This window comes from Streptomyces sp. bgisy130, assembly GCF_057708345.1.
This window is the reverse complement of record NZ_JBYISA010000032.1, coordinates 1-84,439: the sequence shown is the minus strand read 5'-3', so window position 1 is coordinate 84,439 and position 84,439 is coordinate 1. Positions and strand designations below refer to the sequence as shown.

General features: G+C 71.8%; 80 protein-coding genes and 2 pseudogenes. 41 read left to right on the top strand and 41 right to left on the bottom strand.

Annotation, left to right across the window (positions count from 1 at the left end):
- Positions 1-245 precede the first annotated feature (245 nt).
- On the bottom strand, positions 246-1,472 hold the full coding sequence (locus AC3EUV_RS30110; protein ID WP_435604291.1) for an 8-amino-7-oxononanoate synthase: 1,227 nt from the start codon (positions 1,470-1,472) through the stop codon (positions 246-248).
- Between the two features lie 156 nt (positions 1,473-1,628).
- Here AC3EUV_RS30110 and bioB point away from each other — a divergent pair, with 156 nt between their 5' ends.
- The 4 genes from bioB (at position 1,629) to AC3EUV_RS30090 (ending at position 5,783) form a co-directional block, all read left to right on the top strand.
- Positions 1,629-2,777 (top strand): biotin synthase BioB, encoded by a 1,149-nt coding sequence (gene bioB / locus AC3EUV_RS30105; protein ID WP_432144595.1) that lies wholly within the window; start codon positions 1,629-1,631, stop codon positions 2,775-2,777.
- Positions 2,770-4,074 carry an adenosylmethionine--8-amino-7-oxononanoate transaminase gene (locus AC3EUV_RS30100; RefSeq protein ID WP_432144594.1) on the top strand — a complete coding sequence of 435 codons (1,305 nt, stop codon included), beginning with the start codon at positions 2,770-2,772 and terminating at the stop codon, positions 4,072-4,074. Before bioB ends, AC3EUV_RS30100 begins: the two co-directional genes overlap by 8 nt.
- 131 nt (positions 4,075-4,205) lie before the next feature.
- Positions 4,206-4,907, top strand: a complete 702-nt coding sequence (bioD, locus tag AC3EUV_RS30095) for a dethiobiotin synthase (protein WP_435604290.1) — start codon at positions 4,206-4,208, stop codon at positions 4,905-4,907.
- Between the two features lie 204 nt (positions 4,908-5,111).
- Positions 5,112-5,783: a class I SAM-dependent methyltransferase gene (locus AC3EUV_RS30090; RefSeq protein ID WP_432144592.1), complete on the top strand. Its 672-nt coding sequence runs from the start codon at positions 5,112-5,114 to the stop codon at positions 5,781-5,783.
- A gap of 21 nt (positions 5,784-5,804) precedes the next feature.
- Here the strand turns inward: AC3EUV_RS30090 and AC3EUV_RS30085 are convergent, their stop codons facing one another.
- The 4 genes from AC3EUV_RS30085 to AC3EUV_RS30070 form a co-directional block, all read right to left on the bottom strand.
- Complete coding sequence (locus tag AC3EUV_RS30085) at positions 5,805-6,176, bottom strand: fic family toxin-antitoxin system, toxin component (RefSeq protein ID WP_387240900.1); 372 nt, start codon at positions 6,174-6,176, stop codon at positions 5,805-5,807.
- Positions 6,173-6,445, bottom strand: coding sequence for a toxin-antitoxin system HicB family antitoxin (locus AC3EUV_RS30080; RefSeq protein ID WP_435604289.1), 273 nt, complete (start codon positions 6,443-6,445; stop codon positions 6,173-6,175). Before AC3EUV_RS30080 ends, AC3EUV_RS30085 begins: the two co-directional genes overlap by 4 nt.
- 122 nt (positions 6,446-6,567) lie before the next feature.
- Positions 6,568-7,197 (bottom strand): CAP domain-containing protein, encoded by a 630-nt coding sequence (locus AC3EUV_RS30075; protein ID WP_435604288.1) that lies wholly within the window; start codon positions 7,195-7,197, stop codon positions 6,568-6,570.
- A 484-nt stretch (positions 7,198-7,681) separates the two neighbouring features.
- Complete coding sequence (locus tag AC3EUV_RS30070) at positions 7,682-8,965, bottom strand: cytosine permease (RefSeq protein WP_432144590.1); 1,284 nt, start codon at positions 8,963-8,965, stop codon at positions 7,682-7,684.
- Between the two features lie 344 nt (positions 8,966-9,309).
- Here AC3EUV_RS30070 and AC3EUV_RS30065 point away from each other — a divergent pair, with 344 nt between their 5' ends.
- Positions 9,310-10,131, top strand: a complete 822-nt coding sequence (locus AC3EUV_RS30065) for an amino acid permease (RefSeq protein ID WP_435604287.1) — start codon at positions 9,310-9,312, stop codon at positions 10,129-10,131.
- 31 nt (positions 10,132-10,162) lie between these two features.
- On the opposite strand, the gene AC3EUV_RS30060 is transcribed toward AC3EUV_RS30065, so the two are convergent.
- A complete protein-coding gene (locus tag AC3EUV_RS30060) occupies positions 10,163-10,585 on the bottom strand; it encodes a MarR family winged helix-turn-helix transcriptional regulator (RefSeq protein ID WP_432144588.1) in 423 nt (140 codons plus the stop codon).
- A 227-nt stretch (positions 10,586-10,812) separates the two neighbouring features.
- Here AC3EUV_RS30060 and AC3EUV_RS30055 point away from each other — a divergent pair, with 227 nt between their 5' ends.
- The 8 genes and pseudogenes from AC3EUV_RS30055 to AC3EUV_RS30020 form a co-directional block, all read left to right on the top strand.
- Positions 10,813-11,742, top strand: a complete 930-nt coding sequence (locus AC3EUV_RS30055; RefSeq protein ID WP_432144587.1) for an SDR family NAD(P)-dependent oxidoreductase — start codon at positions 10,813-10,815, stop codon at positions 11,740-11,742.
- A gap of 4 nt (positions 11,743-11,746) precedes the next feature.
- Positions 11,747-12,640, top strand: a complete 894-nt coding sequence (locus AC3EUV_RS30050) for an amidohydrolase family protein (protein WP_432144586.1) — start codon at positions 11,747-11,749, stop codon at positions 12,638-12,640.
- A 13-nt stretch (positions 12,641-12,653) separates the two neighbouring features.
- A complete protein-coding gene (locus AC3EUV_RS30045) occupies positions 12,654-14,156 on the top strand; it encodes an acyl-CoA synthetase (protein ID WP_435604286.1) in 1,503 nt (500 codons plus the stop codon).
- Positions 14,157-14,194: 38 nt separating this feature from the next.
- Positions 14,195-14,650 carry a MaoC family dehydratase gene (locus tag AC3EUV_RS30040; RefSeq protein ID WP_432144584.1) on the top strand — a complete coding sequence of 152 codons (456 nt, stop codon included), beginning with the start codon at positions 14,195-14,197 and terminating at the stop codon, positions 14,648-14,650.
- A gap of 93 nt (positions 14,651-14,743) precedes the next feature.
- Entirely contained in the window at positions 14,744-15,169 is a 426-nt protein-coding gene (locus tag AC3EUV_RS30035; protein WP_432144583.1) for a GNAT family N-acetyltransferase, read from the top strand.
- 215 nt (positions 15,170-15,384) lie between these two features.
- Complete coding sequence (locus AC3EUV_RS30030; RefSeq protein WP_432144582.1) at positions 15,385-16,728, top strand: hemolysin family protein; 1,344 nt, start codon at positions 15,385-15,387, stop codon at positions 16,726-16,728.
- Positions 16,725-17,744, top strand: a complete 1,020-nt coding sequence (locus tag AC3EUV_RS30025; protein WP_432144581.1) for a hemolysin family protein — start codon at positions 16,725-16,727, stop codon at positions 17,742-17,744. Before AC3EUV_RS30030 ends, AC3EUV_RS30025 begins: the two co-directional genes overlap by 4 nt.
- An 87-nt stretch (positions 17,745-17,831) precedes the next feature.
- A pseudogene (locus AC3EUV_RS30020) lies at positions 17,832-18,554 on the top strand (FAD-dependent monooxygenase); the annotation flags it as partial.
- A gap of 233 nt (positions 18,555-18,787) precedes the next feature.
- On the opposite strand, the gene AC3EUV_RS30015 reads toward AC3EUV_RS30020, so the two are convergent.
- The gene (locus AC3EUV_RS30015; RefSeq protein WP_432144579.1) at positions 18,788-19,411 is read right to left on the bottom strand and encodes a TetR/AcrR family transcriptional regulator; all 624 of its coding nucleotides are present in this window, start codon (positions 19,409-19,411) and stop codon (positions 18,788-18,790) included.
- 149 nt (positions 19,412-19,560) lie between these two features.
- Between AC3EUV_RS30015 and AC3EUV_RS30010 the strand changes: the two genes are divergently transcribed.
- From AC3EUV_RS30010 to AC3EUV_RS29985, 6 genes are all read left to right on the top strand, one after another.
- On the top strand, positions 19,561-20,361 hold the full coding sequence (locus tag AC3EUV_RS30010; protein ID WP_432144578.1) for an SGNH/GDSL hydrolase family protein: 801 nt from the start codon (positions 19,561-19,563) through the stop codon (positions 20,359-20,361).
- 105 nt (positions 20,362-20,466) lie between these two features.
- Entirely contained in the window at positions 20,467-21,906 is a 1,440-nt protein-coding gene (gene purB / locus AC3EUV_RS30005; RefSeq protein ID WP_435604285.1) for an adenylosuccinate lyase, read from the top strand.
- An 11-nt stretch (positions 21,907-21,917) separates the two neighbouring features.
- Positions 21,918-22,475 (top strand): G/U mismatch-specific DNA glycosylase, encoded by a 558-nt coding sequence (mug, locus tag AC3EUV_RS30000; RefSeq protein ID WP_432144576.1) that lies wholly within the window; start codon positions 21,918-21,920, stop codon positions 22,473-22,475.
- A gap of 162 nt (positions 22,476-22,637) precedes the next feature.
- Complete coding sequence (locus tag AC3EUV_RS29995) at positions 22,638-23,516, top strand: alkaline phosphatase family protein (protein WP_432144630.1); 879 nt, start codon at positions 22,638-22,640, stop codon at positions 23,514-23,516.
- A gap of 3 nt (positions 23,517-23,519) precedes the next feature.
- Complete coding sequence (locus tag AC3EUV_RS29990) at positions 23,520-24,851, top strand: MFS transporter (RefSeq protein ID WP_435604284.1); 1,332 nt, start codon at positions 23,520-23,522, stop codon at positions 24,849-24,851.
- Positions 24,852-24,862: 11 nt separating this feature from the next.
- On the top strand, positions 24,863-25,879 hold the full coding sequence (locus AC3EUV_RS29985) for a TolB family protein (RefSeq protein ID WP_435604293.1): 1,017 nt from the start codon (positions 24,863-24,865) through the stop codon (positions 25,877-25,879).
- Here the strand turns inward: AC3EUV_RS29985 and AC3EUV_RS29980 are convergent.
- Positions 25,876-26,337, bottom strand: a complete 462-nt coding sequence (locus tag AC3EUV_RS29980) for a hypothetical protein (RefSeq protein ID WP_432144574.1) — start codon at positions 26,335-26,337, stop codon at positions 25,876-25,878. The two genes, AC3EUV_RS29985 and AC3EUV_RS29980, sit on opposite strands and share 4 nt — an antisense overlap.
- A gap of 183 nt (positions 26,338-26,520) precedes the next feature.
- Between AC3EUV_RS29980 and AC3EUV_RS29975 the strand changes: the two genes are divergently transcribed.
- Positions 26,521-27,693: an ROK family protein gene (locus tag AC3EUV_RS29975; RefSeq protein WP_432144573.1), complete on the top strand. Its 1,173-nt coding sequence runs from the start codon at positions 26,521-26,523 to the stop codon at positions 27,691-27,693.
- Between the two features lie 106 nt (positions 27,694-27,799).
- Here AC3EUV_RS29975 and AC3EUV_RS29970 read toward each other — a convergent pair whose 3' ends face one another.
- A complete protein-coding gene (locus AC3EUV_RS29970; RefSeq protein WP_432144572.1) occupies positions 27,800-28,546 on the bottom strand; it encodes a GntR family transcriptional regulator in 747 nt (248 codons plus the stop codon).
- A 330-nt stretch (positions 28,547-28,876) separates the two neighbouring features.
- Positions 28,877-29,770, bottom strand: a complete 894-nt coding sequence (locus AC3EUV_RS29965; RefSeq protein ID WP_435604292.1) for an RNA polymerase sigma-70 factor — start codon at positions 29,768-29,770, stop codon at positions 28,877-28,879.
- 187 nt (positions 29,771-29,957) lie between these two features.
- Here AC3EUV_RS29965 and AC3EUV_RS29960 point away from each other — a divergent pair, with 187 nt between their 5' ends.
- The 4 genes from AC3EUV_RS29960 (at position 29,958) to AC3EUV_RS29945 (ending at position 35,878) form a co-directional block, all read left to right on the top strand.
- Complete coding sequence (locus AC3EUV_RS29960) at positions 29,958-30,788, top strand: alpha/beta fold hydrolase (RefSeq protein WP_432144571.1); 831 nt, start codon at positions 29,958-29,960, stop codon at positions 30,786-30,788.
- A gap of 266 nt (positions 30,789-31,054) precedes the next feature.
- The gene (locus AC3EUV_RS29955) at positions 31,055-32,629 is read left to right on the top strand and encodes an alkaline phosphatase D family protein (RefSeq protein ID WP_435604283.1); all 1,575 of its coding nucleotides are present in this window, start codon (positions 31,055-31,057) and stop codon (positions 32,627-32,629) included.
- An 84-nt stretch (positions 32,630-32,713) separates the two neighbouring features.
- Positions 32,714-34,024, top strand: coding sequence for a GNAT family N-acetyltransferase (locus tag AC3EUV_RS29950; RefSeq protein ID WP_435604282.1), 1,311 nt, complete (start codon positions 32,714-32,716; stop codon positions 34,022-34,024).
- Positions 34,025-34,183: 159 nt separating this feature from the next.
- Entirely contained in the window at positions 34,184-35,878 is a 1,695-nt protein-coding gene (locus tag AC3EUV_RS29945; protein ID WP_432144568.1) for a DUF885 domain-containing protein, read from the top strand.
- Between the two features lie 120 nt (positions 35,879-35,998).
- Here AC3EUV_RS29945 and AC3EUV_RS29940 read toward each other — a convergent pair.
- From AC3EUV_RS29940 to AC3EUV_RS29925, 4 genes and pseudogenes are all read right to left on the bottom strand, one after another.
- Positions 35,999-36,515 (bottom strand): annotated as a pseudogene (locus AC3EUV_RS29940) (SDR family oxidoreductase).
- A 153-nt stretch (positions 36,516-36,668) separates the two neighbouring features.
- The gene (locus AC3EUV_RS29935) at positions 36,669-39,923 is read right to left on the bottom strand and encodes an AAA family ATPase (RefSeq protein ID WP_432144567.1); all 3,255 of its coding nucleotides are present in this window, start codon (positions 39,921-39,923) and stop codon (positions 36,669-36,671) included.
- Positions 39,920-41,086, bottom strand: a complete 1,167-nt coding sequence (locus AC3EUV_RS29930) for an exonuclease SbcCD subunit D (RefSeq protein ID WP_387240815.1) — start codon at positions 41,084-41,086, stop codon at positions 39,920-39,922. Before AC3EUV_RS29930 ends, AC3EUV_RS29935 begins: the two co-directional genes overlap by 4 nt.
- Positions 41,087-41,393: 307 nt before the next feature.
- On the bottom strand, positions 41,394-42,020 hold the full coding sequence (locus tag AC3EUV_RS29925; protein ID WP_387240812.1) for a YigZ family protein: 627 nt from the start codon (positions 42,018-42,020) through the stop codon (positions 41,394-41,396).
- A 261-nt stretch (positions 42,021-42,281) separates the two neighbouring features.
- Between AC3EUV_RS29925 and AC3EUV_RS29920 the strand changes: the two genes are divergently transcribed.
- Both AC3EUV_RS29920 and AC3EUV_RS29915 read left to right on the top strand, forming a co-directional pair.
- Positions 42,282-43,064 (top strand): type VII secretion system-associated protein, encoded by a 783-nt coding sequence (locus tag AC3EUV_RS29920; protein WP_432144566.1) that lies wholly within the window; start codon positions 42,282-42,284, stop codon positions 43,062-43,064.
- A gap of 173 nt (positions 43,065-43,237) precedes the next feature.
- Entirely contained in the window at positions 43,238-43,645 is a 408-nt protein-coding gene (locus AC3EUV_RS29915) for a CoA-binding protein (RefSeq protein ID WP_432144565.1), read from the top strand.
- A gap of 77 nt (positions 43,646-43,722) precedes the next feature.
- On the opposite strand, the gene AC3EUV_RS29910 is transcribed toward AC3EUV_RS29915, so the two are convergent.
- Both AC3EUV_RS29910 and AC3EUV_RS29905 read right to left on the bottom strand, forming a co-directional pair.
- Complete coding sequence (locus AC3EUV_RS29910; protein ID WP_432144564.1) at positions 43,723-43,854, bottom strand: hypothetical protein; 132 nt, start codon at positions 43,852-43,854, stop codon at positions 43,723-43,725.
- A 39-nt stretch (positions 43,855-43,893) separates the two neighbouring features.
- The gene (locus tag AC3EUV_RS29905) at positions 43,894-44,373 is read right to left on the bottom strand and encodes a glycine-rich domain-containing protein (protein ID WP_432144563.1); all 480 of its coding nucleotides are present in this window, start codon (positions 44,371-44,373) and stop codon (positions 43,894-43,896) included.
- 624 nt (positions 44,374-44,997) lie between these two features.
- On the opposite strand from AC3EUV_RS29905, the gene AC3EUV_RS29900 reads away from it, so the two are divergent.
- On the top strand, positions 44,998-45,567 hold the full coding sequence (locus AC3EUV_RS29900) for a DUF5919 domain-containing protein (RefSeq protein WP_432144562.1): 570 nt from the start codon (positions 44,998-45,000) through the stop codon (positions 45,565-45,567).
- 36 nt (positions 45,568-45,603) lie between these two features.
- Here AC3EUV_RS29900 and AC3EUV_RS29895 read toward each other — a convergent pair whose 3' ends face one another.
- Together AC3EUV_RS29895 and AC3EUV_RS29890 are read right to left on the bottom strand one after the other, a co-directional pair.
- Positions 45,604-46,161, bottom strand: coding sequence for a YbaK/EbsC family protein (locus tag AC3EUV_RS29895; RefSeq protein WP_435604281.1), 558 nt, complete (start codon positions 46,159-46,161; stop codon positions 45,604-45,606).
- 43 nt (positions 46,162-46,204) lie between these two features.
- Positions 46,205-46,777 (bottom strand): helix-turn-helix domain-containing protein, encoded by a 573-nt coding sequence (locus AC3EUV_RS29890; protein WP_435604280.1) that lies wholly within the window; start codon positions 46,775-46,777, stop codon positions 46,205-46,207.
- 112 nt (positions 46,778-46,889) lie between these two features.
- On the opposite strand from AC3EUV_RS29890, the gene AC3EUV_RS29885 reads away from it, so the two are divergent.
- The gene (locus tag AC3EUV_RS29885; RefSeq protein ID WP_435604279.1) at positions 46,890-47,759 is read left to right on the top strand and encodes an EamA family transporter; all 870 of its coding nucleotides are present in this window, start codon (positions 46,890-46,892) and stop codon (positions 47,757-47,759) included.
- Positions 47,760-47,801: 42 nt separating this feature from the next.
- Here AC3EUV_RS29885 and AC3EUV_RS29880 read toward each other — a convergent pair whose 3' ends face one another.
- Positions 47,802-48,566 carry an acyltransferase gene (locus tag AC3EUV_RS29880; RefSeq protein WP_432144558.1) on the bottom strand — a complete coding sequence of 255 codons (765 nt, stop codon included), beginning with the start codon at positions 48,564-48,566 and terminating at the stop codon, positions 47,802-47,804.
- Positions 48,567-48,707: 141 nt separating this feature from the next.
- Between AC3EUV_RS29880 and AC3EUV_RS29875 the strand changes: the two genes are divergently transcribed.
- Positions 48,708-49,250 carry a gamma carbonic anhydrase family protein gene (locus AC3EUV_RS29875; RefSeq protein ID WP_432144557.1) on the top strand — a complete coding sequence of 181 codons (543 nt, stop codon included), beginning with the start codon at positions 48,708-48,710 and terminating at the stop codon, positions 49,248-49,250.
- A gap of 67 nt (positions 49,251-49,317) precedes the next feature.
- Here the strand turns inward: AC3EUV_RS29875 and AC3EUV_RS29870 are convergent, their stop codons facing one another.
- From AC3EUV_RS29870 to AC3EUV_RS29830, 9 genes are all read right to left on the bottom strand, one after another.
- Positions 49,318-50,079: an enoyl-CoA hydratase/isomerase family protein gene (locus AC3EUV_RS29870; RefSeq protein ID WP_432144556.1), complete on the bottom strand. Its 762-nt coding sequence runs from the start codon at positions 50,077-50,079 to the stop codon at positions 49,318-49,320.
- A gap of 51 nt (positions 50,080-50,130) precedes the next feature.
- Positions 50,131-51,264, bottom strand: a complete 1,134-nt coding sequence (locus AC3EUV_RS29865; RefSeq protein ID WP_432144555.1) for a cytochrome P450 — start codon at positions 51,262-51,264, stop codon at positions 50,131-50,133.
- 223 nt (positions 51,265-51,487) lie between these two features.
- Complete coding sequence (locus AC3EUV_RS29860) at positions 51,488-52,840, bottom strand: cytochrome P450 (protein WP_432144554.1); 1,353 nt, start codon at positions 52,838-52,840, stop codon at positions 51,488-51,490.
- 10 nt (positions 52,841-52,850) lie between these two features.
- Complete coding sequence (locus tag AC3EUV_RS29855) at positions 52,851-53,441, bottom strand: GTP-binding protein (protein WP_387240774.1); 591 nt, start codon at positions 53,439-53,441, stop codon at positions 52,851-52,853.
- Entirely contained in the window at positions 53,416-53,796 is a 381-nt protein-coding gene (locus tag AC3EUV_RS29850) for a DUF742 domain-containing protein (protein ID WP_327223260.1), read from the bottom strand. Before AC3EUV_RS29850 ends, AC3EUV_RS29855 begins: the two co-directional genes overlap by 26 nt.
- Positions 53,793-54,206, bottom strand: a complete 414-nt coding sequence (locus AC3EUV_RS29845) for a roadblock/LC7 domain-containing protein (RefSeq protein WP_432144553.1) — start codon at positions 54,204-54,206, stop codon at positions 53,793-53,795. Before AC3EUV_RS29845 ends, AC3EUV_RS29850 begins: the two co-directional genes overlap by 4 nt.
- A complete protein-coding gene (locus tag AC3EUV_RS29840) occupies positions 54,203-55,435 on the bottom strand; it encodes an ATP-binding protein (RefSeq protein ID WP_432144552.1) in 1,233 nt (410 codons plus the stop codon). Before AC3EUV_RS29840 ends, AC3EUV_RS29845 begins: the two co-directional genes overlap by 4 nt.
- A 437-nt stretch (positions 55,436-55,872) precedes the next feature.
- On the bottom strand, positions 55,873-56,229 hold the full coding sequence (locus AC3EUV_RS29835) for a DUF4333 domain-containing protein (protein WP_432144551.1): 357 nt from the start codon (positions 56,227-56,229) through the stop codon (positions 55,873-55,875).
- Between the two features lie 129 nt (positions 56,230-56,358).
- A complete protein-coding gene (locus tag AC3EUV_RS29830; protein ID WP_435604278.1) occupies positions 56,359-57,351 on the bottom strand; it encodes an alpha/beta hydrolase in 993 nt (330 codons plus the stop codon).
- A gap of 296 nt (positions 57,352-57,647) precedes the next feature.
- On the opposite strand from AC3EUV_RS29830, the gene AC3EUV_RS29825 reads away from it, so the two are divergent.
- Positions 57,648-59,702 (top strand): ATP-binding protein, encoded by a 2,055-nt coding sequence (locus tag AC3EUV_RS29825; RefSeq protein ID WP_435604277.1) that lies wholly within the window; start codon positions 57,648-57,650, stop codon positions 59,700-59,702.
- 101 nt (positions 59,703-59,803) lie between these two features.
- On the top strand, positions 59,804-60,013 hold the full coding sequence (locus tag AC3EUV_RS29820; RefSeq protein WP_432144548.1) for a hypothetical protein: 210 nt from the start codon (positions 59,804-59,806) through the stop codon (positions 60,011-60,013).
- A gap of 124 nt (positions 60,014-60,137) precedes the next feature.
- Here AC3EUV_RS29820 and AC3EUV_RS29815 read toward each other — a convergent pair whose 3' ends face one another.
- A complete protein-coding gene (locus AC3EUV_RS29815) occupies positions 60,138-60,788 on the bottom strand; it encodes a DedA family protein (protein WP_432144547.1) in 651 nt (216 codons plus the stop codon).
- A 223-nt stretch (positions 60,789-61,011) separates the two neighbouring features.
- Positions 61,012-61,467, bottom strand: a complete 456-nt coding sequence (locus tag AC3EUV_RS29810) for a DUF4442 domain-containing protein (RefSeq protein ID WP_432144546.1) — start codon at positions 61,465-61,467, stop codon at positions 61,012-61,014.
- Between the two features lie 246 nt (positions 61,468-61,713).
- On the opposite strand from AC3EUV_RS29810, the gene AC3EUV_RS29805 reads away from it, so the two are divergent.
- On the top strand, positions 61,714-62,997 hold the full coding sequence (locus AC3EUV_RS29805) for an MFS transporter (protein WP_435604276.1): 1,284 nt from the start codon (positions 61,714-61,716) through the stop codon (positions 62,995-62,997).
- Between the two features lie 50 nt (positions 62,998-63,047).
- Here AC3EUV_RS29805 and AC3EUV_RS29800 read toward each other — a convergent pair whose 3' ends face one another.
- The 4 genes from AC3EUV_RS29800 to AC3EUV_RS29785 form a co-directional block, all read right to left on the bottom strand.
- Positions 63,048-63,902 carry a spermidine synthase gene (locus AC3EUV_RS29800; protein ID WP_432144545.1) on the bottom strand — a complete coding sequence of 285 codons (855 nt, stop codon included), beginning with the start codon at positions 63,900-63,902 and terminating at the stop codon, positions 63,048-63,050.
- 61 nt (positions 63,903-63,963) lie between these two features.
- The gene (locus tag AC3EUV_RS29795; protein WP_432144544.1) at positions 63,964-64,806 is read right to left on the bottom strand and encodes a patatin-like phospholipase family protein; all 843 of its coding nucleotides are present in this window, start codon (positions 64,804-64,806) and stop codon (positions 63,964-63,966) included.
- 167 nt (positions 64,807-64,973) lie between these two features.
- Positions 64,974-66,146, bottom strand: coding sequence for an elongation factor Tu (gene tuf, locus AC3EUV_RS29790; RefSeq protein ID WP_432144543.1), 1,173 nt, complete (start codon positions 66,144-66,146; stop codon positions 64,974-64,976).
- A gap of 109 nt (positions 66,147-66,255) precedes the next feature.
- Positions 66,256-66,444 (bottom strand): hypothetical protein, encoded by a 189-nt coding sequence (locus tag AC3EUV_RS29785; RefSeq protein WP_432144542.1) that lies wholly within the window; start codon positions 66,442-66,444, stop codon positions 66,256-66,258.
- Positions 66,445-66,834: 390 nt separating this feature from the next.
- Here AC3EUV_RS29785 and AC3EUV_RS29780 point away from each other — a divergent pair, with 390 nt between their 5' ends.
- The gene (locus AC3EUV_RS29780) at positions 66,835-67,536 is read left to right on the top strand and encodes a TVP38/TMEM64 family protein (RefSeq protein WP_432144541.1); all 702 of its coding nucleotides are present in this window, start codon (positions 66,835-66,837) and stop codon (positions 67,534-67,536) included.
- A 195-nt stretch (positions 67,537-67,731) separates the two neighbouring features.
- Positions 67,732-68,604 (top strand): undecaprenyl-diphosphate phosphatase, encoded by an 873-nt coding sequence (locus AC3EUV_RS29775; protein WP_432144540.1) that lies wholly within the window; start codon positions 67,732-67,734, stop codon positions 68,602-68,604.
- 630 nt (positions 68,605-69,234) lie between these two features.
- Here AC3EUV_RS29775 and AC3EUV_RS29770 read toward each other — a convergent pair.
- Positions 69,235-70,095 carry a hypothetical protein gene (locus AC3EUV_RS29770; RefSeq protein WP_435604275.1) on the bottom strand — a complete coding sequence of 287 codons (861 nt, stop codon included), beginning with the start codon at positions 70,093-70,095 and terminating at the stop codon, positions 69,235-69,237.
- A 237-nt stretch (positions 70,096-70,332) separates the two neighbouring features.
- On the opposite strand from AC3EUV_RS29770, the gene AC3EUV_RS29765 reads away from it, so the two are divergent.
- The gene (locus AC3EUV_RS29765; protein ID WP_432144538.1) at positions 70,333-71,202 is read left to right on the top strand and encodes an SCO4651 family lipoprotein; all 870 of its coding nucleotides are present in this window, start codon (positions 70,333-70,335) and stop codon (positions 71,200-71,202) included.
- Here the strand turns inward: AC3EUV_RS29765 and AC3EUV_RS29760 are convergent.
- Positions 71,199-72,077 (bottom strand): SCO6745 family protein, encoded by an 879-nt coding sequence (locus tag AC3EUV_RS29760; RefSeq protein ID WP_432144537.1) that lies wholly within the window; start codon positions 72,075-72,077, stop codon positions 71,199-71,201. The genes AC3EUV_RS29765 and AC3EUV_RS29760 overlap by 4 nt on opposite strands.
- Positions 72,078-72,183: 106 nt before the next feature.
- On the opposite strand from AC3EUV_RS29760, the gene AC3EUV_RS29755 reads away from it, so the two are divergent.
- Positions 72,184-73,107 (top strand): S41 family peptidase, encoded by a 924-nt coding sequence (locus tag AC3EUV_RS29755; protein ID WP_435604274.1) that lies wholly within the window; start codon positions 72,184-72,186, stop codon positions 73,105-73,107.
- 90 nt (positions 73,108-73,197) lie between these two features.
- On the opposite strand, the gene AC3EUV_RS29750 is transcribed toward AC3EUV_RS29755, so the two are convergent.
- From AC3EUV_RS29750 to AC3EUV_RS29735, 4 genes are all read right to left on the bottom strand, one after another.
- A complete protein-coding gene (locus tag AC3EUV_RS29750; RefSeq protein WP_387240716.1) occupies positions 73,198-73,428 on the bottom strand; it encodes a hypothetical protein in 231 nt (76 codons plus the stop codon).
- A gap of 2 nt (positions 73,429-73,430) precedes the next feature.
- Positions 73,431-73,682 (bottom strand): DUF6400 family protein, encoded by a 252-nt coding sequence (locus AC3EUV_RS29745; RefSeq protein WP_432144535.1) that lies wholly within the window; start codon positions 73,680-73,682, stop codon positions 73,431-73,433.
- Positions 73,683-74,121: 439 nt separating this feature from the next.
- Entirely contained in the window at positions 74,122-75,375 is a 1,254-nt protein-coding gene (locus AC3EUV_RS29740; RefSeq protein WP_432144534.1) for a PP2C family protein-serine/threonine phosphatase, read from the bottom strand.
- A 45-nt stretch (positions 75,376-75,420) separates the two neighbouring features.
- Positions 75,421-76,125, bottom strand: coding sequence for a TetR/AcrR family transcriptional regulator (locus AC3EUV_RS29735; RefSeq protein ID WP_432144533.1), 705 nt, complete (start codon positions 76,123-76,125; stop codon positions 75,421-75,423).
- 296 nt (positions 76,126-76,421) lie between these two features.
- On the opposite strand from AC3EUV_RS29735, the gene AC3EUV_RS29730 reads away from it, so the two are divergent.
- Both AC3EUV_RS29730 and AC3EUV_RS29725 read left to right on the top strand, forming a co-directional pair.
- A complete protein-coding gene (locus AC3EUV_RS29730; protein WP_432144532.1) occupies positions 76,422-77,948 on the top strand; it encodes an APC family permease in 1,527 nt (508 codons plus the stop codon).
- Between the two features lie 83 nt (positions 77,949-78,031).
- On the top strand, positions 78,032-79,714 hold the full coding sequence (locus AC3EUV_RS29725; protein ID WP_435604273.1) for an amidohydrolase: 1,683 nt from the start codon (positions 78,032-78,034) through the stop codon (positions 79,712-79,714).
- Between the two features lie 112 nt (positions 79,715-79,826).
- Here the strand turns inward: AC3EUV_RS29725 and AC3EUV_RS29720 are convergent, their stop codons facing one another.
- Positions 79,827-81,155, bottom strand: coding sequence for an ROK family transcriptional regulator (locus AC3EUV_RS29720; RefSeq protein ID WP_432147134.1), 1,329 nt, complete (start codon positions 81,153-81,155; stop codon positions 79,827-79,829).
- Between the two features lie 153 nt (positions 81,156-81,308).
- Between AC3EUV_RS29720 and AC3EUV_RS29715 the strand changes: the two genes are divergently transcribed.
- Genes AC3EUV_RS29715 through AC3EUV_RS29705 form a run of 3 tightly spaced genes read left to right on the top strand, consistent with a single transcriptional unit; the run spans position 81,309 to position 84,431 of the window.
- On the top strand, positions 81,309-82,625 hold the full coding sequence (locus AC3EUV_RS29715) for an ABC transporter substrate-binding protein (protein ID WP_435604272.1): 1,317 nt from the start codon (positions 81,309-81,311) through the stop codon (positions 82,623-82,625).
- On the top strand, positions 82,622-83,545 hold the full coding sequence (locus AC3EUV_RS29710; protein ID WP_432147132.1) for a carbohydrate ABC transporter permease: 924 nt from the start codon (positions 82,622-82,624) through the stop codon (positions 83,543-83,545). Before AC3EUV_RS29715 ends, AC3EUV_RS29710 begins: the two co-directional genes overlap by 4 nt.
- Positions 83,538-84,431 (top strand): carbohydrate ABC transporter permease, encoded by an 894-nt coding sequence (locus tag AC3EUV_RS29705; protein ID WP_432147131.1) that lies wholly within the window; start codon positions 83,538-83,540, stop codon positions 84,429-84,431. The genes AC3EUV_RS29710 and AC3EUV_RS29705 overlap by 8 nt, the downstream gene beginning before the upstream one ends.
- The last annotated feature ends 8 nt before the right edge of the window (positions 84,432-84,439 follow it).

Below are 84,439 nucleotides of genomic sequence, written 5' to 3'. Positions count from 1 at the left end.
GGATGCCGCTCCGGACACCGGTGCGGCCTCGGGCTTCTGCTGGGCGCCAGACTGCCACTCCGGCCGGCGATGAGATACCCGATCCACCCACATATACGGAGCCCTATCGCTCATTGCGGTGAACTCTGCCACGCGAGAACGGATTTGGGAGGACCGATTCGGGAGGACCCGCACCGGCGAGTTCCGGGTGCCCCCGGAGCGGGGCCGGACGCGGCCGCCGGCCCCGGGCCGGAACGTCGTACGCGTCAGGCCGTCGGCGCCGTGGCCACGATCGTGCCGACCGCCGTGTCGAGCTGGGCGTCCGTCAGATCCGCACGGGCCGTGAGCCGCAGCCGGGAGATTCCGTCGGGCACGGACGGCGGCCGGAAGCAGCCGACCCCGAGTCCGGCCGCGCGGCAGTCGGCGGCCCAGCGGACCGCCGCCTCCGGCGAGGGGGCACGGACCGAGACCACCGCGGCGTCCGGCCGGACCGCGGCCAGCCCCGCCGCGGTGAGCCGGTCGTGCAGCTCCCGCGCCACCTGGCCGGCCCGGGCGGCGCGCTGCGGTTCGCGGCGCAGCAGCTGGAGCGCGGCCAGCGCGCCGCCGGCCGCGGCCGGGGCGAGTCCGGTGTCGAAGATGAACGACCGGGCGGTGTTGACCAGGTGCTCGATGACCCGGGCCGGGCCGAGCACCGCGCCGCCCTGGGAGCCGAGGGACTTGGAGAGCGTCACGGTGGTCACCACATCGCCGTCACCGGCGAGCCCGGCGGCACACAGCGCGCCGCGGCCCCCTTCGCCCAGGACGCCCAGGCCGTGCGCGTCATCGACGAGCAGTGCGGCGCCCGCGGCCCGGCAGACCTCGGCGAGCGCGGGGAGCGGCGCGGCGTCGCCGTCGACCGAGAACACCGCGTCGGTCACGGCGAGCGCCCGGCCGTCGTGGCCGGTCAGCGCCGCTCGCACGGCCTCGGGGTCGGCGTGCGGGGCCACTTCGGTACGGGCCCGGGAGAGCCGGCAGCCGTCGATGAGGGAGGCGTGGTTGCCCGCGTCGGAGACGACCAGGGTGCCGGGGGCGGTGAGCGCGGTGACGGCGGCGAGGTTCGCGGCATAACCGGACGACAGCACCAAAGCGGCCTCGAAGCCGCAGAACGCGGCGAGTTCCGCCTCCAGCCGGGCGTGCAGCTCGGTGCTGCCGGTGACCAGCCGGGAGCCGGTGGCGCCGGCGCCCCAGCGGTGCGCGGCGGCGGCCGCACCGCGGGTGACCTCGGGGTGCCGGGCGAGTCCGAGATAGTCGTTGCTGGCCAGATCGAGCAGCGGGGAGTCGGCGGGGCGGGGGCGCAGCGTGCGCACCAGACCGGCACGATGGCGTGCGGCGCGGGCCGTGTCGATCCAGTCGAACGCCGCGTCGTACGCCGGCCGGGAGGCCGCGGCGGTGGGCTCGCCGGGGGTCGCCGGCGCGGTGTCGTGGAGCAGCGACGGGGCGGAGTCCTGCGGCATCGGCGTCCTTCGTCTGTCGGCCTCGATTGTCGGCTGTCGATAGACGTTAGCGGTCGTTTAGCACGCTCACGGTGTGGTGATACACACACCTCGATCGGAGCTCGTTGTGGAGATCCTCCTTGGCCGGAGGCGGTGGCGTACGCCAGGATCAACGCCATGGACCTGCTGAACACACTGGTGGACAAGGGACTGCGGCGCGAGTTGCCGACCCGCGAAGAGGCGCTGGCCGTGCTGGCGACCTCCGATGACGAACTGCTCGATGTCGTGGCCGCGGCCGGAAAGGTGCGCCGCCAGTGGTTCGGGCGGCGGGTCAAACTCAACTATCTCGTCAACCTCAAGTCGGGCCTGTGCCCCGAGGACTGCTCGTACTGCTCCCAGCGGCTGGGCTCGAAGGCCGAGATCCTCAAGTACACCTGGCTCAAGCCGGATGACGCGTCCAAGGCGGCGGCCGCCGGGGTGGCCGGCGGCGCCAAGCGCGTCTGTCTGGTGGCCAGTGGCCGGGGCCCCACGGACAAGGACGTGGACCGCGTCTCGGAGACCATCTCCACCATCAAGGAGCAGAACGAGGGCGTGGAGGTCTGCGCCTGTCTCGGGCTGCTCTCCGACGGCCAGGCCGGCCGGCTGCGCGCGGCGGGCGCCGATGCGTACAACCACAACCTCAACACCTCGGAAGCCACCTACGGCGACATCTGCACCACGCACGACTTCTCGGACCGGGTGTCCACCGTCCAGCAGGCCCAGGCGGCCGGGATGTCCGCCTGCTCCGGGCTGATCGCCGGTATGGGGGAGAGCGACGCCGACCTCGTCGATGTGGTCTTCGCGCTGCGCGAACTGGACCCGGACTCCGTCCCGGTCAACTTCCTGATCCCCTTCGAGGGCACCCCGCTCGCCAAGGAGTGGAACCTCACCCCGCAGCGCGCGCTGCGCATCCTGGCGATGGTGCGGTTCGTCTGCCCGGACATCGAGGTACGGCTGGCCGGCGGCCGCGAGGTCCATCTGCGCAGTCTCCAGCCGCTCGCCCTGCACCTGGTCAACTCCATCTTCCTCGGCGACTATCTGACCAGTGAGGGCCAGGCCGGCAAGGACGACCTCGCGATGATCGCGGACGCCGGGTTCGAGGTCGAGGGCACGGACACCACGACGCTGCCCGAGCACCGCAGGCAGGGCTGTGGCGAGGGAGCCTGCGCGTCCGAGGATGCCGGGGAGCCCGCGGACGCCGTCCCGGCGCCGTCCGACGACACCCGCCGTGATCTGGTCTCGGTGCGCCGCCGCGGTGCCGGTACCGACCTGCCGCCCAATGCCTGAGCCGCTCACCCCCGGCGAACTGCTCGCGCTCGACCGGCAGCATGTGTGGCATCCGTACGGGCCGATGCCCGGCAAGGCCGCACCGCTGCTGGTGGAGTCCGCGTCCGGTGTCCGGCTCCGGCTGGCCGAACCGGTCGAGGGCCAGGACGAGTTGGTGGACGGCATGTCGTCCTGGTGGTCGGCGGTGCACGGCTACAACCACCCGGTCCTCAACGAGGCCGCACAGGGCCAGCTGGGGCGGATGAGCCATGTGATGTTCGGCGGGCTGACCCATGAGCCGGCCGTCCGGCTGGCGAAGCGGCTGGTCGACATCACTCCGGAGCCGCTGGAGCATGTCTTCCTCGCCGACTCCGGTTCGGTGTCGGTCGAGGTCGCCGTCAAGATGTGCCTTCAGTATTGGCGCTCGCTCGGGAAGCCGCGCAAACAGCGGCTGCTGACCTGGCGGGGCGGCTATCACGGCGACACCTGGCAGCCGATGTCGGTGTGCGACCCGGACGGCGGGATGCATGAGCTGTGGCAGGGGGTGCTGCCGCGGCAGATCTTCGCGGACGCCCCGCCGCCCGGCTTCGACGCGGCGCCGGACGAGACGTACGCCGCGCAGCTGCGTGAGCTGATCGGCCGGCACGCGGAGGAGCTGGCGGCGGTGATCGTGGAGCCCGTGGTGCAGGGGGCGGGCGGGATGTCGTTCCACTCCCCCGGCTATCTGCGGGTGCTGCGGGAGGCCTGCGACGCCCATGACGTGCTGCTCGTCTTCGACGAGATCGCCACCGGCTTCGGCCGTACGGGCGCGCTCTTCGCCGCCGGACACGCGGGCGTCGCACCCGATGTGATGTGCCTGGGCAAGGCGCTGACCGGCGGATATCTCACGCTGGCGGCGACGCTGTGCACGGCGGCGGTGGCGGACGGGATCTCCCGCGGCGCACTGCCGGTGCTGGCGCACGGCCCCACCTTCATGGGCAATCCGCTGGCCGCGGCCGTCGCCGATGCCTCGATCGAACTGCTGCTGTCCCAGGACTGGGCGCAGGAGGTCAAGCGGATCGAGGCCGGGCTGTCGCACGGGCTGGCCCCGGCCCGGAGCGTCGCCGGGGTGCGTGATGTCCGGGTACTCGGCGCGATCGGTGTCGTCCAGCTCGACCACGAGGTGGACATGGCGGCCGCGACCCGGGCGGCGGTCCGGGAGGGCGTCTGGCTGCGCCCGTTCCGGGATCTGATCTACACCATGCCGCCGTACATCACCGGCGACGGCGATGTGGCGCGGATCTGCGCCGCGGTGTGCGCGGCGGCGCGCGAGGGCTGACCGCACGGGCGGCGGTGGCCGGGTGTCCGCGCCCCCGCCGCCCCGCTACCGGTGCAAGTACGCACCGGGCACACAGCAACATTCCCAGTCATTGCGCGCGGGATCTGCCGCGCAGAGTCGGAGGCTCAACCATGTCGGTGCTGTTCGTGACGGGCACGGGCACGGAGATCGGCAAGACCGTGACCACGGCCGCGATCGCCGCGGCGGCGCTCGCCCGGGGCCGTTCGGTGGCCGTGCTCAAGCCGGCCCAGACCGGCGTCACCGCCCACGAGCCGGGTGATGTGGCGGAGGTCGAGCGGCTGGCCGGCCCGGTCACCGGCGTCGAACTCGCCCGCTACCCGGAGCCGTTGGCGCCCGCGACGGCCGCCCTGCGGGCCGGTCTGCCGACGGTCGGCCCGCAGGACATCGCCGAGGCCGCCGCCAAACTGGCCGCCTCGCACGACCTGGTGCTGGTCGAGGGCGCGGGCGGGCTGCTGGTCCGCTTCGACGCGGACGGCCATACGCTCGCCGACGCCGCGCGGCTGGCCGGGGCCCCCGTCCTGGTGGTCGCCCAGGCGGGCCTGGGCACCCTCAACACCACGGCGCTGACCGCGCTGGCCCTGCGCTCGTACGGACTCGACTCCCCGGGCGTCGTCATCGGCAGCTGGCCGGCCGAGCCCGACCTCGCCTCCCGCTGCAATCTGGCGGACCTCCCGGACGCCGCGGGCGCCCCGCTCCTCGGCCTGGTCCCGGCGGGCTCCGCCGGGCTCGCGCCGCACGCCTTCCGCAGCGCGGCCCCGGACTGGCTGGCGCCGGCACTCGGCGGATCGGGGGCGTTCCCTATCCCGTCGTGACGCCGGTGCGGCCGCGGCACCCCGCCGCACGGGCGGCGCGTGGCGAGCGAGGACGGGAGACGTACGGCCCCTGCCCCGTGTTCGGGGCCGCTCCCGCCTCGTACGGATGTCCGGCCCGCTGACGGGGTGGCTCCCGGGGACTCCTTGCCCGCCCGGTGGGGAAACTGACTCCAGGAGCGGGCAGCGTCGGCGAAGGGGTCCGTCATGTGGCAGCGCAGAAGAGTTCCGCAGGGCACGGTGCACCACCCGGTGTTCGCCCGTTTCTATGCGAACTGCTGTGGTCCGGCCGCGGATGCCCGGGCGGGGGTGGCCGCGCTCCGGAAGGAGCTGCTGACAGGCGCCACCGGCCGAGTCATCGAGGTCGGCGCGGGCACCGGGCTGAACTTCGCGCACTATCCGGGGACCGTCTCGGAGGTGGTGGCCATCGAGCCGGAGCCCACCCTGCGGGAGGTGGCCCGGTCGGCGGCGGCGCGTGCGGAGGTGCCGGTGGATCTGGTGCCGGGGGTGGCGGAGGCGCTGCCGGTCAAGAGCGAGGCGTTCGACACCGCGGTCGCGTCGCTGGTGCTGTGTTCGGTGCGCGAGGTGCAGCGGGCCCTGCTGGAGCTGCGGAGGGTGTTGCGGCCGGGCGGTGAGCTGCGGTTCTTCGAGCATGGGCGGGCCGCGGGGCGGGGGCTGGCGGCGGTGCAGTGGTCGCTGGACCGGACGGTCTGGCCGCTGCTGATGGGCGGCTGTCACACCGGCCGGGACCCGCTGGGCGAGATCCGCACGGCCGGGTTCGAGGTGCTGCGGGTGCGCCGGCTGAGGGTGCCGGAGCGCGGGCCGACGCTGCCGACCTCACCGGCGGTGCTGGGCACGGCGCGGCGGCCGGCCGGCTGAGCGGCCCGCACGGGGCGGCGCTCAGACCGTCCAGGTGCGCAGTTCGTCCGCGATGACCCGGACGTCGGCCGTACCGTCCTTGACGAGGCGGGCGAGGTCGCGGACCTGCTCGGGGGAAGTGGCGATCTTCAGACCGCTGGCGACGAGGTAGCCATAGGCGACCGCGGTCGCGAACATCGCATTCGCCTCCTCCAACGCCGGTACCTGGAGCAGGAGTTGAAGCAGCGCCGCGGCACGGTCCTGGGGGTCGGTGTAGACGGGCACACCGAATATCTCGGCTTCATGGCGGCTGACCGCGGCCACCAGGGCGCCCCAGTCGGTGACCTGGGGGTCTCCGGGGGTGTGCTGTTCGGCGATGAGAAGGAGCCAGGCGAGGTCGATGCGCAGTGTCACGTGGTGCCCGGCAGTCCTTCGCGGTCGGTGGTGCCCGGGGTGGCAGGGGGGCTGCCGTCTTGCCGGCCGAATTCCTCGGCGAAGACGCGCTCGTACTGCTTCATGAAGTCGGAGGCGGCCTCGACGAAGGTCTGGCCGACCTCGCCGGCGTCCTTGAGGACGAGCTCCTCGATATAGCGGTTCATGCTCACTCCCCGCTGCGTGGCGCGCTCTCGCGCCGCTTCAGCAGTGGCTTCGTCCACCCTGACGTTCAGCTGCGTCTTCGCCACCCCTTCAAGCTAGCGCGCTTGCGCTAGCAGCGGCAAGCGGCGGGGCGGCGGAGATCGCGGGGTCCGCCTGCCCGAGTGCCCGGTGCGCGGCATCCGGGCAGGCGGCGCCCACGGGTCCGGCCTTACTTGTAGCCGAAGTCCTGGGTCCAGTAGGCCCGGTGCTTGCCGCCCAGGGCGACACCTATGCCGGTGCCCTTGGAGTGGCAGGCGAGGATGTTGGCCCGGTGGCCGGGGCTGTGCATCCAGGCGTCGAACGCGCCCTGGGGAGTCGTCGGCCAGGCATCGATGTTCTCCGCCGAGGCATCGTCATACCCCTGCGCCTCCATCCGCTCCTTCGGGTCCTTGCCGTCGGTGGAGGTGTGCGAGTAGTGGCTGTGGGCGGCCATGTCCTGGCTGTGCAGCCGGGCGGCCTTGTCCAGACGGGGGTCGCGGTGCAGGGGTGCACAGCCGTGCTCGGCCCGCGCCTTGTTGACCAGTCGGTGAATCTCCGCCTCGTAGCGGTCGATCTTGCTGTTCCCCGGCTTGGTCGCCTTCGGCGCCGGCGTGGTGGGCCGGTCGCTCGGCGTGGCGTCGGGGGTGGCGCCGCCCGAAGCCTGGGGGAAGGCTTCGCTGGCCGTCGCGTTGTCCTGGGAGTTGAACACGGCGAACGATCCACCGAGGACACCGGCCGCGGCAATGATGCCGACCGGAATCATCCGGGCCCGGCGCCGGTGCGCGCCGCGCGCCTCGCGCTTCACCGAAGAGAATTTCACGTTCAACTAAATCGTCTCCATAGGGGAATGCCGGAACGGAAAGCGGAGGGCACAGGGCGGCGCCGTCCACTCCCCACAGGCCCGTTCGGTCACCCGAACCGCCTTTCCGAGAGCAGGGGTCACCGTAACAAAGCAATCCCTCACTCCTCCCGCCCAGCATTCCCCTCTTTACATAAAGGAGTTGACGGGCCAATACACTTCAGATGCTGCGAATCGGGAGAAGTTCGCAGGTCCGTCCCGCCTCGAAAAGCTTCGCCACAAAGGAACTTGCACCGGGGATACGGCGGCAGTTGGTAAATTGCCCGCCAGTTCCGTACGATGCCGCAGCGCCTTTCGACTCCCGTGCAGGGAAAGGGAATTTCGGGCCAGGCACAGAATTTCTGGGCCTGAGAGGGAAGGGCCCTTCCGCCCCACACTGGGATGCGGGCGGCCCCTTTCGCGGGTGTGTCCTGACGGGTGTCCTAGCGGGCGTTCTGACGGTCTCCTACCGGGTGTCCGCGAAGCCTCGTACGTCCTCGGGGTACAGCGGCCGGAGCGGATCGAGGATGCGGGCGGCCTGCTCGCGCACGCTGAACACCGCTCCCCCGTCGCACCGCCGCCGGGACCGCGCCGGCAGGAGAGCGGCCTCGACGACATGGATCACGGCCCAGGGCACCAGCACGGCGAGCAGCACCAGGGTCAGATCGGCGAAGCGCGGCACGAAGTCACCGGCGAGGCCGAGGGCGAGAACCGGCCCGCAGGCCAGAACGAGAGCGCCGACCGCGCCGGCGGCCCAACGGGCCCGGAGTGGCTGCCCCAGGGTGAGGGTCGTACGCACCGCGCGGTAGAGGTTGAGCGCGCTGTGGTGGAGGACGATCACAAGGAAGAGTGCCGGCAGCACCGGCGCGAACGCCCCGGCCGCGGCGTCGCATCCGGCGACCGAATCCGGGCCCGGGCAGGCGGGGGCGACGACCGCACCGGCGAGGAACGGCAGCAGGGAGCCCAGGCAGGAGCCCCCGTAGGTCGCCCGGAAGGCGGCGGTGCGGGCGGGCCGGGACAGCGAGCGCGCGGGGCCCGCGGCGTACGGGGCGAGGGCCGGCTGCCACAGAGCGCTGAGAGAGACGAGCGCGCACCAGCCGGCGAAGGTGAAGCCGCCCCGGGTGAGGAAATCCGAGGGCAGGCCGCGGGCCACGACGACCGCGAGGCCGGCCAGACTGCCGAGGCCGAGGACGACCGCCGCGGCCTTGTGGAGGAGGCGGCGCAGGCGTCGGCCGGTCAGGCAGAGCAGCGCGGAGCCGACGGCGGCGAGCAGGATGCCGGTGGCGACCGGCGGGACGTCCGTGCCGACCGGCAGAATGCCCGCGCCGACCGGCAGGTTGGGCGCGAGGGCGTGCAGCGACCACCCGGCGAGCACGAGGTGCACGGCGAAGAACGCGATGTACACGGCGGCCGCGACGGCCACGCCCGGCCTTGCGCCCGGCGAGCCGAACCCGGCCCTGCTCCGGAGCCCACGCGGCCCACCGGGCCGCGGGCCCGACGCCCACCGCGACGCCGTGCACATGCCGCCGAGCAACTGCCCGACGAGCACCGCCAGGACGCCCGACCACAGCGGCTGGTGGCAGACCTGCACCGCCATCGCCCCCGTGACCAGGGCCAACGGGGCGATATGGGTGCCGAACCCGAGGGCGAACAGCGCACGGACACCCCCGTGCCGTGCGCGGTCCGGCACCTCGTCGGCGGTGTGTGTTTCGACCGCGCCGGGCTGCGCGGCTCCGTGCCGATCGGTCACGGCGGCCTCCTCGTGGCTGGCCCGCGCGGGGTCGCGGGCTGGTGGGTGACGGGACGGCCAACCGGCGGACGGGCAGCGTGGAGCTGCCGGATGACCGGTGGGGCGGGCGGCCGACGAGGGGGGCTGAACGGAGTCTCGGGTACCGGGGCCACCAGGTCAATGACCAAGATCCGTCCTCCCCGGGATCTCCATGGCGCGGGGCGGGGTGCGGCCCGCCTGGCCGGTGCGTCCGTCGCGGGGCGTGCCGCTGCCGATGCGGCCGGAGCCGATGCCGCACGATGTGACCGTCGCGGGCCCGGCCCGACGGAGGGCAGCGACGGACCGGACCGACCGCGACCGCACCCGTGCTCGCTCCGCAGCGCGATGTGCCGGTGGCGATCGGGGTGTCGGGGGCCATCGCCACCTGCTGCTATCTGCTGCCGGTGCTGGCCATTCTCTCGGCCGCGCCGCCCGGCCGGGTCACCGGTGTCGGCGGCTTCATGGATGCCGCCCGGCTGGTCTTCGGGATCTACGGCGACGGGCGCGAGCCGGTGCTGACCTTCGTCGCGGTGCTGTTCGTGGTGGCGCTGCTGACGCAGGGCAGCGCGTGGATGATCGTCGCCGACCGGATGCAGGCGATGGCGGCCGCCGACGGCAGGTTCTTCAGCCGGGGCCTGGGCGCCTTCCACCCGCGGCTGGGTACGCCGGTCCGGATGAATCTGCTCTCCGGGGTCACCGCCACCGTGTTCATGGCCGCCGCGATGAACCTGGCGAAGGGGGACGCCTCGGCGGTCTTCGGCGTGGTGCTGTCCGTCGCGATCGCCACCCTGCTGCTGTCCTATCTCGCGGTGATCCCCTCGCTGCTGGCGCTGCGGCTGCGCCACCGCGAGGTGCCCCGGCCCTACCAGGTCCCGTTCGGCACCCGCGGTTTCACCGTGGCGACGCTGCTTGTCTACGCCTGGATCGTGCTCGGCTCATGGGTGGCGCTGTTTCCCGGCACACTGGAGCAGCTCTTCGGCCTGCCGTACGGCTTCCGGGCGGTCTGGGGCGTTTCCCGGCTCACCTTCGAGGCGTTCACCCTCGGCACCGTCGTCCTGCTGCTGGCGATCGCCGTCGCCGGGTATCTGACGCAGCGCATGCGCACCCGGCGCCGGGACTACGAGCGCGAGGCCGGCCCGGCACGGTAGCGCCGGTGCCGCGCGGTCCGGGCCGGCGGGACTACTGCTCCGGCTCGGCGACCCGGAGCAGCAGTGCGTGCAGCAGCTCCCGTTCACCGGCGTCGAGCGGGACGAGCAGCTCGTCGGTGACCTGGCGGCTGGACTCGTCGGTATCTCGCAGGGCGCCGCGGCCCTGGTCGGTCAGGACGACGATGCGGCTGCGGCGGTCGCCCGGAGCGGGCCGGCGTTCGACGTAACCGAGGTTCTGGAGATCGTCGACCAGGCTCACGATCGCGCTCGGGTCATAGCCCAGCCGTTCGCTCAACTCCCGTTGCAGGGCGCCTTCCACGGTCGTCAGATACCGGAGCAGGGCGTAGTGGCGCAGCCGCAGGCCGTACTCCTGGAGCACCGTGTTGAACATGCTCCCCGACCGCAGGCCGAGGCGGTACAGGAGGTAGCCGGTGTCGGCGTGGAGGGCGCGCATCCAGGGGACGTCGGCGTCGGTCTCGGCGATCTCTGGCTCCGGTGTGAGGTCCCGTGGGAACGGGAGCGTGGGCGGGGTGGGGCGGTCTCAGCATGGAGCATACCGAGGTCAACGGCAACTATTGACGACAACAATGATCGGTCTTAGCTTCCTTCGGGAGAGCCGGACCGCGCCGAGCCGCAGCCCAGGGCTCCCGCACCTCCCTCCCAGAGAAGGAGCACATCGCCGTGTCAGACCCCACTCCCCCTTCCTCCACCGACCTCAGCGGCAAGGTGGCCGTGGTCACCGGCTCCGGCCGGGGTCTCGGCCTCGCCTACGCCGCCGCGTTGGCCAGGGCCGGTGCCGCCGTCGTCGTCAATGACGTGGACGCCGGGATCGCCGGGCAGGCCGTCCGGTCCCTCACCGATGCGGGTGGCCGGGCGGTGGCCGAGGTGGCGGCCGTCGGCACCACCGAGGCCGCGGACCGCCTGGTGGCCCGCGCCGTCCAGGAGTTCGGGCGGCTCGACATCATGGTCACCAACGCCGGGATCCTGCGGGACCGCGTGCTGTGGAAGATGACGGACGACGACTTCGACAGCGTCGTCACCACGCATCTGCGGGGCACCTTCACCTGTGCCCGCGCCGCCGCGGTCCGGATGCGCGAACAGGGCGAGGGCGGCCGCCTGATCCTGATCGGCTCGCCGGCCGGCCAGCGCGGCAACTTCGGCCAGACCAACTACGCCGCGGCCAAGGCCGGTATCGGCGCCATGGTGCGCACCTGGTCCATGGAGCTGGGCCGGGCGGGCATCACCGTCAATGCCGTCGTCCCGGTGGCGGCGACCGCCATGACCGAGACGATTCCGGCCTTCGCCCCGTACATCGAGGCCCTGCACCGCGGTGAGCCGCTGCCGGAATTCCTGCGCAAGGGCGAGGGGTTCGGCACCCCCGAGGACTGTGCCGCGCTCCTGCCGTTCCTCGCCTCCGACGCGGCGCGGGACGTCACCGGGCAGTGCATCGGCATCGGGGGCGACAAGCTCGCGCTGTGGTCGCATCCGCAGGAGGTCTCGGTCGCCTACGCCGACGGCGGCTGGACACCGGAGGGCATCGCGGCCACCTGGCAGCACTCGGTGGGCAGCGCTCCGCAGACGGTCGGCATCCCCGCTCCCAAGGCCCGGTGACCCGATGAACACCGACGAGCTCGTCGCGATCGACGTCCACACCCATGCCGAGGTGTCCGCCAAGGGCGCCCATGCCCTGGACGACGACCTGTACGCCGCCTCCAGCGCCTATTTCAAGGTCGAGGGCAAACGCAAGCCCACCCTGGAGGAGATGGCCGCGTACTACCGGGAACGGCGGATGGCCGCCGTCGTCTTCACCGTCGACGCCGAATCCGCCACCGGCACGCCTCCGGTGCCCAACGAGGAGGTCGCGGAGGCCGCGGCCGCCCACCCCGACGTCCTCATCCCCTTCGCCTCGCTCGACCCCTTCCGGGGCAGGGCCGCCGTCCAGCAGGCCCGGAGGCTGGTGGCGGACTACGGCGTCCGGGGTTTCAAGTTCCACCCCAGCATCCAGGGCTTCTTCCCCAACGACCGCGACCTCGCCTACGCGCTGTACGAGGTGATCGAGGAGACCGGGTCCATCGCGCTCTTCCACACCGGACAGACCGGTATCGGCGCCGGTGTACCCGGCGGGGGCGGCATCCGGCTGAAGTACTCCAATCCGCTGTATGTCGACGACGTCGCCGCCGACTTCCCGCAGATGAAGATCATCCTGGCGCATCCGTCGTTCCCCTGGCAGGACGAGGCTCTCGCCGTCGCGACCCACAAACCGGGCGTGCATATCGACCTGTCCGGATGGTCGCCCAAGTATTTCCCGAAACAGCTCGTCCACTACGCCAATACGCTGCTCCAGGACAAGGTGCTCTTCGGCTCCGACTTCCCCGTCCTCACGCCCGACCGCTGGCTTGCCGACTTCGCCGGGCTGCCGCTCAAGGACGAGGTCAGGCCGAAGATCCTGCGGGACAACGCCGCCCGGCTTCTCGGGCTCGCCGGTCCGGACCCCGAATCCCGCTCCTGACAAGGAGATTGTGATGCGCAATGAGGGACTGGGGTCATGGCCCGCCCGCCGGGCCCGTAAGACCCCTGGTCGCACCGCCCTCCTCCATGAGGGTGCGCCGACTTCCTATGCCGCACTCCACGAGCGCACCACCCGTCTGGGCCACGCACTGCGCGAGGCGGGGGTCCGGCGCGGCGACCGGGTCGCCTACCTCGGCCCCAACCACCCGGCCTTCCTGGAGACGTTCTTCGCGGCCGGTCTGCTCGGCGCGGTGTTCGTCCCGCTCAACACCCGCCTCGCCGCACCCGAGATCGCCTACCAGCTGACGGACTCCGGGACGAGCGTGCTGGTGCACTCCCCGGCGCAGGCAGCCGTCGTCGACGAGCTGCGGGGCGCCGTGAACCTGCGGAGAACCGTCACCGTGGGCCCGGAGTACGAGGAGCTCCTGGCGGCTGCGTCGCCCGACCCCGTCGACGAAGCCGTCGGCCACGACGAGGTGGGCCTCATCATGTACACCTCGGGCACGACGGGCCGCCCCAAGGGCGCGATGCTCACCCACGCCAACCTCACCTGGAACGCGGTCAATGTCCTGGTGGACAGCGATCTGACGGCCGACGAGGTGGCGCTGGTGTCGGCGCCGCTGTTCCACACCGCCGCGCTGAACATGCTCACCCTGCCCGTACTGCTGAAGGGCGGCGCCTGTGTCCTGACCGAGTCCTTCGACCCCGATGCGACCCTCGACCTGATCGAGGAGCACGGTGTGACGTTCATGTTCGGGGTGCCGGCCATGTACAGCCGGCTGGCCGGCCGGCCCCACTGGCAGCAGGCGGACCTCTCCTCGCTGCGCACCCTCACCTGCGGCGGCGCACCGGTCCCCGGCTCGCTCATCGAGACCTACCAGCGCCGCGGCCTGTCGTTCCTCCAGGGGTACGGGATGACGGAGACGGCCCCCGGGGCGCTCTTCCTCGACGCGGAGCACGCCGTCGGCAAGGCCGGCTCCGCCGGCGTCCCACACTTCTTCAGCGAGGTGCGCGTCGCCCGGCCCGATCTGACGCCGGTGGACGTGGGAGAGACCGGCGAGGTGCTCGTCCGCGGGCCCCATGTCATGCCCGGGTACTGGGGTCTTGCCGAGGAGAGTGCGGCAGCGTTCACGGACGGCTGGTTCCGGACCGGGGACGCCGCGCGGATCGACTCGGACGGCTATGTCACCATCGTCGACCGGCTCAAGGACATGATCATCTCGGGCGGGGAGAACATCTACCCCGCCGAGGTCGAGAACGCTCTCCTCGCCCACCCCGATATCGCCGAGTGCGCGGTCATCGGTGTACCCGACGACGCGTGGGGCGAGGTCGGCCGCGCGGTCGTCGTCCCCCGCGAAGGGGCCGTGCCCGACCCGGCCGCGATCCTCGCCTCGCTGACCGGCCGGCTCGCCAAGTACAAGATCCCGAAGACCCTGGTCGTGGCCGGTGAACTCCCGCGCACCGCCTCGGGAAAGCTCCTCAAGCAGCAGGTCCGCGCCGAGTACGGCGCGCTCTGACCACCGCCCCCTTCCGCCCCTCCCCAAGGAGATTCAAGGTGACTGTTTCCGTCCACGGCATCGACGAGCTCAAGAAACTGTCCGGCAGCGCGCTCGGCACCAGTGACTGGATCGACATCACCCAGGACCGCGTCAACGGATTCGCCGACGCCACCGGCGACCACCAGTGGATCCATGTGGACGTCGAACGCGCGCGGCGGGGGCCCTTCGGCGGCCCCATCGCGCACGGCTATCTGACCCTGGCGCTGTTCATCCCGCTGTTCACCGACCTGCTGGACGTCGAGGGCGTCACCACCAAGGTCAACTACGGCCTCAACAAGGTCCGTTTCCCCGCACCCGTGCCGGTCGGCAGCCGCCTCCGGCTGACCGCCGTCCTCGCCGCCGTCGACGACATCAGCGGCGGAGTGCAGATGACGGTGGACGGCACCATAGAAATCGAGGGCGGCAGCAAACCCGCCGCCGTACTCCAGAGCGTCACGCGCTTCTACGTCTGAGCCCGGCGGCTTCGGGACCTGGCCTCTTCCCGGTACGGAAGCCGGTACGGAAAGGGGTCGCCGGGCAGGTCGGCGCTCTGCTTGGCTCACCCCATGAGCGATCTCCACATCCGCAGCGCCACCCTGGCGGACCTCGACACCGTGCTGACGTTCTGGCGCACGGCCGCGGAAGGAACCAGCATCAGCGACGACCCCGACGGAGTGGCCCGGCTCGTCACCCGGGACCCGGAGGCCCTGCTCCTCGCCGAGCGCGACGGTGTCCTCACCGGCACCGTGATAGCGGGCTTCGACGGCTGGCGCTGCCATCTCTACCGGCTGGCCGTCCACCCCGGGCACCGCAGGCAGGGCATCGGCGCCGCACTGCTGACGGCCGCCGAGGAGCGGTTCCGGGCGCTGGGCGGCCGGCGCGGGGATGCGATGGTGCTGGACCGCAATGAGCCGGCGCAGCATGCGTGGCGCGCGGCGGGTTACACACCCGAGCCCCAGTGGAGCCGCTGGGTGAAACACCTCGACAGCTGAGTCCGGCCATCCCACGAGCGCGCAGAGCCCGCCCCGGCCCCGGGGCGGGCTCTCTGTTCACCAGCGACTTTGCTGATCCTTTACTATGGTGTTCCCCCTCTTCAGTGAAAGGTGTGTGAGCGTCCAGACATGGGCGAGCCTCCCAGTTGCCGGGCACCCTCCCGGCAGAGCGCGAACCTCCCGATCCTGTTCGATCATGGGACGGAGGTGACTCGATGACCGACCTGCTCTTTCTGGGCGTGGCGCTCCTCCTGACCCTGGCCTGTGGTGTCTTCGTCGCGGCCGAGTTCTCGCTGACGACCGTCGAGCGCAGCGACCTCGAGCGCGCCGCCGAGCGCGGCGAGCGGGGCGCGGACAGCGCCCTGAAGGCGGTCCGCGGTCTCACCTTCCAGCTCTCCGGCGCCCAGCTCGGCATCACCGTCACCGGCCTGGTCATCGGCATGCTGTCCAAACCGGCCATCGCCACGCTGCTGGCGGGCCCGCTGGATGCGATGGGCCTGCCGCGCTCGGTGACGGATTCGCTGGCCGTGGTCCTCGGCACGGCGATCTCCACGGTCGTCCTGATGGTCGTCGGCGAGCTGGTCCCGAAGAACTGGGCCATCTCCCACCCGCTGGCCGTCTCGAAGAGGGTCGCCACCGCCCAGCGCGGTTTCAGCGCCGCCTTCCGGCCGCTGATCCGGCATCTCAACAACACCGCCAACCGCACGGTCCGCCGGATGGGCCTGGAGCCCACCGAGGAGCTGGTCTCGGCCCGCGGCCCGCAGGAGCTGGTGGCGCTGGCCCGGCACTCCGCCAAGGAGGGCGCACTGGAGCCCGACACTGCCGAGCTCTTCGTCCGCACCCTCAATCTCGCCGATCTGACCGCGGAGAACGTCATGACACCGCGGGTCCAGGCGATCGCGCTGGAGGTGCAGTCCACCGCCGAGGACGTGGCCAACGCGACCCGGGCGACCGGGCTGTCCCGCTTCCCCGTCTACCGCGGCAGCCTGGACAGCGTCGTCGGGGTGGCGCACATCAAGGACGTGCTGGCCATCCCGGCCGAGCGCCGCCCCCGCCACCCGGTCTCCGAGCTGGTCCGTGAGCCGCTGCTGGTCCCCACGACGCTGACCGTGGACCGGCTGCTCGACCGGCTCTCCGGGAAGCGCACGATGGCCGTGGTCATCGACGAATACGGCGGTACGGCCGGAGTCGTGACGCTGGAGGACATCGTCGAGGAAGTGGTCGGCGAGGTCCGCGACGAACACGACCCGCTGGAGACCCCCGACCTGGCGCCCGCCGGGACCGATGCGGCGGGCCGCAGGGCCTACCAGGCGGACGGTGCCGCGCGCACCGACCAGCTGGAGCGGATCGGCCTGCGGCTCCCGGAGGGCCCGTACGAGACCCTCGCCGGTCTGATCGCCACCGAGCTGGGCCGGATACCGCAAGCCGGCGACGCCCTGGAGGTGGCGGGCTGGTCGATGGATGTCCTGGATGCCACCGGCCACCGCGCGGCGCGGGTGCTGCTGCACGCCCCGCTGCCGGGCGACGCCGATGAGCAGGAGAAGGAGGCCCGCCGATGACCGCGGTCCAGCTGTTCGTGGGCCTGCTGACGCTGGTCGTCAACGCCTTCTTCGTGGGCGCCGAGTTCGCCCTGATCTCGGTGCGCCGCAGCCAGATCGAGCCGTACGCGGAGCGCGGCGACCGCCGGGCGACCAGCGTGCTGTGGGGTCTTCAGCATGTCTCGGCCCTGCTGGCGGCGGCCCAGTTGGGCATCACCCTGTGCACGCTGGTGCTGGGCGCGGTCGCCGAGCCCGCCATCGCTCATCTCCTGGAACCGGTGTTCCACGCGGTGGGCATCTCGACCGCGCTGATCCACCCGATCTCGTTCGTGATCGCGCTGTCGCTGGCGACGTATCTGCACATGCTCTTCGGCGAGATGGTGCCGAAGAACGTCGCCCTCGCCGAGCCGGTGCGCAGCGCCCTGATGCTCGGGCCGCCCCTGGTCGCCCTGACCCGGGCGCTGCGCCCGGCGATCTTCGCGATCAACGCGCTCGCCAACGCGCTGCTCAAGCTCCTGCGCGTGGAGACCAGGGACGAGGTGGCCGCGACGTTCTCGGACGACCAGCTCGCGAAGATGGTCGAGGATTCCCGCCAGGCCGGGCTGCTCGACGAGCGGGCGCAGGAGCGGCTGCGCGACGCACTGGAGCTGGGCCGCCGGCCGGTCCGGGATGTGGTGCTGCCGGCCGAGAAGGTGGTCTCCGCGGAGATGGGGATCACCGCGGAGGGGCTGGAGCAGTTGGCCGCCGAGTCCGGCTTCTCCCGCTTCCCCGTGGTCGACGACACCCGGCGCATCCTCGGCTATCTGCACGTCAAGGACGCCCTCGACGCCAGCCCGCGCAATCTGCCCTTCCCGGTCTCGGCGCTGCGCCCGATCGCCCGGGTGACGGCCTCGACGCCGCTGGACGACGTGCTGACGGCGATGCGCGGATCCAGTACGCATCTGGCCGCGGTGATCGGCGACGAAGGGCGGCTGGCCGGGCTGGTGACGATGGAGGACGTGCTCCGGGAGCTGGTGCTGCAACGCCCCACGGCCTGATGAGGGGGCGGCGAACCACCCCTCCTGACCGATCGGTTAGATTGCTGACCGATCGGTCAGGACGCGCTGTCCTCGCTGTACTTCGCCATGGTCCCGCAGTGGGACTTCCTCGATCTGCTCGCGGGCGCGGCCGCCGAGGAGCCGAACTTCACCCTGCGGATCAACACCAGGGTCACCGGACTGCGGAGGAACGGCGACCGGGTCACGGGGGTGCGGTTCCTCGACGAGAACGGCGCCCCCGGCGAACTCGGCGCCTCGCTGACGGTCGCCTGCGACGGCCGGGACTCGGTGGTGCGGCAGGCGGCCGGGCTCCGGCAGCGGGAGTTCGAGGTGCCGATGGACGTGTGGCAGGTACGGGTGGACGCTCCCCCGAGCTCTCAACTTCGTTCGAGCAGGGGGGACCCCCATGCCGACAGCCTCAAGGGCGGCCGGGTCTTCGCACACTTCGGCGGCGGCCAGGTCGCGGTCACCATGGACCGCGGCACGTACTTCCAGACCTCGTACCTGATCGGGAAGGGCCGGGACGCGGAGCTGCGCGCCCACGGCATCCAGTGGCTGCGGGACCAGCTCGGGGCGCTGTTCGACTGGGACGACGAGGTGACCGGTGCGATCGCCTCGTGGGACGACGTCAAGCTGCTGGAGGTCACCTTCGGCCGGCTGCGGCGCTGGTACCGGGACGGGCTGCTGTGCATCGGGGACGCGGCGCACACCATGTCGCCGGTCGGTGGCGTGGGGGTCAATCTCGCGCTCCAGGACGCGGTCGCCGCGGCCCGGATCCTGGCGGAGCCGCTGCGCCGCGGCACGGCCGGGACGGCCGATCTGGCGCGGGTGCAGAAGCGCCGTCAGCTGCCGATGACCGTGGTGCAGCGGTCCCAGCGGGCCGAGCACACGATGATCAGCTCCGCGCTGGCCGGCACGCTCGACGGCGACCGGCTGCCGGTGCCGGTGCGGCTGCTGCGCCGGGTGCCGCCGCTGCGGACGGTGACCCGGCTATCTGGGCGGGATCGGCATCCGCCCCGAGCGCGCCCCCGCCTTCGCCCGGGTCAGCTCCGGCGCTCGATCGCATTGAGGGTGAACTCCTCCAGCTCCACGGCCGCAGCGTCCAGATCGAGCTCGGGGTGGGCCAGCCAGTGCGCGATCACTCCGTCGATCGCACCGCCGATCGCCAGGGCGACGGTCCGCGTATCGAACTCCCGCAGCAAGCCCGCCTTTTGACCTTCCGTCAGCAGGTCGGCCAGGGCCTGCCACCGGCCGTGGGTGTCATGGGAGCCCGGGGTCTTGAGCCGGGTGCCTCCGTCGTCGTCGAGCAGCATCTCGGTGATCACGCGGACCTGGCGGCGGTTGGCCTGCTGGTAGCCGATCATCGCCCGTACATAGGCGACGATCGCCTCCCGGGGGCCGGCCGCCCGCGCCAGCCGCTCGGTGACATAGGCGCTGAACTGCTCCATCACCTGTTCCAGCGCCGCCCGGGTCAGATTGTCCTTGGACGAGAAGTGGTAGAGCACCGCGGCCTTGGACAGTCCGGCCTTCTCGGCGATCGCCGAGAGCGAGGTCGCGGGGTGGCCCCGGGTGGAGATCAGGTCGATGGTGGCGTCGATGAGCTGCTGACGGCGGGCCCGTTCGGTGAACGTCGGCTCGTCGGGACCGTCGCCCCGGCGGGGAGTCATCGCGCGGCCACCTGTCTCTTTCCTCGCCGTCCGGACGCACCAGACCGTACACCGGGTCCGGCCGCACCGGACCGTACAGCGGGGGGATCCGCCGCACGCCGGGGACCGGGCATACCGCGCGGTACGGCGGGCGGTAGGATCACCCCGCCATGGAGATGAATGCCCGTTACACCAGTTTCGTCGCGGTCGGCGACAGCTTCACCGAGGGAATGTCGGACGCCCTGCCGGACGGCTCGTACCGCGGCTGGGCCGATCTGCTCGCCGCCCGGCTGGCGGCCGCGACCCGGGGGCCGGCCGGGGAGCCCGCCGCCGCACCGGGTTTCCGCTACGCCAATCTCGCGGTGCGCGGCAAGCTCATCGGGCAGATCGCCGACGAGCAGTGCGGGCCGGCGGCCGCGATGGGCGCGGATCTGGTGACGCTGGTCGGCGGGCTCAATGACGTGCTGCGGCCCCGGTGCGACGTGGAGCAGGTGTGTGCCCGGTTCGAGGAAGCCGCCGGGCGGCTGGCCGAGGGCGGTGGGCAGCTGGTGCTGATGCGCAGCCCGGGGCGGCAGGGTCCCGTGTTGGAGCGCTTCCGGCCGCGCATGGAGCAGTTGTTCACGCACATCGACGAGGTGGCCGCGCGGCACGGTGCGGTGGTGGTGGATCTGTATGCGTCCAAGGCGCTGTCCGACCCGCGGCTGTGGGCCGACGACCGGCTGCATCTGAACGCCGAGGGGCACCGCCGGGTGGCGGAGGCGGTCTGGCAGGCGCTCCGGCCGGCCGCCGAGTCGGACTGGGACGTGCCGCTGCCGACCGCCGCCCCGCCGGGCTGGGGTGCGCGGCGCGCCGCGGATCTGCGGTTCGCGCGCGAACATCTGGGGCCATGGACAGTCCGGCGGCTCACCGGCCGGTCCTCCGGTGACGGCCGTCCGGCCAAGCGCCCCGAGCTGCTGCCGTACGAGGACTGAGCGCCGGGCGGTGCACCGGGCTCCGGGCCCCACATCCGGCTTGGAGGAACATACAGCCGGGACCGGGGCGCTGGCCTGCGCAAACCGCCAGTAGACTCTGACCACGTGACTGCCTCTGCGAAGCCTCGCATCCCCAACGTTCTGGCCGGCCGCTACGCCTCCGCGGAGCTGGCCGTGCTGTGGTCCCCCGAGTACAAGGTCAAGCTGGAGCGGAAGCTCTGGCTCGCCGTGCTGCGCGCGCAGAAGGACCTGGGGGTGGAGGTCCCCGAGCAGGCGCTGGCCGACTACGAGCGGGTTCTGGACGACGTCGATCTGGCCTCCATCGCCGAGCGCGAGAAGGTCACCCGGCACGACGTCAAGGCCCGCATCGAGGAGTTCAACGCCCTCGCCGGCCATGAGCAGGTCCACAAGGGCATGACCTCCCGCGACCTGACCGAGAACGTCGAGCAGTTGCAGGTGCGGCTGTCGCTGGAGCTGATGCGGGACCGCACGGTCGCCGTGCTGGCGCGCCTGGGCTCGCTGGCGGCTCAGCACGCCGAGCTGGTCATGGCGGGCCGCTCGCACAACGTCGCCGCCCAGACCACGACCCTCGGCAAGCGCTTCGCGACCGCCGCGGACGAGCTGCTGGTGGCCTTCGCCCGGCTGGAGGAACTGCTCTCCCGCTACCCGCTGCGCGGCATCAAGGGCCCGGTCGGCACCGCCCAGGACATGCTCGACCTGCTGGGCGGCGACGCCACCAAGCTCGCCGACCTGGAGCAGCGGATCGCCGGGCACCTCGGTTTCAGCCGGGCCTTCACCTCGGTCGGCCAGGTCTACCCGCGGTCGCTGGACTACGACGTGGTGACCTCGCTGGTGCAGCTGGCCGCCGCCCCCTCCTCGCTGGCCAAGACCATCCGGCTGATGGCCGGCCACGAGCTGGTGACCGAGGGCTTCAAGCCCGGCCAGGTCGGCTCCTCGGCGATGCCGCACAAGATGAACACCCGCTCCTGCGAGCGCGTCAACGGCCTGATGGTGATCCTGCGCGGCTATGCCTCGATGGCCGGTGAGCTCTCCGGTGACCAGTGGAACGAGGGCGATGTGTCCTGCTCCGTGGTGCGCCGGGTCGCGCTGCCGGACTCGTTCTTCGCGCTGGACGGCCTGCTGGAGACGTTCCTGACCGTGCTCGACGAGTTCGGTGCCTTCCCCGCCGTCATTGGCCGCGAGCTGGACCGCTATCTGCCCTTCCTCGCCACGACGAAGGTGCTGATGGGTGCCGTGCGCGCCGGGGTGGGCCGCGAGGAGGCGCATGAGGCGATCAAGGAGAACGCGGTCGCCTCGGCGCTGGCCATGCGGGAGCAGGGCGCGGAGCGCAACGAGCTGCTGGACAAGCTCGCCGCCGATGCCCGGATCCCGCTGGACAAGGCACAGTTGGACGCCCTGATGGCGGACAAGCTCTCGTTCACCGGCGCGGCGGCCGACCAGGTGACCGCCGTCGTCACCCGGATCGGGGAGATCGCCAAGCAGCACCCGGAGGCCGCGGCGTACACCCCCGGCTCGATCCTCTGACGCGAGGGACCGTGGGCTTCACCCCCGAGGAGCTGGCAGCCGCTCGCGACCGCGTCGTCCCGGACGTGGTCGCGAGCGGCCTCGGGGTGCTCTTCTGCGGGATCAACCCCGGGCTGATGACGGCGGCCACCGGCCACCACTTCGCCCGGCCCGGCAACAGGTTCTGGCCGGTCCTGCACGCGGCCGGCTTCACGCCGCGTCAATTCCGCCCCGCCGAGCAGGAAGAGCTGCTCGCCCATGGCCTGGGGATCACCAATGTGGTAGCGCGGGCGACGGCCAAGGCCGACGAACTGACCGCGCAGGAGTACCGCGAGGGCGGCCGGCTACTGGCCGAGAAGGTGGCGCGGCTGCGCCCCCGTTGGCTCGCCGTCGCCGGTGTCACGGCGTACCGCGTCGCCTTCGACGACAAGAAGGCCGCGATCGGGCCGCAGCAGCGCATGCTGGGCGACACCCGTATCTGGGCCCTGCCCAACCCCAGTGGGCTGAACGCCCATTGGACGGTGGCGGCCATGGCGGAGGAGTACGGACGGCTGCGCGCCGCGGCGTTCGCGGAGGGTGACGGCGGATAAAGCCGTGCGCCGTTCGGCCGGCCGTCACCTTGAAGGCATGTACATGCCTACCTGACGGTTCTACTCTGACGCCGCCCGCGCAGCCCCCACTCCCGTACGGAGATCCCTGTGCCTGCCACGTCCGCGTCGCCCTCCGCCGCCGAGGCCCCCTCCTCCCACCGCATCCGCCGCTCCCGCCGCCGCAAAGTCACCGCGCTCGCCGGGGCGTTCGCCCTGGCCACCGCCGGTCTCGGCGTCTGGGCGGGCAACGGCTTCGGCGCCGAGGCCGCCGCAGCCGCCGTGCCCACCCCCGACCATGTGGTCGTGGTCGTCTTCGAGAACCACGCCTACGACCAGGTGATGGGCAGCTCCAGCGCCCCGTACCTCAACTCCCTTGCCTCTGGCGGCGCCAGTCTGACCGCGTCCTACGCGGAGACCCACCCCAGCCAGCCCAACTACTACGCCCTCTTCTCCGGCGACACCCAGGGCGTCACCGACGACAGCTGCGTCGACCCGGGGTTCAGTGACGCCCCCAACCTCGCCTCCGAGCTGACGGCGGCCGGCAAGTCCTGGGCGAGCTACAACGAATCGCTGCCGTCCGAGGGCTCGACCACCTGCAAGAGCGGCAAGTACGCGCAGAAGCACAACCCGTGGTTCGGTTTCAGCAACGTCTCCACCGACTCGGCACACACCTTCAGTGCCTTCCCCAGCGACTTCTCCAAGCTGCCCACCGTCTCGTTCGTGGTGCCGAACCTGTGCAGCGATATGCACGACTGCTCGGTGTCCACCGGTGACACCTGGCTGAAGAACAACCTCAAGAGCTACGCCGACTGGGCCAAGACCCACAACAGTCTGCTGCTGGTCACCTTCGACGAGGACAACCGGCTCAGCGGCAACCGCATCCCGACCGTGCTGTACGGCCAGCCGGTGCAGGCCGGCGCCACCTCGGCCACGACCTACAACCACTACGACGTGCTGCGCACCCTTGAGGACATGTACGGCACCTCCCACGCGGGCAATGCCGCCGACGCCAAGGACATCAGCGGTATCTGGGCCGGCTGACCCGTGTATCTCGCAGACGGCCGCCCGGCTCCCGCCACCTCCGCATCGCCGAGCGGCCGGCGCACCGGCCGCGGCCGCCGCGTGCGCGCCGCCGTCCCCTCCACGGTGCTGGTCCTGGGCACCGTCAGCCTCATCACCGACATCTCCTCGGAGATGGTCACGGCCGTGCTGCCGCTGTACCTCGTCGCCGAACTCGGGCTGTCCCCACTGGGGTTCGGGGTGCTGGACGGGGTCTACAACGGGGTGAGCGCGCTGGTCCGGCTGGTGGGCGGCCGGCTGTCGGACCGCGGCGGGGGCTCCGGGCACAAGACGGTGGCCGCGGTGGGGTACGGGCTCTCCGCCCTCTGCAAGCCGCTGTTGCTGCTGGTGCACTCGTTGCCGCTGATCGGGGCGGTGCTGGCGGTGGACCGCACCGGCAAGGGGCTGCGGACCGCACCGCGGGACGCGATGATCTCCCTGGCCGCCGAACCGGCCGCCCGTGGCAGGGCGTTCGGGGTGCACCGGGCGATGGACACGGCGGGCGCCCTGTGCGGCCCGCTGGTGGCGTTCGTGCTGCTGCGGGCGGCGGCCGAAGGCTATGACGCGGTGTTCACGGTCAGCTTCTGTGTCGCCGTACTGGGCGTGGTCGTGCTGCTGTTGTTCGTCCCGGGCCGCGCCCGGCCCGCCGCAGACACCGCCGGACGGTCATCGGCCGGGCCACGGACACCGGCCGCCCCACGGACGCCGGTGCGTGCACTGCTGGGCCGGCCGGAGATCCGCCGGCTGACCGGGTGCGCCGTGCTGCTCGGGCTGACCACCGTCAGCGACTCCTTCCTGTATCTGACCCTCCAGCGGCGGCTGGACCTCCCGGCGGGGTGGTTCCCGCTGCTCCCGCTGGGCACCGCCGCGGCCTTTCTCTCGCTGGCGGTGCCGATGGGGGCGATCGCCGACCGGATCGGCCGGCGGCGGCTGTTCCTGGCCGGACATCTGGTGCTGCTGTGCGCCTACGGGCTGCTGCTGGCTCCCTTCGGCGGCGGCACGGCGCTGGTCTGTGCCGTACTCCTCCTGCACGGGGCGTTCTACGCGGCCACCGACGGAGTGCTGGCCGCCGCGACCGCCGACGCGGTGCCCGAGGACGCCCGGGGCAGCGGCCTGGCCGTGGTGCAGACCGGCCAGACGGCCGCGCGCTTCGTCTGCTCCCTCGCCTTCGGCGCCGCCTGGACCGCCTGGGGCGACCACACCGCCGTCCTCGCCGCGGCCGTCGGACTGGCCCTGGCCGCGGCCCTCAGCGCCCGGCTGCTGCGCCCGGCCGGACCGTCGGCGGGCCCGAACTCCCCCTCGGAGCACACACCGTGAACCGCATCCCGCTGAGCCGCACCGCGCGCCTGCTCATCCTGCTCGCCACCGTCGTCGTCCTCGGCACGGTCGCGGTCGGCACGACCCTGCACGCCGCCGGGCGCGCCGACCGGAAGGAGCGCACCCAGTCCGGGGGCCCGAAAGTGACTCCCGGGACCGTACGGCTGGACGGTCCGCGCCAGGGTCTCTTCCGCAACATGGCCTGGGGGCCGCACCGCGACGAGATCACCGCCGCGCCGGAAGGGCGGCTCACCGGGCCGCGCACCGCGTCCGGGGTGCACTGTCTGCGGTTCCACGCGGCCGCCGGCACCGGTATCTGCCTCCAGGCCGTCCACGGCGAACTCCGGGACAACTACCGGGCCGTCGTCCTGGACAACCGGCTGCGCGAGGTGCGCCATTACGACGTGGCCGGCACCCCCACCCGCGCCCGGGTCTCCCCCAGCGGCCGCACCGTCGCCTGGACCGTCTTCGTCAGCGGTGACTCCTACGCGGGCACCGCCTTCTCCACCCGCACGTCCATCGTCGACACCGGCGGCCGGCGCCTGGACGCCAACCTGGAGACCTATGCGCTGACCGTCGACGGACACCGGGTCCGCGCCGCCGACATCAACGTCTGGGGCGTCACGTTCGCCGATGACACCCACTTCTACGCCACCGCCGCCACCGGCGGAAAGACCTATCTCGTCCGCGGCGACCGCGGCAGCAGAACCCTGCGGGCCCTGCACCCCAACGTCGAATGCCCCTCCCTGTCCCCCGACGGCACCCGGATCGCCTACAAGAAGCGCGTCGCGGGCGCCGACCCGGACGCTCCCTGGCGGCTGTACGTCCTCGATCTGCGCACCCTGCGCGAGACCGCGACCGGTGAACACCGCAACATCGACGACCAGGCCGTCTGGCGCGACGGCCACACCCTGGTCTACTCGCTGCCGGGCGACTACGGCTCGGATCTCTGGACCGTCCCCGCCGACGGCACCGGCACCCCGCACCGCCTCCTCTCCGCGGCCCTCGCCCCCGCCTTCTCCCGCTAGGGGACGTCAGGGGGCGGGCCCTGAACCGCCGCCCCCTCCCCCACGGCCACCAGCAATTGGAACGGCAGCTCGCGCGCGCCCTGCCCCACGCCCACGCCGATCCAGCGGCCCTGCACCCGCCAGCCGTGCATCCGCGGGACATAGCCGCACAGCGTGTCCAGCGGCGGCCGGACCGGCAGGCCCCGCGCGCTCCGTTCCAAGTGGGCCCCGAGATCGAGGGTTTCGGGGGCGCCCCACCGTAACGACAGCGCCTGCACCAGCGCCGTCAGCTCGGCGGTGAAGTCCTCCTCGGCCTCCGCCACCTCGGCGGCGTCCGCGTCCCAGAACTCCTCGCTGACCCGCAGCCCGGCTATGTGGTAGCCGGGCCCGCTCTCGACCATGGCGGACCGGTCCGGCACCGCCGGGAACTCCCGCAGCCGCAGTCGGTCGATGACCGTCAGATGCTTGTCAATGGTCATGTCGTCAGTAAACCGCGCGGGTCTGACAATTGACCCTCCCGCCGCCGGGCGCGGGCCGGCCTCGCGCGCACCGCGACCGCCGAGCGGGCGTCACGGCGTCCGGCGGCTCCCTCCCACGGGGCTCGCCGCGCACCCCCTGACCGGCTACGATCCGCCCCACACGCAAAGTGAGGGAGACGGACGTTGGGGCGGCTCACCGGCGGGGACCCGTCCCTGCTGCGACGGATCAACTCCGCGGTGGTGCTGGATGCGCTGCGCGCCGCGGACTCCCCCACACTCACCGACCTCGTCCAGGTGACGGGGCTGTCCCGGCCGACGGTCGAGGGTGTGGTCGAGGGGCTCATCGAGACCGGTCTGGTGGCCGAGGCGGCCGCCGGGGAGGGTGCGACGCGTCGCCAGGGGCGGCCCGCCCGCCGGTTCCGGTTCCGTACGGAGGCCGGCCATCTGCTGGGCATCGAGATCGGCCCGCACCGCGTCGCCGCCCTGCTGTCCGATCTGGGCGGACGGGTGCTGGACAGCGCGCAGCGCCCCGTGGAGGAGCGCGCACCGGCCGACGAGCGGCTGGAGCGGGTCCGTGCCGTGGTGGCCGATCTGCTGCGCCGTACGGGCGTGCCCCGCGGTGCGCTGCGGGCCGTCGGGGTGGCCGGCCCCGGCATCGTGGAGGCCGACGGCACCGTCCGGCTGAGCACCGCGCTGCCGGGCTGGACGGGCTTCCCGCTGGGCGAGCGGCTGCGGCGGTCGTTCCGCTGCCCGGTGCTGGTCGAGAACGACGCGAACGCCGCCGCGGTGGCCGAGCACTGGCAGGGCGCGGCGACCGGCTCCGATGACATCGTTTTCGTGCTGGCGGGACTCAGCCCGGGAGCCGGCTCGCTGATCGGCGGACGGCTGCACCGCGGCTTCGGCGGGGCCGCCGGGGAGATCGGCGCGCTGCATCTGCTCGGCCGCGAGGCCACGCCGGAAAAGCTGCTGTCGACGACCGGAGAACCGCTGCATCCCCTGGACGAGGCGCAGGTGGCGGCGGTCTTCGCGGCGGCACGGGACGGTGACGCACAGGCGCGGGAGGCGGTGGACCGCTTCATCCGACGGCTGGTGCACGATGTCGCGGCCCTGGTGCTGGCGCTGGACCCGGAGCTGGTGGTGATAGGCGGCTGGGCGGCGGGCCTGGCGGGCGTACTGGAGCCGCTGCGCCGGGAGTTGGCGCGCTACTGCCTGCGCCCGCCACAGGTCGCCCTGTCGCAGCTCGGCGAGGCAGCGGTGGCCACCGGGGCGCTGCGGCTCGCACTCGACCACGTGGAGGGCGAACTCTTCGCGGTGGAGAGCACGGTGACCGGCCGCCGCCGAACCGCCGCGCGCTGACGGACGGCCACTACGGAGCGGCGCGCGGCTACGGCCCGCCACAACGGAGCGGGCCCCCTCCGGAGCCTGATCCGGAAGGGGCCCGTACTTCAGCCACTGGGCGGATTCACCCCGCGAGCAAGGCGACCGCGTCGCTCTCGCCGAAGGTGAGGCGGCAGGTATCCGCCCGGTAGGTGGAGACCGCGACGGCTGTCGTACGGCCGCCCGAGACATAGCGGGTGGTGACGACCAGGACGGGCGCGCCGGGCAGCCGGTCCAGCTGCTTGGCGTCCTCCGCACGGGCCGAGCCCAGCTCGACGGTACGGTCCTGGCCTTCCAGCTCCAGCGACTGGAGCTCCTGGAGGACCGCATGGGCGCGGGCCGGCCCGGTCAGCAGATCGACCTCCGGGCGGCCGGGGACCAGGGCCACCGGGAAATACAGCAACTCGGTGGCGAGCGGCCGGTCCTCGGTGACCCGGCTGCGGCGGACGATGTGTACCTGGTCGCCGGCGGCCGTCTCCAGCAGGCGGGCGACCGAGGCGGGCACCGTATCGCTCACCGCGGAGCCGACCGGCTGCCAGTCGTCACCGGCGGCGCCGGGCCAGGTGTGGCGGGCAGGGGCGACGGCGACACCTACGCGGGGCGGGGCGACCGTGGTCCCCACACCGCGGCGGCGCTGGAGTCTGCCTTCCAGCTCCAGCTGTTCGAGCGCCTGCCGCAGCGTGGCCCGCGCGACGCCGAACCGGGCCGCCAGATCACGCTCGTTGGGCAGAATCTCGCCGACCGCGAACTCCGAGTCCAGCGCCTCGCTGAGCACGGTCTTGAGGTGCCAGTACTTCGGCTCCGGCACCGTTTCGAGCTGCGTGGTCCCCACCCTGTCCTCCGCACTGGCCGCTACCGGGGCTGCTCCCCCATGGGACTCGGGCCGCGCGCGGCCGGCAGATGTGGGCCCGCTGCGCGCCCGATTATGAGCGCTTCTTTATTAAAGGTTGTTGCAGTATCCCGACGATATGGCCGCCCCCACCCTTGGTCAAGACCAATCCGGAATCACTTTCGGCCCGCTCCAACGCCCGAACGGGCCGTCCCGCCCACGCCCTCACGGGGGGCCGCTGGGCACCGTCCCGGGCAGGCTCAACTCCTGGCCCGGGCAAGGGCGCACGGGCCGGGGCCGGGCCCCGCTCTCGGCCGAAGTCTCCGCCGCCGCTCAACGCGCCGCGAGCGACTCCAGCTTCTCGGGGTTGCGGACGATGTAGACGGTCTTGATCTCGCCGGCCGCGATCCCGAGCTGGATGACGGTGTCCGGCACACCGTCGACGAGCACCAACAGGGCGATCCCGCCGTTGAGTTCGAGGACGGAGAACTCCATTCCGGCCGGCCGGGACCTGGTGACGCCGAACAGGAAGCGGGCGACCTTGTCCGCGGACTCGATGATCCGCAGCGGGGCCTTGGCCTTCCCTCCGCTGTCCCCGACCAGCCGGGCGTCGGACGCCAGCAGGCTCAGCAGCCCGTCCAGATCGTCGCCGGCCGCCGCGGACAGGAACCGCTCGGTCAGATCCCACTGCCGGTCCGGATCGACCTCGTAGCGCGGTTTGCCCTCCTCCACATGCCGCCGGGCCCGGCCCGCCAGTTGCCGGACCGCGGCCTCACTGCGGTCGAGGGTGGTGGCGATCTCCGCGTACGGATAGCCGAAGGCCTCGCGCAGCACGAACACCGCGCGCTCCAATGGGGAGAGCGACTCCAGGACGACGAGCACGGCGAGGGTGACCGATTCGGTGAACACCGCCCGCTCGGCCGTATCCGGGGCGGTGCCGCCGAGGTCCGTCCGCAGCGGCTCCGGCAGCCAGGGCCCCACATAGGACTCGCGCCGGGACTGGACCTGGCGCAGCCGGTCAATGGCCAGCCGGGTGACGATCCGTACGAGAAAGGCGCGCGGTTCCCGTACCGCCGCATGGTCCGCGCCCGACCAGCGCAGCCAGGCGTCCTGCACCACGTCCTCGGCGTCGGCCACCCGGCCGAGCATCCGGTAGGCCACCCCGAAGAGTACGGAGCGGTGTTCCTCGAAGACGTCGGTGACCGCGGTCGCGGAATCCTTCAGCACCTCTCCATCCCACCCGGCCGCCCCGGCGTTGTCCAGCGGAAACGGCAGCGGGCGGGCGCGCGGGCGCGTGGTGTGCGGCACACCCCCCTCGCCCCGGCTGCCCCATACCGCTCAGTAGTCCCAGCTGGCATCGTGTCAGCGCACGCCCCGCACGACCGAAAGTCCCGCACCCCAGAGGAGTTCGCCCATGGCCGCCCCGGTCTCCTTCGCCCGTATCACCCCCGAGGACCGGCCGCCGTTCACGGTCGCCTACGACCGCAAGGGCGCGGGCGAGCCCATCGTCCTGCTGCACGGCATCGGCCACCACCTCCAGGCCTGGCGCCCGGTGTGCGACATCCTCGCCGCCTCCCATGAGGTCATCGCGCTCGATCTGCCGGGGTTCGGCGCCTCCCCCGCGCTGCCCGGCGGCTCCTCGTACGACCTGTCGTCGGTCATCCCGCTGCTCACCGCGGCGTTCACCGAACTCGGCGTCGAGCGCCCGCATGTGGTGGGCAACTCGCTGGGCGGGCTGCTCGCGCTGGAGCTGGGCCGCACGAACGCCGTGCGGTCGGTCACCGCGCTCTCGCCCGCGGGCTTCTGGACCCCGGCCGAGCGGCGGTACGCCTTCGGTGTGCTGCGCGGGATGTACGCCGGCGCCCAGGCGCTGCCCCGGCCGGTGGTGGAGTCGCTGGCCCGGAGCGCCCTCGGCCGCGCCTCGCTCACCGGCACCATCTACGCCCACCCCGGCCGCCGCTCGGCCGAGGCAGTCGTGGCGGAGACCCGGGCGCTGCGCGAGGCGCCCGGCTTCGCGCCGACGCTGGCGGCCGGCCGGGAGGTGCGGTTCACCTCCGATGTGCCCGGCGTCCCGGTGACGATCGCCTGGGGCAGCCGCGACCGGCTGCTCCTCCCCCGCCAGGGCGTGCGCGCCAAGCAGACCATCCCGGGCGCCCGGCTCGTCCGGCTGCCGGGCTGCGGGCATGTGCCGATGAACGACGATCCGGCGCTGGTGGCGCGGGTCGTCCTCGACACGGTGGGCTGAGCGGGCGGTGCCCTCCGCCCCGGGGGTCACCCGTTCCGGCGGCGCATATCGGGACCGTATGCACCGCGGCAGCGTCCTGGCGATCGGGCGGTGCTCTTGCGACCATGGCCCGGGTCCGCCGGTCGTAAGGGCCCGGAGCCGGCCGGGCGTACGGTGCATCGTGATCCCCGAACGGGCCGGTGTTCACCGTCCGTTCGGCTGCGGGGCACCGGACAGCGATACGAAACGGGTGGGCAGTGAGGTCGGTCGAGGCATGGAGGTTGGAGATGGCGCAGGGATCCGGCGGCGGCTTCGGACGGCGGTCGCTGCTGCGGGGCGCCGCGGCGGGTTCGGCGGCGCTGGCACTGCCCGCGCTCTCCTGTGCCGCGCCGGCGCAGGCCCGCAGCGGGCGGCCGAGCGCCGACTGGGGTGTCCAGGTCGGGGATGTCACCACCTCCTCGGGCCTGGTGTGGGTGCGGTCCGACCGGCCGGCCCGGATGGTGGTGCAGACCGCGGCGACCGAGTCGTTCCGCCATGCCCGGTCCTGGCACGGTCCGGTGCTCGGGCCGGACACCGACTTCACCGGCGTGACCTCGCTGCACGGCCTGCCGTCCGGTGAACAGGTCCACTACCGGGTGCTGCTCGCCGACCCCGACGACCCGCGGCGCACCGGTGAGCCGGTCTCCGGCACCTTCCGCACCGCGCCCACGGGGCGTCGCACGGACCTCCGCTTCCACTGGTCGGGCGATCTGGCCGGGCAGGGCTGGGGCATCAATCCGGAGCGCGGCGGCTACCGCATCTACGAGGACATGCGGCGCCGGAACCCGGACTTCTTCCTGTGCAGCGGCGACAACATCTACGCCGACAATCCGATCCCCGAGCGGGTGACGCTGCCGGACGGCCGGATCTGGCGGAATGTGACGACCGAGGAGAAGTCCAAGGTCGCCGAGTCGCTCGCGGAGTTCCGGGGCGCGTTCCGCTACAACCTGCTCGACGAGAACCTGCGCCGCTTCAACGCACAGGTGCCGACGATCACGCAGTGGGACGACCACGAGGTGCACAACAACTGGTACCCGGGGCAGCTGCTCGACGACGACCGGTACACGGAGAAGTCCACGGATGTGCTCTCCGCGCGGTCGCTGCGCGCCTTCAGCGAGTATTTCCCGATCCGTACGCTGCGGCCCGACGGGGGAGGCCGGGTGTATCGCGTGGTGTCCCACGGCCCGTTGCTCGATGTGTTCGTGCTGGACATGCGCCGTTACCGGAACGCCAATTCGCCGGGCCGGCAGACCGACGACGCGCAGGGCATCCTCGGCGCGGAACAGCTGCGCTGGCTCAAGCGGGAGCTGTCCCGGTCCCGCGCGGTGTGGAAGGTGATCGCCTCCGATATGCCGCTGGGGCTGGTCGTCCCGGACGGCAAGACGAACTTCGAGGCGGTGGCCCAGGGCGATCCGGGCGCTCCCCTGGGGCGTGAGCTACAGCTGGCCGAGCTGCTGCGGCACATCAAGCACGACCGGGTGACCGGCACCGTCTGGCTCACGACGGACGTCCACTACACCGCGGCGCAGCACTACGCGCCGGAGCGGGCCGCGTTCAAGGATTTCGAGCCGGTCTGGGAGTTCGTGTCGGGGCCGCTCAACGCGGGCGGGTTCCAGGCGCTGAAGATGGACGGAACCTTCGGGCCCGAGCAGCCGTTCATCAAAGCGCCGGACCGTGCCAACACCTCCCCCGCGGAGAGTCCGCAGTACTTCGGCGAGGTCGATATCGACGGAGGCAGCGGGGAGCTGACGGTGCGGCTGCGTCAGGAGGGTGGCCAGGTGTTGTTCAGCAAGGTGCTGCAACCAGGACGGGTAGGGCAGTAGGGGCCAATGCGTCGATTGCGTCTTTTACCCGTCGGACACAAGGTGTTGGTGATCAGGCAACACCTGTCCGTCAGGCTGGTGTGCATGACTGAAGCATCCTTTGCCCCTTCCGCCCACCACCCGCACCGGCGCCGGGACGCCCGCCGGCCGGCCGCCCTCCTCGCGGCCGCGACGGCCGGCTTCCGCTTCTGGTGGTCACGACGCCACGAAAACGCCCCGCCGCCGACCGATACCGGCGCCGCGGCGCCGTCCTCCACCGGCCGGTCCCCGGGGGCCGGCGGCCAGGAGACGGTGCTGTGGCGGATGCGGACCACGGTCCGGGACGAGCCGGGCAGCCTGGCCGCGCTGTGCACGGCGCTGGGTGCCCGCCGGGTGGACATCCTCAGCCTCCAGACCCACCCGCTCTCCAACGGCACGGTCGACGAGTTCCTGCTGCGCGCGCCCGGCGCGCTGACCGCCGCCGAGCTCACCCGTACGGTCGCCGGCGCGGGCGGCACGCACAGCTGGCTGGAGCGGGCCGACGCACACGACCTCGTCGACGCGCCGACCCGGATGCTGGGCCTGGCGACCCGCACGGCCCTGGACTCCGCCGAACTCCCCCTGGCGCTACGGCAGTTGCTGGGACGCTGCACCATCCATTCGGTGCCCGCGCGCTCCCTGAACGGGCACCCGCTCGCCGAACAGGTCCCCACGGAGGGCGTGCTGGAGGAGCACCGGATGAAGTTCCGCGACCCCTCCGGGGGCTCGCTCACCATCGAAAGGCCGCAATTGCGGTTCACCCCCACCGAGTTCGCCCGGGTCCGGGCACTGGTCGAGCTGGATGCCCGGCTCGGCCAGCGGGTGCCGCCGCGGCGTGATGTGCTGACGCTCCCGGAGGGCAACGAGATCACCGTCCGCCGCGCGGACACCTCCGACCTGGCCGCGGCCCGGGAGATGCACGACCGCTGCTCGTCAAAGACCCTGGGGCTGCGCTACCACGGACCGGTCGGCGACGCGGACCGCTATCTCGGCCATCTGCTCAGCCCGCGGTTCGGCCGCACCCTGGCCGTGGAGACCGCCTCCGGCCGGCTGGTGGCGCTCGGCCATCTGCTGTGGGACGGCGACGAGACCGAGGTCGCGCTGCTGGTCGAGGACGCCTGGCAGCAGCGCGGTATCGGCGCCGAGCTGCTGCGCCGGCTGGTGGCGATGGCGGACGAGACCGGCTGCGAGAGCGTGTACGCGATCACCCAGGCCTCGAACACCGGCATGGTGGCCGCGATGCGCGGACTCGGGCTGCCGCTCGACTACCAGATCGAGGAAGGCACCCTGGTGATCACCGCCCGTCCGGCGGGGCTGCCCGCCGCACGGGAGCCGCGGGAGAGCGTACGCATCCATGACGGCAGCGGGCGCCGCTGAGTCCCCGGGAGCTCCACCGGACACCGGACATGGGCCCTAGCCGGCCGGGCGTGCTGCCACCCGGCCGGCCACGGCACCCGGCGAGGGCGCCGAAAAGCGACAGCAACGTATAGCTTTTTGGTGGTGACGCAGCGGGGCGATCCATACGAGGATGGCCGTATGTCCCACACCACTACTTCCGGGGGCGGCCCGCTGCCCCGCGAGGTCGCCGACGCCTATGTCGACGCCCTTGTCGAACTGGACCCGATCACCGGCACCTTCCTCGGCGTCGCCGAGAGCTCCGACAAGCTCCCCGACTTCTCTCCGACGGGCCAGGAAGCAGTGGCCCAGCTCGCCCGGACGACGCTGGAGAAGCTCACCGAGGCCGAGGCCCGGCCGGGCGCGGACAGCGCCGCCGAGCAGGTCTGTGCCCGGCTGCTGCGCGAGCGGCTGACCGCCGAGCTGGCGGTCCACGAGGCGGGCGAGGGCCTGCGCACGGTCAGCAACCTCAGCTCACCGCTGCACCACGTCCGTGAGGTCCTCACGGTCACCCCCGCCGAGACCGACGAGGACTGGGCGGCGATCGGCCGGCGGCTGCGGGCCGTACCCGCCGCGCTGGAGGGCTACCGCTCCGCGCTGGACGCCGGCCGCAAGCAGAACCTGCCCGCGGGACCGGTCCAGGTCCGCACCGTCATCGGCCAGTTGGACGAGTGGATCGGCACGGACCGCAGCTGGTTCGCCGAGTTCACCGACGCGGGCCCGGACGCGCTGCGCGGCGAGCTGACCGAGGCCGCCGAGGTGGCGACCGGCGCGCTGGTGGAGCTGCGTGACTGGTTCCGCGACACCTACGCCCCCGCCATCGAGGGCGCTCCGGACGTGGTGGGCCGGGAGCGCTACACCCGTCTCGCGCGCTACTTCAACGGCGCCGACGTCGACGCGGACGAGGCGTATGCGTACGGCTGGTCCGAGTTCCACCGGCTGCTGGCCGAGATGGAGACCGAGGCCGAGCGGGTGCTGCCCGGCGCGAAAACGCCATGGGAGGCGCTGGCCTGGTGCGATGAGCACGGTGAGGCGGTCGAGGGCGTCGAGGAGACCCGCCAGTGGCTCCAGTCGCTGATGGACGAGGCCATCGACGCGCTCGACGGCACCCACTTCGAGCTGGCGGAGCGGGTGCGCCGGGTCGAGTCCCGGATCGCCCCGCCCGGCGGCGCCGCCGCCCCGTATTACACCCAGCCGTCGCTGGACTTCTCCCGGCCCGGCCGGACCTGGCTGCCGACGATGGGCGAGACCCGCTTCCCGGCGTACGACCTGGTCTCCACCTGGTACCACGAGGGCGTCCCCGGCCATCATCTCCAGCTGGCGCAGTGGGCCCATGTCGCCGACTCGCTCTCGCGGTACCAGACGACGGTGGGCATCGTCAGCGCCAACGCCGAGGGCTGGGCGCTGTACGCCGAGCGGCTCATGGACGAACTGGGCTTCCTGACCAGCGCCGAACGCCGCCTGGGCTACCTGGACGCGCAGATGATGCGGGCCGTCCGGGTCATCATCGACATCGGGATGCATCTGGAGCTGGAGATCCCCGCGGACTCGCCCTTCCACCCGGGTGAGCGCTGGACGCCGCAGCTGGCGCACGAGTTCTTCGCCCGGCACAGCAGCCGTCCGGCCGACTTCGTCGAGAGCGAGATCATCCGCTATCAGGGCATGGCCGGACAGGCCATCGGCTACAAGCTCGGCGAGCGGGTGTGGCTGCAAGGCCGGGAGGCGGCCCGTGCCCGGCACGGCGCGGACTTCGATCTCAAGGCGTGGCACATGGCGGCGCTGTCGCAGGGTTCGCTGGGCCTGGACGATCTGCTGAGCGAGCTGTCGGCGCTCTGAGCAGGCCTTCCTGGGCGGCGGCGGGCCCTGCCTGTGGTGGCCGGGCCGCCGCCCCGTTCGTGGGGCAGCCTGCATCCCAGCGGGACGGAACCGGTGGGACGGCTCCGCTGTTCCCCGGCTTCAGCGCCGGAAGCCACCCTCGGAGTTGATGACCTGCCCGGTGATCCAGCCCGCCTCGTCGGTCGTCAGCCAAGCGATCAGGCGGGCCGCGTCGTCGGGCGTGCCCCACTGTCCGCCGGGGAAGCATCCGGCGACCCGCTCACGGAGCTCGCCGACCGCGTAACCGGTGTCCACCGGGCCCGGGTTGACAGTGTTCACGGTGACTCCGAGAGCGGCGAACGTGGTGGCCAGGCTGCGGGTCGCCGAGGCCAGCGCCCCCTTGGCCAGGCCGTAGGCGATCTCTTCCGGCATCCCGTCACCGAGGTCCTGGGGCGTCGTGCGGCACATAATGGTGCAGATAGACGCCCGCCCCGTAGGCGGCCAGCCGCCGGGCGACGGCGTAACCGATGCCCCGGCGCCGGCTCGCTCCGGTGACCAGGGCGGTACGGCCGAGAAGCGGCAACGGGTCGCGGCCCGGCGCCTCGGCCCCCGTGGCGGGCCGGAGGCCCTCGGCGGCCCTGCTCTTGTCGTAAGTCATGACACCCACCCTCGCCACCGCCGGCCGGGGCGTCACCCGCTTCTCCGGGCCGGTGCCCGCCCCCCCGCCGCCCGGTCAGCCGGTGACCGGCGGCCCATGACGGGCGGCCCGTGACCGGCGGCCATGACCGGCGCCCCGTGACGGCCCCCGCACTCAGCCCCGTACGCGGTGCCGGACCGTCGAGCCCGACCGGTCCTTGACGACCTCCAGTTGGGCGGGGATCCGCGCCTTGAGGTCGGCGACATGGCTGACGATGCCGACGCTGCGGTCCCGTTCGCGCAGCGAGTCCAGCACGTCCAGCACCTCGTCCAGGGTCTGTTCGTCCAGGCTGCCGAAGCCCTCGTCGATGAAGAGGGTGTCCAGTCGCGTGCCGCCCGCCTCGTCGGTGACGACATCGGCCAGGCCGAGCGCCAGCGCGAGCGAGGCGAAGAAGGTCTCGCCGCCGGAGAGACTGGAGGTGTCCCGCTCATGACCGGTCCAGGCGTCGATGACATGCAGCCCCAGGCCGGAACGCCGGGCGCCGCCGGCCCGTTCGTCGGAGTGGACGAGGGTGTAGCGGCCGGCGGACATCCGGTGCAGCCGGGCACTGGCGGCCGCCGCGACCTGTTCGAGCCGGGCGGCGAGCACATACGACTCCAGGCGCATCCGCCGCCCGTTCTCGCTGGACGTGCCCGCGGCGAGCGCGGCGAGGCGGGCGATGCGGTCGTGGGCGGCGCGCAGCGGGGCCAGCGCGCGGGCGTCGTCCTCGGCGCGGGCGGACAGCCGGTCGAGCTCGGCGCAGCGTTCCCGGGCCGCGGCATGAGTGGCGGAAGCGGTGCGCAGCCGGGCTGCCGCGGCCTGGTGCACGGACTGTGCGGCGGCCGGGTCGGCGGGCGGCAGCGCCGCCGCGGCCGCGGCTTCCGGATCGGCCAACTCGGCGTCCACGGCGGCGGATTCGGCCTGCCACTCATCGAGCCGTCGCTGGAGGGCCCGCCAGGCGTCGTCCTGGAGCAGCGCCGCCGCGGCGGCCTGCGGCGAGTCGAACCCGGCACGGTAGGCGGCGTCGGACAGTCCGGCGTCGGCCTCCTTGAGCCGCTGGGCGCAGGAGTTGGCCGTACGGGACGCCTCCGCCGCCGCGGCAAGCAGGGCCACCTGCCGCTCCAGCCGGGCGGCCCGGTCGGCGACGCTCGGGCTGTCGCCGCGCGCCCGGGTCAGCTCCTCTTCCAGGGCGGCCCGTTCGCGGTCCAGCGCCTCCCGGTGGGAAGTACGGGCAGCGGCCCGGCGCTCGGTCTGCTGCTGCTCGGCGCGACGCCGTTCGTATTCACGCTCGGCGCGCGCGAGCGCCTCGCGGGCGGCATGGAGGTCGGCCCCCTGCGCGTGGGCGTGGGCGAAGTCGGCGCGCAACTCCTCGACCTGCGCCGCGAGTTCGCCGGCCGGAGCATCTCCGGCCGTGGCGGCCGCGGCGGCCAGCGCCTCCTTGGCCGACTGACAGCGGGACTCCGCCTGCCCCCGCGCGTCCTCGGTCCGCCGGTGCGCGGCCAGCGCGGCTTCCTCGGCCGCCCGGTCGACATGGCCCGCACCGGCCCGCGCCGGTGCCGGGTGCTCGGTCGCGCCGCACACCGCGCAGGACTCGCCGTCTCGGAGGCCGTCCGCGAGCTCGGCGGCGATCCCGCGCAGCCTCCGGTCCTTGAGGTCGAGCCAGTGCTCGTGGGCCGCCGCGGACCGCTCCCTGGCGGCGAGCAGCTCCGCTTCCGCCGACCGCACCTCACCGCTGAGCCGGTCGCGGCGGCGGGCCGCTTCCCAGCGTTCGGCGGCCGGTTCGATACGGGCGCCGAGCTGTTCGGCCCGGGTGGCGGCGTCCTGCGCCGTCTCGATGCGCTGCTGGTGGGCGCGCCGGCCGTCGTCCCATGCGGCGAGCCATTCGGCGGCGTCCAGCAGCGTCTGCTCGTCGGCGCGCGCCTCGCGGTCGAGGACGGCGTGTTCCCGGCCGAGGTCGGCGGCCCGCCGCTCGGCCCGCCGGGCCGCGCCGAGCGATCCCAGATCCTCCCGCAACTCCCTTTCCAATAGGGCGAGTTGCTCGCTCTCCGCATCGGCAAGATCCGGCGGCAGCGGGCTTCGGTGCTGTCGCTCGGCGCGCTGCGCGGCGTCCAGCTCACGCCAGGCGGCGTCGCGCAGCGCCAGCGCGGGCGCGACCTCCGCGGCCGCACGGGCCTGCTCCAGCCGCTCGCGGGTACGGGCGCGCTCCTCGGCATGGGCCGCCAGCCGGGCGGCCCGGCGCCGGGCGTCCGCGTACCGCTGCTGGAGCCGGTCGCGTTCACGGGCCTCCTCCCAGCGCGCGACCGCCGTCCGCTCGGCGGCCTCGGCGGTGTGCAGCCCGGAGGCCGCGACCGCCAGCCGTTCGCGTGCGCTCACCCGGGCGACCGCCGCCCTGACCAGCACCGCGTCCGCGAAGCCCGGCTCGCCGGGGCCCGGTGCGGCGGGGTCTTCCGCGGCGCCACTACGGGCCGATGCGGCCGGTCCGCCAGGCTCCACGGCCCCGGCCTGCCCCGGTACGGTCGCCCGCTTCGTGGCCGTCGCCGCCGTCGCCCGCCCGCGCCCGCCGGCCGCCGTGGTACGTCCGCGCGACGGTCCGCCCTGCGGCGGCGCCGTCCCTGCCCGGTCCGGCGCCGGGACCGACGGATCGGTGAGGTCGGCGCTCTCCCCCGCCGCCTGTGCCATCCGGTGCGCCAGCGCCAGCAGCCGTTCGTCGCCGGTGGTGACGGTGTCCGCGGCGGCCCTGCGGCGCGCGGTCAACTGCTCCTCGAGCGCGGCGAACCGCCGGGTGTCGAAGAGCCGCCCCAGCAGCCGGGCGCGCGCCTCGGCATCGGCCCGCAGAAAGCGCGCGAAGTCACCCTGCGGCAGCAGCACCACCTGGCAGAACTGCTCCTTGCTCATACCGAGCAGCTGCCCGATCTCCTCGCCGATCTCCTGGTGCGAACGGCTCAGCGCCTTCCAGTGACCACCGGCCTCCGGCCCGTCGCCGGCCCCCGGCCCGTCGCCATCCCCCGGCTCCCCGCCCCCGGCCGGCACGAACTCCCGCAGCCTGCTCTGTGCCTTCTCCTTCGTCGTGCCGGTGCCCCGCTTCTTGGGGCGTGGCTGCTCGGGCAGCCGGGTGATCTCCAACCGCCGTTCGCCCACGGTCAGTTCGAGGACGACCTCGGTGAGCGTCAGCGGGTCCGCCAGATCGCTGCGCAGCGCCTGGCCGCTCTGCCGCGCCCCGGGGACCGACCCGTACAGCGCGAAGCACACCGCGTCCAGAACCGAGGTCTTGCCCGCCCCCGTCGGGCCGTGCAGCAGAAAGAGACCGTCCCGTGTCAGCCGGTCGAAGTCGATGGTCTGGGTGCCGCCGAACGGCCCGAAGGCGGTGAGCGAGAGCCGGTGCAGCCTCAACGCGCCACCTCGGCCGCCATATCGCCGACACGTACCTCGTCGATCGCCGAGCGCAATTCGGCCCGCTCCTGCTCATCGGCCGCGCGGCCGGACCGTACATGTTCCACGAAGTCCTCGGCGATCTCCTGGTCACTGCGTCCGCGCAGCCGCTGCGCGTACGACGCCAGCGAGCGGGTGGGCCCGTCGTCGGGGTCGAAGACCAGGCTGACGAGGTGCGGGAAGCGCTTGACCAGCCGGGCCATGGGCTCATGCGGGCGAGCGGTGTCGGTGAGGGTCGCCTCGACCCAGGAGTCCTCGTGCCGGGCCGGCCCGGGGTCTTCCAGCAGCTGCTCCAGCCGTCCGCGGATACGGGCCAGCGGCCGCGGCACCGGGCAGTCCACCCGTTCCGCGTGCACGGCGCCGTCCGCGTCGAGATCGACGATCCATGACGACTTGCGGTGCTCGGCCTCGGAGAAGGAGTAGGCGAGCGGAGATCCGGAGTAGCGGACCCGCTCGGTGAGGGTCTGACAGCCGTGCAGATGCCCGAGGGCGACATAGTCCACCCCGTCGAAGACGGCCACGGGGACCGAGGCGACCCCGCCGACGGTGATATCGCGCTCGCTGTCACTGACCGCGCCGCCGGTGACGAAGGCATGCGCCAGCACCACGGAGCGCGTCCCCGCGGGCCGCCCGGCGAGATCGGCCCGTACCCGCTCCATGGCCGCGCCGAGCACCTCCGCATGGTCGGCGCGCCGCGCCCCGAGGGTGTCGCGGACCATGGCGGGTTCGAGATACGGCAGCCCGTAGAGCGCCACCGGACCATGGGCATCGGCGAGCAGCACGGGGGTACCACAGTCGGCCGGGTCGGTCCGCAGGTGGATGCCGGCCCGCTCCATCAGCCCGGAACCGACGCCCAGCCGGCGGGCCGAGTCATGGTTGCCGGAGATCATCACCGTCGGGACCCCGAGCCCGGCGAGCCGGTGCAGCGCGTCGTCGAACAGCTCGACGGCGGCGAGCGGCGGCACCGCACGGTCGTAGACATCGCCCGCGACCAGCACCGCGTCGATCTCCCGGGCACGCACCGTCTCGACGAGATGATCGAGGAACGCGCGCTGTGCGGAGAGCAGATTCACCCGGTGAAACGACCGCCCGAGATGCCAGTCGGAGGTGTGCAGAAATCTCACCCAGCCACTCCGACCTGCATATTTCCCCTCCGAGAGCCCACGCGCCAGCACCCGACCACCACAGTCCGGCAACCGGCTCCCACCACGGCGGCCACTGTCCGCACCCCGTTCCTTGCGGGCCTCATTCTTGCATCCGTGGCCGGTGCAGGTGTCCGCATCCACATGGCCGTTCAGCCGAACAGAAACGGCATCAGCTCGCCGGTGCGGTACCGGAACGCCTGCCGTAGAGCGACAGGGAGCTGCCACCGGCCCGGGCAGCGACGCACCCGGCCTCCGCCGACGTCAACTACGCGCCGAACCCGCCCACTCAGAGCTCCCCATAAGCCTCACCCCCCAGCTCCAGCCGCGCCGTACCGGCCGTGGTGTCCGCCAGCCAGGCGCGGAAGGCGTCCAGATCGGCCTCCGGCAGCCCGATCTCGATGCGTACCTCCGCCCCGTACGTCACCTCACGCACCGCCCGCCCAGTGGTGCGCAGGTCGTTCTCCACCCGGCCGGCCCGCTGGTGGTCGACGGTGACCGTCACCAGGCGGAAGCGCTGCCGGGTGACCGTGCCCAGTGTGTCGAGCGCCTCGCCGACGACGCCCCCATAGGCGCGGATGAGGCCGCCGGCGCCGAGCTTGACGCCGCCGAAGTAGCGGGTGACGACGGCGACGACGTAACGGACCTCGCGGCGCACCAGCATCTGAAGCATCGGCACGCCCGCGGTACCGCCCGGCTCGCCGTCGTCGCTCGCCTTCTGGATACCGCCGTCGGCGCCCAGGACGTAGGCGAAGCAGTGGTGGCGGGCGGTGGGGTGCTCCTTGCGGATGCGCGCGATGAAGTCCTGGGCCTCGGTCTCGGTCGCGACGGGCGCGAGCGCGCAGAGGAAGCGGGACTTGTTGATCTCGATCTCGTGGACACCCTCGCGCGCGAGCGTGCGGTACTGCTCCTGCATCGGACCAGCCTATGCGGCCCCTCTGACAGGCGGGCAACGGCCGGTCCCGGTGGCCCGCGCCGCGCGGGGGTGTCCGCCGTAAGGGCGCGGGGGTCCGCCGTACGGGCGCAGTGCGCACGGCCACGCGGCGTACCCGCCCCGTCCGCACGGTGCGTCGGGGAGACGTCCGCGCTGCCCGTGGGCACTGTGAGGGCGGTGCGAGAGCCTCGTTTCCGGGGCCCCGCTCGTACAGGTAGGAACGGCGGGTTTGCGGAGGGCTGCATGGAAGAGAGCACACAGTCGGCGATGACGGCGGGCGCCCCGGTGACGGGCGACGAGATGCCCGAGCCCCCGCCGGAGGTCATCGAGGCGGCACGCACGGCGCCCGACCACTGGCTGGCCATGGTGGATCTGACCTGGCGGGGAGAGGGGCCGCCACCGCTCTGGGCGCTGATCGGCCAGTGGCGGTCGGGCCCGACGGGCGAGATCGAGGAATGGCGGGACAATCCGGAGTACCGGCCGTCGCCCCAGATGCTGGACTGGTCCGAGCCGACGGACCCGGTCGACGGCGCACTTCAGCTCGCCGCGACCGGCTACGGGCCGGGGCAGGACGTCTCGGAGGCGCTGGCACGCGCGGAGGTCTCCGTCCTGGTGACCGCCACCGGTACGCCACTGGCCGCCGCCTCGCCCGAGGGCACCCCGGTGATCCCCGTCTACACCTCGCAGAGCTACCTCGAATCGGTGGGCCGGCTGCTGTACGACCGCCGGCCGGTGGCCGAACTCGTCGAGCAGCTGCCGCCGGGGCATGCCCTGTACCTCAACCCGACCGGGCCGGTGAGCATGCTGGTGGACACCGAGGAGCTGCGTGCGGCGCTGGCCGGGGTGACCGGGACGGAGGCGCGGGAGCCTGCCGCTCCCGTAGCGCCGCGGCCCGGGACCGGGGCCGGCGGGACCGAGCCCGTCGGCAGCGGCCGGGGGATCGGCAAACCGGCCCGCACCGCGAAGGGCAGCACCGTGGTCGGGGCCGGGATGGCCGGCAGCGGAATGGCCCGCGGCGCGAACTGAACCACCGCGCAGAAGACCCGCCCCGCCCGTCTTCCCCTTCGGGCGGGGCGTCTGCCGTACGGCGCACACCGGCTGCCGCCACCCCGCGGAGTGGTCGCCCTCCGCGACGGGAATCTCCGGGTCACGCCGTCCGTTGAGCGGCACAGGACCCTTCCATCCGCAGGAGGCAGTGCGTGTACGGCGACCCCAGCACGATCCGCAGGATTCTGACCGAGCTCGGCGACACCTGGGCGGTCGTGGGCCTGTCCAACAACGACCAGCGCCCGGCGCACGGCGTCGCGGAGGTGCTCCAGCGCTACGGGAAGCGGATCGTGCCGGTGCACCCGAAGGCCGAGCACGTCCATGGCGAGCAGGGCTACCCCTCGCTCTCCGCGATCCCCTTCCCGGTCGACGTGGTCGACGTCTTCGTCAACAGCGAGCTGGCCGGCCCGGTCGCCGATGAGGCCGTAACGGTCGGCGCGAAGGCCGTCTGGTTCCAGCTCGGGGTGGTCGACGAGGCGGCCTGGGACCGCGTGCGCGACTCGGGCCTCGACATGGTGATGGACCGCTGCCCAGCGATCGAACTGCCGCGTCTGGGCTGAGCAGGCGGGCCGAATGCACCTGGCCTGAAAAGCCCCGTCCGCTTGGCTCGCGAACGGGGCTTCGGGGGTGCGCTGTGTTACTCGGGCCTGGGCTCGGCGTCAGGGAGGATGAAGCCCCGTACGGGGATCGTCTCCTCCTGCTCCTCCACCTGAGCCTCGCGGTAGGCAGCCACGAGGGCGGCGTACCGCGAATTGATCAACTCGGCCATGGGGGCTCCAATCGACGCACCGAGTGTGGCAGACCTCGGTTACGGCTTGTCCCGGCACGGCGGGCGGGGCGTCGGCATGGGCTTGATGGGCCCGGTGTCCGACGGCGAGTGCTGACACTTCGCGGAGACCGCGATGAGTTGATCACCCGTCGGGGCTCCCCACAGCTCCTCGTCGACGTCGTACCCGGCAATGCGGATGGCGTCCTGCGTGCGCACCAAGATCAGCGGGTCGTAGTTGTCCGGGGCGTAGCCGGGGTAGTGGTGGACGAAGTCGCCCAGCGATGCGCACAACTCCTCGTACACCTTCGTATGGAGGATGAGCGCATGCCAGCCTTCGTCCACGACGCGGGAGGGAGCCAGAGCGACGTCAGGCATCCTGCCGCAGGCGACCACGAACTTCAGTCCCTCGTTCGCGATGCGCTGTGCCATACCCGCGTCCATACCGGGATTGGCGTCCTGCACGGTCCCGACGACGCTCAGAAATGCTGCCGGGCTGATCAGATCGCTTACCGTTAACATGTGCGGCCCTTCTTCCAGTTGTGTCGTACGGCTGCCGCCTCCGGCCGTGATCGCTGTCCAGGCATTCGGCCGGAGACGGCTCTTCTCTTCTTCGGTGCAGGGAGCGCCCCGGTCATGACCTCACCGGGGTCTGGTGGGTCCGCCGCCAGAGGTCTCTTTCCGGTTGTGGAGGAGAAGCTCCGTTGATGCGATCGCAGCTGCCGCGTAGTCCCGGCGTTTACGCGCCTCGTCCCGCACCTTCACCCACGCTGTGCAGTCTGGGCAGTTCGGAGACGGCGTAGACAGTCCTCCGTACGGCTCCGTCAGCTGCATCGAGGGCGTCTGGATCCCTCTCGGTTCGCTCATGTATCCAATAGACGCCGCCACAGGGGACGTTGGTATGCCCATAGTCGGGACGGAACGGCCTCTTCGGCTCTATCGTCCTCAGTGGCCCATACGTCCCGGGGAGAGACCTTGAATGCTGCGCTGCGAGACGCTATGGCGAGTGCCGGCGTCCGGCCCCGACAGCTAGCACGTATGGTCGGGGTTGAACACAAGACCGTAGAACGATGGCTGAGCAACCCTGACCGGGCTCCCCGCGAATCCACCCAGGAGGATGTCGGCCGCGCGCTAGGAGTGGCCCCCATGGCTCTGTGGCCCAAGTCGGTGCGTTCTCACGTCAAGACGGGGCACGACCGCGAGATCATCGCGGCCTACCCTTTCCGTAGCGCCGCCCCCACGTCCCTGTGGGCGTCGCTCATCGACGGGGCATCCCAGAATCTGGCGTTCGCCGGCTACACCAATTACTTCCTGTGGCAGCAGCACCCCCGCCTAGGGGCGCGGCTGAAGGCCAAGGCCGATGCCGGTGTCCGGATCCGCTTCCTGGTCGGCGATCCGGAGTCGGACGTCACCCGCAAGCGGGAAGAAGTGGAGGGCGTCCCCCTCACGGTCAGCACGCGCATCAAGATCACGCTGGATGCCCTGGGGAAGATGGGCGAGACCCGTGGGATCGAAGCCCGATTCAGCGATCAGCACATCGCGCTGTCCGTCTTCCAGTTCGATGACCAAATGCTCGTCACCCCGCACATCGCCTCATTGCTCGGCGACGAGTCCCCCATGCTCCACCTCCGCCGGCTGGAGGACGACGGGCTGTACGACCGGTTCGCCAGTCACGTGACGGCACTGTGGGAGGACGGCCGACCGGTACAGCTGTAGTCCACGGACGCACGCGACCGGCCGGGCCCGCAGCCCTCAGGCCACCCCCAGGCCGTCCAACACCGTCGCGCCCGGCAGTTCGGCCAGGGCCTTGCCGGGGACGATGAGTTTGCCGCGGCGGCTGCCGCTGCCGATCAGGGCGTAGGGGGTGTCGATGACGGCGGCGTCCACGAGCAGTGGCCAGTCGGTGGGCAGGCCGATCGGGGTGATCCCGCCGTACTCCATCCCGCTGGCGCCGACCGCCTTGTCCATCGGCGCGAACGACGCCTTGCGTGCGCCCAGTTGACGGCGCACCACTCCGTTGACGTCGACGCGGGTGTGCGAGAGGACGACGCAGGCGGCCAGGGTGGTCTCGCCGCCGCGCTTGCCGGCCACCACCACGCAGTTCGCCGACTGCTCCAGGAGCCAGGGGCCGTAGCGCTCGACGAGCAGCGCGGTGTCCGCGATCGCCGGATCCGTGTCGACGTGGCGCAGCTCCTCGACGGGTACGGAACCGCTCCAGGCACGGATCGCGGCGGCCACCGGCTCGGGCAGCAGGTCCAGGCACTCGACGGCGGGCCGGACCTCGTCAAAGGCATCCATAGGGACGGGCATGCCCGTCAAGCTAACAGCCGGGGCGGCCGGGCTGCGGGCCGTCTCAGCGGACGGGCGGGATGATCACCGACATGGTCATCTCGACCGGTTCCGTGCCGTCGTTGCGGTAGCCGTGCGGGACCTTGGCCTCGAAGGTCGCCGAGGCGCCGGCGGGCACCTCGTGCTCCTCGCCCTCCACGACCAGCGTCAGCGTGCCCGCCCGGACATGCAGCAGTTCGACGGTGCCGGGCGGATGCGGATCGGAGCCGCTGCTGTCGCCGGGCATCAGCCGCCAGTCCCACAGTTCGAACGGTCCGGGTGCTTCGGCGCCTACCAGGAGCGAGGTGAAGCTGCCGGCGTCGGTGGACCAGAGCCGGACCGCCTCCTGCGGCGCCACGATGCGTACCTGCGGGCCCTGTTCGTAGTCGAGGAGCGTGGTGATGCTGACGCCGAGCGCGTCGGCGATCTTGACGGTGGTCCCCACGCTGGGGTTCGTACGGGCCTGTTCAATCTGGATGATCATGCCGCGGCTGACACCGGCGCGGGCCGCCAGCGCATCGAGGGTGAAGCCGCGCTCGGCACGCCAGTGTCTGAGGTTACGGGCGAGCGACTGGGTGAGCTGGTCGAGATCCGTCACGGTCCGTCCAAGTCGAGACTCAAGGCCAATATATTCGATACCTCAGTGCAGCCTGTTGCACTACGGTGTGGTGTACTTCAGCGTCCGGTTCACTGTACTGCGAGGTTTCACCATGACAGCGGTCTTCGCCCTGGCCACCAGCCTTCTCTGGGGGCTCGCCGACTTCGGCGGCGGACTGCTCACCCGACGGCTCCAGGCGCTGACCGTAGTGGTGGTCTCCCAGGCCCTGGCCGCCCTCGCGCTGGGCGCCATCGTGCTGGCCACCGGCAGCTGGCGGGAGGCCGGTCCGCAGCTGTGGTTCGCGGTCGGAGCGGGTGTCGTCGGCCCCGCGGCCATGCTCTGCTTCTACCGCGCGCTGGCGCTCGGCCCGATGGGCGTGGTCTCCCCGCTCGCCTCGTTCGGCACCGTGCTCGTTCCACTCGGCGTCGGGATTTTGGCGGGTGAGCGGCCGGGCCTGGTCCAGGTCGCCGGGATGCTGGTGGCCGTGGTCGGTGTCGTGCTGGCCGGCGGACCGCGGATCAGCGGTGCCTCCGTGGCCGGCCGGACGATCACCCTGACGGTGATCTCGGCGCTCGGCTTCGGCGCGGTGATGGCGCTGATCTCGGAGGCGTCGACGACCGTGACCGGGCTCTTTCTCGCCCTGTTCGTGCAGCGGCTGTGCAATGTCGCCGTCGGCGGCGTCGCGCTCTACGCGTCGGTGCGGCGCGGTACCCCGGCCCTGCCCGAGGGCGGGCTGCCGGCCCTCCGGGACGCGCTGCCCGCACTCGGCTTCGTCGGCATCGCCGATGTCGCCGCGAACGGCACCTACGCCCTCGCCGCCCAGAGCGGACCGGTCACCATGGCGGCGGTGCTCGCCTCCCTCTACCCGGTCGTCACCACACTCGCCGCGCTCGGCATCCTCAAGGAGCGGCTGCGGGCGATCCAGACGGCCGGTGCCTCCCTCGCGCTGGTCGGCTCGGCCCTGCTCGCCTCCGGCGGCTGACCGCGGCCGGGCCGCCTGCGGTCCCCCGCGCCTGACGCCGGGTCAGGACGTCTCGTACGCCTCGCCGGACTCCGCCGCCTGCCACTCCTCCAGCGCGACCAGCTGCTCCGGGGTGACGCCCTCGGGGATCGGCACCGGCGCCGGTGTGCGCAGCGGCGGCTGCCAGCCCTGCCGGGGGTCCCAGCGGCGGACGACCCGGGCGGGCGCACCGGCGACCACCGCGTGATCGGGGACCTCACCACGGACCACCGCACCGGCCGCGACCACCACATTCCGGCCCAGCCGCGCCCCGGGCAGGATCACCGCACCGGTTCCGATCCAGCTGCCGGGACCGATGGCGACCGGGTCGCTGCGCGGCCACTGTTTGCCGACCGGCACCTCGGGGTCGTCATAACTGTGGTTGGTGGTGGTGACATAGACGCCGGGGCCGAAGAAGCAGTCATCGCCGATCGTCAGCCGGACATCGGCGATCACATGGCTTCCGCGGCCCAGCACCACACCGTTTCCCAGCGTGAGGATCGGCTCCGCACCGAGATCGAGGTCCGGCATCATGCCCGCCGTCAGCGTCACGTCCTGGGCGATGATGCAGTGGTCACCGAGCTCGATCCACGGGTCGCCGAAGACCGTGCCCTGCGGGTAGGCGAGCCGGGTGCCGGTGCCGATCCGGCGGAAGCGGTACGGGCCCGGGCGCTCGGCCGTCACGGCCGCGGCCTCGCGCACCCAGCGCGTGCCACGGTGGACGGCGCGCGACACGGCCCGGCGCCGCCAGGCCGCGACAGACGAGAACACGTTCTGGTTTATCGGCACTCGCACACCGTACTCAGCCCGCGGCCGGACGGCCCCGCCGCGGGCTGTGATCTTCGCCCCACCGGCGCCCGGGACCGCCCGGCACCGCGCCCGTCGTCTACGGTGCTGTCGGCGCGGCGCAGAACGACGAGGAGGTCCAGGATGACGGCACGGGCGTTGATTTCACCGGTGGGCGGCAAGGAGCCGAAGATCGATCAGAAGGCGTTCACCGCCCCGACGTCCGTCGTGCTCGGCGAGGTCACGATGGCTCCGGGCAGCAGCGTCTGGTACCAGGCGGTGCTGCGGGCGGACTGTGGCCCGATCGTGCTCGGCGCCGACAGCAACATCCAGGACAACTGCACGGTCCATGTGGATCCCGGCTTCCCGGTGACCGTCGGCGCACGGGTCTCGGTCGGGCACAACGCGGTGCTGCACGGCTGCACCGTCGAGGACGACGTCCTGATCGGCATGGGTGCCACGGTGCTGAACGGCGCGCACATCGGCGCCGGCTCGCTGGTCGCCGCGCAGGCGCTGGTCCCCCAGGGCATGCAGGTCCCGCCCGGTTCGCTGGTCGCCGGGGTCCCGGCGAAGGTAAAGCGGCAGCTGACCGACGAGGAGCGCGAGACCATCAAGCTCAATGCGGTCATGTATCTGGAGTTGGCGGCACAGCACCGGGAAGCGGTCGCGGGCGGCGCCGAGGACTGAGCCGTCTGCGCGGGGTCCGGCCGCCGCGGCGCGGGCCGTGAAACGGTCTGCGCCGCGGCCGGCGGCTTCAGCGCCGGGTGGAGGCGGCGACGGTCAGCGCGGAGGACAGCAGCTCGGCGTCGAACAGGCTGGCGTCCGCGAGGCGGTTGACGTTGGCGTACGCGTTCAGCATCAGCTTTGCGGTCCGCAGCGCCGAGGGGGAACGGCGGACCAGCGGCTTGATCCACTGCGTGACGGCACGGTCGAGCTGCTCCTCCGGGACGACCTTGTGCAGGATGGACAGCTCCTGCGCGGTGGCGGCGTCGAAGTTGTCGGCGGTCAATATCAGCTCACGGATCCTCGCCGCACCCACCTCGTGCAGCAGCCGCGGCATGATCCCGCCCCAGGCCGGCGGCACCCCCAGCCCCAGCTCCGGCAGCCGGAAGCGGCAGGTGTCCGCGCCGACCCGCAGATCACAGAAGACCGCCAGGCCCACACCGGCCCCGACCACCCCGCCGTGCAGCCGCGCGATGGTCACCGCGTCGGTGCTCGCCAGGGCATCGCACACCCGGCGCGCCTTGTTGCCCAGCGTGCGCAGCCCCACGCCACTGGGGTCCTCGGCGAGCAGGGCGGGAAATTCCGCGCGGTCACCGCCCAGACAGAAGTCCTCGCCCGCGCCGGAGAAGACCAGGACCCTGATCCCGGGGTCGTCGTCCAGGGCGCCCAGTACGGTGAGCAGCTCGTCGAGCATCGCACCGCTGAGGGCGTTTCCCGTCTCGGCGCTGTTCAACTGCACCGTGAGGACGGGCCCTTCCTGTGTCACGAGGAGGGACTTGAAGTCGTGGATCATGGATTTCCTTGATTCGTTGTTCCGCTGTGCGGGAGACCCGTGCCGGGGATGTCAGACACGGACGACCGGAAGGGTGATCAGGCGGCGGAAGGCCACCCGGGGCTCCCATACGGGCGGGGCGCTGATCCGCAGCCCCGGCATCCGCTCGAGCAGCCCGGTGAGCAGGCACTCCGCCTCCATACGGGCCAGCGCGTTGCCCAGGCAGAAGTGAATTCCGCCGCCGAAGCTGAGATGGGACGCCCCACGGCGGATGTCGAAGACCTCCGGGGCGGCGTAGTGGTTCGGGTCGTGATGGGCGGCGCCGACCATGAGCTGCACCATCTCGTTCTTGCGGACGGTCACCCCGCCGAGTTCGGTGTCCTCGGGAGCCACCCGGCTGATCATGTGGATCGGGGCGTCGTAGCGGAGCACCTCGTCGACCGCGTCCGGTATCTGCTCGGGGTTGGCCCGCAGCCAGTTCAGCTGGCGGGGGTGCTCCAGGAGCAGCCGGACCGCGCTGGACAGGACATGTGCGGTCGTCTCCAGCGCCGCCAGGACCATGAACAGCGTGAGGGCGTAGACGGCCTCGTCGGCGGCTTCCCGGTCGGGCTCCTGTGCGTCCCAGACGCGCAGCCAGGACGAGACCGGATCATTGCCCGGTTTTCGCCTTCGTTCGCGCACCAAGGCAGTGAAATACTCCCGCAATTGGCGAGTCGATTCATCGGAGAGCGCGAGTTGACTCGGCGTCGGGAACAATTCCTGGGTGTACACCTGGTCATGGGTGAGCGAACGCAGAAGACCGTAGTCGGCGGGCGGAATTTTCAGCCATTCGCCGATGGTGATCACCGGAAGTTCTTCACTGACCAGGGCACAGAAATCGGCCGGGCCGTACGCGAGTTCTTCTTCGAAACGGTCGAGCAGCCGGTCCGTCGTCTGCTCGACCGAACTCTTCATGTCGGCCAGGGATTTACGGTCGAAAACGTTGCCCAACGAGCGCCGCACCCGCGTGTGGTGCGGTGGGTTGAGCATCGGCAGCGTGTCACCCATCTGGCGTGACGCGGAGGCGTTCCAGCGGGTCGCATCGTCCTGGCGGGCCCGCCAGGCACTGTCCGGGACCCGCCAGGATCTACTTCGCAAAAGCTGATGGCAAAGCCCGTACGAGGTCGCCAAGTAGCCACCCCAGGGCGCCTGAACGATATCCCCCATCGCCCTGAGTTTCGTGTACAACGGCAATGAATTCGACTGGCCATCGGCCGTGCGCAGACGGGAGAAAAGCGAAACCACACTGCGTCGGTCAATGGGGGCAGCGGCCAGGGCGGGCTGCAAGGCGACACCTTCTTTCGGAAGATCAATCAGTAAGTCGCCAGCCCTGCATACCCCTGCCGCCGAACGTTCATGCGACGCTCGGACATTCAACCTGTCGTGAACATCACACCCGCCACCAGCTGAGGAATCCGCTCCACCAGCTTCCCTTCTGCGGCTTGTTCTGCTGTCCCCGGTTGCGGGCATCCCCGGGCCCGGCCGCACCGGACTGCGGGCCCCGTCGCTCGCTGCGTACGGGAGTGAAGCGCGCGGGCAGCGCGTTGAGCGCCCGGTGGAACGGGCCGGGCCGCCAGGTCAGCGTCTCGGCCGGCACGCCCAGCTCGATGTCCGGCAGCGTGTTCAGCAGCTTCTCGATCGCCCGTATGGAGATCAGCAGCGCGGGATCCTTCGCCGGGCAGGCATGCGGCCCGGCACCCCAGGCCAGGTGGGCGCGCTTGCTGAACGTCTGCCGGGTCGCGGACAGGCTGGGGTCCCCGTTGGCCGCCGCGAAGCTGACCAGCACCGGGGTTCCGGCTGCCAGCTTGTTCCCGGAGAGTTCCACGTCGTGTACCGGGTAGTGGGTGCCGTAGTTGGCGATCGGCGGGCTGTTCCACAGCACCTCGTTGATGGCGTCCTCGACCAGGAGATCGCCACCGCCACCGGCGAACTGCTCGTCGGACAGCAACAGCCGCAGGGCGTTGGCGATGAGGTTCTGCACCGGCTCGGTGCCCGCCCCGATGAGCAGGGCGAGCTGATGGACCATCTCCTCGTCGGACAGCCGCGAGGAGTGCTGCATCAGCCAGGAGGTGATGTCCTCACCCGGCGTGACGCGCTTCAGGGCCACCAGCTCGAACAGGGCCCCCGCCATGACCTCGTTGGCCCGCTCCGCATCGACCCCGTCGAAGAGATTGGAGATGGCGCTGATCAGCCGGTCGCCGATCTCCGCCGGGCAGCCGAAGAGATCGTTGAAGACCAGCAGCGGCAGCAGCTGCGCATAGTCGCTGATCAGGTCGGCCTTGCCGCGGGCACCGAACTGGTCGGTGAGGTACGCCGCGACGCGGTCGACATGCCTGCTCACCCGGTGCATGTCCAGGCGCCCGAAGCTCTCCGTCACCGCCTGACGCAGCCTCAGATGATCCGCACCGTCCGAGAACATGCAATTCGGCCGGTACATCATCATCGGCAGCACCGGGCTGTCCAGCGGAACCCGCCCCTCGTTCAGCGCGCGCCAGCGGCGGGAATCCCGCGCGAAGGTGTCCGGGTTCTGAAGGACATGGAGTGCCGTGGCGTACTCCGTGACGAGTTCGGCCTCCACTCCGGGAGCCAGCTCGACGGGCGCGGTGGGTCCGTACTGCCGCAGCATGTCGTAGAAAGCGTCCGGCGCGGCGGCGAACTCCGGCCCGTGCAGGGGCGCCCTTTCGCCGCCGGCGTGCGCGGGGCAGCCGGGCGGTGGGCTCTGGAATTCCGAGTGAGATTGCATGCCTGAACTCCTAGTTGAGGCGGGACTGGAGATATCGGACGAGTGCGATCAGTGAATCGGCCGAGGAACGTTGGTCCCGTGCGTCACAACTGACCACAGGCGTCTCGGGAAGCAGGTCCAGAGCCTCCCGGATCTCGTCGAGCGAGTGCGCGGGCGTCCCGTCGAAGCGGTTCACGGCGATGGCGTAGGGGATTCCGTAGTGTTCCACCAGGTCCATGACAGGGAACGACTCGTCGAGCCGCTTGGGGTCGACCAGGACCAGCGCCCCGAGCGCACCTCGCGTCATGTCTTCCCACACCTGAACGAAGCGCTGCTGGCCGGGCGTTCCGAACAGATAGAGGACCAGCTTCTCGCTGAGCGTGAGCCGACCGAAGTCCATGGCGACCGTGGTCGTGGTCTTCTCGGGCGCGCCCTTCGGGTCGTCTATTCCGGCGCCCGCCTGGGTCATTATCTCTTCGGTCCGCAGCGGCGGAATCTCGGACATGGTCCCGATGAATGTCGTCTTCCCCACGGCGAAGTGGCCGACCACGAGGATCTTTGCCGCGGTCTGCACTGAATTGCGCAGGTACACGCCGTCATCCAAAGCGAGCCTGGAGCCCATTCAGCACCTCCTCTAGGATTTGCCGGTCGACAAGCTGAGCGGTAGGTATGGGCGCGCGGGAGAAGAGATATCCCTCGCGCGCCAGATCGGACACCAGAATCTTGACGACGCCCACCGGCAGCCGGGTGTGCCCGGCTATCTCGGCGATCGAGAGGAAACCCCCCGAACACAGCTCCAGCAGGCTGAGCTTCTCCGGATCGAGAGGTTTCGTGCGGGGAGGTTCCGCGTGCACGGTGACCAGGGTGATCAGCGAGAAGTCACTGCCGTCAAGAAGATCGCGGCCGTTGGTGATGACGTACGGCCGTACTAATTCCGCTGCTTCGTGTTCCAGCTCCGGCTCGTCGTCGGTGGTCATGGCTGAATATCAGCCCTCTCACGAGGCGGGCTGGTCAGTGCCTTACCGAGCTGACCCACCAGCTGCTGCATACGGAAGGTGATCTCGGCCATGTCGACATCGGGCGACGCCGAAACCGCGAGATAGGCGCCTTCGCCGGCCGAGATCAGAAAGACCCAGCCGTGGTCGAACTCCACCAGTGTCTGCCGCCATTGCGGCCGGTTCGCAGACACCCCGCCGAGACAGAAGTCGGCGACCGTACGGCTCAGCGACTGCATTCCGCTCATGGCCGCAGCGACGGTATCGGCGTGGTCCCGGCCGACGTCCTTCGAACGGGCCATGAGCAGACCGTCCGCGGAGACGAGGATGGCATGCTGTGCTTCCGGCAATTCCAGAGCACTGTCAAGCATCCACGACAGATCGTAGTTCACTGAACCTCAGGCCCTTCACTGCTTGCATCGGTGGAACGTCGGCCGGACTGCGTGCCGCGCTGGAATGCACCCATGACGGACGCCGCCTTTGCGCTGTCACGGACCGGAGCTTGTGTGCCCTCGGATTCGGTCGGCACAATGGAAATCGCCCCACGGCGGCGCCGCTTCGGCAGACCGCCGGCCGTGGTCTCGGGAACCGGACGGGCATGGGCCGGCTGTCCCAGCGGCGACGGGCCGGGAGCCGGGGGGCCGGCCGGCGGGTATCCGTGCATGGCCGGCGCCGGGGCGCCAGGGGCCGGGTGACCAGGGGCGTTCTCAGGCGGCAACGGAGCGGACGCGGCCACGGCAGGGCTCTCCTCGGGCTCGTGCAGAGACGTCAGTAGATCGTCGGGGAGCAGGACGACCGCGCGCACGCCACCGTAGGGAGAGGTCGAATCCACCGAGACGGTGAAGCCGTAGCGGGCGGCGAGCACACCCATGACCGTGAATCCGAACTGCGGCGGGTTACCGAGGCTGGAGACGCTGGCCGCATTCTCGCTCGACAGCAGCTGAGCGGCCCGTGCCTTCTCCTCCTCGTTCATACCGACACCGGCGTCGTCGACGACGATGCAGACGCCCTTGGGCACCGGCCGGATATTGATCTCGATCATCGTTTCCGGCGCCGAATAGCTGGTGGCGTTGTCCAGCAGTTCGGCAAGCACCAGCGCGACCGGTTCCACCGCACGGCTCACGATGGCGAAATTGCTCTGCGACCGGATCTCGACGCGGGTGAAATGGCGAATACGGCCCTTGGCGCTGCGGACCACATCGTAGAGCGAGGCGTTGTTCCGGCGCCGGCCGAGCCAGCCGTCACAGAGCACGGCGATGGACTGGGCCCGTCGCGCGAACTGCGAGTTCATGTGGTCGATGTCGAGCAGATCCTGAAGGATCTTGTGCTCGCCATAGGTGTCCTGAAGCTTGGAAATCGCCAGCTGCTGTTCGCTCGCCAGGCCCTGGAGGGTCCGCATGGCGGCCTTCAGGGTCGTCTTGGTGGCCTCTTCGGCTCGATCCTTAGCCTCTTCAACGGCCTCCGTGTAGTGATCCTCAAGATTGGCGTAGTGCTGCTTGAGCTCGGCCTTTTCTTTTCGAAGATCCGCGATCTTCATTCTGCCGCGGACAATCGCGGTTGCAGCAACAGGGGTACCAGCGATCAATCCCCAGAACGCTGGATCCTGGAAATATTGCGTCATAGGACTCTCTTCGGACGACGGAGCCACCAGGTGTCGTATGCCTGGCTGCGACGTAGAGAATCGCCCACGGCTCCAGACATACGTGTACGGCCGCGCACAGTCGCCTGCCAGAAAGCCATCGAAGGGCCGGCTAATGGCATAGTTCTCCCCGGGGTGGCGGTTTTCTTAGGCCAATGCGCGGAATTTCTTTCTTGCCTTAGCAGGTGAGTACCCGGTTGGCAAGTGCGATGATCTTAGCATCACAGCAACACCCGCCGTCCAACGGCGATCTGAACAGTTGCAGCATCTGAAGCAGATTCAACAAAGGCCCACTTTGGGTCCATTGGGCGCTGATGCCGGTCCTGCGGCGCAACCGGTCCGCCCGCTTCCTGACGGACCGTTGATGTGCCGGCCCCGACGGCATAGCGATCGCAACGTACAAGAGCGGTCAGCAAAGGTCAGCGATGGGGTGCGTCATGGACATAGGTGATCTTGCCGCCGCGGACCCGTACGACCCGTACGGTCATGTCCCGGTCGGTGCCCCGCAGATAGTGGGCCGTGCAGTGGGTCCGGGCCCCCTTGACGGCCCGCAGGTCCTTCGCGCAGTCGACCGAGCGCGGGCCCCTGGGGATCACCGGAAGCGACAGATGGCCCGAGATCGAGCGGGCGACCTCGTCGCGTGGGACGGTTTCGGACGTCCCGTCCACCTCACTGGTCACATCCCGGTCCGTCAGCCACCGGCTGCCCGCCGTGAAGCTGCCCGCCAGCAGAGCCGTACCGGCCAGCACCAGGCCGACAGCTCGCAGATTCCGCACAGTTCTCCTTCCCCTGGGCACCACACGGACACCGGCCGTGCCCACGTGCCGGGTCACGGCCAATTCTTGCCGGTGGCTCACATACGGCAACAGGAGCCCCCGGCCGTGCGCCCGGCAGACGACGGTGCGTCACACGGACGGTACGGGTCCCTGCATCCGCCGGCTGATCCAGTGCAGGGAGTCGCCCATCCGCCGGATGTAGGTGTGCCCGCTGTGCACACCGTGCGGTATCTCGAAGAGCGTGGAGTGGACCGGTCCGCCGGTGTAGTCCCTGATGAAGCGCTTCACATCGGGCACCGCCGCCTCCTTGCTCCCGAGCTCGAAGGCGAGATAGACCGGCAGGCCCTTGCGCGCGGCCAGCCGCCGGGCCAGATGGCGTGGGTCGTTGGCCCGCATCTCGGCCGGATGCCCCTGCCACAGCGGTGAATCCGGGGCGGTATCAGGGCCGTTGACGACAGCCGCCTTGAACTTCTGCGGTTCCTTGAGGACGGCCTTCAGCGCGGCGAAGCCCCCGGACGAGGAGCCCATGAAGGCCCAGCCGTCACGGCTGTCGTACGTACGGAAGTTGGCCCGCGCGAAGTCCGGCACGTCCTCGGTCAGCCAGGTGCCCATCTTGGGCTGCCCGGGGATGTCGCTGCCGTCGTAGTACGTCCGGCCCGGATTGAGCACCGGCATCACGACGATGAACGGCAGCGTCCTGCCCTGGCGCGACCACTTCGCGATCCGCTCCTCCAGCGCAAAGCCCTCCCCCGCCCAGTAGTTGAACGGAAATCCGTAGGCACCGGGCAGCGCGATCAGCACCGGGAAGCCGCTCCTGGCGTAGCGCGCCTGGTGGTACTCCGGCGGCACCCAGGCCCATATGGCGCCGGTGAAACCGGACTTGCGGCCGTGCCACTTCGTCGTGACGACCCGGGTGCCGCCCCCGGTCGGCCGGAACGCGATGAAGGACGAGCGCGGTCCGCGGGGCGGCACCACCCGGGGCTGTCCGTTGCGGGCGTCCGCGGCACGGGCCGGCGGCTGCGGCACACCGGAGGCGTGGACGGTGGCACGGCCGTCGCCGCAGCCGGCCAACAGCCCCAGGGCCACCACACTCACCGCAACGCGGGCGCGCAGACACTTCATCGGGACGTTCTCCTTGGCTACTCGGGCCGGCCGCGGGCAGTCACGCTGCCACCAACCCACCGGTCGCAGGACCTCACTTCAAGATCGCCGGGGGCGCCCCCGATGCCGCCCCCGGCCACCCTGACCTGGTGGTCCGCGCGCCCGGCTGCACACAACAACACATCAGCACGTCAAGCACACCGGCCGGGTTTCCCTCGTTCGATGAGGCCACGGGTTGTTTACCGGTCGGTCGGTTCTGGCAAGGTGGATTCTCAATTCCGAAGGGCGCGGCGCTGTGCCGTGGTTGGGGATGACCGATGACCGCGAGGGCCGATCGCCGGCCGCTGCCCGGCGTAGTGGGGCGGGCCGTTGAGCATGAGCTGGTTTCCGGGCTGCTGGGTAGCGCCCCGCTCGTGACGCTCACCGGAGCCGCGGGAGTGGGCAAGAGCGTGCTGGCCCGCGCCGTCCTGGAGGAGCACGCCGCCCGGCACGACGGCACGGTCCTCCGCGTCGGCTGCTGGGACGGTCTGCCCGAGGGCGGGCTGACGGAGGCGCTGCTCCGGGCGGCGCGGCCGGCGGACGGCGCCCGCCGGGACACCACGACGGCCCTCGTCCGGCGGGCCGCCCCGTCCTGCGTCGACCAACCGGTGCAGGGCCGGACGGGACCGGCAAAGGCCCCAACAGGGCGCGCTCCGGCGGACGATACGGCGATTGCCGCGCTCGCCGCGCACTGCCGGCGGTATCGCGCGACGGTGCTGCTGGACGACTGCGATCCGCTGCGCGACGAATGCGCCCAGCTCGTACGCCGGTTGCTGTGGGCCGATCCCACGCTGCGCATCGTGGCGACCGCGCGGGGTGCGCTCGGGCTGCCCGAGGAGCGGACCGTCGCGATCGCTCCGCTTCCGGTGACGCTGGGCGAGGGGATCGCCGGGCCGGCCGTCGAGCTGCTGGCCGCACGGGCCGGGGCCGCGACGCCGGAGCTCCTGGTCGCCGTGTGCCAGGCGCTGGAGGGCTCGCCGCTGGCGATCGCGCTGGCCGCGCAGCAGTTGGACCGGATGTCGTTGCCGCAGCTCGCGGCCCAGGTGGGGTCGGACGGTCCGCTGTTCTACTCGGGGCCGGCGGCGACCGTGCGGCACACCTCGCTCTACGCCGCGCAGGCCGCGGGCTACGCCCTCTGCTCGCCCACCGACCGGCGGGTCTGGGCCCGGCTCTCGGTGCTGCCCGGCGATTTCGACCCCTGGCTCGCCGGTTGTGTCTGCACCAGCTGTGACGTTCCTGCGGCCGCGGTCGAGGGCGCGCTGGAACGGCTGCTCACCGCCTCGGTCGTGGAGCGCGTACGGGACGCCGGGGGCACGCAGGAAGACACCGGGGCGGCGCTGCCGCCGCGCTACCGACTCCCCCGCGCCGCACGGGACTTCGGGCGGACACAGCTGCGCGAGGCGGGTGAGGAGGCCGCGGCGCTGCGACGGTTCCGGCAGGCCTGCGCGGCGCTCGCGGCGGAGGCCCAGATCGCCTGGCAGGGCCCCCATCAGCAGGTCGCCGTACGTCTGGTGGAGGACGAACAGGTCAACCTCGATGCGGCGCTGACCCGGCCCCCGCAGGACGCGGAGGATGCGCTCGGTGCGCTGGAGATCGCGGTATCGCTGTGGTTCCACTGGGCGGCCTGCGGCTTCCGCCGCGAGGGGCGGGCGCATCTGGACCGGCTGCTGCTGCTCTCCCGGGACGACACCGCGCTGCGGGCCCGCGCGCTGTGGCTGGCCGGATACCTCGCGGCGCAGGAGCACGCGCTCGGCGCCGCGGAGGCTTTGCTCGACGAGGCGTGGACGGCGGCCGTGATGCATGCGGACTCCGACGGGCTGGCCCGTATCGCGCATGCGCACGGAGTGCTGGCGCTGCACCGGGGGAACACCGCGGCGGCGGTGGCCTGTCTGGAGGAGGCGGCCGCGCACCGTTCCCGGGACCCGTGGTTCGGCCCGGGGCCGGCCCACAGCTGGGCGCTGCTCGCCGTCGCCCTGTCGTCGTTCGATGCGGAGCGGGCCCGGGACGCGGCCCGTCGCGCCTGGGAGAGCCGGCACTCGGACGGCGACTTCTGGCTGTACTCGACGGTCCTCTACGCCTGTGCGGCGACCGAGCGCGCCCATGGGGAGCCGGCGGCGGCGCTGCGGGCCTGCCGCGCGGCGCTGGCGGCCAAAAAGCTCATCGGTGACCCGCTGTTCATCGCCGGGGCCCGCGATCTGCTGTCCGGTCTGCGGCGTGAGGTGCGCGACGGGGAGCCGCCGCCGGACCCTGACGAGGAGGCCCCGTGGTGGCGGCCCGGCGGGCCGGACGTACCGCCGCAGCCGTTCTTCTCGCGGTTGCGGACGGGGCCATGAAGGCCGGGGAGCCCGGGGTCGCCTCGAAGGCGGACACGGTGTGTGACGGGCCGGTCGCGCTCGGGATGCGGGGGCGGCGTGACGGTCGCATGCTGGGGCGTATGAAGCGTGCCCCCGTGATCGTGCATCCGCCCTGCACAGGCGGTCGCCGTGTGACCCTCTACGGACAGGACCTGGGACGCGCGCTGCGCCCTGGTGACGTGGCCGCGATCCTGCGTCGGGCCGGTTTCGGTGCCGGCGCATTCGTCTGGGACGACACCGGCGTCTTCGAATGGCGCGACGGCGGACCGGACGTCTGGCTGATGCCCTGACGCGATGCCCGTCCCTCACCGGGAGGAACGAGCGTCGCCTGTAGGTGTGTTGCCGTACTCGGGCTTCAACTACCGGTGTGCAACCCGCAGTTGTGCCCCGCGGGCCGAGTCACGGCCCGCGCGGTCAGTCGACCGTCGCCGCGACCGGGCTCTCCGCCGCCTCGCGGGCGGCGGCCGCCTTCTTCGCCCGGTGCTTCATCAGGAGGAAGGAGCCGAGGCCGAACAGCAGGGCGGCGACCAGTCCGAGCCAGGAGAAGCGCTTGAGCCACTCCTCGGCGACGACGCCCACGCTGTAGATCAGCGCGGTCGTACCGCCGGCCCAGACGATGCCGCCGAGGACGTTGGCGATCAGGAACTTCCAGTACGGCATCTTGAGGACGCCGGCGAGCGGGCCGGCGAAGATGCGCAGCAGCGCGATGAAACGGCCGAAGAAGACCGCCCACATACCCCACTTGTCGAACTTCGCCTCGGCCATCGCGACATGGTCGGGGCCGAAGTGCTTGGGGAACTTGCGGCCGGCCCAGTGCAACAGGGGCTGCCCCCCCTTGCGTCCGATCAGATACCCGATGGAGTCACCGATGATCGCGCCAGCGGTCGCACAGGCGCCCAGTACGAACGGATTGATGTGGTCCTGGGTCGCCGCGAGGATCGCCGCGCTGACGAGGACGATCTCGCCGGGCAGCGGGATGCCCAGGCTCTCCAGGCCGATGACCACCCCCACCAGGAGGTAGACGCTCACGGCCGGTACCGACTCGAGCCACTCCTGGATGTGCAACGCCGATTCCTCCGCTGGTGTAGGGCCCCGTGGGCCGTGGCCCGACGTCCGTGACACCGTGCCGATCAGTCCCCTGGCGCACCGCAGCGCGCCCCGGGAAGCGTACTCGATCGGGCCGCCCGGGAGCCGAATCCACGTGCGCTACGCAACATCTGGCGCCCGGACACCACGACGGCCCGCCGAGCGGTGCACGGCGGGCCGCGAGAGCCTCATGAGAGGCGGCTCACTTATTGGGGCGCAGGGTCCACACGATGCTCATCTCGCCGGTCACCGCGCCGTCCTCGCGGGTGATGGCGATGTTCACCGGGAATTCCGGGCGCTCGCCGGCGTCGAGCTCGGCGACGATCTCGGCGACCGGCCGGCCGAGCTCCGCGGTGGCGGTGACGGGCCCCATGGCGAGCTTCTTGTAGCCGATCTCGGCGCGCACCGCCAGCGGCACCGCGCGGCCGAGCTGGTCACCGAAGGCCGCCATCACGATGGCGCCGCTCGCCGACTCGGCGAGGGTGAACATCGCGCCGGCGTGCGGACCGCCGACGTGGTTGTGGAAGTCGGGCTGGTCGGGCATGCGGACCACGGCGCGCTCGGCGGTGGTCTCGGTGAACTCGAGGTTCAGGGTGCGGGCCATCGGCACGGATGCCGCCATCATTTCGCCGATCGACGGCAGGGTCTCGGAGGACATGAGGTCATGTTACCTAGCGGTAGCTTAGGTGTGAAGAGCCGGCCGCTTCACCGGGCGGCTCTTCGCCGGCCCCCGCGGGCAATAACCCGGTGCTGCCCGTGCCCCGCCCGCCTTATCGTTGACGCCCATGTGGCCAGGACAGCAGCACAGCGGAGACGGACGGGTGAGGTGCCCGGCGCACCCCGGGCACCGACCGGACACCCCGGGCCGTGAGCGGTCCGCCGCCGCACCCTCCCGGCGGTTTTGGTGAAGGCCGTCCCCCCATGGGCGGGACGTAACTATCTGCTGCTCACCGGCGCCACGGTGATCGCCAACCTCGGCAGCTCCGGCGCGCTGATCGCGACCGCCTTCGCGGTGCTCGCCGCAGGCGGTTCCGCCACGGATGTCGGTCTGGTCGCCGCCGCGCGGACGGTCCCGCTGATCTTCTTCCTGCTGATCGGCGGCGCGGTCGCCGACCGGCTCCCCCGGCATCGCGTCATGGTCGCCGCGAACGCCCTCAGCTGTATCTCCCAGGGGCTGTTCGCGCTGCTCGTACTGGCCGGGGAGCCGCAGCTGTGGCAGATGGCGCTGCTGGCCGCGCTCGGCGGTACGGGGCAGGCGTTCTTCGCGCCGGCCTCCGAGGGCATGGTCCTCGCCAGCGTCTCCGGCGACCAGGCGGGACGCGCCTTCGCCGTGTACCGCATGGGCATGAACGGCGCGAACATCGGCGGCGCGGCACTGGGCGGCGCGCTGGTCGCCGCGGTCGGGCCCGGCTGGGTGCTGGCCGTCGACTCCGCCGCCTTCGCCCTCGCGGCGGCGCTGCGCGCCTTCCTCGACGTCAGCGGGGTCCCCGAGCGGGCCCCCGGCGGCGGGATGCTGCACGATCTGCGGGACGGCTGGCGCGAGGTCGTCTCCCGGCCCTGGCTGTGGGCGGTGGTGGTGCAGTTCTCCCTCGTCAATGCGGTGGTGTCGGCCGCCGAGGCGGTCTACGGGCCCCTGGTCGCCGAGCAGCATCTGGGCGGCCCCGGCCCCTGGGGGCTGGCGCTGGCCGCGTTCGGTGCGGGCACCGTGGGCGGCGCCCTGCTGATGGCCCGGGTGAGACCCCGCCGCATGCTGCTGACCGGTGCACTGTGTGTCTTCCCGCTCGCCCTCCCGTCCGCCGCGCTCGCCGTCCCGCTGCCCGCGGCCGGACTCACCGCGGTCATGTTCGGCACCGGCATCGCGATCGAGGTCTTCGCGGTGACGTGGATGACGGCGCTGCATCAGGAGATCCCCGAGGAGAAGTTCTCCCGGGTCTCGTCCTATGACTGGCTCGGGTCGCTGGCCATGGTCCCGTTGGCCACCGCGCTGGCGGGCCCCGTGCAGGACGCCATCGGCCGGAGCGCCGCACTGTGGGGCTGTTCGGCGGTGATCGTGCTGCTGACGGCGGCGGTGCTGTGCGTGCCGGACATCCGGCGGCTGGCTCGGCGTACGACGGCGGAGCCGGCCGCCGGGGTGCCGGCCGCCCGCGCGGCCGGGGCGACGGAACCCGACACGGCGGCGGCGGAGTAGCCGGTCGCGGCGGCGCCGGGCCGGAGCGAGCCGGGGTGGGCCGGGGTGGGTCAGCCCACGCTGAACGCGCCCTCCGGCGGCACCGGGGAGGCCACCGCCTCGGCATCGCCTACGGGTACCGCGTCCGCGATCAGCCGCCGCAGCGCCGTGCCGTGTTCGACCCGGGCCGGAAAGGCGTCGCCGGCCGTCCGCCGGGCCAGGGCGGCGACGGGGAGCGGCGCGCGCGAGGCGAGCAGCACGGCGTTGCCGAAGCGGCGGCCGCGCAGCACCGAGGGCTCGGCGATCAGTGCCAGATGCTCGAAGACCGTGGCGAAATTGGCGAGTTGGCCGCGCAGAAAGCCGAACGGCGCACTGTCCGCGAGGTTCGCCGCATAGCAGCCGTCCGGCCGCAGCACCCGCGCGGCAGCCCGTGCGTACTCGACCGAGGTGAGCTGGGCCGGCACCCGCGACCCGCCGAAGACATCGGCCACGATGACATCGGCGCTGTGCTCCGGCGCGGCCTCCAGCGCCGTCCGGGCGTCCTCGGCATGCACGGTGATCCCGCTGTCGCCGGGCAGCGGCAGATGCTCCGTGACCAGGGCGAGCAGCCCGCGGTCGGCTTCGACGACGTCCTGCCGGGAGTGCGGACGGGTGGCGACGAGGTAGCGCGGCAGGGTCAGCGCCCCGCCCCCCAGATGCAGCACGTCGAGCGGCCGCCCCGGGAAGGCGACCTCGTCCAGGACGTATGCCAGCCGGCGCACATACTCGAATTCCAGATGGGCGGGCGCGTCGAGGTCCACGTACGACTGCGGTGCGCCGTCCACGGTCAGCAGCCAGGCGCGGGGCCGGTCGACGTCCGGCAGCAGCTTGGCGGTGCCGCAGTCCACGGTCCGGGTGACGGGTATCGGCTCGGGTGCTTCGTCCACCGTCCCATTGTGCCGGTGCGGGCGCAGCGCCCCGGCCACGGCCGCCGAGGGTGCCGGCCGGTCAGTCCGACCAGACCCGCCGGACCTCCGCCAGATGCGCGGCGGCCTGCCGACGCCCCGCGCGGGCCGCGTCCGCGCGCTTGGCCGGATCCAGGACGTTACGGCCGAACGCCGACCTCGCCACCCGGTCCGGGGTGATCACACACACCCGGGCGCCACCGCGCGCCAGTCGCTCGCCCTGCGCGCGCGGGCCGGCGATCGGCCCGCCGGAGGCCGCCATCGGCGCGACGACCACGACCCGGCCGTAACCGGCGGCCAGGTCGGCGTTGGCGGTGGAGTGCACCCCGCCGTCGATCCAGCGGGTGCCGTCGATGGTGACCGGCGGATAGATGCCGGGGACCGCGCAGCTCGCGCCCACCGCGTCGAGCAGCCGCACCCCGCTCGTGTCGTCGAACGCGGTCCGCTCCCCCGTTGCCGCCTCGACCGCCGTGATGACCAAACGGCGGGGCGGCCAGTCGGTCATGCCCAGGGTCCGGGCGATCACCGCGCGCTGTTCCGCCTCGGGGACGGTACGGGCCGCGAGCGCCAGCTTGCCCATGCGTACGCCGAAGGAGACCGTGTCACGGGAGCGCAGCGCGATGGCCGCGAACCGGGCCAGGGCCGCCGGTCCCATACGGGCGGCCGAGCGGGCCTCCGGTACGGCGAGCTGGCGTTCGTACATCTCCTCCAGGGACAGCTCCGGGGAGGTGAGATGGGCGCCGACGATCGAGCCGGCGGAGGTGCCGATGACGACATCGGCCCCGGTGAGGTCGACGCCCGCCGCCGCGAGTCCGGCCAGCATCCCGATCTCCCAGCCGATCCCGGTGAGCCCACCGCCGCCCAGGACCAGTGCCGTACCCGCCATCGGGTCTCCCTCATGCCTTCGGGCCGACCGGCCGCTCCGTAGGGCGCGACCGGATCGCCCTCGTCATCCGTGGCGAGCAGTTTCGCACCCCGCCTGTCCCCGGGACAGCAGGCGGCTGCGCCCGGCACCGGGAAGGCGCCGGGCGCAGCCAGATGACCTGCGGTGTCTCACTCCTCGACGGTGCGTACCGTGCCCGCGCCGACGGTCCGGCCGCCCTCGCGGATGGCGAAGCCCAGCCCCCGCTCCAGCGGCACCTCCCGGCCCAGTTCGACCGACACCGTCACCGTCTCGCCGGGGCGGGCGATGCCCCGCTCGCCGAGGTCGAGGTCGCCGACCACGTCCGCGGTGCGGATGTAGAACTGCGGCCGGTAGCCGGTGGAGAGCGGCGTCCGGCGGCCGCCCTCCTCGGTGGAGAGCACATACACCTCGGCGGTGAAACGGCGCCGTGGTGTGACGCTGCCGGGCGCGGCGACCACATGCCCGCGGCGCACCTGGTCACGGTGCAGACCGCGCAGCAGCAGCGCGACATTGTCGCCCGCCTCGGCGGACTCCATGGGCTTGCCGAACGTCTCCAGCCCGGTGACCGTCGTCTCGGTGTCCGCGCCGAGCACCGCGACCCGGTCGCCGAGCCGTACCGTGCCGCGCTCGACGGCTCCGGTAACGACCGTGCCGCGCCCGGTGATCGTCAGCACGTTCTCCACCGGCAGCAGGAACGGCGCGTCGACATACCGCTCGGGCATCGGAACATAGGTGTCCACGGCGTCCAGCAGTGCCTCGATCGCCTGCGTCCAGCGCGGGTCGCCCTCCAGGGCGCGCAGCCCCGAGACCCGTACGACGGGGACGTGCTCCCCGTCGTAGCCGTGGCCGCTCAGCAGCTCGCGCACCTCCAGCTCCACCAGGTCGGTGAGCTCCGGGTCGCCGGCGTCGGCCTTGTTGAGGGCCACGACGATGTGCCGTACGCCCACCTGCTTGGCGAGCAGCACATGCTCGGCGGTCTGCGGCATGATCCCGTCGAGCGCGGAGACGACCAGGATCGCCCCGTCGAGCTGCGCCGCGCCGGTCACCATGTTCTTGATGAAGTCGGCGTGGCCGGGCATGTCGACATGGGCGTAGTGCCGGGTGCCGGTCTCGTACTCGACGTGCGAGATGTTGATGGTGATACCGCGGGCGGCCTCCTCCGGGGCCCGGTCGATCCGGTCGAACGGCACGAACGTCCCGCTCCCCCGGTCGCTGAGGACCTTGGTGATGGCCGCGGTCAGGGTGGTCTTGCCGTGGTCGACGTGGCCCATGGTGCCGATGTTCAGGTGCGGCTTGGTGCGCACGTATGCCGTCTTGGGCATGGTGTTCTTCCTCGCAAGAATGCGGTGAGGACGGCGACTTGGCGCCGTGGGGACCCCTGGGACCGGCCGACCCTCCCCCTGCGGGGTCCGCCGGACAATCCGGAGAGGGTCAGCTTCGTGCGCCGTCGGTCGCTGCGGCGGCCGGGACGGCGGCTGCTGCGACGGCGGTGGCCGCTGCCACCGCATCGGCACCTGCGGGTGCGAAGTCCGCTGCGGCGAGGGCCGCGAGGAGCTCGACGGCAGCCTTCGGCGCGTCCGCGACTGCGGACGGGAGCGCGAGGAAGGCGTACCGGGACATGCGTCATATGGTGCCGGTCGACCGCCCCGGCGTCGAACGATTTATCCGGCGTCGGGGGCGGCCCGGCGGGGCATGGGTGGCTGTCCGTACGGGAGTTGGCGCCGGGCGGGGTGCGGTGCCGCGCGGGGTTTGGCGCCGGACGGGACTTGGCGTCGTGTGGGGTTTGGCGCCGCCCGGGGAGTTGGCGCCGGGCGGGATTCGGCGCCGCGCGGGATTTGGCGTGGGACGGGATTCGGCGCCGCCCTGTGCACGGGCCGCCGAGCGCATCGGCCATGCCCCGCCCGCCGAGGCCCACGCCGGTACGGCGATGCGCTCGGCTCACGGGGCGTACGGGCCCGGTGACAGGCCCGGCGACGCCCCCTGGCCGCCCCGGTCGGTTACGCTCCCCGGATGTTCCCGCCCGCCGCAACGCCCGACGGCCTCGCCGCGCGCTGCACGCGTGTGCTGTTCTCCCCCTGGGCCCGGCTGGGGCTACTGCTGGCCCTGCTGGCATGCGCCGCGACCGCGATGCTGCTCTGGCAGCCGCAGCACCTCCTCACCGGTGGCTGGCCCGACCGGCTGTCCGGCCCGACGGCCCTCCTGGTCTTCGCGCTGGTATACGGCGGGTGCACGGCCGCTTTCGTGCCGCGCCCGGTCCTCAACCTCGCGGCGGGCGCCCTCTTCGGCGGCCAGGCCGGCCTGGCCGCCGCCCTCGCCGGGACGGTGCTGGGCGCCGGGCTGGCCTTCGGGCTCGGCCGGCTCCTCGGCCAGGACGCCCTGCGTCCCTTGCTGCGCGCCCGCTGGCTGACGGCCGCCGACCGGCAGTTGAGCGAGCACGGCTTCCGCTCGATGCTGGCCCTCCGGCTCTTCCCGGGCCTCCCGTTCTGCGCCACGAACTACTGCGCCGCGGTCTCCCGGATGCGCTGGTTCCCCTTCCTGCTGGCGACGGCGCTCGGCAGCATCCCGAACACCGCGGCGTACGCCGTCGCCGGTGCGCGTGCCGCGACGCCCACCTCGCCGGTCTTCCTCCTCGCCCTGGGCTTCATCGCCGTCAGCGGTCTGGGCGCGCTGGCGGTGGCGTGGCACAAACGGAAGGCGCTGCGCGGGCGCTGAACGCGGCAGGGCAGGCGACGGATTTCACCCCGGCCGCCGCGGGGCGGGCCCGGCAATCCGGGACCCTTTGTCCGGCCGGACATCTTCGGACGTTACGCTGCCCCGGTCGGCGGTGATCCGCATCCACCGCCACTGTCCGCTTTCTCCCGTCTCGCGCAGGTCAGCGCTTGATCACCCTTGGATAGCGTAGTTTCCATGTCTTGGTTTGAATCTTTCGTCCTCGGACTTGTCCAAGGGTTGACCGAGTTTCTGCCCATCTCCTCCAGTGCGCATCTGCGTTTGACCGCGGCGTTCGCCGGCTGGCAGGACCCCGGTGCGGCGTTCACCGCCATCACGCAGATCGGCACCGAGGCGGCCGTCATCATCTACTTCCGCAAGGACATCGGGCGGATCATCTCGACCTGGTCCCGCTCCCTCTTCAACCGGGAGCTGCGGCACGATCACGACGCCCAGATGGGCTGGCTGGTGATCGTCGGCTCGATCCCGATCGGTGTGCTGGGCATCACGCTCAAGGACGCCATCGAGGGCCCGTTCCGCGATCTGCGACTGATCGCCACCACCCTCATCGTCATGGGTGTGGTCCTCGGCATCGCCGACCGGCTGGCCGCCCGCGACGAGACCGGCGGCCGGCACCGCGCCATCAAGCAGCGCAAGACCCTCACCGACCTCAGCATCAAGGACGGCCTCCTGTACGGCGTCTGCCAGGCCATGGCGCTCATCCCCGGCGTCTCCCGCTCCGGCGCCACGATCAGCGGCGGCCTGCTGATGGGCTACACCCGTGAATCCGCGGCCCGTTACTCCTTCCTGCTCGCCATCCCCGCCGTACTGGCCTCCGGCGTCTACGAACTCAAGGACGCCGGCCAGGGCCATGTCTCCTGGGGCCCCACCGTGTTCGCCACGATCATCGCCTTCGTCGTCGGCTACGCCGTGATCGCCTGGTTCATGAAGTTCATCTCCAACAAGTCCTTCATGCCCTTCGTCATCTACCGCATCCTCCTCGGCATAGCCCTCTTCGCCCTGGTCGCGGCGGGCACACTGACGCCGCACGCGGGCGAGACGGCGGGCTAGGGCCGGTCCGTGCCACACCTGAATTCCTTGATCACTGCCATCCGCGAACGGGATGACGCCGCCGATTTCCTCGCCTGGCCAGGCGATTTCGAGCTGGACCACGGCGACCATGTCGAGGAGGTCCACCTCGCTTCGGGCGCCGCGCTCGAGGGATTCGCGGGCGACGGTGCCGGATGCACCTTCTTCTTCTGCGGCGAGGGCGGCGAGGAACGTCCGGTCCTGTACGCGGACTCCGAGGGAGGTGCGGCACTCCTCGCGATCGGTCTGCCCGAACTCCTGCGGGGCCGGCAAGCACTTCGTCCTCATCTTCACGCCGGAGGGCAACCCTTACTCGTCTCTGCTGGCGGAGTAAAACGCCGCGCGACCGGTAAACATCGTCGCCCAGCACCTCGTGTGGCGCCGGCCACCGGCGCCACCTTCCTCTCCCTTCCTCCCCCTTGGGCGCCGGCGCGCCTGCCCGCGCGTCGCGCCCTCCAGGTCTGTGGCCTGCTCTCTTGTCATCCTTGCCTCGGCGCCGCGCCAGGGGAACGGGCGGGGACGCGTCGTCCCGGGCCGGGCCGGGGGCGGTCTGCGAGGCAGGGTGCGTGCGTATCGGCATCGAATCGGGGCCCGTAAGGAACCGGGGTGCTATCAGGAGCTGAGGTGGTATTGGGCCCAGGGCTGATGGGCCGGGGCCGTCTCCTCGTGTGAGGGTGCGAGGGTGCCCCAGGGGGCGAGCGCGTTGTCCCATTCGGAGGCCAGGGCGGCCATGTCCGGGACGGAGTCCGTGGACGGCATCGTGCCGGTGTGCCACCCGGACGCCATCGGGTACGCCGAGGGGGCGGCGTTCCAGGAGGCGGTCTGCTGGGCGGGGATGGAGTATTCGGATTCATGAACATCGCCGGGGCCGCGGCGGTGGCGTCCGGCGTGGGTTTCCACGGGGCCGGGATAGAACCGCCCCTGGGCGGAGAGCTGTTGGGCCCGGGTGACCAAGCGGGTGAGGTCGAGCCCGAATTCAGCGGCGAGTTCGCGCAGATCCACCCCGGTCTGCCAACTGCCGATGAGCACCGCGTCCATCGCCGGGGACCAGGTCTGCTCCGCGGCCCCCACGCCGCCGGTGGCCTCGCGGGTGTTGCCGGCCGGGCGTGCTCCGGCGGACGGGTTCTGGTGGGAATATTCGGCCGCGGGCTCCGGAGCCGGGGTGGCCTCCTCGGGCTCCCGCGGGGGTGCGGCGGGTGTGGCGGCCGCCAGTAGTTCGTCGGCGACGGCACGGGCGTCCTCCTTGCCCACCGTGCGCCGGGCGATGCGCACTTCCCGCTCGTTCAAACCGAACAGCCCGGCCACCGCGCCGGTACTGCCCACCGTCACCGCGAATGCCGCCAGAACCCGCGACCGGTCGGCCTGGGCCTCGTCAAGCCTGGCCTGCGCCTCACGCACCCGCTCGTCCCCCAGGCAAAACGCTTCTGCCAGCACGGCGTTGCGGTCCCACAACTCTCTAGGATCCATACTCATTCAACGCCTCTTGGGCGCAGGTGTCCCGATCTGGCTCAGCAAAGCACCCCAAAGCACCCATCGAACCACCAGATGAAAATCGTCCCGGGTGCGCGACTCCGGATCGCGCCGTAACCCGTCCGGGGTCATATGCCCTGGCCACAGGCCCGCGAAAATACGCAACGCGGATTGTCAGTGCCGTGGGCTACTGTCTCGATCAGTCGCATCTTCGCATTTCCATGTGTTCATGGGGGGACCATGACTTATCGCTCCCGCACCGCGTTCCGCGTCGTCGGGGCGCTGCTCGCCGGCGCCGTGCTGGGCGGCACGGCGGCGTGCACGGCCGGCGGCGCGGCCGAGGACCGCTCCGGCGGGTCGCGGCGTCCCGACGCCACCACGGTCGCCGCGGTGCAGCGGGCCGTCACCAAGGGCGCGGGGCTCAACTCCCTGTCATATCGCGTCTCCGGCAAGGTTCCTGGGGAGGGGTCCGTCGAGGGCAAGGCGTCGTTCAGTCTCCGCCCGCGCGTCGTCGAGATGCGGATGACGGCGTCCGGGGGCGTGCAGGAGGGCGAGTTCTCGGTGCGGCTCGTGGGGGACGCGGTGTATGTCGGCGGGGGCGGGCAAGCCGCTGCCGTGCTGGGCGGCAAGCACTGGCTCAAGCTCGCCCCGACGGACCAGGGGGCCGGTGGCTTCGGGGGTATGCAGCGGCAGGCCGACCAGGACCCGGCGGCGCAGGCGTCGTTGCTGCCCGAGGCGGATGACGTCAGGAAGGTCGGCGAGGAGACCGTCGACGGGGTGCGGACGACGCACTACACCGGGGTGGTCGATGTGGCGGAGGCGGCGAGGAAGCCGGACGGCAAGCATCCGTCCGGGGCCGGTGAGCGCCGTACGAAGGTCATCGAGCAGTACAAGGAGCTCGGGGTGAGCGAGCTGAAGCTCGATCTATGGGTCGGCCCCGGCGATCGCACGGTGAAGTTCCATCAGCGGGCTCGGGCGGCCCAGGGGCCACTGGACCTGTCCATACGGTTTTGCGACGTCAACAAGCCGGTCAGGGTTCAGGCGCCGCCCGCGTCCGACACGGTGGATCCGGAAGAGAAGCTCAGGGAGGCGAGCCGGGGGCTGGGCTAGGCACCGATGTAGCGGCGTACGGGCTCGTCGAGGTGGGGCAGGCCGATCGGGTTGGGGAAGGGGAGGACATCAGCGGCCAGGATGCGGCGGACCACGGGTTCCAGGCCGTGCAGCAGCGCCTCGGTCTCCGCCCCGGGGAGTGCGCGCAGCAGTCGGCCGGCCAGCCGGTCGGTGGCCTGCTCGATGCGCTCGCGCTCCCAGCGGCCGTGGTCGGTGGCGTCGCCGTGTGCGTCCACAAGGTCGCGGGAGCGCAGCCGGTCCGTCGCGGCGGCCCACTCCTCCTCGGTCCAGCCGCGGTCCTCCCGCATGGTGTCCTTGGGGACGCGACCGGAGGCGGCGGCCAGAACCAGGGCCTCGCAACCGTCCAGGCCCTCGTCGGCGAGCACGGCGTGGTGGGCGTCGCCCCTGAACTCCCGGACGGCGGTCGCCAGTTGCCACAAGCGTTCGACGGGGTCGGCGTGGTCGCACAGGGCGCGGTTGGCGGCGAACAGCGGCCGTGCGGTGGCCGGTGCGTCGTCCACGACCGCCTGGAGCGGAGGCAGCAGCCCGGCGGCCGCGTGGTCCAGTTCGGGGTCGATTCCGCGCAGGGCGTGTGCCGCACGGCTGCCGCGTTCGTCGAGGACGTGCGACGGGCTGACGATGCTCCAGGCCGCGGGCAGCGCGCGGGCGACCATCCCCGGGGCGAAGCCTCCGAGGATGGCCGTGGCGGCCGCGGGTTCCACGGCGCCCAACGGCGCGGTGCGCGCGGCGAAATACCCCATCCAGAAACCCTTGAGACCGAGGTCTTTGCCCAGGTCACGGCATCGCTCGTCGAAGTAGCACACGGCGTGCAGCGGCTCGGTCAACAGCCAAAGCGATCGTGCTTGCAGCTCCATGCAGCGCACGCTACCGCCGCCCGTCGCCGGCCGCAGCGCACGGCAGGCGAAGACCGCCCGCGCCGACCCCGTCGGCGGACCCGACACACATCGAGAGGCATCGTCCATGACCGACCACGCACAGATCAAGGCATCAGTGACGACCGACAACGCGCAGATCATTGACCGTGCCCTCGGGCGGATCGTGGCCGGCTATGTCTTTCCGCAGCGTGCCGAGGAGGTCGACCGGGCGATCCGTGCCCGGCTGGCTGCCGGTGCGTATGACGCACTGGGCGGGGCCGCGCTCTGCGAGGCGGTGACGGCGCATCTTCAGGAGGTCTGCCCGGACCGACACCTCAGGCTGCTGTGGCAGGACGAGCCGCAGTCCACCGAGCCCGAGGACGACGACACGGGCCGGGCGGCCTTCCTCGCCCTGCTGCGGGAGCAGAACCAGGGCATCCGGCGGGTCGAGCAGCTCGACGGCAATATCGGCTTTCTCGATATCCGGTGGATCGCCGACGCGGGGGAAGGGGCCCGGGCGATCGGCGCGGCCATGGAGCTGGTCGCCCACACCCGGGCCCTGATTCTCGATCTGCGGGAATGCCGGGGTGGCTCGCCCGCGGGGGCCGCGATGTGGTGCAGCTACTTCTTCCCCGACGACCAGGTGCACCTCAACGACTTCTACCGGCGCGCCACCGACTCCACCCGGCAGTTCTGGACCCTGCCGCAGCTGCCCGCGCCGCGCTATCTCGGTCGGCCGGTGTACGTCCTCACCAGCGCGACCACGTTCTCGGGTGGCGAGGACGTGGCGTACACCTTGCGGGCGCTCGGGCGTGCCGAGCTGGTCGGTGAGACGACCAGGGGCGGGGCACACCCCACCGACCGGCATCCGGTGACGGCGCACATCACCGTCACGGTCCCGACGTCCCGGACGATCAATGCCGTCACGGGCAGCAACTGGGAGGGCGTCGGGGTGCGGCCGGATCGCGCCGAGGCTGCCGACAAGGCGCTCGAAACGGCGCATCAGGAGGCGATACGGAGCCTGTCGTAGCAGGGGGCGGAGCGGCAGGAGAGGTGGGTGGGGCCTCGGCCGTCGGCCGTCGGCCGACCGTTGCGCCCGTCAGCCGTCAGCCTCCAGGCATCAGCCGTCGGTACGGCCGCCGGCTCCGAAGCCCGACTGCCAGGCCCACAGGTGGGTGCAGTTGGGGCACTGGAGGTGCAGCACACTGCCCCTGTTCGACAGCAGGTAGCGCCAGTGGTCGGCGCAGGTGCGGCCGTCGAGGCAGGTTCCGCAGTCCCGGTGGTCCTGGCAGCCGGGGCAGGGGACCCAGGCCCGGCGGCCGATATCGGCGGTGGGGTCGAGCGGCAGCATGCTCAGCCCTGACCGGAGGCCGGCAGTACCCCGGCGGCGACCAGAGCGTCGTAGGTGGCCTGCTGCTCCGCGTCCAGCCCGGAGTAGAGGAGCCGGTACGCGTCCGCCTCGCCCTCCATCACCGCGATCGGGTCCCAGTTGTCGCCCAGCGCCGCGAGGACCTCGGTCCGCCGCTGGGTTTCGTGCGCGGTGAGGTCGAACTCGAATGTCCGGTGTTCCGGTATCCGGGGTTCCGAGGTGTTGCGGTCGTTCATGGTGCGCGTCCCATGCCACTTGCGGATGATTCGGACGTGTCTATCAAGTGGGGCGGCACTGAGGAAGCGTCAGAGGGGGCGGGCCGGATCAGGGGGCCGGCGGAGGGGAGGGGTGGTGGCGGAGCGTGACCAGGCGAAGCGGCAGGGAGGAGGCATTTCGGGAATTCCGGGTGGAGGATTTTTGATGGTTTGCCCGATGTGTTCGGTAATTCATGGCGTGATGAAATTCATCCGTGCCACGTCAGCTGCCGGCCGGGGTGCCTGGGCGACCGGCACTGTTGACGCGCCTTGCCGGCCGGGCCACGCTCGGGCCTCCATCCCTCTCCCAGGAGGTATCCATGCCCCGACGTATGGCGGCGACCGGGCTCCAACCACTGGGATGTGACCTACTACAACTGTGGTGGCTGCCTGGCTGCCGAGCGACGCTGAGGCTGTCCCGTCATCCCTGGCGGGCGCCTGAGCGTCCACCCTCCGACGGCCGGCCGGGCAGGCGTCGCACCGCGACCGCGGCGGCGTCATCGCCCAGCCGGCCGTTCGTATGGGCCAGCAGCTCCGAGCGCAGCTGCCGTAGCACCTGCTGCGGACTGAAGTCGCTCCAGGCGCCGGCGCGCTCGGTCAGCGGGTAGAACGTGCCCTTGTCGTCGCGGGCCTCGGTCACCCCGTCCGTGTAGAGCAGCAGCAGCTCTCCGGGCTCGAAGGGGAACCGCTCGACCTCGTAATCGGGGGCGCCGGGCAGACCGCCGAGCCCGATCGGCAGTGCGGGCCACTCCGCCACCAGGGTGCGCACCCGCCCGTCGGCCAGCAGCAGCGGCGGCGGGTGGCCGCAGGTGATGGTGTCCACGACGGGCCGGCGGTCGGGGATGTCCAGCAGGATCACGGTCGCGAAGGTCTCGTCGGTGTCGAGGACGGGACCGGGTGCGGGCGCGGCCTCCGAACCGGCGGCGCCGGCGTCCGGGGCGGGGCCGACCGCCGCATCCCCTTCCGCCTCGGCCCCCGGCGCCTCGGCCCCCGGCGCCTGGTGCCACTGGCTGCTGTCCCAGCGGACGGCGCCGTCGAGGTGGATGGCCAGCCTGGGCAGGGTGGCCTCGCGGTGGGCCGCCGCGCGGAAGGCGCCGAGGATCAGGGCGGCATGACTGTAGGCGGGCAGCCCCTTGCCCCGGACATCGCCGATGATCAGCCGGGTGCTGCTGGTGGTGCGGGCGGCCGCGAACAGATCACCGCCCATCTCGGCCTCTTCCTCGGCTGCCAGATACAGCGAGGCGATCTCCAGGAAGCCGCTGCGTCCGGGCAACGGCCGGAGCAGCACCTGCTGGGCGACGCCGGCCACCGAGCGGCTCCGGGTGAGCCGGCGCTCGTTACGGTCCCGGACCACGGTGAAGAGCACGACCAGCGCGGAGACCACCACCAGCGCGGCGATCTGGGCCTCCAGGTTCTCGGTGAACAGCACATGGCGCGCGATGCCGATGAACACCTGGGCGGCCACCGCCAGCACACCGATCGCCGCCGTCAGACGGGGACCGGCGAAGGCCGCGGTGATCGCGGGAGCCGCGACGAGCAGGGGCCCCAGATGGATGTCGGGCGGCGCGAGGACGTCGATCGCGCAGACCGCCACGATGATCCCGACCGGGATCAGCACCAGGACACGGCTCAGCTCGCGTCGTCCCCGGAGCCGGCTCGGCCATGGAAAGGGCATGTCTCATGGTGGCACCGGGGAGGGCGGAATGCCCGGCCTATCCCGTTAGTGCGACCGCTCCGCCGCCTCCTGTCGTATGGCCGCGATGAGCAGATCGAGCGCCGGCTCGACGGCCGAGCCCCCCATGAGCAGCAGCTGCTCCCGTGTGCGGTGCAGGTTGGGGTACTCGTCCGCGGGCAGGTCGCCGTACGCGTCCTGCCAGGCCTGCTCGTCCGCCGCGCGCTGGGCGGGCGGCAGCCGCAGGACGCCGGCGTCCACGGCCGCATGGCCGAGGGCGGTGTCCACGAGGGTGTGGTAGTGCCGGACGGCGGTGGCGTCGTCGAAACCGGCCTGGAGCAGCAGGCCGATGCCGGTGTCGACGGCGCGCTGCTCATGGGGCCGGCCGGTGACGCGCACGGTGCTGAACACCGCGATCTGCGGGTGCCGCAGCGCGGAACGGTAGGCCCGCAGTGCGAGGTCGCGCAGATCGGCGGCCCAGTCGTCGCTGAACGCGAAGCCGGTCATGGACTCGCCGATGAGCCGGTCGGCCAGCGCCAGCAGCAGATCCTCGGTGTTGCGGAAGTAGCGGTAGACGGCGGAGGGATCGGCGCCCAGCGCCGCGCCGAGTTTGCGCACGGTGAAAGCCTGCGCCCCCTGGGCGTCGATGAGTTCACATGCCGCGTCGATGATGAGGTCGGCCGACAGGACCACGCCTGAACTGGTCGGCCGGCGCCGCTTGCGCTCGACCGGGACGCGCTCGCTCTCCGCCACGCCGTACCCCTCCGCTTCGCTCCGCCCCGGCCCCCGGGCCGTTCTCGGAGCCAGTTAATCACCAGGTTACGTCAACACCGTTGACACAAGAATCAACGGCCTGTTTCATCGGCGGACATACACGGACCACCGCGGTGCCACATCCCGCACCACCCCCTTCCGTACGACGCGGCCTGGCCCCGATCCCCGGGCCCGGCCCGCGCCGCCCTGCTCCGCCACACCCCCCGCCCGCACCTCCCCGTTCCCTCAGGTCCGGCCGAGACCGGCCCGGCCCGCCCGTCCAAGGAGTGAGTGCCATGCCTTCCGTAGTGCAGCAGGACCCCGGCCCACCGAGAATGAGCCGCTCGCTGGGCGTGAAGGACGGGGTGGCGATCGCCGCGTCGAGTACCGCCGCGACCACCAGCATCGGTATCGGCATGGGCACCCTGGCCGCGTACGCCGGGCGGCAGACCCCCGCCCTGTTGCTGCTGGCCTTCGTGCCCATCCTCGGCATCGCGCTCTCGTACGCCCGGCTCAACCGCAGCGAGCCGAACTGCGGCAGCGGCTACACCTGGGTGGGCCGGTCGATCGGCCCCTGGCCCGGATTCCTGACCGGCTGGGTGGTGCTGGTCGGCAACGTGATCTTCATGGCGTACACGGGAGCGGTGACCGGCTCCGTCGTGCTCCAGTTCCTCAACAAGCTGGGCCTGTACAGCGTGTGGGGGCTCCGGCTGGATCCGGCCTCGACCGGTATCAGCACCGCCGTGGGTCTGGTCGCACTGGTCGTCGTCACCATCACCGCCATCACGGGCGTGCGGGCCGCGACCCGGCTCCAGATGGGGCTGCTGATCTTCGAGTACGCGGTGCTGCTGGTCTTCTGCGGCTATGCGCTCTTCGTCGGCGACCAGCCGTTCTCGCTGTCCTGGCTCAACCCCTTCGAGATCGGCTCACTGCAATCCGTGGCCCAGGGGATGGTGCTGGCGGTGTTCTTCTACTGGGGCTGGGACGCCGCGTTCAGCGTCAACGAGGAGACCCGCAACTCCTCCGACGCGGCCCGCGGCGGACTGATCGCGCTGGTGGTGATGATGGGTCTGTTCCTCGTCGGCGCGCTCGCGTTCCAGCGGGTGATGAGCACCGGGGAACTCCTGCACAACGGACCGCAGGCGCTCACCTTCCTCGGCGCCGCCCTGGCCCCGGAGCCCTGGGCCTCGCTGCCCCTGGCCGCCCTGATGTGCTCCGCCTTCGCCTCGCTCCAGTCGAGCGTCATCCCCACCGCCCGCGGCACGCTGGCCATGGCCCGCGACCGGACGCTGGGCCCGGTGTGGCAGCGCGTGCACCCGCGCTACGGCTCCCCCGCCGTGGGCACCCTGCTGATCATGGCCATCGCGGCGCTGCTCGCCGTGCTCGCGGTCGGTATCCCCAAGCTCAACGACATGATCCTCACGGCCGTCAACTCGATCGGGCTGACCGTGGCCCTCTACTACGGACTCACCGCGCTCGCCTGTGCAGTGCGCTTCCGGGACAGCCTGCGCGCCGGGGCGGTACGCGCACTCCGGGACGTGGTCGTTCCCGCCGTGAGCGCGCTGACGCTGTTCGGGCTCGGCGTCTACCTCGTCTGGGACTACGCCACCATGAGCGACCACTTCGAGCTGAGCCCGGACAACGGCTGGTTCATGCTGCTGCTCCCCGCCCTGTTCATCCTGGCCGGTCTGGCGACCGCCGCCTGGGCCAAGTGGGTGCGCCGCGCCCCGTACTTCCGCACCGGCCAGGGGACGGACGCCGATGCGATCACCCTGCCGATGGACGGGGACGGCGGCCCGCTCCCGAGCCCCGTGAAGAGCTGACCACGCCCGAGCCGACCCCTGCATCCCCTTCACCCGAGCCCCTTTCCCCACCACACTCCCCACACCACTGGAGCAGCCACCCCATGGACCTCAGCACCACCCCCGCCGCCACCGCCGGCGGCCCCGCGGACCTCGTCTTCCTCTCCGGTCCCGTGCACACCGTCGACTCCGCTCGCACCCGGGCGAGCGCGGTGGCGGTGCGCGGCGACCGCATCCTCGCCGTCGGGCACGAGGAAGAGGTCCGTCCGCTGATCGGGCCCGCCACGGAGGTCGTCGATCTGCACGGCAAGCTGCTGATCCCCGGGTTCCAGGACGCGCATGTCCATCCGGTCGGCGGCGGGCGGGAGTTGGCGCTGTGCGATCTGAGCGCGGCGGTCACGGCCGAGGCGTACCGCGAGCTGATCAGCGCGTACGCGGCGGCGCATCCGGACGTTGCCTGGATCACCGGCGGCGGCTGGTCCATGGAGGCGTTCCCCGGCGGCACGCCGACCCGCGAGTTCCTGGACGCGCTGGTCCCCGACCGCCCGGTGTTCCTGGTCAACCGCGACCACCACGGCGGCTGGGCCAACTCCTGTGCCCTGGAGCGCGCCGGGCTCACCGACCGTACGCCGGACCCGGCCGACGGGCGGATCGAGCGGGACGCCGACGGCCGGCCGACCGGCATGCTCCAGGAAGGCGCCATGCAGCTGGTGGCCGGCCTGATCCCGGAACCGACGGTCGCCGAGCAGACCGAGGGGCTGCTCCGGGCCCAGCGCCTGCTTCACGGGTACGGAGTGACCGCCTGGCAGGACGCGATGCTGGGCCACGCCCCGGGAATGCCCGACGTCACCCCCGCGTATGTGGCCGCCCGGCGGGACGGGAAGCTGACCGCGCGGGTGACCGGGGCGCTGTGGTGGGACCGGGCCCGCGGGGCGGAGCAGATCCCCGAACTCATCGCGCGGCGCGCCGAGTTGACGGCCGGGCGGCTGCGGGCGACCAGCGTCAAGATCATGCAGGACGGCATCGCCGAGAACCACACGGCCGCCATGCTCACCCCCTACCTCACCGCATGCGGCTGCGCCTCCGACAACAGCGGCATCTCCTTCATCGACCCCGAGGCGCTGCGCAGCTACGTCACCCAGCTGGACGCGGAAGGCTTCCAGGTGCACTTCCACGCCCTGGGTGACCGGGCCGTACGGGAGGCGCTGGACGCCGTCGAGGCGGCCCGGCGGACCAACGGGCTGCGCGACACCCGGCCGCATCTGGCCCACCTCCAGGTCGTGCACCCCGAGGACATTCCGCGCTTCCGCCGGCTCGGGGCGACCGCGAACATCCAGGCGCTGTGGGCCGCCCACGAGCCGCAGATGGACGAGCTGACCATCCCCTTCCTGGGGTCCGAGCGCGCCGCCTGGCAGTACCCGTTCGGTGATCTGCTGCGCTCCGGCGCCACCCTGGCGGCGGGCAGCGACTGGCCGGTCAGCTCCCCCGACCCGATCGCCGCGCTGCATGTCGCGGTCAACCGCCGGGCGCCGGAGGACCCGCCGCCGGCGCCGGTCTTCCTGCCCGAGCAGCGCATCGACCTGGGTGCGGCGCTCGCCGCGTACACGGCCGGCAGCGCCTACGCCAACCACCTCGACGAGACCGGCACCATCCAGCCCGGGAAGCTCGCCGACCTGGTGGTGCTCGACCGCGACCCGTTCGACGGCGCCGACGAGGAGATCGCCGCGACCCGGGTGCTCCAGACCTTCGTCGGGGGAGAGCGGGTGTACGCGGCCGATGACGCCTGAGGGCGAGGGATAGCGGGCTCGCCCGTCGGCGTGTGTGGCAGGACCGGGCCCTGACCCGTCCCCCAAACCTCCCCTTCCGGAGGCCCGGGGACGGGTCAGGGCCCCGCGCCGGTCAACCGCGCCCCGCCCGTGCCCGTGCCTCCAGTGCCGTCCGCCACCCCGGCACCGTCACCCGCTCCCCCGGTCCGGGGGACGGGGCGGCGGGCCGCCGGCCCCCGTTGGCGAAGAAGTCCGCCAGTGGCAGGGTCGCCGCGCCGACCGTGACGGCGTCGGGGCCGAGCGTGCCGAGGTCGATGGTGACCCGGCCGGCGGGGTGCGCCAGCGCGTAGGCGGTGGCATGGGCACGGACGGCGGGGAGGAGGTGCGGGCCCAGTTGCAGGCCGGCCCAGCCGCCGATGAGGACCCGTTCGGGGCTGAAGAGGTTGATCAGGTCGGAGATGCCCGCGCCGAGGTACTCCGCGGTCTCGTCCAGGACGGCGCGCGCGACCGGGTCGGCGGCCGGACCGCCCGCCGGCGGGTGGGCGGCGGCGACCAGGGCCGCGAGCGCCGTCTCCTCGTCGGCGTCCGCGGGCGGTTGGCCGCCCGCCTCCTGCCAGCGCTCCAGCAGCGCCTCGGATCCGGTGTACGCCTCCAGACAGCCGCGGGCACCGCAGCGGCACCGCCGGCCGCGGACGCTGACCGTCAGATGCCCCCATTCCCCGGCGCTGTCGCGTGCCCCGCCGTCGATGACCCCGTCGGTGACCAGGCAGGCGCCGACGCCGGAGCCGAAGAGCACGATGGCCGCGTTCCGGGCGCCGCGGCCGCCGCCGAACCACATCTCGGCCTGGCCGAGGGCCTTGGCGCCGTTGCTGAGGAAGAAGCCCACCCCGGGCGGGAGTTCGACGCTGCGGTGCAGCAGCTCCTCCAGCGGGACGGCGTCCCACCCGATGGTCTGGCCGTGCACGACCGCGCCGCCGGGCCGGCTCCGGTCGAGGATGCCGGGGACGCCGACGCCGACACCGAGCAGCCGGCCGGGGGACGCGCCGCTGTCCCGCAGCACGGTCGCGATGCCGTCGGCGATATGGCGGACGACCAGGTCCACGTCGTAGCCGTGGTGCCGCAACGGGAGCTGCGCGCAAGCCAGTTCACCCATGGCGAGATCGAAGAGCTCGACCCTGACCCGGGTCTCGCCGACGTCCACCCCGATCAGAGTGCCGCTCCCCGGGGCGATCCGCAGCAGGGTGCGCGGCCGGCCGCCGTCGGACCCGACCATGCCGGCCTCCTCCAGCAGGCCGTCCTCGGTGAGTTCGGCGACCACATTGCTGACGGAGCCTGAACTGAGGCCCGTTGCGGGCCCGAGTTCCTGCCGGCTCATCGGACCGTCGGCATACAGCCGTTGCAGCACCGCGGTGCGATTGGCCCTGCGCAGGTCACGGACGGTGCGCTGGGTGCGTTCGGCCATGTGGTTCCCCTCCCGGCCGGCCGGCTGCCGGTTTTCGCTCTCTTGACGCGCCCTTCCTCCGGGCTTTAACTCACACCCTAAGTTAAGCCATGAGGCTGTTCTGGAACGGAACATGGCCGGCCTTCGGACTCCTCAGAGAGAGGCGTATCCGTCATGCGCATACTCCGAGCCGCGACCGTCACCGCCACCGTTACCGCACTCGCCGCCGTGGCGGCCGGCTGCGGCGGCGGGTCGGGCTTCGGCGGCGGTGGCAGCAACGACTCCCCCAGGACGCTGACGTATTGGGCGTCCAACCAGGGGCCGAACGTCGAGGCGGACAAGAAGATCCTCGGCCCCGAGCTGAAGAAGTTCGAGCAGCGCACCGGGATCGAGGTCAAGCTGGAGGTCATCCCCTGGCCCGAGTTACTCAACCGGATCCTGGCGGCCACCACGTCGGGCCAGGGCCCCGATGTGCTCAACATCGGCAACACCTGGTCCGCTTCGCTCCAGGCCACCGGCGCGCTGCTCTCCTGGGACCGGAAGAACTTCGCGACGATCGGCGGACGCGACCGGTTCCTGGCGCCGGCCCTGGACGCGACGGGTGCGGCGGGCAAGGACCCGGCGGCGGTGCCGCTGTATTCGCTGGCCTATGCGCTCTACTACAACAAGCGGATGTTCCAGGAGGCCGGGATCAGCGAACCCCCGGCCACCTGGGACGAGTTGGTCGCGGACGGGAAGCGGATCTCCAGGGACGGCAAGTGGGGTCTGGGCGCCGAGGGCGGTCAGCTGACCAACAACATCCACCAGGCCTTCGCCCTCGGCAAGCAGCACGGCGCCGACTTCTTCGACGCCGCCGGCAAGCCCACCTTCACCTCGGACGGCGCGGTCGCGGCGGTCAAGCAGTACATCGACTTCATGGCCAAGGACAAGATCATCGCCCCGGGCAACGCGGAGTACGGACAGAACCAGTCGCTCCGGGACTTCGCCACCGGCCGGACCGCGATGGTGCTCTGGCAGGCCGCGGCCACCACCTTCAGCGCCGACGGAATGAAGCCCGGCGACTGGGGTGTCGCCCCGGTCCCCGTCCCCTCCGGCACACCCGGCACCGGCCGGCAGATCAACTCCATGCTCGCGGGCATCAATATCGCTGTCTTCAAGAACACCCGCAATCTCCGGGGCGCGCAGAAATTCGTGCGGTTCATGACGAGCGACGCCGAACAGCGGCTGCTCAACAAGACCTATGGCTCCATCCCGCCCGTCAAGGCTGCCCAGCGGGACCCGGCCTTCGACCGCAAGGACACCAAGGTGCTACGCGAAACGCTCACCAGGAGCGCCGCGCCGCTGCCCCAGATCGCCGAGGAGTCCCAGTTCGAGACGTCCGTCGGCACCGCCATCAAGGACCTGTTCGCCGACGCGGCCGCCGGCCACCCGGTGACCACCGCCTCGGTCAAGGCGCGGCTGGCCAAGGCCGAGCAGCAGATGGCGCAATGAGGGGCCGCCCCCGGCTGCGCCGCGTCGGCCTGCCGTATCTCCTGCTGCTCCCCGCGCTGCTGCTGGAGCTGCTGGTCCACCTCGTCCCGATGGTCATCGGCATCGTGATGAGCTTCAAGGAACTGACCCAGCTCCAGATCGCCCACTGGGGCGCGGCTCCCTGGAAGGCGCTGGGCAACTACCGCGTCACCGTGGACTTCGACGCCCCGGTCGGCGCCACACTGCTGCACTCGTTCCTCGTCACCTGTGTGTTCAGCGTGCTGACGGTGGGCCTGTGCTGGCTCCTCGGCACCGCGGCCGCGATCTTCCTCCAGGAGCGCTTCCGGGGCCGCGGACTGCTGCGGGCCGTCTTCCTCACGCCGTACGCCCTGCCGGTCTACGCCGCGGTCATCACCTGGGCCTTCCTCTTCCAGCGGGACAACGGCCTGATCAATCACGTCCTGCACGATCAGCTGGGGCTCACCGGCGACCGGCCCTTCTGGCTGCTCGGCGACAACAGCTTCGTCGCGCTGCTCGTGGTCTCCGTATGGAAGACCTGGCCGTTCGCGTTCCTCGTGGTGATGGCCGCGCTCCAGAGCATTCCGAAGGACCTCTACGAGGCGGCGGCGCTCGACGGCGCGGGCGTCCTCCGGCAGATACGGCGGATCACCCTGCCGTCCTTACGGCCCATCAACCAGGTGCTGCTGCTGGTGCTCTTCCTGTGGAGCTTCAACGACTTCAACACGCCGTATGTGCTGTTCGGCAAGGCCGCCCCGGAGGCCGCTGACCTGCTCTCCCTCCACATCTACCAATCCTCCTTCGTCACCTGGAACTTCGGCACCGGCTCGGCCATGTCCGTCCTGCTGCTGCTCTTCCTGCTGGTGGTGACGGCCGGCTATCTCCTGGCCACCTCGCGCGGAAGGAAATCCGCCGATGCCTAGCCCCGTTGCCCGCGCGCTCCGCCCCGACGCACGCCGGCGCTCCCCCACCGCTCCGCCCCGCAGCTTCCTCTGGACCCGGCGGATCTTCCTCACCGCACTGACCGGCTTCGTGCTGCTCCCCGTGTACGTGATGCTCAGCAGTTCGCTCAAGCCCCTGGAGGACGTCTCGGGCGCCTTCCGCTGGCTGCCGAGCGAGCTGACCATCCGTCCGTACCTCGACATCTGGCACACGGTCCCGCTGGCCCGGTACTTCCTCAACTCGCTGATCGTGGCGGGCTCGGCCACCGTCTGCTCGGTGCTCGTCGCGGTCTTCGCCGCCTACGCGGTGAGCCGCTATCACTTCCGCGGCAAGCGGATCTTCACCGTCACGGTCCTGTCCACGCAGATGTTCCCGGGCATCCTCTTCCTGCTGCCGCTCTTCCTGCTCTACGTCAACATCGGGAACACCACCGGAGTCGCTCTCTATGGCTCCCGGGGCGGGCTGGTGCTGACCTATCTGACGTTCTCCCTGCCGTTCTCCATCTGGATGCTGACCGGCTACTTCGCCTCGGTGCCGCGCGAACTGGACGAGGCCGCCTACGTGGACGGCTGCGGTCCGCTCGGCGCGCTCTTCCGCGTCGTGGTGCCGGCCGCGCTGCCGGGGATCATCGCGGTCGCCGTGTACGCCTTCATGACCGCGTGGGGCGAGGTGCTCTTCGCGTCCGTCATGACCAACGACACCACCCGCACCCTCTCGGCCGGGCTCCAGGGCTACGCCACCCAGAACGACGTCTACTGGAACCAGGTGATGGCCGCTTCCCTGGTCGTCAGCGTCCCGGTGGTCGCCGGATTCCTGCTGCTCCAGCGCTATCTGGTGGCCGGGCTCACCGCCGGAGCCGTCAAATGACCCTTGCC

Excerpts from the sequence above, each read along its gene's own strand:
- AC3EUV_RS30110 (WP_435604291.1), bottom strand. The coding sequence starts at position 1,472 with ATGCCGCAGGACTCCGCCCCGTCGCTGCTCCACGACACCGCGCCGGCG.
- bioB (WP_432144595.1), top strand. The coding sequence starts at position 1,629 with ATGGACCTGCTGAACACACTGGTGGACAAGGGACTGCGGCGCGAGTTG.
- AC3EUV_RS30100 (WP_432144594.1), top strand. The coding sequence starts at position 2,770 with ATGCCTGAGCCGCTCACCCCCGGCGAACTGCTCGCGCTCGACCGGCAG.
- bioD (WP_435604290.1), top strand. The coding sequence starts at position 4,206 with ATGTCGGTGCTGTTCGTGACGGGCACGGGCACGGAGATCGGCAAGACC.
- AC3EUV_RS30090 (WP_432144592.1), top strand. The coding sequence starts at position 5,112 with ATGTGGCAGCGCAGAAGAGTTCCGCAGGGCACGGTGCACCACCCGGTG.
- AC3EUV_RS30060 (WP_432144588.1), bottom strand. The coding sequence starts at position 10,585 with ATGCGCGCCCTCCACGCCGACACCGGCTACCTCCTGTACCGCCTCGGC.
- AC3EUV_RS30050 (WP_432144586.1), top strand. The coding sequence starts at position 11,747 with ATGAACACCGACGAGCTCGTCGCGATCGACGTCCACACCCATGCCGAG.
- AC3EUV_RS30045 (WP_435604286.1), top strand. The coding sequence starts at position 12,654 with ATGCGCAATGAGGGACTGGGGTCATGGCCCGCCCGCCGGGCCCGTAAG.
- AC3EUV_RS30035 (WP_432144583.1), top strand. The coding sequence starts at position 14,744 with ATGAGCGATCTCCACATCCGCAGCGCCACCCTGGCGGACCTCGACACC.
- AC3EUV_RS30030 (WP_432144582.1), top strand. The coding sequence starts at position 15,385 with ATGACCGACCTGCTCTTTCTGGGCGTGGCGCTCCTCCTGACCCTGGCC.
- AC3EUV_RS30025 (WP_432144581.1), top strand. The coding sequence starts at position 16,725 with ATGACCGCGGTCCAGCTGTTCGTGGGCCTGCTGACGCTGGTCGTCAAC.
- AC3EUV_RS30015 (WP_432144579.1), bottom strand. The coding sequence starts at position 19,411 with ATGACTCCCCGCCGGGGCGACGGTCCCGACGAGCCGACGTTCACCGAA.
- AC3EUV_RS30010 (WP_432144578.1), top strand. The coding sequence starts at position 19,561 with ATGGAGATGAATGCCCGTTACACCAGTTTCGTCGCGGTCGGCGACAGC.
- AC3EUV_RS29980 (WP_432144574.1), bottom strand. The coding sequence starts at position 26,337 with ATGACCATTGACAAGCATCTGACGGTCATCGACCGACTGCGGCTGCGG.
- AC3EUV_RS29960 (WP_432144571.1), top strand. The coding sequence starts at position 29,958 with ATGGCCGCCCCGGTCTCCTTCGCCCGTATCACCCCCGAGGACCGGCCG.
- AC3EUV_RS29955 (WP_435604283.1), top strand. The coding sequence starts at position 31,055 with ATGGCGCAGGGATCCGGCGGCGGCTTCGGACGGCGGTCGCTGCTGCGG.
- AC3EUV_RS29950 (WP_435604282.1), top strand. The coding sequence starts at position 32,714 with ATGACTGAAGCATCCTTTGCCCCTTCCGCCCACCACCCGCACCGGCGC.
- AC3EUV_RS29945 (WP_432144568.1), top strand. The coding sequence starts at position 34,184 with ATGTCCCACACCACTACTTCCGGGGGCGGCCCGCTGCCCCGCGAGGTC.
- AC3EUV_RS29925 (WP_387240812.1), bottom strand. The coding sequence starts at position 42,020 with ATGCAGGAGCAGTACCGCACGCTCGCGCGCGAGGGTGTCCACGAGATC.
- AC3EUV_RS29920 (WP_432144566.1), top strand. The coding sequence starts at position 42,282 with ATGGAAGAGAGCACACAGTCGGCGATGACGGCGGGCGCCCCGGTGACG.
- AC3EUV_RS29910 (WP_432144564.1), bottom strand. The coding sequence starts at position 43,854 with ATGGCCGAGTTGATCAATTCGCGGTACGCCGCCCTCGTGGCTGCCTAC.
- AC3EUV_RS29905 (WP_432144563.1), bottom strand. The coding sequence starts at position 44,373 with ATGTTAACGGTAAGCGATCTGATCAGCCCGGCAGCATTTCTGAGCGTC.
- AC3EUV_RS29900 (WP_432144562.1), top strand. The coding sequence starts at position 44,998 with ATGGCTCTGTGGCCCAAGTCGGTGCGTTCTCACGTCAAGACGGGGCAC.
- AC3EUV_RS29895 (WP_435604281.1), bottom strand. The coding sequence starts at position 46,161 with ATGCCCGTCCCTATGGATGCCTTTGACGAGGTCCGGCCCGCCGTCGAG.
- AC3EUV_RS29885 (WP_435604279.1), top strand. The coding sequence starts at position 46,890 with ATGACAGCGGTCTTCGCCCTGGCCACCAGCCTTCTCTGGGGGCTCGCC.
- AC3EUV_RS29875 (WP_432144557.1), top strand. The coding sequence starts at position 48,708 with ATGACGGCACGGGCGTTGATTTCACCGGTGGGCGGCAAGGAGCCGAAG.
- AC3EUV_RS29870 (WP_432144556.1), bottom strand. The coding sequence starts at position 50,079 with ATGATCCACGACTTCAAGTCCCTCCTCGTGACACAGGAAGGGCCCGTC.
- AC3EUV_RS29865 (WP_432144555.1), bottom strand. The coding sequence starts at position 51,264 with ATGGGGGATATCGTTCAGGCGCCCTGGGGTGGCTACTTGGCGACCTCG.
- AC3EUV_RS29860 (WP_432144554.1), bottom strand. The coding sequence starts at position 52,840 with ATGCAATCTCACTCGGAATTCCAGAGCCCACCGCCCGGCTGCCCCGCG.
- AC3EUV_RS29855 (WP_387240774.1), bottom strand. The coding sequence starts at position 53,441 with ATGGGCTCCAGGCTCGCTTTGGATGACGGCGTGTACCTGCGCAATTCA.
- AC3EUV_RS29850 (WP_327223260.1), bottom strand. The coding sequence starts at position 53,796 with ATGACCACCGACGACGAGCCGGAGCTGGAACACGAAGCAGCGGAATTA.
- AC3EUV_RS29840 (WP_432144552.1), bottom strand. The coding sequence starts at position 55,435 with ATGACGCAATATTTCCAGGATCCAGCGTTCTGGGGATTGATCGCTGGT.
- AC3EUV_RS29830 (WP_435604278.1), bottom strand. The coding sequence starts at position 57,351 with ATGAAGTGTCTGCGCGCCCGCGTTGCGGTGAGTGTGGTGGCCCTGGGG.
- AC3EUV_RS29825 (WP_435604277.1), top strand. The coding sequence starts at position 57,648 with ATGACCGCGAGGGCCGATCGCCGGCCGCTGCCCGGCGTAGTGGGGCGG.
- AC3EUV_RS29820 (WP_432144548.1), top strand. The coding sequence starts at position 59,804 with ATGAAGCGTGCCCCCGTGATCGTGCATCCGCCCTGCACAGGCGGTCGC.
- AC3EUV_RS29810 (WP_432144546.1), bottom strand. The coding sequence starts at position 61,467 with ATGTCCTCCGAGACCCTGCCGTCGATCGGCGAAATGATGGCGGCATCC.
- AC3EUV_RS29795 (WP_432144544.1), bottom strand. The coding sequence starts at position 64,806 with ATGGCGGGTACGGCACTGGTCCTGGGCGGCGGTGGGCTCACCGGGATC.
- tuf (WP_432144543.1), bottom strand. The coding sequence starts at position 66,146 with ATGCCCAAGACGGCATACGTGCGCACCAAGCCGCACCTGAACATCGGC.
- AC3EUV_RS29785 (WP_432144542.1), bottom strand. The coding sequence starts at position 66,444 with ATGTCCCGGTACGCCTTCCTCGCGCTCCCGTCCGCAGTCGCGGACGCG.
- AC3EUV_RS29780 (WP_432144541.1), top strand. The coding sequence starts at position 66,835 with ATGTTCCCGCCCGCCGCAACGCCCGACGGCCTCGCCGCGCGCTGCACG.
- AC3EUV_RS29775 (WP_432144540.1), top strand. The coding sequence starts at position 67,732 with ATGTCTTGGTTTGAATCTTTCGTCCTCGGACTTGTCCAAGGGTTGACC.
- AC3EUV_RS29770 (WP_435604275.1), bottom strand. The coding sequence starts at position 70,095 with ATGAGTATGGATCCTAGAGAGTTGTGGGACCGCAACGCCGTGCTGGCA.
- AC3EUV_RS29765 (WP_432144538.1), top strand. The coding sequence starts at position 70,333 with ATGACTTATCGCTCCCGCACCGCGTTCCGCGTCGTCGGGGCGCTGCTC.
- AC3EUV_RS29760 (WP_432144537.1), bottom strand. The coding sequence starts at position 72,077 with ATGGAGCTGCAAGCACGATCGCTTTGGCTGTTGACCGAGCCGCTGCAC.
- AC3EUV_RS29755 (WP_435604274.1), top strand. The coding sequence starts at position 72,184 with ATGACCGACCACGCACAGATCAAGGCATCAGTGACGACCGACAACGCG.
- AC3EUV_RS29750 (WP_387240716.1), bottom strand. The coding sequence starts at position 73,428 with ATGCTGCCGCTCGACCCCACCGCCGATATCGGCCGCCGGGCCTGGGTC.
- AC3EUV_RS29745 (WP_432144535.1), bottom strand. The coding sequence starts at position 73,682 with ATGAACGACCGCAACACCTCGGAACCCCGGATACCGGAACACCGGACA.
- AC3EUV_RS29740 (WP_432144534.1), bottom strand. The coding sequence starts at position 75,375 with ATGCCCTTTCCATGGCCGAGCCGGCTCCGGGGACGACGCGAGCTGAGC.
- AC3EUV_RS29730 (WP_432144532.1), top strand. The coding sequence starts at position 76,422 with ATGCCTTCCGTAGTGCAGCAGGACCCCGGCCCACCGAGAATGAGCCGC.
- AC3EUV_RS29725 (WP_435604273.1), top strand. The coding sequence starts at position 78,032 with ATGGACCTCAGCACCACCCCCGCCGCCACCGCCGGCGGCCCCGCGGAC.
- AC3EUV_RS29720 (WP_432147134.1), bottom strand. The coding sequence starts at position 81,155 with ATGGCCGAACGCACCCAGCGCACCGTCCGTGACCTGCGCAGGGCCAAT.
- AC3EUV_RS29715 (WP_435604272.1), top strand. The coding sequence starts at position 81,309 with ATGCGCATACTCCGAGCCGCGACCGTCACCGCCACCGTTACCGCACTC.
- AC3EUV_RS29710 (WP_432147132.1), top strand. The coding sequence starts at position 82,622 with ATGAGGGGCCGCCCCCGGCTGCGCCGCGTCGGCCTGCCGTATCTCCTG.
- AC3EUV_RS29705 (WP_432147131.1), top strand. The coding sequence starts at position 83,538 with ATGCCTAGCCCCGTTGCCCGCGCGCTCCGCCCCGACGCACGCCGGCGC.